We start from the raw sequence: 95,093 nt of genomic DNA on the forward strand, positions 1-95,093 counted from the left end.
ATGAGGGGTCCCTTTTAGACGCCGATCACCCCGCTAACGGGGTCCCTTTTGCACGCCGGTCCACACCATACAACCTGCGATCTGCAAATTCTATTAGTTGCGCGGTTTCTAGACCACTCACGGAGCGATGTGAACGCACAGAGTTTATAAAAATCCATTTATATCAATGTCTTAATGGCATATAATTTGCGTGTACAACTATCCTGTCTAGCTCGCAATTGGGCATGCCGTAGAGGTGGATGGTCATGCGGGTCTCGCCTTGATGCGGTGCTCCGCGCTCCTCGCAATGACGCGCGGGAGGGTCAAGAGCGCGGCGCCAGATGCGCGTCGGCAATCGCCACCGCCAGCGCATCGGCCGCGTCGCTGCCCGCGATCTGGACGCCGGGGAGCAGCACCTTGACCATCGCGGCGACCTGCGCCTTTTCCGCCGCGCCGGTGCCGGTCACCGCCTTCTTGACGAGCCGCGCGGCGTGTTCGTTCACGCCGAGGCCCGCCGCCCCGCACGCCGCCAGCACGCTGCCGCGCGCCTGGGCGAGCTTGAGCGTGGATTGCGGGTTCTTGTTGACGAAGATTTCCTCGGCGGCCGCACGGTCGGGGCGGTGTTCGGCGATCACCGCGGCGAGCCCCGCCTGCAAGGCCGCCAGCCGTTCGGCCATCGGCGCTGCGGGATCGGTCCTGATCTGGCCATTGGCGACATGGCCGATCCGCGCGCCCTCGGCGCGGATCACGCCCCAGCCGGTCGAGGACAGCGAGGGATCGAGGCCGAGGATCAGCATGGCTCCTCCCTGCCCGTGCCGGGGAGGATCAGGAGAGCTTCTCCATCACCGCATCGGGGATCTCGTAATTGCCCCACACGGTCTGCACGTCATCGTCATCGTCCAATGTGTCGATCAGCTTCATCAGCGTGCCGGCAACCTCTTCGTTGACCTCGACGCTCAGCACCGGCTTCCATGCGAGCTTCACATTGTCGGCCGGGCCGAGTACCTTTTCGAGCTCGCCCGCGACGCCATGGAGGCTATCTGCGGCGGTCCAGATGGTGTGGCCGTCTTCCGAGCTTTCCACATCATCCGCGCCCGCCTCGATCGCGGCCTCGAGGACCTTTTCCTCGTCGCCCACGCTCGCGCTGTATTCGATCAGCCCGCGCCGCTCGAAGCCGTGGCTCACCGAGCCTTCCGAGCCGAGGTTTCCGCCGTTCTTGCTGAACGCGGTGCGCACGTTGGTCGCGGTGCGGTTGCGGTTGTCGGTCAGTGCCTCGACGATCAGCGCCACGCCGCCCGGGCCATAGCCTTCGTAGCGGATCTCGACATAGTCCTCGCCGCCGGCCTGGCCCGCCTTGTCGATGGCGCGCTGGATATTGTCCTTGGGCATCGATTGCGCGCGCGCGGCGTTGACCGCGAGGCGCAGGCGCGGGTTCATGTCGGGATCGGGCATGCCCATCTTGGCCGCCACGGTGATCTCGCGGCTGAGCTTGGAGAACATCGCCGCGCGTTTCTTGTCCTGCGCGCCCTTGCGATGCATGATGTTCTTGAACTTGGAATGGCCTGCCATTGGATGACTTCACCGGAAATGTTGGAGATGTGGGGGCGCGCCTTACTCCGGAGCACGCGGGGGACGCAAGGGCGCGCGCGCCGGACTTTCGCGCAAGGCTGTCCGAGGCGGCGCGCTTCATGCTGCGCCCGGCCTACGCCGCGCAGCCCGTGGCATCGCCGGGCGAGCGGGCGCGCGTGCTGCTGGCGGCGGGCGCGCTGCACCTCGTGCTGCTCGCCGCCCTCATCGGCCCGCTGTGGCTGGCGAGCCGCAGCGCCGGCGTCCTGCCAGCCCCCGATGCCGAGGCCGGAAGCCTCGCGGCCAGCCCGCTCGCCTTTCTGGTGATTGCCCCGCTGCTCGAGGAACTGGTGTTCCGCGGCTGGCTCACCGGACGGGTCGCGGCTCTGCGCTTTGCGGCTTGCGGCTTTGCGGCGCTGGCGCTGATGCTGGCGGGGGTGGCGCTGGTGCCCGATCACGGCCGCGCACTGGCATGGGCGGGCGCAGGCGTCGCGCTGGCGGGCCTCGTCCACTGGAGCCTGACCCGCGAACGCGAGCATGCCCGCACAGTGCCGCCCGCCTACATCCGCCACTTCGGCGGGATCGTGTGGGCACAGGCGCTGCTGTTCGGTGCGATCCACCTCGGCAACTACGCCGATCTCGCCAGCCCGCTGGGGCTCGCCGTGGTGCTGCCGCAGGTGCTGGGCGGGTTGCTGCTCGCCTTCATCCGCACCCGTGCCGGGCTGGCGGCGGGGATGGCCTATCATGCGGGCTATAATGCGCTGGTGCTCGCGGGCGGATACCTGCTCGCCTAGGGCGCGATATCGAAATGCAGCGCGGTGATCTCCTCGCTGGCGAGCTTGCGATAGAGCCTGCGGGCCGGTTCGTCCTCGGGGACGATGTCGGCCTGGACGAAGATCGTCCACGCGCCGATGTCGCGGGCGATGGCGCGCAAGGCGTCGATCAGGGCGGTGGCGATGCCCTGCCGCCGCGCGCTTTCCAGCACCGCGAGGTCGTAGATGTAGATCTCGCTGCGGGCCTGTTCGAACTTGGGCAGCACATAGGCCGCGAGCGCGCCCACCGCCACGCCATTGGCTTTGGCCAGCAATGCGATGTGGTTCGGGTTGGCGAGCCACTGTGCCGCCCATGCCGCATCGAGCGGGGCGGCGGCATAGCTCTCCGGGTCCCCGAAGCCTTCCGCGAAGACCGCGTTCATCGCCCGCAGGCCCGCGACGTCGCCGGAAGCGAGGCGGCGGACCGCGGTCATGGCGATCAGATCCTGACCGCGGTCCCGCTGGCGCTGACCATCAGCATCGAGCCGGTATCGCCGATCACTTCGTAATCGAGGTCGATCCCCACCACCGCGTTCGCGCCGCGCGCGGCGGCTTCGGATTGCAGTTCCTCGATCGCCTGGTTGCGGGCGTCGGCAAGGATGCGCTCGTAGGAGCCCGAACGCCCGCCAACGATGTCGCGCACGCTGGCGAAGAGGTCGCGGAACAGGTTGGCGCCGACGATCACCTCGCCGGTGACGATGCCGAGGTAGTCCTGGATCGGACGGCCCTCGAGCGTGGGGGTGGTGCTGACGATGACGCCGCGCGCGTCTTTCCAGGGGGATGCCATCGGTCTCTCTCCTTCAAAAAGCTGTGTTACCGGGATAACACGGGCCCGTGAGGTTTCAATGACAGATCATTGCGCGGCCGCCATGCCTTACGCCATCCCGAGCGCGGCCTTGTAGGTTTCGAGCAGCATGTCCTGCTCGCTGCGGTCGTCGGGCTTCATCTTTCTGAGGCGCACGATCTGGCGCATGATCTTGGGATCATAGCCGACCGCCTTGGCCTCCATATAGACGTCGCGGATGTCGTCGGCGATGCCCTTCTTTTCTTCCTCGAGGCGTTCGATGCGCTCGATCAGCAGGCGCAGGCGGTCGTCGGCGGTTTCGGCCATGGGGGGCTCCATCATGGGTGAGAATCGGTTGGCGGGGAATAGCCAGCCGCCGCCCGCGATTGAACCGCCCGCGAAAATTAATCCTGTGCGTTCTTCGCGACACTGGCCGCCATGCGGGCGAGCTGTTCCTCGGTCGCGGGGGTCTGGCGGGTCGCCTTCCATTCGCCGCTGGGCATGCCGTGGATGACCTCGCGCGCGGCTTCCTTGTCGCCATCATAACCCGCATCGCGGATCCAGTCGGCAAGGCAGTTGCGGCAGAAGCCTGCAAGGCCCATCAGATCGATGTTCTGCGCATCGTGGCGGCGGCGCAAGTGGCGCACCAGCCGGCGGAAGGCGGCAGCGGCCTGGGCATCGTCCAGTGCGTCGAGCGGATCGGCATTGCTATTCATCGCGGCTTTTCCTTGAGTTGAAATGCGCCTGTGCCATAGGCTCCCTCCAAGAGGGATAGCCAATAATGACACGACGGATCGACCCGCGCGGCCGCAAGGTCAAGATTCTCGCCACGATCGGCCCGGCAAGCCGCTCACCCGAGATGCTCGAGCGGCTGGTGCGCGCCGGCGCGGATGCCTTCCGCCTCAACATGAGCCACGGCACGCACGCCGATCACGAGCCCGTGGTCGCCGCGATCCGCGCGCTGGAAAAGCAGTTTGCGCGCCCCATCGCGATCCTTGCCGACCTGCAAGGCCCCAAGCTGCGCGTGGGCACCTTTGCCGAAGGCCAGGCGGTGATCCGCCATTCGGGCCACTTCGTGCTCGACCGCGATCCGGCGCCGGGCGATCACAACCGCGTATGCCTGCCGCACCCCGAACTGTTCGGGATCATGGAGCGCGGCCAGCGGCTGCTCATCAATGACGGCAAGATCCGCTTGAAGGTTCTGGAAGCCGACGAAAGCCGCATCCTGTGCTCGGCCGAGGTCGGCGGGGTGATTTCGGACCGCAAGGGTGTCAACGTCCCCGATGCCGAGGTGCCGATCCCGGCGCTGACCGAAAAGGACCGCCGCGATCTCGCCTTCGCCACCGATCAGGGCGCGGACTGGATCGCGCTCTCCTTCGTGCAGCGGCCCGAGGACATCGCCGAGGCGCGCAAGCTGATCGGCACCCATGGCACGGCGATCTGCGCCAAGATCGAAAAGCCCAAGGCGGTCGACCGGCTGGATGCGATCATCGAACTGGCCGACGGCGTCATGGTCGCGCGCGGGGACCTTGGCGTGGAGCTCGAACCCTACGAGGTTCCGCCGCTCCAGAAGAAGATCGTCAACATGGCGCGCGGCGCGGGCAAGCCGGTGATCGTGGCGACGCAGATGCTCGAATCGATGATCGAGGCGCCGACGCCGACCCGCGCGGAAGTCTCGGACGTTGCCAACGCGGTCTATGACGGGGCCGACGCGGTGATGCTCTCGGCCGAAAGCGCGGCGGGCGCGTGGCCCGAGGAATCGGTCGCGATGATGGACAAGATCGCGGTGCAGGTCGAAAGCGACGAGGGTTACAAGGCGCGGGTGCGGTTCCTCGAGACGCCGCCCGATGCGACCACTTCGGACGCGCTCGCCCACGCCTGCATGACCATCGCCGATACGGTGCCGATCAGCGCGATCACCGTGTTCACCACCAGCGGTTCGACCGCGCGGCGCGTGGCACGCGAGCGCCCGGCGACCCCGATGCTGGTGCTCACCCCCTCAACCCGCACCGCGCGCCGGGTTGCGCTGCTGTGGGGCGCGCATGCCGTGGCGACCAAGGACATCGGCAGCTTCGAGGAGATGATCGGCAAGGGCAAGCGCATGGCGCTGCGCCACAGCCTCGCCAGCGCGGGGGCCAAGCTGATCGTGCTCGCGGGGGTGCCGTTCGGAACCCCGGGGGCGACCAACCTGCTGCATGTCGTGACCGTGACCGGCGACGAGCTGGAAAAGCACAAGGGCTAAGAGCGGAGACTCCGCCTCAGAACGACTGGCTGACCCTGACGTTGATGCGCGGGGTCTTGTCGCCGGTGTCGTAGCGATCTTCGGTGAGCGGCACCGCGATTTCGAAATCGAGGTCGAGATCGCGGGTGATGTCGGTGCGCAGGCCCGCGCCGCTCGATGCCAGCGAGCCGCTGCCGCGCCCGGCGGCGAGGTTCGAAACCGTGCCAGCATCGGCGAAGGCATAGAGCTGCACGTTGCGCACCGCGCCCAGCGCGCGCGGCCAATCGTAGCGCAGTTCGGCGAGCCCCGCCGCGCCCTGGTCACCCACCCTTTGGGCAAAGTCGTAACCGCGCAGGAACTGCCCGCCGCCCAGCGAGAAGGTCTCGCCGATCAGCAAGGGTGCGGTGGAAAGCTGGCCGGTGCTGGCGAGCTGGAGGCTGACCCGCGGGGCGATCCCGCGCCGCCAGTTGATCCACAAGCTCAGTGTGGTGAAATCGGGCTCGGCATCGATCCGCGAGGCGAGCGCGCTGCCGGTCGGCGTCGCCCCGAAGGCCGGGATGCCTTGGCTCACGGTGGCGCGGCCCTGGAGATTGCCGCCGGCGAAGGGCGCAAAGCCGTAGAAGCCGAGCCGGGCGAGTGCGATCCGGTCGTGCCGCGCGCGCACGCCGAGGCTGTCCTGCGAGAGATCCTGCAATTCCGCGCTCGCCTCGATCCACAGGCTGCGCCGCTGCGCGCGCAGCAGCGGATGGCGGATGCGGATGCCGCCCTGGAGTGCCTCGCCCTGCAATTGGCGGCTGGCCAGATAGGCGCCGGGTTCGGTGCGCGAATAGGAGCCGAAGGCGCCCACGGTGGTGCCCGCATCATTGATGGCCACGCTGTAGCGCGCACTGAAGAAGGCGAGTTCCTCGGGGTCGAACGGGGTGGCGGAAAAGCTGAGATCCACGCGATCGCGCGACGAGATGAGGCCATTGGCGTCGACTTCGATGCGCGCGCGGATCGGGCCGAGCGGCTTGGTGCCGTCGGTGGTGGCGATCACGCTGCCGCCGAAATCGCTGCGGGCGGCATCGACCACCAGAATGCGCCGCTCGCCATCGCGCTCGAAACGGGTCGCGCGGATCGACACGCCCGGCAGATCGTCGGCGAGCAACACCTCGCGCTGGAGCGCGGCGAGCGTGACGGGGCGGCCGTCCACCAGGCGTTCGAGCTGGCGGCGGAGCGCGGGATCATCGCTGCCAGCGATGCGCACCGCGTCGATCCGGCCTTCCTCGATCCGCACCCTCAGCATGCCGCCCACCAGTGTCTGTTCGGGGATCCACGCGGTGGCAAGGACATAGCCTTGCGCGCGCGCGCGGGCAGCGATGGCGTCGGTCAGGCGGCCGAGTTCGGCGCGGTCCAGCGGGCGTCCGGCGAAGGGTTCGACCACGGGGGAGAAATCGGCCTGCCGCATCGCGACGAGGCCATCGACCACGATCGCGCCGACATCGAGCACCGGGCCGCCGGATCGCCCGAGCGCGGTGTCGAGCACCGGCAGCACCTCGATCCGCACCTGATCTGTGGCGGGCATGGCCTGTTCGTCGCGGTTCGCCTGGGTCTGCGGATTGGTGCGATCGAACGCATCCTGCGCCGCCAGCGGCCCGGCCGCCAGCGCCGTGAAGGCGCACCCCCATAGATTAACCCGACACAGAATCGCTCTGGCTCCATGAACTGGAAACGAGCAATCGCCCTACATTCCAAAGGTTAACCAGTTCTCCGCCTCAGGCTTTCTTAACCAACCCCGTAAACACGAAATCCGCACCTGTCCGCGTAAAGGCCATGAACGGAGAAGCCTATGCGCCTTGTGCAACGCCTGTTCTTGCCTCTTCTGCTGCTGTTCATCGGCGGGCCCGCGCTTGCGCAGGGCGCGGTGTGGACTGTGTCCGAAGCCAAGGGCGTCGTCACGGTGATCGATTCGCGCGGGTCGCGCCCGGCCAAGGTCGGCACCCAGCTGGCGCCGGGCGCAACCGTGCGGACTGCGGCGCGCGCTTCGGCGGTGCTGGTGCGTGGGCGTGAATTCGTGACGATGCGCCAGAACGCGCAGCTGCGGATCGCTCCGGCCCAGCGCGAGCGCGGGATCATCCAGGTTCTCCAGGACTATGGCAGCGCGCTGTTCAGCATCGGCAAGCAGCCCAATCCGCATTTCGGGGTGGAAACGCCCTATCTGGCGGCGGTGGTGAAGGGCACGACCTTTTTCATAACCGTCACCAATGAAGGCGCGAGCCTGCAAGTCACCGAGGGCGCGGTGGAGACCTCGACGCTCGATGGCGGCGCGGTCGACCTGATCCGGCCCGGTGCGGTCGCAATGATCGCGGCGGCCGATCCGCTGCGCATGGTGGTCGAGGGCGAGGGGCGCCGGGTGATCGATTCGCCGGCGCGCGCTGCGGACCCCGCAGCAGCTCCACCGGCACCGGCTGGTGCGGCACCGGCGCAGGCCCCGCCCGAACCGCCTGCAAGCACGCCGGATAGCAGCCCGCGGATCGATCAGGCGATCGTCAGCACCCCGCAGGATCTCGGCCAGGTCTCGAACGGCTTTGCCAGTGGCGAAGTCGTGGTGCTGGCTGCGGTGGTGGTCTCGGACACGGTCCGCAATGATGGCAATGCGGGCGGCAATTCGGACGGCAACAACGGCGGCAACAGCGGCGTCGGGAACGGAACCGGCAATGGTGGCGGCGCCGGCAACGGCGGCGGCACCCCGGATGACGGCGTCGTCTGCGCCGGCGACACCTGCACGGCCGGCGGGACCGGCAACGGCTCGGGCAGCGGCAACGGCGAGGGCTCCGGCAATGGCAATGGCAATGGCAATGGCAACGGCAACGGCAACGGTAATGGCAATGCCGATGACGATGGCGGCAAGGGCAATGGCTCTGGCGATAGTGACGATGAGTCGGACGGCAACGGCAACGGCAACGGCAACGGCAACGGCAACGATGACGGTGGCAAGGGCTCCGATGAGGCGGACGATGCCGAGGACGATGACGGCAATGGCAACGGCAACGACAACGGCGGCGGCGGTGGCAACGGCAACGGCAACGGCGGCGGAGGTGGGGGCAAGGGTGGCGGGCGTGGCTGGCTTGCGCTCGGCCCCGATGCCGCTGCAGCGCCGCTCGCCCGCCGGGCCTGAGCGGATTGGCCGGCCGCACCATGATCTCGCTGTCCCGCGCCTCCGGCCGCTTCCGCGAAGCGCTGCGTTCGGATAGCTGGCGCACCGCCGCGCTGATGATCGCGGCGCTCGCGCTGCTGGTATCGGCGGCTGCGCTCGCCGGGGCCTTCCGCGCGACCGAGAACCGCGTCGGCGAACTCACCTTCACCCTGTTCGGTCACGAAGCGAGCGGTCAGGTCCATGTCGTCGAGATGGACGCCGCCAGCATGGCCGCGATCCGCCGCTGGCCCTGGCCGCGCGACCATTTTGCGAGGGTGGTGAGCAACCTCGATGCCGCAGGCGTGCGCTCGATCAGCTTCGATGTCGATTTCTCGAGCAGCGCCGATCCTGCCGGCGACGCCGCCTTCGGGGCGGCGATCGCCAAGGCCGGTGCGCCGGTGGCACTGCCGACCTTCGCCCAGGCCGCAGGCTCCGGGGACCACCGCCAGCTCGATTCGCTGCCCATCCCGGGCCTGCGCGAACACGCCCAGCTCGCCTCGGTCTCGGTCGCGCCCGATGCTGACGGCTATGTCCGGCGCCTGCCGTTCGGGACGGTGACCAGCGATACCGCGCGCCCCTCGCTCGCGGCCACCGTCGCCGGGCGCAGCGGGAGCGTGGGGGCCGACTTCCCGGTCGATTACGCGATCGACCCCGCCACCATCCCGCGCCACAGCTTCATCGCCATCGAAAGCGGCGTGTTCCCGCGTGGCAGCCTTGCCGGGAAGGACGTGATCATCGGCGCGACTGCGATCGAGCTGGGCGATCGCTATGCGGTGCCGCATTACGGGGTGATCCCGGGGCTCATCATCCAGGCTCTGGGCGCCGAGACGCTGCGCCGCGGCGTGCCGGTCTACGGCTCGTGGTCGCTGCCGCTGATGCTCTCGGCACTGCCCGCGCTGTTCGTCCTTGCCGCCAGCCGCCGCCGCGCGGCCGCCGTGCGGACCGGCCTTGCCATGCTGGCGTTGGCCGCGGGCTGGCTCGGCGCGCGGCTGGGCCTTTATCTGTGGTTCGAGATTGTCCCGGCGGCTGTGCTGGTGCTGTCGGCAGGCGCGATCCGGTACGTCGTCCTCGCGCACCGCTTCGCCGAGGCGCGGCGCCAGATCGATCCGGGCAGCGGCCTGCCCAACCGCCTCGCGCTCGAAGCGCGCGCCGCAAGTCCTGCCGACCGCTTCGTCATCGCCGCCCAGATCGACGATTTCGACGCGCTCAAACTGGCGATCGAGAGCGAGGACCTCGGCGTCCTGCTGCGGCGGATTGCCGAGCGTCTCAGAGTCGCGAGCGGCGTGCCGGCGATCTATCGCAGCGAGGACCGCACCCTGGTGTGGCTCTCGCCGCTGCCGATCGACGAGCTCGAATCCCAGCTCGATGGCCTGCGCGCGCTGATGCGCAGCCCCTTCGAGCTTGGCGGAAGGCGGCTTGGCGTGTCGCTGACCTTCGGGGTCGCCGATGCCGACATGGGCGATCCTGCCGGCCACGCCGCCCACGCCGCGAGCCTCGCCAAGCGCGCCGGGAAATTCTGGCGGCTCCACACCACCGAGGCGGGCGAGGCGATCAGCGCCGAGCTGTCGCTGCTCGGCGAGCTTGACGAGGCGATCAGGAACCGCCGGATCGCGGTGCTCTACCAGCCCAAGCTCAACCTTGTGACCCGCCGGATCGACGCGGTCGAGGCGCTGGTGCGCTGGAACCACCCCGAGCGCGGGATGCTGCCGCCCGATTGCTTTATCCCGCTGTTCGAGGAGCGCGGGCGGCTCGACGAGGTGACCCTCGCGGTGATCGCGCAGGCGCTCGCCGATGCCGAAGCCTGGCGCGCGCGCGGGCTCCACATCGGTGTGGCCGTCAATATCTCGGCCGCCTTGCTGACCTCGGAAACCTTCGAGGCGCGCGCGCTGGCACTGGTGGCGGCAGCGCCGCTGGCGGCAGGGCAGGTCACCTTCGAGGTCACCGAGAGCGCGCAGTTCGAAGATACCGGCCTTGCCATCGCCGCGCTCGAACGCTTCCGCGCCGCGGGCATCCGCATCTCGATGGACGATTACGGCACCGGCCAGTCGGCGCTCAACTACCTCAAGCTGCTGCCCCTGTCAGAGCTCAAGATCGACCGCATGTTCGTGGCCCAGGCGCATGTCGACAAGGGCGATGCGATGCTGGTGCGATCGACGGTGCAGCTCGCCCACGAACTCGGCCTCAAGGTCGTGGCCGAGGGGATCGAAGAGGGCGCATGCCTCGAATTTCTTGCCCAGATCGGCTGCGATTATGCGCAGGGCTATTTCGTCGGGCGCCCGCTGGCGGCGGCGGACCTTGCGACGCTTGCGGAGGCGACCGTCGGTGTGGACGAAGCCCCCGCGCCGGTTCGCCTGCGGGTCGCATAAGCCTGATCGCGGGCACGCTTCTCATCGACGCTCCGGCCTGTTAGGCTGCCTTCCGGCAAGACACCGGACAAGCGGCGCGGCCTGGCGGAGGACGAGATGAGGCACATCATGATCGCAGCTGTCGCGGCATCCGGGCTGGGTGGCGGGCTGGCGGGCTGCGCCACCACTGGCAGCGCGCCCGATCAGGCGGCGAGCGCGCCCGCAGCACCGGCGGCGGTGACCTGCAACGCCGATCCGGCGCAGGATCACATCGGCCATGACGCGACCCAGGCGATGGGCACCGCGATCCTCAAGGACAGCGGCGCGCGCACCCTGCGCTGGGGTCCGCCGGACAGCGCCTGGACGATGGATTACCGGCAGGACCGCGTGAACGTGCGCTATGACGCGGCGATGAAGATCACGGTCATCACCTGCGGATGACCACAAGGCTGCAAGTGACTTCGGGCTCGCCCTACGAGGCGAGCTTCGGCTTCGCCCGCGCTGTGCGCGAGGGCAACCGCATCATCGTTGCCGGCACCGGCCCGGTCGAACCCGATGGCTCCACCACCCCCGGAGGTGCGGCCGAGCAGGCGGCGCGCTGCTGCACGATCATCCTCGCCGCGATCGAGGCTCTGGGTGGCAGCGCGGCCGATGTGGTGCGCACCCGCATGCTGCTGACCGACCCGGCCGATCAGGACGCGGTCGGCGCGGCCAAGCCCGCCGCGACCATGGCCGGGGTCGCGTGGCTGTGCCGTCCCGAATGGCGCATCGAGATCGAAGCCGAAGCGGTGGTGCCGGGCTGATGAAGCGGATCGGCGTCTATCTGGTGGCGGTTATCGCGGGCCTCGCACTCGGGCTCGGCAGCGCCTTGTGGCTGGCGGGGCTGTGGCCGGCGCGCAGCACCCTGGCGTTCGGCGATGTCGATGTCGGCGGCTGGCGCAGCGACTTTGCGGCGGGGTCCGAGGCCGCCGATCCCTACACCCGCGCCCGCGTCGCGCGGCACGGCTTGCTGGCGCTCGCCAAGACCGAGGCGGTCTATTTCACCCGCGCAGCGGACGATGCCGGCGCGCCCTTGCGCGAGGCCTGCACCTATCGCCTTTCGGGTGGGCCGATGCCGGCCGGGTGGTGGTCGGTGACACTCTATGACCGGCAAAGCATGCTCCCGCCCAACACCGACGGCGCGCTCAGCATCGATGCGACCCGCGGCGGGGGCGGCGCCTGGTCGGCGCTGATCGCGCCTGCGCGGCCGGCGGGCGAGGGGCTGTGGATCTCGAGCCGGGGCGCGGGGACCTTCGACCTCACCTTGCGGCTCTACATGCCCGAGGCCGGGCTGCTGACCGATCCCGATGCAGCGCTGAGCCCGCCGCGCCTCGAACGGCTTTCCTGCGGTGGGGAGGACAAGCGATGAAGCGCTGGACCGGACCGGTCGCGGTGATGCTGCTGTGCGCTGCGGGGACGCATGTCTTGACGCTCCACCTTGCCCCCGCGGTGATCATGGACCGCGCGATGGCGGCGCTGGCGGCGCGCGGGGTTGCGCTTCATGCCTTCACCACCCCGCAGCGGGTGACGCCGCAGAGCCAGCAGGTGGTGCGCTCATCGCCCGATCTCTATTATGCCCTGTGCCGCTATGACCTTGCGGGCGCGGATGCGCCGCTTGCGGTGAGGATGGGCAACTGGCCCGATTACCAGTCGCTGTCCTTCTTCGACGCCCGCACCGACAATTTCGCGACCCTGCGCGCAACGGGGCGCGGGATCGCGGTGCGCCTGCTGCCGCCGGGCAGCGCGCCGCAGGAGGGTGAGATCGTCAGCCCGAGCGAGCGGGGCGTGATCCTGATCCGCCGTCTCGCCCCCACCGCACAGCGCTTTGCCGCCGCTGCCGAGGCAGGCAAGGCCGATGCCTGCAAGCTCGAGAACGTCAGCGGCTGACCCGCGCCGCCTGCGCCTCGACCAGCGCGATCAGCGCATCGAGATCGGCCAGCCCGTCCAGCTCCGAAGCGCTCACCAGCACCTCGGGCACCGGGCCCGCGGTGCCGAGCAGGATCGCGGGCAGGGGCAAATCGCGCGTGTCGAGCGTATCGCGGAACTCGTCGCGGTAGAGGAACAGGCTCGCCATATCCGTGCGCGCAAGGAAGGCGCGCCACGCCGGGCGCTTCGCCACCGCGCCATAGGTCAACGCGCAGAGCGAGCAGGGATAGGTCGCCGGGCTCGCCAGCTTGTGCACCGCATCGCGGGCGGCGTCGAGGAGGCCTCCATCGGCGTTGTAGACGAAGATGAGTGTTCGCATTTGTCTGACCCTTCGCCTGGATACGAGCGGCTTCGCGCGCCGGATGTGATCCGCATCAAATCGGGATGCGACCTTCAGCAAACGTGTCCGAGCCTAGCAAAATTCCGCTTAGCCCCCACGCCGCCCGCTCTTTTCCGTTGCGCCCAACGCCGCTAGAGCATTCTCCATGCACGGACAATTCCAACTCACCGACGATCAGCTGGCAATCCGCGAGGTTGCGCAGCGATTTACCGCCGATAACATCACCCCCTTCGCTGCCGAATGGGATGAAAAGCACATCTTCCCGAAGGATGTGATCAAGCGCAGCGCCGAGCTCGGCTTCGGGGCGATCTATGTGTCCGAGGCTTCGGGCGGGATCGGCCTCGGGCGGCTGGAAGCGGCGCTGATCATGGAGGCGATGGCCTATGGCTGCCCTTCTACATCCGCCTTCATCTCGATCCACAACATGGCCGCGTGGATGATCGACCAGTTCGGCGGGGCCGAGGTCAAGGCGAAGTATCTGCCCGATCTCGTCACCATGGAAAAGATCGCCAGCTACGCCCTGACCGAGCCGGGCAGCGGATCGGACGCGGCCGCCTTGAAGGCGAGCGCGCGGCTGGATGGCGACCACTATGTTCTGAACGGCACCAAGCAGTTCATCTCGGGCGGCGGGGTCAATGATGTCTATGTCACGATGGTGCGCACCGGCGATCACAAGACCAAGGGCATCACCTGCCTTGTCATCGACAAGGACACCCCCGGGGTCAGCTTCGGCGCGCCCGAGAAGAAGCTCGGCTGGAACGCCTCGCCCACCGCGCAGGTGATTTTTGAAGATGCGCGCGTGCCCGTGGCAAACCGTGTGGGTGACGAGGGCGAGGGGTTCCGCTTCGCGATGATGGGGCTCGATGGCGGGCGCCTCAATATCGGCGCGTGTTCGCTGGGCGGGGCGCAGCGCTGCCTGGACGAGGCGATCCAGTATACCAAGGACCGCAAGCAGTTCGACCAGCCGGTCGCCGATTTCCAGAACACCCAGTTCATGCTCGCAGACATGGCGACCGATCTGGAGGCGGCGCGCGCGCTGCTCTATCTGGCCGCCGCCAAGGTCACCGACAACGCGCCCGACAAGTCGCGTTTCTCGGCGATGGCCAAGCGCCTCGCGACCGACAGCGGATCAAAGATCGTCAACGACGCGCTGCAACTGTTCGGCGGCTATGGCTATCTCAAGGACTATCCGATCGAACGCTTCTGGCGTGATCTGCGCGTGCACTCGATCCTCGAAGGCACCAACCAGGTGATGCGCATGATCGTGGGCCGCGATCTGCTGCGCCAATGAAACGGATGGCGTAATGGGGACAAGGCTGGCCCTGACGACATTGGTGGTGCCCGATTACGATGCGGGGATCGCGTTCTGTGTCGATGCGCTCGGGCTCGATCTGATCGAGGACACCGACATGGGCGGCGGCAAGCGCTGGGTGGTGGTCGGCGGCAGCGAGGGCGGACGGCTCCTCATCGCCCGCGCCGCGACCCCGGGACAGACCGCCGCGATCGGCAACCAGACCGGCGGCCGGGTGGGCTTTTTCGCCCATACGCAAGATTTCGCAGGGACCCATGCACGGCTCGTCGAAGCTGGCGTGAATTTCCATGAAGAACCGCGCCACGAAAGCTATGGCACGGTAGCGGTGTTCAGCGATCCCTTCGGCAATCGCTGGGACCTGGTCGAACCGAGAGAGCAGGGGCAATGACTGACGACGTTCTGATCCGGGTGAATGGCCCCATCGGCCATATCAGCCTCAACCGGCCCAAGGCGCTCCACGCGCTGACGCTGCCGATGTGCCACGCGATGAGCGCTGCCCTGTCCGATTGGGCGGGCGATGATGCCATCAAGGCGGTGATCCTCGACCATGACGAGGGCCGCGGTTTCTGCGCGGGCGGCGATATCGCCTTCCTCAGGGAATCGGCCTTGAACGACAACGGCGTGTCAGGCCGCAGGTTCTTCCACGACGAATACCAATTGAACCACCAGATGTTCACCTATGCCAAACCCATCGTCGCCTTCATGGACGGCATCACGATGGGCGGGGGCGTGGGCATCTCGCAGCCGGCCAAATACCGTGTCGCCACCGAGAACACGCGCTTCGCCATGCCCGAGACTGGCATCGGCCTGTTCCCCGATGTCGGCGGCGGCTGGTATCTCTCGCGGCTCGGACGGCGGCTCGGGCAGTTCCTGGCATTGACCGGGGCGCGGCTCGACGGGGCCGAATGCCTGTGGACCGGGCTTGCCACCCACTATGTCCCGCATGACAAGCTGAAGGACATCAAGGCGCGCATCCACGATCACCCCGACCGGATCGCGGGCATCCTCAGCGAGCCGACCGGGACGCCGCCCAAGGCGCGGATCGAGGCCAATGCCGACAGAATCGCCAAGCACTTCGCCTCGGACAGCTACGAGGACATCCTCGCCAGCCTCGAAGCGGCGATCGCCGCCGGGGACGACTGGGCGGTGAAGGAGCGCGACACGCTCGGCACCAAGAGCCCGCAGACCTGCAAGGTGGCGCTGCGCCAGCTCGCACAGAGCGCGGCTCTGACCGATTTTGCCGACAACATGCGGATGGAATACCGCATCGCGAGCCGCGTGCTGACCCGCCCCGATTTCGCCGAGGGCGTGCGTGCGGTGATCGTCGACAAGACCAATGATCCCAAGTGGGACCCGGCCACCCCCGAGGAGGTCGGCGAGGACCTGATCGACGCGATCTTCGCTCCGCTGCCGGCGGGCGAGGAATGGGCGCCGCTCCCTAGCTAATCCGTCATTCCCGCGCTTGCGGGAAACCCGCTAGGCTTCGCTTGCGAACCCGGCACGCCAGACAGGCCCCCGCCCGCGCGGGGGCGACGAGGAAAGACCATGGCTTACGAAACCATCACCGCCGAAACCGACGCCCGCGGGACCAAGGGCGTCACGCTGCTGACCATCAATCGCCCGCAGGCCTTGAATGCATTGAATTCGCAGGTCCTCGCCGAACTGATCACGGCCTTCGCGGCCTATCAGGCCGATGCCACCCAGCTGTGCGCGATCCTCACCGGCAGCGGCGACAAGGCCTTTGCTGCGGGCGCCGACATCAAGGAAATGGCCGACAAGCCGGCGGCAGACTTCTACCTCGACGATTTCTTCGGGCCGTGGACGAGCGAGATCGTCAAGAAGACGCGCAAGCCCTGGATCGCGGCCGTCAACGGCTTCGCGCTGGGCGGCGGGTGCGAGCTCGCCATGATGGCGGATTTCATCATCGCGTCCGACAAGGCGAAGTTCGGCCAGCCCGAGATCAAGCTCGGCGTCGCCCCCGGGATGGGCGGATCGCAGCGCCTGACCCGCGCGATCGGCAAGGCGAAGAGCATGGAAATGTGCCTCACCGGCCGGATGATGAACGCGGAAGAAGCCGAGCGCAGCAACCTCGTCGCCCGCGTGGTGCCGCATGAGGAGCTGATCGCCGAGACCTTGAAGACCGCTGCGACCATCGCCGCCATGCCGCCGATGGCAACCATCGCCAACAAGGAGATGGTCAACTCGGCCTTCGAGATGACGCTCGATCAGGGCCTGATCGTCGAACGCCGGATCTTCCAGATCCTCACCGCGAGCGAGGACAAGGCCGAAGGCATGGCCGCCTTCATCGAAAAGCGCGAAGGGCAGTGGAAGGGGCGGTAAGGCCCTGCCACGAGGGGAGAGTGACATGAAAATAGCCTTCATCGGCCTCGGCAACATGGGCGGCGGGATGGCCGCGAACCTGGTGAAGGCGGGGCATGAGGTCCGCGCCTTCGACCTCAGCGAAGCCGCGCTTGCCGCCGCGCGCGAGGCGGGGTGCAGCACTTATCCAACCGCCAAGGAGGCCTGCCAGGGCGCCGAGGCCGTCGTCTCGATGCTGCCCAATGGCGCCATCGTGAAGTCGGTCTATTGGAACGAGGTGATCGGCCATGCTCCTGAAGGCGCGATCCTGCTCGATTGTTCGACCATCGATGTCGCCACCGCGCGCGAGGTGATCTCCGTCACGCAAGCCCACGGTTACCAGATGGTCGATGCCCCCGTCAGCGGCGGGATTGCAGCGGCGGCGGGCGGCACGCTCACCTTCATGGTCGGCGGCTCGGACGAGGCTTTCGCCCGCGCGCAGCCGATCCTCGCCGCGATGGGCAAGGCGGTGATCCATGCCGGCGCTGCCGGCAATGGTCAGGCGGCCAAGATCTGCAACAACATGCTGCTCGCGATCCACATGATCGGCACCTGCGAGGCCTTTGCCATGGCGGACAAGCTGGGGCTCGACGCGCAGACCTTCTACGACATTTCCAGTGTCTCGTCGGGCCAGTGCTGGTCGATGACAAGCTACTGCCCGGTGCCCGGGGTCGGGCCGGTCACGCCTGCGGACAACGGCTATCAGGGCGGGTTCGCCGCCGGGCTGATGCTCAAGGACTTGAAGCTTGCGATGGAAGCGGCGGCGGGGGCGGGGGCCAAGGTCGAATTGGGCGAGCATGCCCGCGCGCTCTACGAGGCCTTCGCTGCCGGGAACGCCGCGACCGATTTCTCGGGGATCATCCGCACGCTATAGCGCCAGCGCGCCGGCCTTGGGGCAGGACCTGGCGCCCGCGCGGGCGAGCTGCGCGGCTGCTGCCGCATCGCTGCGCTTCAGCTGGGTGATGCTGGTTTCAAGCGAGCGGCAGTCGAAGTCGGCGCCCTTCTCGAGGCTCGCGGTCGCCATCTCGGCGAAAGCGGCGGGCGGCAGGACCTGCACCCCGCGGCGCAGGAACCGCGAGCGCCAGCGTTCGGCACGCACCACGATGGCGACCATCGTCGCCTGGCCCTCGCCGCCGGGCGCACCGACGATCGCCGGGCCGAGCTCCCCCAGCAGGGCGTCGGGCGTCTCGTTGCGCAGGAACAGCGCGACATAGCGGCGGGCGGCTTCGGCGCGGTCGCCTGCGGCAAGCGCGATGCGCAGCACGGCCTCCTGCGCCACCGGCTCGCGCCAGCCGCGCTTGCCGGCGATCTGGATGGTCTGGCCCGCGGTCTCGGTCTCGCCCGCGCGCGCCTGTGCGGCGGCAAGCAGCAGGAGATTTTCGGACGGGATCGGTCGCCGCCGGACCAGCTTGCGCGTTTCCGCAAGCGCGACCCCGGGCGTCTTGGTGGCAAGCGCGTCCATGGCCACGTGCACCTGCGCGAAATTGCGCAGCGGCTCGGGCACCAGCGGGACGAGCTGCGGCGTGCCGCGCGCGCCGAAGTCTAGCTGCAATCCTGCGGTCAGCAGCGCGATACCCGCGAGCGCGGCGAGCCAGACGATCCGGCCGATCATGCGGAGGCCTCTGTCGCGGCAGCAGGCTTGGGCCCGGGGGCCGCAATGCGGGCGAGCATCAAGAGCGCGAAGCCCGCCATGGCGAGGATCGTCTGGTTGCGCAGCGGATAGTCGGTGATCGATTGCAGGGCGATCGCCAGCAGGAAGCCGCTTCCCGCCCAGGCCGCCCAGCGCAGCTGGGACGTGCGCGCGCGCCAGGTCAGCCAGGCGACCAGCACCAGCCACAGGCCCGCCAGTGCGATCCCGGCAGCGCCCGCCTCGATGGCAAGCTCGAGATAGTCGTTATGCGCGCGCCCGGCGCGGCGCAGGGTCAGGTTCTCGAGCGATTCGTTGACGAGGTAGATCTCGTCGAAGGTCCCCATCCCGGTCCCGACCGGCCAGTAGCGCTCGGCGCTGTAGGTCGCATCGTCCCAGATGAAGCGGCGCGGATCGTCCTTGGCCTCGAAACGCTCGATCGCCTCGCCGATGCGCCCGGGCGCAGCGACGACCAGCATGCCGCCGCCAGCCCCGACCAGTGCGAGCGCGCCGAAGCCGATCATCGCCGCCCGCGCGGCCGAGGGGGTATTGCGCCGGTGCAGCAGCGCGCCCGCCGCCCGCGCCAGGCCCAGCAGCACCGGCAGCAGCGCCAGCACGATCGCGGTGCGCGACTGGGTCAACCCGGTCGCCACCAACAGCAGCAGGCACACGCCAAGCCGGGCCGGAAGCAGCGCGGGATGCGGGCGCGGCACAGGCAGCAGCGCGGCAAGTCCCAGCGCGAAGGTCAGGAACAGGCCGGTCGAATTGCGGTTGGCAAAGGTCCCGAGCAGCAGCTTGCCCGGGCTGCGCGCGCCGTAGAGCGTCCCCTCGTCGCCGCGCGCGCCGAGCTGGACAAGCGCGAGCAGCACCGTGACGAGCCCGAGCCCGACCACGATCCAGCCGAGATCGATCAGGCGTTCGCGCGGCAGCGTCCAACCTGCGCAGATGATCCCCAGCGGGGTGACCAGCGCGCTCAGCGCCAGCAGGGTGCGCAGGGGATTGACGCTGGCCGGCATCCAGCCGCCGCCGCCGCCCGCCTGTTCGAGCGCGCGCTCGACTAGCGGGCCGGCCGGGAGCGTGGTCCACAGCGATTCGGGCAGGGGGATGATCTGCGCCAGCGGCAGTGCCAGCGAGAGGATGACCAAGGCGCGCAAGGCGCGCGGCGATTCGCGCCAGAAGGCGGTGAAGCTCTCGCGCCGGACGGCAAGTGCCACCAGTGCCGCAAGCTGCACCGCCAGATTGCCAAGCGCCGCGCCGATCCCGCCCCCGCCGCACAGGAAGGCAACCAGCAGCACGGCTGCCAGCAGCAGGAAGGAAGGCCGGTCGGCGGCAGGGGTTTTCAAGTGGCGGGTCCGCGAAACGAATCGGATCGGGCTGTGGTGCAGCCGGTCTTCAGGCTGCCCCAAACGAAAACGCCCGGCACTGGGTACCGGGCGTCAAATCGCTAATTCAAGTCTTTCGCCCGAGGCACGAGCGATCAGCAGGTACCCGGCGACACGCAGCCGTCGTCGCCGCTGCTGGCGGCCGTGGCGATGCCGCCGATGACCGCAGCGATCGCAAGGCCACCAAGGATCAGTTCGCCAGCACCGAGGCCGAGACCGGCTTCGCCCTGGCCTTCGCCGTCAGCAGCGCGGCCGAGGCCCGGCGCCGCGTTCGAGGTGCTGTAGGTGCCAGCGCTGTCACCTGCGCGGGTGTTGGCCTGGGCCATGATCGGCGCAGCAACGAGGCCCAAAGCGGCAGTGGCAGCCATCAAACGGGTCACGGTCTTGGTCATGTTGAAGCCCTCTAAACTAATCCCTCGGGATATTGCGTAGTGCAATGCAGCATCTTTGGCAACCACTCATTAGCGCGGTTTGGTAAACGAAGCGTCGCCGGGCGATCTTGCGTGGCGCAAAAGCGACAGGCCGAAGCAGGTGCCTGGAACATCACGGTTACCGGTTCCCGTTAACGGGGCTTCCGGGATCGAGCAAGGGCGCAAACCGGGAGATGTCACCGCCGAGAATCACTCTATCGCCGCAAACCAGCCAGGCGTGGGCTTCGAAGCTTCCGTCAGGCCGGCGCGCCGTACCGACGACAATGCTGGCGGCGATCCCGCGGCGCAGGAGCATCGCCTGCCCGGCAAGCGCCTGGACCAGACAATCGGCGCGCCACGGCAGGCGCGGGACGACACGCGGGATGGCAAAGGCGATCCTTGCGCATCCCCCGGCGGCGGCGGACCCGGTAACAGGCGGGCGGCGGCGCGCGGCACGTGCTGCGGCATCGGCATTGCGGCGCAGCACGCCATCAGGTCCGGTGCGGTGGAGAATCAGCCGGGCATGGGCCAGCGCAACCAGCGCCTCCACGCCAAGCGCGATCACGACCGGGAGGGGGTATGCCCTTTGCTTCATGCATTCGGCCGCAAGCACGGGCGCGTTCAGGCCGGCTCGATCAGATCGTTGGCGGCAAGTTCGCCCAGCAGATCGCGCAGGTCCGTCTCCAGCCGTTCGGGCGCGACATCATAGGTTTCGAGCAACGCCGGACAGATCGTCGCCGGCAGCTCGCCCTCCTGAAGCGCCTCCCACAGCTTCGCCCCGATGGGATCGAGCCCGTAATAGGTGCCGTTGCCCAGATGCAGGATCACCGTCTCGTCGGCGACAGCATTGGCAATGGCCTGGTCGCTGATGCGCCACTGCGATTGAAGGAGGTCGGACACTGTGGTTTCCTTGATGCATATTCGAGCATGGCGCCAAGGTGGCCTGTTGGTCTCTGCCTCGACTAGCTGCGGTAACGCCCCAGACACTTCACAACGTGATCGAGCGCTGCCTTGTAGGTCGGCAGATGCTCGGGATGCCGATCCTGCAATGTCTTGGCGATGACGTCCAGTGTTCTGCCTTCGCCAACCAGCGCCAGACAGTCGCGATCGAGCATGATCGCCGCATCCAGTTGCGGCACGTGCTGATTCGATGCATTCCCGAGCGCCTTTGTTGAATGGACCTGCGCGAGGAATGTCGATTGGCGCGCCACCCGCCCGCGCGGGGATCCGGCCCGATCGAAGACCTGCCAGTCCCAGTTCCAGACATATTCGCCGTCCACCAGCGTGCCGCGGAAGCGCAGGTCGATCCGTTCGCCCTCGGCCAGCCGCGGGTTGCCTTCGAGCGGCAGGAACATCTGCCCGTAGACCAGCGGCGGCTCGCCCGGCGCGTTGGAATAGCCGAGGCCTTCGGCGATCTCGGCCTCGAACCACGCCAGAATGCCATCGACCCGCCCGGCGCGTCCGGCAACCATGGTCACCCGGCTATCGATGTCGGGTTCGGTGATCGTGCGATAATCGAGCACCGCCAGATCGACCGGCGCGGAGACGAGCGCGCGCGGCTTGAGGTAGGCCTTGTCCATGGCGTTGGCCGCGAACCGCGCCCCTGCGGCCAGATCGAGCCCGTAGGCATTGCGCTGCCAGGGGTGCACCATGGCCCGATACTTCTCGGGCGATTGCGCCAGTGCGATCTTGAGCGTGTCGCGCATCGGCAGCAACGTGCCGCCGGGCGCGAGCAGCCGCGCGCGCGCATCGGCGAGCGTGGCGATATGGTGCTGGAACAGCGGCACGGTGCCGCGGCAGTCCGATACGATCACATCGGCCTTCACCTCGGGGGTGTAATTGGCCGAGATATCGCGGATGATGGTGATGCGGTCTTCGCAGCCATTGGCCCGGGCAAGCGGCACGAGCAGCTCGATGCTGGGATCGGGTTCGATCGCGATGACCTGCCCTGCACCATATTGGCAGGCCAGCAGCGCAAAGGCACCGAACGAGGCGCCCAGGTCGATGACGGTGCAGCCCGGCGTCACCGCACGGCGCAGCGCTTCGGCATAGACGCCCATGCGCGGCTCGCAATCGATCATCCGGCCATAGCTGGCAAGGCTGTAGCCCCCCGGTCTGCTCATCGGGTCGGTTCCTTGTCCTGCTGTGCACCGGCAGCCGCGGCCATCGCGGCCTCGATCAGGCGATGGGTCTCGGGAAGGCGATCGTAATCGTGGGGCACGTCGAGCTCGAAGCAGGCGCTGGCCGAGGCGAGCCGGGCGGCTGCGGCCAGCCGCCCGCTGGCGGCGCGCACATCTCCAGGATCGAGCGCGAAGCTCTGCTCGAGCATCGTCATGCACGCCAGCCGCGCGGAATGCGGGCGGATTGCGGGCTGATCCTCGCCGCCTGCCAGGCTGAAGATGCAGGCGATCGGGAGCGGCGGGGCATCGGACGCAGCGGCGCGAAAGCCGGTCACGTGACGCTTGTCGGAATAGGCGGCCATCGGCGCGGTATCGGCGTCCTCGCCCAGCAATCGTCCGATCGAATCCGGGTAGAGGCGAAGGCTGGGATAGACCGCTGCTCCGAAAAACGCGCCGCCTTGCTCGGTGACGATCACCGCATCATCGCCGAGCAGGCGGTGGCCGCGCGCGTGGAGGCTGGCCCCGAGCGTGGATTTGCCTGCCCCCGTCTCGCCGATGAATACCGCCAGCCGTCCGTCGATGGCGACAAGGCTGCCGTGCAGGACCAGCAGCGCTTCGGCAGCGAGCACGCGCGGGAAGACATGATCGAACAGCAGGTGATCGAGCATTGGCGGATCATCGCGCGACCCTTCGAGGAGCGTGATCGTGCGGCTGGCGAAACAGGCGCGAAACACGGCGGCGGTGCCGAATCGCATGTCGCAGGCATCGCCGTCCCGGACCGCGGCATATTCGAGGTCCGGTTCCGCGCCATCCGCCACCACGCTCGGCGACACGCTGCCGCCCGCATCGCAAAGAGCGCGAATCAACCAGCCATGCACGAAGAAATTAGCCCCCGAAACACGAACGCCGGCTGCCCGAGGGCAAGCCGGCGACGGTAAACACCTGAAACGGGCTGAGACATCCGCCTCCGGCCGGTTTCGATGCCAATCAGGCCATGAAGGACGGGCCGGTCATCGTGGCGTTTTCCTGACCGCCCTGACTGCCGGCCGCGGTCAGCTGGGAGAAACCGCCATAGACGGCGAGCTTCGGCTGGGCGTAGGCAGCCTTAAGCGCGTTGTCGAACTTGGTCATTGCAAATCTCCAATCTTCCGCGTGGCCGCGATCCCCGAATTCCAGTCGGCGAGGTATCGTAAATGACGGAAGTGCGGAATCGTTACAGAATGTTGATGCAAGACGCGCCACTGCCGCCGGGTCAACGAAATGGCGCAGGCCAGCGCCAAGCTGTGCTGCGAGAACGGCGGGAGACTGCGGCTGGAACGCCTCGACGAACCAGCTTCCCACATGGGTGCGCCCGGTGCGCCAGCGCAGCGGATCGGGCATCAGCCCTGCCATGCTGCGGCGCAATATAAGCTTGGGCCAGCCGCCATTCTGGATCTGGTCGACCGGCAGGGTGCGGCAGAATTCGAGCAGGCGTGGATCGAGGAAGGGATCGCGCGGCTCGATCCCGAAAGCGCCTGCGACCCGGTCATAGCGTTCCCGGGCCGCGATCGCGAAAGGATGCAGCATCCGCCGCACGCGGGCTTCGGGCAAGGCATTGTCGGGCATGGCGACCCGCTCGCGGAACCGTGCCTGCCGGGCGGGATAGTCGATCCGCTCGGCAAATGCGCGGTTGAGCAGAACCATCTCGCCGGGAGGGGTGATGCCGGCCTGCCGCTTCAGGCCGCGCCACGCCTGCTGCACCGGCGCCGGCACATGGCGACGGTAGAGCAGGCGGGTGAAGTCGCGGGCCGCGGGCTGGTAGTGGCCCCAGTAGCGCTCGTTGCCGCGCGCCTCCTGCCAGGCCTGCCACAGCCGCCCGGCGTCAAGATGCCACAGCACGACATTGCCGGGGCCGAGCGTCGTATCGCCGCTCACCCCGTCGAGCATCGCCCTCACCCCGTCCGCCCGCGCCTTGGCATAGACCGCCATGACCATCGCCATATGCCCGTCGAAGGGCTCCGCGCAGCCGCGGATCATCGCCGCCACTTCGTCGCGGACCGCGCCCAGATCGCCGCTCGAAATGGTGCGGGGATCGAGGTGCGGCATCGCCATCGCGGTGCGGATCGCCTGCGTCTCGGCACAATCGGGATCGGTGTGCACCGCCGAAAAGGTGCGCAGGGGCGGGGCTCCGGCATCGTGCAGCAGCCGCGCGGCGACCGCGACGACCGAACCCGAATCCATGCCGCCCGACAGCATCGATCCGAGCGTTCCGGACGACCGCAAGCGGACCCGCACCGCTTCGGTGAAGACCTCGAGGAACGCGGCCTCGTATTCCGCATCGCTGGCGCGGCGGACCACCTCGGCCGGTTCGAGCCGCCAGTATCGCCACGTCCTCAGCGCACCGTGCTCGATCGCCAGCGCATGGGCGGGGGGCAGTTTCTTGAGGTCGAGAAAGAAGGTCGAGGTCTCGTCGATCGCCTCCATTGCCTGGATGAGATCGGCGATCCGGCCCTCGTCGATGCGCAGTGGCACATCGCGGTGTTCCAGCAGGGCGCGGGCGTCGGTGGCGCAGGCGAACACCTTGCCCGGCGCGAAGTGGGTGATCAGCTGCCGCATCCCCACCTTGTCGCGCGCGGCGAACAGCCGCTGGTGGCGCGGGTCCCACAGGACGAAGGCGAAATCGCCGAGGAGCTGCCCCGGGCAATCGCGGCCCCATTTCAGGTAGGCGGCAAGGATGATCTCGCCATCGCCGATGACCCGTCCGGCCGGATCCAGCCCGAGCCGGGCGATCAGATCCTCGCGGTTATCGAGACGCACGTCGGCGGTGATGATGCACACTGTGTCCGGGTGGCGCAGCGGCATCGGCTCGGCGAGCGATTCGGGCGTGGTGGCGTTGAGCGCGTGGCCGAGCACAGCCGGGCCATCGCAGGCCGCACCGCTGCGGTCCGGCCCGCGCGCGGCGAGGGCGGCGAGCACGGGGGCGATCTCGCCGCCATCGGCACAGCGCCCGTCCAACCGCACCACCGCGCAGATCCCGCTCATGTCAGGCGGACCCACCTGCCGGTGTCCCGCCTGCCAGTGTCCAGCCTTCGGGGGTGACCTCGATGATCCGGTCGGCGAGCGCGAGGCTGGCGGGGCGATGGGTGATGATGATCACCGTCCGCTCCGCCAGCACCTTCACGCAATCCTCGACAAAGGCAGCTTCGCCCTCGATGTCGTACATGCTGGTCGCCTCGTCGAAGATGTAGATCGGCGGATCGCGCAACAGCGCCCGGGCGAGCGCGATGCGCTGGCGCTGCCCGCCCGACAGGCGCACGCCATCATCGCCGATGCGGGTGTCCAGCCCTTCGGGCAACGCGGCGATGAAGTCCCACGCCTGCGCCAGCCGGGCCGCGCGCTCGATTGCTTCGGGTGCGGGATCGGCCAGGCCGAAGACGATGTTCTCGCGAATCGTGTCGTCGAGCAGCAGCGGGCGCTGCGGCACATAGCCGAATTGCCGGCGCAGCGCCTGCACGTCGATCCGCGCGATGTCGGTCCCGTCGATGGTGATGCGCCCGGCGGCCGGCTCGTAGAAGCGCAGCAGCAGATTGACGAGGGTCGACTTGCCGACGCCGTTTGCTCCGGTCAGCGCGATGACCTCGCCCGCGCCGATCGACAGGTCGAACCTGCGCAGCACCGGCGGGCGGCCCGGATAGGCAAAGTCGATCGCCTCGAAACCGATCGCACCCGCCGCGCGGCCGAGCGGGCCGGTCGCGGCGTAGCCCGGCTCGCACGGGGCGGCGAGCACGGCTTCGAGCCGCGCGAGCGTGCCGCGCGCGACCTGGAAGCTGCCGAACAGCCCGGCAAGGCTCCCCATCGGGCGGGTCAGGAGCGCGGCGTAGAACAGAAAGGCGAACAGCTCCGCCGGGCTCCGCCCGGTCCCGCCGCCGCTCCCTGCCAGCAGCAGCGCGATGGCCGAAAGCGCCGCGACCAGCGCTGCCGTAGGGCCGATATAGGCGGTCAGCCGTGCCTCGGTGAGCCGCAGCTGGCGCGCCGCATCGAGCTTGCCGGCATAGCGGGCGCGGTGAATGTCCTCGACCGCATAGGCCTTGATTGCCGGCAGCATCTGGAGATCGCTCTCGGCGGAATAGAACACCTCGACCTCGGCATCGCGCACCGCCTGCCCCAAAGCCCGCAGGCGGCGGCGCAGCAGCTTCATGGCGATGTAGAAGGCCGGCACCAGAACCGGCACCACCAGCCCGAGGCGCGGGTCGATCAGCAGCAGCAGCACCACGGTGCCGCCTGCGGTCATCAGCGTGGCGGGCAGCTGGGCCAGCGTGGTGGCGAGGAATGTGCTGAGGTTCTGCACCTCCCAGCTGATCAGCGACAAGAGGTCGCCGGTGCGATGGCTGTCGTGATAGGAGACCGGCAGGTGCTGGACATGGGTGTAGGCTTCGGCCCGCAGCCCTGCGAGGATGCGGCTCGAGGCATCGGCGGAATGGACCGCGACAAGGATGTTGACCGCCGTCAGTGCGACGAGCGCGCCGCCGAGCAACGCAAGAGTGCCGGCAAGATCGATCGACACGTCTCCGGCCAGCCGCGCGGCGAGCTGCGCGGCAAGCCACGGCAGGGCGAGGGTCGCCAGCGAACTGAGCAGCGAAAGCCCACTGATGATCGCAAGCTCGCGGCGATAGGGACGGGCCCGGGCGAGGATGAAGGCGCGGTCCATGCGAGGGTGCCTAGCCTTTCGCCGGGGAACGGCCGAAAACGACCCGCGCCGCGGCGGCCGCGATCCACCGGATCCGCAGCAACATGGTCGGCCAGCCGTCCGCGCCGGGATATTTCTCCAGCAGCTGCTCGCGCGTTGCCGTGGCGCTCAGGCGGACAAGCCGGAGGCGCGCGGCAAGGCCCCGTGTCGCCCGGAAATCGTCGCGCCACATCTGCTGGAGGTCGGCATTGTAAAGGTAATGCTCGAGCGCGGTCGGCCTGCTGCCGCTGGCGAGGCGATCGAGGATGCCGTCCGGCAGGGGAAGGCCGATATCCTCGGCGGCGCCCGCCAGCACCTTGCGCACCACCGGCCCTGCGCCGCGCGCCGCGCACAGATCGGCCAGCATGTCCCAGTCGGATGCGGCAAAGCGGGCGGTGATGTGCTGGCAGTCCACCGCCCAGATCAGCCGCCGCACCTGATTGTAGCGTTCGCCATTGGCGAAGAAGCCGTGTCGTTCGTGCCAGGTCTGGTTGATCGCGGCGTGGAGCAGCAGCTGGAGCGGGGCCGGGGCCAGCGCATGGGGCGACAGGCCGGGAAGCGGTTCGGCGTGGGCCCAGAATTCCTTCGTCCGCAGCAGATCCTGGATCGCCGGCCGGTCGGTCGGACGCCAGTGCAGGTCGAGCGACTGGACCATGCTGACCCCGCAATCGCGCCGCCAGATTTCCTGGAAATAGATGCCGTGCGGATTGGTTGGCCGGTGCCAGCTGGCGCGGGCCAGCAGCCTTCGCGCCAGATCGAGATCGCGTTCGTGGATCAGCAGATCGGTATCCCCGCGCGGGCGCATCGGCGGCGAGGAATAGTAGCCATAGGCCAGCGCGCAGCCCTTCATCGCGATGGAGGGCGCACCGGCTTCAGCAAGCTGTTCGACGAGGGCGGCGACGGGCGGGTGCATGACCTTGTCGGCGAGCACCCCGCGGCGGATCAGGCTCCTCAGCCCCTCGGCCGCTTCGGCGGGCCAATGCTTGGGCCTGCCGGGCGATGTGCCGAGCAGCACGGCGATGCCATGGACGTCGATTCTGGCGGACAATTCCCGGGCGAACCCCTCCGCATCAGCGGGGAACGGCCAGGGCGGGAGAGGGGCGCCGCGCAGGGCTGCCCGCACACACTGGGCCAAGAATTTATCCAGCACGATATGCCGTTCGTCCCGTAACAATTGCGGTTCGCCCCTTGCAGATCGCCCCCATCTCAATGCTGGAATTTCCCATGCTTGGCTAGAGCGCAATTGTGCGGCGAAGGCGGTTGACCTTTGTACCTTATGCTGCAATGCAGCGCGCGGTCGTGCGCGGTTTCGCAACCTGGGGGAAATTGGCAATCGCCATGGCAATCGACAGTCACAGGCGCGGCATCATCCTCGCGGGCGGCTCGGGCACCCGGCTCTATCCGCTGACCCGCGGCGTGTCCAAGCAGCTGATGCCGATCTTCGACAAGCCGATGATCTACTATCCGCTCAGCACGCTGATGCTGTCGGGCATCCGTGACATCCTGATCATTACCACCCCCGAGGACGCCGCCCAGTTTAGGCGCGTGCTGGGCGATGGGTCGGATTTCGGCGTCTCGCTTGTCTACGCGGTCCAGCCCCGCCCCGAAGGCCTTGCCCAGGCCTTCCATATCGGCGCCGATTTCGTCAAAGGCGGACCGAGCGCGCTGATCCTCGGCGACAATATCTTCTACGGCCACGGTCTGCCGCAGCTGCTCCAGAGCGCCAATGCCCGCACCCATGGCGCCACGGTTTTCGCCTACCGCGTGAGCGATCCGCAGGCCTTCGGCGTGGTCGAATTCGACGCGGCGGGCAAGGCCGTGTCGATCGAGGAAAAGCCCAAGGTCCCCAAATCGAACTATGCCGTCACCGGCCTCTATTTCTACGACGAGACCGTGGCCGACCGCGCCCGCGGCCTTGCGCCCTCGGCGCGCGGCGAGCTCGAGATCACCGACCTCAATCGCCTCTATCTCGATGAAGGCAGCATGGCGGTCGAGATCATGGGGCGCGGCTTTGCCTGGCTCGACACCGGCACCCACGCCTCGCTGCTCGATGCTGCGACCTATGTGCGCATCACCGAGGAACGGCAGGGCCTCAAGATCTGCTGCCCCGAGGAAATCGCCTGGCGGCAGGGCTTCATCACCACCGATCGCCTGCGCGAGATCGCCGAACCGCTGCGCAAGTCGGGCTACGGCGAATATCTGCTCAAGCTGCTTGAGAGCCCGGTGATCGCGTGAACATCATCGAAACCGCCCTTCCCGGCGTGCTGATCATCGAGCCGCGCCTGTTCGGCGATGCTCGCGGCTTCTTCATGGAAACCTGGAACGCCGCCGCTTTCGGTGCGGCGGGGCTCGACCTGGCCTTCGTGCAGGACAATCACAGCCGCTCGCAAAAGGGCGTGCTGCGGGGGCTGCATTTCCAGAACCCGGGTCCGCAAGGCAAGCTGGTGCGGGTGGCAAGCGGCGCGGTGTTCGATGTGGCGGTGGACCTGCGCCGATCCTCGCCGACCTTCGGCCAGTGGACCGGGACCGTGCTGAGCGCGGCCAACAAGCGCATGTTCTGGGTGCCCGAAGGCTTCGCGCACGGCTTCCTGACGCTCGAAGACGATACCGATTTCCTCTACAAGTGCACCGCGCCCTATGCGCCGCAGAGCGAATTCACCCTCGCCTGGGACGATCCCGCCGTGGGGATCGAATGGCCGGTCACCGGCGCTGCCCCGCTGGTTTCGGAGAAGGACGCGCGCGGGCTCGCGCTCGCCGCCGTGCCGGTGTTCGCGTGAGGGTGCTGATCACAGGGGCGGGCGGGCAGCTGGGCACCGCGCTCCAGCGCACCGCGCCGGGCTGGGCCGATGTGAACGCGATCGATGTCGAGGATGTCGACCTTGCCGACAGCGCCATGCTGACCGCGCGGCTGGTGGTCGAGGCGCCCGATGTCATCATCAACGCAGCCGCCTATACCGCGGTGGACAAGGCCGAGAGCGACGAAGCGACGGCGCGGGCGATCAACTCCATAGCGGTCGCCACAATGGTCGCGGCGATGGCGGCGAGCGGCGGCCGGGTGGTCCACGTATCGACAGACTACGTCTTCGATGGCACCTGCGCGCAGCCCTATGCGACCTTTGCGGAGCGCAACCCCCAATCGGTCTATGGCCGCACCAAGGCCGAGGGCGAGAATCATCTGCGGCCCGAAGACCTGCTGGTGCGCACCGCGTGGGTCTATGCCGCGGGCGGGGCGAACTTCGTGCGCACCATGATCCGCCTGATGAATGAGCGCGAGACGCTCGGCGTGGTCGCCGACCAGATCGGCGCGCCGACATGGGCGACGGGTCTTGCGCGCACCATCTGGGCGCTGCTCGAAAAGCGCGCCACCGGCACCTTCCACCATTGCGATGACGGCGCGATCAGCTGGCACGACTTCGCCGTGGCGATCGCCGAGGAAGCCCATGCCCTGGGCCTTGTGAAGCGCATCCCTGTCATCAACGCGATCACCACTGCCGACTATCCCACCCCGGCGCGCCGCCCGGCCTACTCGCTGCTCGATTGCAGCGCGACGCGCAGCTTTCTTGGCGACCAGCCGGTCCACTGGCGCACCAACCTGCGCCTGATGCTCGAAGAGGAAGCGAAGCGTGGCTAATCTGCTCGTCACCGGAGGTGCCGGCTTCATTGGCGGCAACTTCGTGCACTACTGGAACGCGAAGCACCCCGAAGACCGGGTCGTCGTGCTCGATGCGCTGACCTATGCCGGCAACCGCTCGACGCTCGATGGCACACAGGCCGAACTGGTCGAGGGCGACATCCGCGATACCGCGCTGGTCGAGACTTTGCTGCGCGAGCACGCGATCGACACGCTCGTCCACTTCGCCGCCGAAAGCCATGTCGACCGTTCGATCAGCGGACCGGACGCGTTCATCGACACCAACATCCTGGGCACCAACAGCCTGCTCAAGGCGGCGCGCAGCGTGTGGCTTGCGGGCAGTGGCACGCCCCACCGCTTTCACCACATCTCGACCGACGAGGTGTTCGGATCGCTGGGGCCTGCCGACCCGGCCTTTTCCGAGACGACGCCCTATGCGCCGAACTCGCCCTATTCGGCGAGCAAGGCGGCATCCGATCATCTGGTGCGCGCCTATCACCACACCTTCGGGCTGGAGGTCACCACCAGCAACTGCTCGAACAATTACGGGCCCTACCAATACCCCGAAAAGCTGATCCCGCTGTTCCTTCTCAACGCGCTTCACGGGCGCAATCTGCCGATCTACGGCGACGGGATGAACGTGCGCGACTGGCTGCATGTGGAAGATCATTGCCGCGGGATCGAGGCCTGCCTCGTCACCGGGAAGCCCGGCGAGACCTACAATATCGGCGGCGGGGCGGAACTCCCCAACATGACCGTGATCGACACTATCTGCGCCGAAGTCGACCGCGCCTTTGCCGAGCTCGAGGGCCTTGCCGAACGCTACCCCGATGCGCCGGCGGCCAAGGGCGAGGCGAGCGCCAGCCTCAAGACCTTCGTCACCGACCGTGCCGGCCACGACCGCCGCTATGCGATCGACGAGACCAAGGCGCGCGGCGAATTGGGCTACGCGCCCGAGCATGGCTTTGAGGAAGGCCTGCGCCAGACGCTGCGCTGGTACCTCGCCAACGAACACTGGTGGCGGCCGCTGGCCGCAGGAGGCGCTGGATGACCCACGCAGCGAATTGGCCGCACTGAACAGATCCCTTTACCCGGACCCCATCCGCGGGTTGGCGGCGTTGTAACCCTCCCGGCACCGGGCTACACCTGGACCCGGTGCTGGCAAGCAGAGCATCAAGCAAAGGCGAAGACGAGAATGGCCAAGAAAGCACTGATAACTGGGGCAACCGGGCAAGATGGGGCCTATCTGGCGCGACTGCTTCTGGACAAGGGCTATGAAGTCCACGGGGTCAAGCGCCGCTCGTCATCGTTCAACACCGGGCGTATCGAAGACATTTATCAGGACCCGCATGAGGCCGAGCCCCGGTTTGTGCTGCACTATGGCGACCTGACCGACAGCACCAACCTGATCCGCATCGTGCAGGAAGTGCAGCCGGACGAGATCTACAACCTTGCCGCGCAAAGCCACGTCGCGGTGAGTTTCGAAACCCCCGAATATACCGCCAACGCCGACGCAATCGGCACGCTGCGCCTACTCGAGGCGATCCGCATTCTCGGGCTCGAGAAGAAGACCCGGTTCTATCAGGCCTCGACCTCGGAACTCTACGGCCTCGTACAGGAAGTTCCGCAGCGCGAGACCACCCCCTTCTATCCTCGCAGCCCCTATGCCGCAGCCAAGCTCTATGCCTTCTGGATCACGGTCAACTACCGTGAAGCCTACGGGATGCATGCGTCGAACGGGATCCTCTTCAACCACGAAAGCCCGCTGCGCGGCGAAACCTTCGTCACCCGCAAGATCACGCGCGCTGCCGCGGCGATTTCGCTTGGCAAGCAGGACCGGCTCTACCTCGGCAACCTCGATGCCAAGCGCGACTGGGGCCATGCCAAGGAATATGTGCAAGGCATGTGGCTGATGATGCAGCAGGACGAACCGGACGATTATGTTCTTGCGACCGGCGAGACCACCTCGGTGCGCGATTTCGTGCGCTGGGCGTTCGAGGATGTCGGCACCCCGCTCGAGTTTCGCGGGGAGGGGATCGACGAGAAAGGCTACAGCACCATCGACGGGCGTTGCCTCGTTGAAGTCGATCCGACCTACTTCCGGCCGACCGAAGTGGATCTGCTGCTCGGCGATCCGGCCAAGGCCCATGCCAAGCTTGGCTGGACGCACGAGACCAGCGTGCGCGATCTGGCGCGCGAGATGGTTCAGGCCGACCTCAAGCTGATGAGCATGCCTGTCCCCGGCGTGATCCTGTAAGCCATGTCGGGCGAGGCTATCTTCAACCTCAAGGGCAAGCGGGTGTTTGTCGCCGGGCATCGCGGCATGGTCGGCGCCGGGCTCGTGCGTCGTCTGTCACAGGAAGACTGCGAGCTTGTGACGGCGAGCCGCCAGGAGCTTGACCTGATGGATCAGGCCGCGACACGCGCGTGGTTCGCCGCGCATCGCCCGGAGGTGGTGGTGGTGGCTGCGGCGAAGGTCGGCGGGATCCTTGCCAACGACACCCAGCCGGCCGATTTTCTCTACGACAACCTGATGATCGAGGCGAACCTCATCGAGGCCGCGCACCGGCACGATGCCGAAAAGCTGCTGTTCCTCGGCTCGTCCTGCATCTACCCCAAGTTCGCGCCCCAGCCGATGGCGGAGGACGCGCTGCTGACCGGCAGTCTCGAACCCACCAACGAATGGTATGCGATCGCCAAGATCGCCGGGATCAAGCTGGCGCAGGCCTATCGCAAGCAGCATGGCCGCGACTTCATCTCGGCAATGCCGACCAATCTCTACGGCCCGGGCGACAATTTCAGCCTGACCTCCAGCCACGTGCTCCCCGCGCTGATCCGCAAGGCGCACGAGGCCAAGCTGGCGGGCGCGGAGACGATGACGATCTGGGGCACCGGTACGCCGCGCCGCGAGTTCCTGCATGTCGACGATCTGGCCGATGCCTGCGTCTATCTGCTCCAGCACTATTCGGGCCACGATCACGTCAATGTCGGCTGCGGCGAGGATATCGCGATCCTCGAACTCAACCGGCTGGTGAACGAGATCGTCGGGTTCACCGGCGAGATCGTCCATGATCTGGACAAGCCCGATGGCACCCCGCGCAAGCTGCTCGACACCGAGCGGCTGACCGGCCTTGGCTGGCGGCCGTCGATCGGGCTGCAGGACGGCATCGGCCAGACCTACCGATGGTTCCTCGAAAATGCCGACACCGGCAATATTCGCGCGACGGCCTAGTAGCCTTGGCCAGGGTCATGAGCAGGGAAAAGTCATGGAGCATCGCCGTCTCCTCAAACGTAACGAACGACAATGGAGGTCCGTATGAACGCAGATGATTTCTCGCTGATCGCGGCTGTCAACAACGACGAAATTCTCGCAGGATGCCTCGCGCGCTCCCCCGACGTGGTCTCGGGGCGGCTGAACCTGACAGTCATCCGCGGGGCCCGCTGCATGGCCGAAGCCTACAATGAGGGCCTAGCAACAACGCGTGCAAAGTATGCCTTGATGGCGCATCAAGACGTCTATCTCCCTCAGGGATGGCTCGACATTGCGATGGAAAAGATCGCCGCTCTGAATGTTGCGCATCCTGACTGGATGGTTGCCGGCCCCTACGGTGTCCGGAAAGACGGTTCGCATATCGGGCGCGTCTGGGATGTCGGGATCGGCCGGGAACTGGGCACGGTGGGATTTGCGCCAACTCCGATCGTCTCGCTGGACGAGCTGCTGCTCATTCTACGGCGCGACTGTGACTACCGCTTTGACGAAACCCTGCCCGATTTCCACTTGTACGGCACCGATCTGGTGCAGACCGGTTTGCAAATGGGCAGATCCGCGTGGGCTATCGAAATCCCGGTCGTTCATAACAGCCAACCGGTCGCGACCCTTAACGGCGGCTACACGCAAGCCTATCGCTTTATGGTGAAGAAATGGGCGAAGGCCCTGCCCATTCCGACAACTGTCGCTTCGGTCACGCGTAATCCGATCCCGCTTGCACTGGAAAAATGGCGCAGGCGCCATATTCCCGCGCGAAAGGGGCGGTTGCTTGCGGACTCGGTCGAAGTGGCCCGCTTGGCGCGTTATGAGTAATCCCCGATCCCGGAAGGTTTTGGTACCGTAGCATGCGTCTTCTTCGCAACAGCCTTTACACCCTGACGAGTTCTGTTCTCCCGGCGATCATATCCGTCGTAACGATACCGTTTTTCGTTACGCAGATAGGGGCCGAACGGTACGGCGTGCTTTCGATCGCATGGCTGGTTCTGGGCTATTTCGGTTCGGCCGATTTCGGGATCGGGCGCGCAATCACGCAAAGGATTGCCGCGATGAGAGCGTCGGGGGAAGGTTCTCCCTCGGATGCTGTTTGCTCTGCCTTACTTGCCATGGCAGGGTTTGGTTTGATTACCGCCATATTATTGTTTATATTCACAAATTGGTATTTCGCAGGACCGTTCGAAACTTACGAGGGGTTGCGGTCAGAGGCGCTCAAAGCGGTCTGGATCCTCGCGCTTTGCAGCATCGTTGTCGGTTTGAATGGCGTTCTGGCCGGCGCCCTGATGGGCTATGAAGAATTCGGTGTGCTCGCGATCAGCAATGCTATCTCCAATTCAGTGATCGTGCTCTTCCCGCTCGCTACGGCTTATTTGTATTCCATCGAAATCTCGTATCTTATCGCCTCTGCCTTGCTTGCGCGGAGCCTTGGTGCAGCGCTTCTTACAATTAACGTTTGGCGGAAGTTTTTCAAACACCGTCTCGCTAAGTTCTCGCATGAGGAGTTGAAGCCGCTGCTCGGTTTCGGGCTGTGGGTGATGGTGTCCTCGCTGATCGGGCCGCTAATGCTCTTCGTGGATCGCTTCGTGATCGGCGCCTATCTTGGTGCGCTTGCGGTTGCGGCCTATGCGATCCCATACCAGATCGCCTCTCGGACACTGCTTGTGCCCGTCGCGATCACACAGGCGCTCTATCCACGGTTCGCCGCAGAAGATGGCGCCCTTGCAAAAGCGCGATGCGCGGAGTTCGCTGTTTTTGTCGGGCAGTTTTTCGCATTGATTTCAATCGTGTTAATTTGCTTGGCTGAGCCGCTCTTGCGACTTTGGCTTGGTGACTTGCTCGATCCCAGATCGGTTCTCGTCGCACAGGTGCTCATGATTGGATTCTGGGCAAATGCCATCGCCTTTGTCCCGTTCGCGTATCTGCAGGCGCGCGGAAATCCCGGATTCACCGCGATTTTACACACTCTCGAACTGCCGGTGTTTCTGACTTTACTCTGGGCATTCGGCACAAGCTTTGGATTGACTGGATTTGCCATAGCGTTTTCGGCGCGCTGCATTATCGACTGCGCGGCGTTGATGCAAAAGTCGTCGATCTTGTGGTCCATGCAGACCGCAAAGCTTGGCGTTACGGCCGTGTTTTTGAGCGCCAGCTTCCTAGTCGGCACTTTATCCGATAGCTTTGTCACCATGTTGGTGTGGACCGCCCTGCTGTTCGTAGGGGTTTTTGCTGCAATGCTCTTCCAGATGCCTGCAGGTCTGCGCGTTACGATAAGAAGTCTGGCATGGGCTAGGCGTTTTGGGTAATTTGTGCTGCCATGAATTGGAGAGCAGGGATCGCGGTTGGGCTAAGGCGTCAAAGCGCAGTGGCGCGCAAATGTTAGGCTGTGCGCCTAGGCCGACGATTCGCGTTCCCGAAGGGACCGCCCAGACCTACCAGTGGTTCCTCGAGATGGTCGAAGCCGGCAACATCCGGGAAACCGTGTAGCATGGAGGACGCATCCCCTCCCGATCTCGCGACGCGACCGGCGCTGCATGTCGGTTTGCTGTGGCACACCTTCCTGTCCGAGAACCTCGGCGTGGGCGCGCTCACGATCGCCAATTCGAACCTCATTGCGAACGCGGTGATCAAGGCCGGCTACCGTCCGGTGTTCCACCTGATCGGCTCGCGCGGGACCTATGACTACACTGCTGAGAGCCCCTACGAGAGCACCTTCACCAATGTCGGCTACAAGGCGATGGCCAATCCCTTTTCCAGCCTGCACAGCCAGTTCCGCCGCTGCGACATCGTGTTCGACATCGGCGCGGGCTACCGCTTCTCCGACATATATCCTTGGTCGCGCTTCAACCTGATCCTGTCGTCCAAGTTCGCGACGCGGCTGGCGGGGACGAAGCTGGTGCTGAGCCCGCAAACCATCGGCCCGTTCTTCTCCAAGCGCGCGAAATTCGCCGCGAGCGAGGCGCTGTCGCTCGCCAGCGCGGTGTTCGCGCGCGACGAGACCTCGCTGGCGCTGCTGGAGACTATGGGCTTCGCCGATAAGTCGAGCCTGACGACCGATGTGGCTTTCGCGCTGCCGTTCACCATGCCGGCGGACAAGGACAGCCGCGATCTGGCCAAGGGGCCGATCAAGGTAGGGGTCAATGTCTCGGCGCTGCTCTATCGCCGCGACCTTTCGCAGGGCGACAAGATCGCGCTGGCTGCCGATTATCCGGCGCTGATCGACACCATCTTTGACCGCCTCACCGCCGATCCCCGGGTCGAGCTGCATCTGGTGCCGCACGTGCTGGCGCACACAATGCCCTACGAGGATGACTATGCGGTCTCGGAAATGCTCAAGGAGCGCTACCCCGCCGCGATCCTGCCGCCGCGCTTTGCCGGGCCGTCGCAGGCCAAGACCTATATCGCCGGGCTCGATCTGCTGCTCGGCAGCCGGCTGCACGCGACCATAGCGGCGATCTCCTCGGGCACCGCGGTGCTGTCGCTGGGCTACAGCCGCAAGTTCAACGGGCTGTTCGGCTCGCTCGGCTACCACTGGAACTCGGATCTGACCGCCGAGAGCAACGCGGCGATCCTCGAAAAGTTCGATGCGGCGATGGCCGATCTGCCGACGGTGCGGCGCGAAGCCGTGGCCGCCAATGCCGAGGCGCAGCAGCGGCTGGGCAATTACACCGCCTTCGTTGACCGCACGATTGCCGATCTGGTGGCGAAGAATGCTTGATGTCGAAACCATCGCGGCGGGCGGGCTGTGTTCGGGCTGCGGGATGTGCGCGAGGCTCGGAACGCCGGGCGATCCCGCCTTTGCCATGCGTGACACGGCAGAGGGCTATCGCCGCCCGGTCAGCCTGCGCCCTGCGACCCGCGAGGAGAAAGCGCTGGTCGATGCCGTGTGCCCCGGCGCGCGGATCGCGCATGATCCGGCCAGCATGGAAGCGGATTACCATCAGGTATGGGGCCCGCTGGTCGAGACCCGGCTCGGCTGGAGCAGCGATCCGGCTTTGCGCCGCAACGCCTCCTCGGGCGGGGCGCTGTCGGCGATCCTCACCCACCTGCTGGCCTCGGGCGAGGCGGATTACGTGGTGCAGACCGCCGCCGATCGCACCGCGCCGATCCGCAACGCCCTGACCATCAGCACTGCGGCTGAGGACGTGTTCCGGGCAGCGGGATCACGTTATGCGCCGTCCTCGCCGCTGGAGGATATCGGCGCGCGGCTCGATGCGCCGGGGCGGTTTGTGTTCGTCGGCAAGCCTTGCGACGTCGCTGGCCTGCGCCAGCTGGCGCGGCACGATCCGCGGGTCGATGCCAAGGTGCCCTACATGATCGCCTTCATGTGCGCGGGCGTGCCCAGCTATGGCGGCACTACGGCGCTGCTCAAGGCGATGGGGGTGGAGGACGAAAGCGCGGTCACCGCCTTCCGCTATCGCGGTGACGGCTGGCCCGGCTTTGCCACTGCCGTATTGGCGGACGGGCGCAAGTTCACCATGGATTACGACACCAGCTGGGGCACGATCCTCAACCGGCACCTGCAGTTCCGCTGCAAGATCTGCCCTGACGGGATCGGCGAGTTTGCCGACATCGTCTGCGCCGACGGCTGGCATTGCGATGAACAGGGCAATCCGCTGTTCGACGAGCAGGACGGCCGCAGCCTGCTGATCACCCGCACCGCCAAGGGCGAGGCGCTGGTCGGCCGTGCGGTCGCCGCCGGAGGCCTCGTCACCGAACCCACGCAGATCGCGCAGATCGCGCACATGCAGCCGTTTCAGGCGCGCCGCAAAGGGCTGGTGCTGTCGCGGGTGGCGGCAATGGTGCTGACCGGCCGGCGCCGGCCGCGCTTTGCCGGCCTCGCGCTGGCTGGCAATGCGCGCAAGCTCGGGGCGAAAGAGAACCTGCGCAGCTTCCTCGGCACCTTGCGCCGTCTGGTCGCCGGGATCGGGAAACCGCTGTCGTGACCGGCGGGCGGGCCGGATAGGATCGTGGTGCGGGGCCGTTTCAGCAGTGCGGGGCTGACGCTCGGGCTCGGCTATGTCGGCGAACATGGCCTGCTGTTCCTGGGCACGGTCCTGATCGCGCGTCTGCTCGGCCCGGAATATTTCGGGATCAGCGTCACCTTCCTCCTGGTGACCAGCACCATTGCGCTGATCAGCGATCTCGGCATCGAGAAATATGTGATCCAGGCGCGCGAGGAGGAGCTCGGCGCGACCATGCCGACGCTGGCGAGCCTGCTGCTGGCGCGCGGGCCGACGATGGCGCTGGTGATCCTCGCGCTGTCGGGCTGGATCGCGGCGCGGTTCGGCAATCCGGAACTGGGCTGGTTCTATGCCTGCGCGGCGGCGATTCCGGCGATCGAGGGGCTGCGCCATCTCGATCCGCTGGTGCAGCAGCGCTCGATGCGCTTTGCGACCTATGTGAAGATGCAGCTTGGCGGGCTGGTGCACGGGGTGCTGCTCACCATCGTGCTGGCGGCAGTGACCAAGAGCTACACCGCGATCATCGCGGGCTGCCTTGCGACCTCGGAGATCTCGGTCGCGCTGTCGCACATCCTCGCGCGCACGCCCTACCGCCTCGGGCTCGCCCGTGAGGCGCTGAAGCCGGTGCTCACCTATGGCTGGCCGTTGCTGCTCAATGGTGGGGTGATCTTCCTTGCGACGCAGGGCGACCGGATCGTAATCGGCACGCTCAAGGGCATGGCGGACCTTGCCGGCTATGTCGCGGTTGCCGCGCTGACCGGCGGGGCGAGCATCTTTCTGGCGCGGCTGTTCGGCAATCTGTGCCTGCCGCTGCTCTCCGAAGCGCGCGACAATGCGGCGATGTATGCCGAACGCTGCCGCACCACGGGCGCGGCCTCGCTGCTGATGCTGTCTGCCACGCTGGTGCCGATTGCGGTCATCGGCGCGCCGATCGTGGTGCTGCTGTTCGGTGCCGGGTACAAGACCGCGCCGCTGCTGGTGGCCTTCCTCGCCATTCAGGCTGCCGCGACCGTGCTGCGCGCGTGGTGCGTGTCCATCTCACTCAGCGTCAGCGGTACGAGCGACATTCTCGCCAATAACCTGCTGCGGATCATCGGGCTGGGCGGGGCCTTCGTCGCCCTGTCGATGGGGCACGGCGTGGTGTGGGTTGCGGGGTTCATGTGTGCGGGCGATGTGGCGGCGACCTTCCTGTCGCTGTATCAGGTGACCCGCCGGACCACTGCCGCGGCCCGCCCGGCGGTGTTCTTCGGCACCATGTTTGCCGTTCTGGCCGGACTCGTGCTGACGGTGCAGGCGCTGATCGATCCCTATGCGGGATGGGCTGTGCCGCTGCAGGCGGCGGTGCTGTGCAGCGGGGCGGGTGTGGCCGCCGTCCTCTCCGCCTCGACAGACCTTCGCCGCCGTCTGCAAGGTGGCGCGACGCAAATTTTCAAGATCGCCAAGCGAAAGGATGGATGATGGACCAGACAGTTCAGGACGTGCCAGACGTCAACGCCGATGGCTACAAGGACAAGCAAAGCACCTATTTCGGTGGCGTGCGGCGCGATTTTCTTGCGCTTCTGCCCAAGGACGGTAGCGCCAGAGTGCTCGAGATCGGCTGCGGTTCGGGCGAGACCGGCGCGGCTGCGATTGCAGAGGGCCTGTGCCAATCCTACACCGGTGTCGAGCTCGCCCTGCAGGCCGCTACCATGGCCCGCACCCGCCTGACCGAGGTGTTCGAAGGCGATGTCGAGCGCATGACCTTCCCCTGGCCCGACGGCCATTTCGATGCGGTGCTGATGAGCGAGGTGCTCGAGCACCTGATCGATCCCTGGACCGTGGTGAGCCGGGTTGCGGCCAAGCTGAAGACCGGCGCCATCGTGCTCGCCAGCTCGCCCAATGTCGCGCAGCTGGCGATCCTCAAAGGCATCATCGCCGACCGCTGGGAGCTGACCGAGACCGGGGTGATGGACCGCACCCACCTGCGCTGGTTCACCCAGGGCAGCTATCGCCAGATGTTCGAGGATGCCGGTATCCGGATCGACGAAGTGCGCGCCATGGCCCCCCCGGGGCCGTTCGGCAGCGTCTTCAACCTCGCGACGCTGAACCGCTTCCGCCACCTCACCATGCGCCAGATCTGCGTCGTCGGGCACAAGCCATGAGCGACGCGGGTGCGATTGCCGGCCAGCTGCACATCGTGGCGGCGGTCAATGACGAGGAGATCCTCGGCAACAATCTTGCACGTTCCCCGCTGGTCGCGTCCGGCGCGGTGGGCCACAGCTGCTATCGCGGCGCGCGTTCTGCGTCCGAGGCCTATAACCGCGGGATCGACGAGAGCACGGCCCCGATCATCGTGTTCGCCCATCAGGACGTCTTCCTGCCCGAAGGCTGGGAAGAGGGCCTCGCCCGCGCGATCGCCGAGATTGAGGTAAAGGACCCCGACTGGGCGGTGATCGGCGCCTGCGGCGTCGATCTAACGGGCAAGCATGTCGGACATGTCTGGTCCTCGGGCCTCAGCCGCCGTGTTGGCGGGCGTTTCGGCGCGCCGCGCGAGACCGTCTGCATCGACGAATTCGTGATCATCCTGCGCCGTTCGAGCGGCCTCAGGTTCGACGAGGGGCTGCCCGGCTTTCACCTCTACGGCACCGACATCGTGCAGATGGCCCGCGCGGCAGGGCTGCACGCCTATGTCGCCGATCTGCCCGCGATCCATAACAGCCGCCCGGTGCGCACCTATCGCGGCGGCTATGCAGATGCCTGGCACTATATGCAGCGCAAGTGGCAGGCGATCCTGCCGATCGCGACGCTGACCGTGCCGCTGACCCGCACCCCGCTGCCGCTGCTGCGCTCGCAGTTCCGGCTGTGGCGTACCTTCCCCAAGCGCCTTGCCGGCGCCACGGACTCGCGGATCGATCCGCGCGAGCTGGTGCGCCAGCTCGATCTGTAGCGCCGGGGGCTGTTCTAGGCGGAGGCAGCGACCTGTTTCGCCCATGAGCGCATCTGGCTCAGCGTGTCGGGGAAGGCGGATTCCTCGATCACGATGAACCAGTCGACAGTGCCGACAAGCGAGGTTCCGCCGCCTCGTCCGAGCCCGATCTGGGTGTCGCCGGTGAAGTTGCAGCCCTGCATCTCGATCACCTTCGCGCCGGCTTGATGCAGCGCGAGGTAGAGCGCATTGCGGCTCGCAATCGGGGTTCCGTCTATCAGCACCGTACTGCCGGGCGCCGAGGAAATGCCCTGCGCATATTGCACCACATTGGCGCTGCCCTGATCGCACAGGATGGTCGCGGCGGTGCTGGCATCGGTCTTGGTGAAGCCCATGATCACGGTGAAGGTTCCGCCCGTGATCGCGCGGTTCACCCGGTCGCCATTGTCGAAGGTCGCGCCGGTTGCGCCGATCACAGGCTGGCTCGCCGCCGTGCTCTGGGTCAGATCGTTGTTGTTGGCGCTCATGTCCTCGCTGCGCCACACCCCGCCCGTGACCGAGGCATTGCGCAGGCGATGGATCGAGGACTGCCCGCCGGCCGCGTTCATCCCGGCCAGCAGGTCTCCCAGCGGGTCAGCCGAAGGCGGCGGCGGAACATATTCGGGCGCTTCGAGCGCGAAGGCTCCCAGCGCCGCAAATTCGGGGAAGGGCGTGCGGTCCATGTCGTGCGGGATGACAGCGCGGAACCCGCTCGCCGCCAGCTGCCCGGCTGGCCGGAAGTCCTTGGCGTCGAAGTTCACGAACAGGCTGGTCTCATCGCCGCCCACCAGCACGTTGGTTGCCGCCGCCGGCTTGGGATTGCCCGAGTGGATGCGCAGGCCATCGATGGTGAGGTTCGGCAGCGGCCCTTCCGCATCATAGAACAGCGTGCGGACCACGTTGTTCTTCAGCATCGAATAGCTATCGGCGGTGGAGCCGAAGGGAATGCCGTTGGTCCTGATCCACAGGCCCTGATTGGGCAGAGTGTTGTGCGCGATAACCACATGGCTGGCGACCATGCCGAATGGCGCGCCGCGTCCGAACTGCGAATAGCCACCGGCGGGGTTGAAGGTCTCGGTCACTTCGGTGCCGATCCCGATGGCATTGCCGACAGCGAAGAAGTCGAGCTCCTTGCCTGCCCCCGCGCCGGCATTGCCGCTGGGCGAGAAGAACAGGCCCTGCGCCTCGACCGCATCGGCCTGGTTGAAGGCGATGATGACGTTCTCCAGCACGCCCGCGGTGTGCTGGTAGAAATCGCTTTGCTTGTTGAAGTGCGAGATGACCGTGAGCGTGGCGGTCTTGATGTCGCGGTCGGCAAACCCGCCCGAGGCGAGGCCGGGCAGGCTTCCGCTTGCCGCGGTGCGCTTTTCCAGCGGATCGTTCTCGTCCAGCAGCAGCACCGCGGTGATGCCGGGCAGGGTGTTGAGCCAGGCCACCAGATCGGAGAACCAGTAGCCACCCACGCCGCTCGCGCCGTTGTAGGTCGGCGGATAGGTGGAGTTGCCGGGGAAGTAGGCCTCGTTGCCTTCCACCTGTCCGGTGTCGAAGGTGTATTGGGTGCCACCGATGTTGACGATCCACACCCCGCCGGCGCTCGCCCCCTGCCCGCCGGTGCGGGTGAGGGTCGCGGTGGCCGCAGTGCCGGTGTAGCGGATGGTGAAGGCGTCGATCTGGTCGGACTGCGGCCGCCCGCTATGGATGCGCACGCGGTTCTGGATGCAGCATTTCGAGTTCGAGAAGATGTCGCCCGCCACCCGGTCCAGCTCGCAGCCCCGGATCAGGTTGGCGGTGTTGCCGAAATTGGTGAGCTCGGTGACCTTGACCTCGGTGAACCACGCCGCGCCGCGCACCGAGCCGAGGCCGTTGGGTTTGATCGTTCCGCGCCACAGCTCCGAATTGCCGAGCGGCGCGCTCGAGATCATGTTCACCCCGTCGAGCCACGCGCCCTGGCCCTCGTCGGCGCTGCTGCCGTTGATGGTCAGCACGTAGCGATAGTCGAGCGTGAGGTTCGTGCCGAAGAACCGCAGCTTGTAGCGCGCGTCATTGATGTTGGCGGTGCCGTCGTTCACGTAGGCTGTCCGCCCGATTGTGACATCGGGCGTGCTGGCGGTGATGTTGAGCCGTCCGGGCAGGCCGGTGCGCAGCGAAATGCCGGGGACGCCGCTGCCGACGGTCAGCTCGTACAAGCCGGGCTCGGCGATGGTGATCAGCGGATTGGCCGAGCCGAGCTGGTTCACAAAGGTCGCCGCGGCGTCGAGCGTGTGGTAATTCACGCCCGCCACCGCGGGCTGCGACGGAGCGACCGTTACCGCGTGGGTGAACTCCTCTTCCGCGGGGGAGAACAGGTAGGGGCCGATCACGCGCTTCTGCATGGTGCCGTCCCGCGCGGTCGCCTCGATATAGAGGTTTGCCTGCCCCGCCTTGCCCACCGGCTTCCGCAGCCGCACCCACCAGCCGTAATAGGTGAAAGGGCCGCGCTGGGTCTGGATGGTGTGGAAGGTCGGCCGGGTGATGACCGCCTCGCTGCCTTCGAACATGAACTTGACGCTGGCGATGCCGAAATTGTTGATCAGCGTGCCGCCGTCATTGGCCATCGCGATCACGCCGACATCGAGCGTGTCGGTGAAGTACTGGTAGGGCGGCACCAGCAGCCGCAGCGCGGGTTTGGCGGTGGTGCGGACCGGATCGACCGGCACCGCAGCAAAGCCGCTGCCCGCAGTGCCGGTCCAGGCGGCGGCGGGTTCGATGCTTTCCGGGGGCGGGACATAGATCTGGGCCATGTTCGCAAGGGGCGTCCAGTTGCCCGAGATCAGGCCGATGCCGTGCCAGCTCATCAGGCGAAACCCACCAGATTGGCGGCGGTGGTGCCGGTCGCCCGGACGGCCCGCAGCCGGATCGCGATCACGCTGCCGCCGGCGACGTTGCGGAGCGTCACATCCTCCTCCGATCCCACGGCGCGCAGCACGATATCGCCGCCGGTGTCGACATAGACCGCCTTGGTCGCACGGGTGAGTTCACCGGTGTCTTTGGGGATCACGGCGAAGGCTTCGCGGGCGGGGGCGATCAGGCTGTCGTTGGCGGAGCCGAAGGGATCGTGAATCATGAAATAACCTCTTTCGCTTAATTGATTGAGGAAAATGAACCAAAAAGGTTATCTGTAGGAAAGCGCTTTCTTGGCCACCTTCGTCGCATTTCGCTGCGGAGGATGCGAATGCGGGGCGGAGCGCAGGGCGGGGCGAGCGGTCCGCGCCATGCTGCAAGTGCGTTATCGGCTTGGACGGGCCGCCGAATTGGTCTAGCCTTGAGGCATGGCCACGACATTCCGTCCTGCTCCGATCGGATCGCCGCTTGCCCGCCGCGGACAGGCCGGCTCGGACAATGTGCCGATCTATCTGGCGGTGGCGCTGGGCTACATGCTGCTGCTGCCGCCGCAGCTCAACCTGATGATCGGCACCACGGCGCTGCCGCCCTACCGGTTCATGCTGATCCCGGCGGCGCTCTACATGATCTCGCGGGGCCTGCGCGGCCAGATCCGGCTCGGCTGGATCGATGCGCTGATCGTCGCGGCGACGGCATGGTTGTGGCTTGCGCTGTTCATGACGACCGAGGCGGCCGAGGCCTTTACCGCGGCCTTCGCCCAGACGACCGACATCGCGCTCGCCTATTTCTTCGGCCGCTTCACGATCCGCTCGCTGAGGGACCTGCGGGCCTTCCTGATCATGATGGCGCCGGGGCTGGCGATAATCGGCTTAGCGCTGATAGCGGAGTCCCTCACCCACAAGCGATTGATTCAGGACTTTGCAGGCCTCGTGACGGGCCGGTCGGCGGGCTACCGGATAGACGTTCGCCTAGGCGTGTTTCGGGCTCCGGGACCGTTCCCGCATCCCATCCTTGCCGGGGTTTTCCTCGCTAGTTTCTTGCCGCTCTATGTTCTGTGCGGGGTGAGAGGCTGGCCGAAAGTCGCTGGCATCGTTGCAGCGGTTTTCAGCTTCTTCACCCTCAGTTCCGCGGCGCTGCTGGGCCTTGTGGTAGGCGGCGCGCTGCTGGCCTACAACTGGCTCAGTGCGCATTTTGCCATCCTGACATGGCGGCTGCTCTTCGTGGTGACAGGGATTGTGGTGTTTGTCGCGGAAACGGCAACAGGGTCCGGCACCTATGGCATCATTCTTCGCTTTGCCTCGATGAACTCGGTCAGCTCCTACCACCGCGTCCTGATCTGGCAGTATGGCACCCAGAATGTCCTCAAGAACCCTTGGTTCGGCCTTGGATATGGTGACTGGGAGCGGCCTGTCTGGATGTATTCGTCGTCGATGGATCACTTCTGGCTGTTGATGGCCGTACGGTTTGGGATCATCCCTTCGGTTCTGATGGCCATTGCCACCATCTGGGCCGTTCTGATGCTCATGCGTGCTGCCACTGCATCGCCAAACTATATTGATCGTAGAGCATACAAGGGCCTTGCGATCAGCTTGGGCGTTTTCGGCCTTAGCATCATCTCGGTTGCGCTTTGGCTATCCGCGCACATCTGGTTCTTCATGCTGATCGGCCTGTCGGTCAGCGTCAGCGGCGCAGTGCTGAACGCTCCGCGTCACGCAGTCCCTGTCGGCCCCCGCCGCCAGTTAGCTCAACCGATCGAGCGCCGACCAGAACTGCGCGGGAACCGCTAGGCTCGAGTGGACGAAGAGGTCATCGCTCGCATTGATGCGTGCGACCAGCTTGTAGCCGTTCGCAAACAAGGTCTCGCGGTGCACCTGTTCGCCCCCGAGCACCTGATTGTTTTCGAGCATGATCGCCTTGGGCGGCGACTTGCTGAAATCAAAGCCGCGCAGGATCAATGCTTCGGCACCTTCAACGTCGATTGAAACAAAATCGACTTGTGTGGCGGGGCCGATGAAGTGGTGCACCGGTCCGCATTCGACTTCATAGGTGACGTGATCATAATCGCGTAAATCCTCGGCGCGGACATATTCCTTGAAGCCGGACAGCGTATGCTCCCAGCCCGCCTTGGGCTTTATCTCAACGAACTGCCGTGTTTCCGCCTTGTCGCTGATCCCCGCATTGACGAACTTGGTGTTCGGCCGTGCCTGCCATGCATCCTTGACCGATTTCATCGGATCAAACGCAAAGCCAGACCAGCCTTTCTTTTCAAACAAGTATGTGTTGCTGATCGCAACCGGAAGATTGGCACCGATGTCGACGAATACGCCGTCGTCATGCTCGAACAGCAGGCTCAAGATGTAATCCTGCGCGATCTGACCGTAGAACCCCTGCTCCCTGAAGTCTTTGACCTGCTCCTTGGAAAAGAGAACGAACTTCGCGTCAGGATTCAGGCGCAGGAAAGCCTTGCGGTCGGCGGAGAACTTGTAGCCTTCCCAGACCTTTTTTGCGGTGGTCCGAGCGAAAGGCGGGAGAATACGCTTGGCGGCGCTACGCAGAGCCATGCTCATATGAAGTCCTTCCGTTCCTTCTTCGCTCAAGCCCGTGCCTGAAACGCCTGCTTGATCCGCACCTTGGGGTTGAACCGGTCGACATCGGCCTGCCGTGCGCGCGGGATGCGGCCGATCAGGGCCGCGGTGACCGAGAAGGTCGAGTGGCTCGAATGCACCAGCCAGTTGCAGCGGGCCAGCGCCATCATGTCGACCAGCGCATTGCGCGCCTCCTCGACCGGATCGGCAAACTCGCCCGAAGCGACGTGCAGCGCCTGCCCGCCCTGGGCGAGCGCCTTGTCGATCCGCAGTACGTCGGGGAAGCGCGCCAGCACCGCCTCCTCGGCTTCGGCACTGTCGGTGGCGAGGAAGATCCGCGCGTCGGGATGGGCGCGCGCGAGTTTCTCGATGGTCGCCATGATGCGCGGCAGAGGCGCCTTGCGGTCGGTGAAGCGGATGTGCACGCCGATCACCGGCGCGGTGATGTCGCGGAAGATCGCATCGACCTTCGCCGCCACCTCGGGCACCGGGCGGAAATGGCTGGCGAGGTAATCGCTGGTGACCGCGTCGATCCCCTTGCCCGCAAACGCCGGGTGACGCGCCATGCGGCCCGCGAGCCGCTTGAGCTTGGGCAGGTAGGACCAGAACACGCCCACCCGCTCGGCCGGGTCCGGACTGTTCATGGGGATCCCGAGCTTGCGGTACAGGAACGGGTCCTGGTGCTGGTTGGGGAAGTGCTGGTGGATGATGTCGGTCGGGTGATCGGCCATCCGGTCGGCCCACAGCGCCGGGGCGGTGACGGTGGCCGCGTCGAACTGGTCGACATCGCCCATCCAGCCGGCATCGAACAGCAGCGGGTAGAGGTTGACGCCGCGCTCGACATACATCCCGTCGCGCCAGTCGATGAAGGGGGTGCGATCATTGAGGCGGGCGAGCACGAGGCCGGTGATCGCGGAAAGCATGCGGTTGCCGAGCCCGCCCTTGGCCTTGATGACCAGCGCGCGGCCGGAAAAGGCGCCCTCCATGGCGGCGGCCTGCCGGGTGTGCGGCGGGGTGGGCTGGGCGAGCTGCGTCATGGCGCGGTGTCCTTGGCGTCGGGGCGGGACGGCTGGAGGGGCGAGGCAAAGCCCGGGGTGGTGGCGAGCCTGGCCAGCAGGCCGCGCTGCGGGTGGTAGCCGGACAGCCACATCCCCGGGCGCAGCGCGACATGGCGGTAGCCCTCGCTCATCTGCTTGAGGCGCGGGCGCGATCCGCCCAGCAGGCGGCCCATGACGTGGCGCTCGATCGCGGCGAGCCAGATCAGCGCTCCGGCGATGGCGGCGCGCGGGGCGGACCAGTGCTGGCGCACGAACTCCATCTTGCCGGCCGACTGGTAGAGCAGGCGCATGGGCGAGAAGCCCTCGCCGTGCCCTGCGGCATGATACCCGCTCGCGCCCGCGATGCGCCAGAAGCGGTAGCCTTGCTGCTTGAGGCGGCAGAACAGGTCGACCTCCTCGCAATAGAGGAAGAAGCGTTCGTCGAGCCCGCGGGCGGCATCCCACGCCTCGCGCGAGAACATGACGAAGCCGCCGGAGAGGACGTCGACCTCGGCATCGGTGTCGATCCCGAGGATCGGGCGGCTGGAGACCAGTGACTTGCCCAGCGCGGTACTGGCGAACTCGATCAGCGAAGGGATGGCGATGGCGTTGCCGGTATCGGGCCGCCCCTTCTTGTCGAGGGTGAGGCCGCCCCATGCGCCCGCCTCGGGGTGGGCAAGCGCGCCGTCGATCAACCGGTCGATCGAGCCGGGATGGGCCACCATGTCGGGATTGAGCAGCAAGAGCCGCGGCGCGCGGGCCTCGCGGGCGATGACATTGTTGCCGCCCGCGAAGCCGATATTGCCCTGGCTGGGCACGATCCTGACCCACGGGAACTGCGCGGCGACCAGCGCCTCGGTCGAACCGTCGCCATTGTCGATCAGCAGGGTCTCGTGGCGGTAGCGCTGGCAGGCCTGCGGGATGGCAGCGATGCAGTCCGCGATCAGCGCTGCCGAGTTATAGGCGACGATCATGATGCTGACGTCGGGCATGGTGCTGTCATCGGGCACGCGTGCGGCAGTCATTGCGGTGTCGTCCATGGGTCGTTCAGGCCTGCCGCGAGCTGAGGTCGCGGGTCCATTCCTGCGCCTTGCCGCGCGCGCGCCGCCACTTGGCGTCGGCCCGGGCGAACAGCTTCACACCCGAAAACACTGCAAGATCAAGGGGTGAGACCCCGCTGCGCAGGGCCGCGCCGACGCCACCTTTGCTGCCATGTCCGGCGAGGTAGGGGCTGGGGTGCAGGCGGTGGACTTCGGCCGTCCCGATCTGCCGCCGCGCCTCAACCCGCACCTGCTCCCCCGCCGTGCGGGGCGGGTGGACGGTGGTGAACACCGGCCGACCCTCCGCATCGCTGGCGATGTAGCGCTTCTGGCTGTCGGGAAAGCGGGTGTGGATCCACAGGTCGTCGGCGATGATCGGGGGGAACCGGCCGATCGCCTTGAGCGCGGCGCGCGACAGGCCATAGCAGCCCGCACCGCCCTTGCCTGCCGTCGCATAGGGCTGGCGCAGCCAGACGCGGTAATAGGCGCGGGCAAGCCAGTTCAGCCGCGAGAAGTCCATCCGGATCGCCGGCGCCGCCGTCATCACGCCCGGCTCGCACAGCACATTGGCGAGGGCCGCGAGCGTCACGAAACCGCATTCGACATCGGCATCGAGGTAGATGCGCGGGAAGTGGCTGGCGATGTCGTTGGCGGCGTTGATCGCGCCGGTCTTGGAGCCCTGTGGCAGATCGAGGACCTGTGCGCCAGGGACGGCGGCTCTGGCCAGTTCGACAGTGCGATCATGGCAGCCATTGGCGGCGACGATGATTTCCATCGCATGGCCGGCCGGCGCATCGCGCAAGATGGTTTCGAGGCAGCGGCCAATCACTGCCTCCTCGTTGTGGGCAGGGATAATGACCGTGAAGGCTGGATGACTGGTCATTATGCTTGTCCAATCCGGGAGCCACGGCAGCGAAAATGAGCCTTGAGAGGGCCCTTCAAGCCTTAGGTCAGCACTCCGGACAGGGCAAGCCGATGTTGCACTGCAACACCGGCTTTCGGCGCATCAGCGCGCCTTTTTGTCGCCGCCGTACTGGTAGTAGTCGTACTGGTAGCCGTAGGCCTGACCGGCCTCGAGCGCGCGATACTTGGTCAGGATCACCCCGAGCACGTTCGCGCCCGCCACGCCCAGACGCCGCACGGCGGAACGGGCCTGACCGAAAGGCAGCTTGTTCGCTTCCAGCACGAACACCGTGCCGTCGACGAGGTGCGCCAGCATCGGGGCGTCGGCGAGACCGAGTACCGGGCAGGAGTCGAAGATGATGAGCGAGTATTCCTCGCGGTACTTGGCGATGAAGTCGCGCAGTTCCTTGGAGGCGAGGATCTCGACCGGGTTGGGCGGAATCTCGCCGACCGGCAGGATCTCGAGGTTCTCGTGCACGCCCTTCACGACTGCCGCTTCCAGCTCGACATGGCCGAGCAGCACTTCGACGAAGCCCACCTTCGGACGCTCGATATCGAGCAGGCCGGCCACCGAGGGGCGCCGCAGGTCGGCGTCGATCAGCAGGGTCTTGCGACCCAGCCCGGCGAACAGTTCGGCCAGGATCACCGCAGTGGTGCTCTTGCCTTCGCTGGCCTGGCTGCTGGTCAGCTGAATCACATTGCGATTGCGCGGCATGGTGAAATCGATCGCTGCGCGGATCGAGGAATAGGCCTCCATCAGCGCGCTGAACCGGTTCGTTCCCAGCGCCTCGATATCGCGGTTTTCCACGAGGGGTGTGTGGCCGAGCAGCGGCAGGCCCATCTTCTCCTCGACCTCGTCGAGCGAGCGGATGCGATCGTCCAGCGTCTCGCGCAGCACTGCCAGCGCACCGGCAAGGGCGATACCGAACACCAGCGCAAGCCCGAGGTTCTTGAAGATGTTCGGCGCGTAGGGCGACGAGGGCACAATGGCGGCATCGAGCTTGCTGAGCATGCCCGGATCGACATTGGCCGCGCTGTTGATCTGGTTGTAGCGATCCAGCAGGGTCTTGAGCTGGTCGCGCAGGGCCTGCGCCTCGCGATCGAGCACGCTCAGTTCGACTTGCTGGTCCTGTTCGACCATGCGCGCGCCGGCAAGCGAGTTGAGCTCGGCCTCGAGCGCGCGTTCCTGCGCCTGCGCCACCAGGAACTGGCTGCGCGCGGTCGCCTTGATGTCGGCGCTGCTCCGCTCGATCTGCGCATCGAGCACCTTCAGCTGGGCTTCGAGATTGCGGATCTGCGGGAAGTCGTCGTTGTAGCGCTGGCGCAGGTCGGCAATCTGCGCGAGCTTGGCGGTGCGTTCCGCCACTACACCCTGCAAGACCAGGTTGGACTGCACTTCGGGCAGCTGCGCGGCCGGAACGTTCTGGAGCGCGCGGTAACGCTGTTCGGCCTCGATCCGCGCGGCGCGCGCATTGGCGACGCGGGCATTGATGCTCGACAGGTTGCTTGCGGTCAGCGTCGAGGGCGCAGCTCCGTCCTCGGTGCCGGCCGACTCCATGATGATGCCGCTGTTGCGTGCGTAGTCGTTCGACACCTGCTCCGCCTCGCCCAGCCGCTTGCGCGTTTCCTCGATCTGGGTCTGCAGATATTCGAGTGCATAGCTGTTGGATTGGGCCGAATTGGCCGACCCGCTGGCAACGAAGGCATCGGCATAGGCGTTGGCGATTTCGGCCGCGAGGGTCGGGCTTTCGGACTGGAAACCGATCGTGATGACCCAGTTTTCGTTGGGCACCTGAGCGACGACCGAGTCGGCGAGAATCGAGGTTGCCATCTCCTTCTTGGCCTTGAGCCATTGTTCGTCGCTCATGCCGGGCGAGCGGCCCTCGTCGACATCCTTGCCGAGCAGATCGGTGCGCGAGGCCAGATCGAGACCCTCGACGACTGTCGCGGCGAGACTGCGGCTCTTCATGACTTCGACCTGGGTCGCAAGGTAATCGTAGATCTGCGACGGCGTGAAGCCCTGCTCCACGTCCTGCCCTTCGACCACATATTGGGCAAAGGGCTTCACCGCGACCTTGGCGTCGGCCTGATACATCGGGGTGGACAGCAAGGTCACCACCAGCCCGCCGAGCAAGGCCAGCACGATGATCGAACCCACCAGCCAGCGCTGCCGGAAGAGGATGCCGCGGATTACGGCAAAATTGATCAACTGGGCACGCGGAGCAGCGTGGTAGAGCTGCCCTTCCGGCATGTAGGCATCAAGCCATGCGCCTTGGCGGGCAGGCTCTGGGGCCTCGATAAGCGGTCTTTCGTTCATGACATCAATTTTTGTTCAGGCCAGCGACCGCGAACACTCCAAAGACAGGCAGAGCCTTGAGCAGATCTTCCCAGAACACCGACAGGCCGTCGGCGCCCATCACCACGCGATCACCGGGCTGCAGCACCGGATCGAGCATCGTGCCCTGGCTCACCTGCTGGTAATCGAACTTGGCGACCATGATGCCCTGCGGGCTCTCGCGGAACACCGCGACCTGCTGCACGTTCGCGGTGCGCTTCGGTCCCTTGGCCAGCGCAATCGCCGAGGACAGGCGCGCACCGGGCTGGAAGGCATAGACACCGGGCGAATCGACCGCGCCTTCGACTGTCACGAGGTGCGAGGCGTATTCGGTGATGTTGACGCTCACCATCGGCGACTTGAGGCCGACAGCGGCGAGGCGGCGGGTCACGTCCTGTTCGAATTGCATGGCGGTCATCCCGGCAGCTGGGATCGAGCCCAGCATCGGCAGCGAGACATTGCCTTCGACCCCGACCTTCACGGCCTCGAGCGAGAATTCCGGCTCGCGGAAGACGATCACCGAGATCTGGTCCGCGGGACGCAGCAGGTAGCTGGTCGGGCGCTGGAAGCTGTAATCGCTCTGGCCGAGATCGGCACGCGGCTGCGTGACGCTGGCACCGATGATCGGATCAGGAGTGGACGCGCACCCGGCCAGCAGGACCAAAGCGGCAGCGGAAACGGCGGCTCTCCGCGCGGAATTGGATGTCAGTGATGTCACGGAACCCTCCTTCTACAGGCCTCGGTGCTTATACGTAGGAATATCGCAGTGCAACACTAATGGGTTCCGCGGGGCCGGTCTGCGAGAAAAGGTGTGCCGCGGGGGAACGGTCGGCACCATGGCATTGGCGTTGCCGAATCGCGGGCTTGCGGCAGACGCGCCATGGCTCGTCAAACTGCCGCTTGAAGCGCGCCGCGTTTGGCCGCATGGCGCGCGGCGCTCCAACTCCCGCAGAGGAAAGCAATGCCCTTCAGTCAATCAATCCTGAGTCTTTCCGCCAGCGGTCTTTACGGCTGTGTGCTGGTTGTCTGCCTCGCCGCCGCCATCACCGCGCGCGTTTCGCGGCAGCTGCCGGGGCATGTCTGGACATGGTTGCTGCTGGCGGTGTTCTTCGCGGTTCTCGTTCCGCTGCGGCTGCTGGAGGTCGAGGAAAGCGTGCGCGACAGTCTGCGCGCCGCGATGCGTGCCGAGGGCAACTATAGCGAGCGCCGCGATGTTCAGGGGCCGATCGTTGCCGCCATCATTCTCGTCGCGGGCGCAGGGGCGCTGGCGCTACTCTATCGCACGACGCGCAATGTCCGCGGTCGCCGCAACGTCGCGCGGGTCGCCGCGCTGGTCGCGGCGCTGGCGATGCTGTTCCTGATGACGCTGCGGATGATCTCGCTGCACGCAGTCGATGCGCTGCTGTACGGGCCGGTGAAGCTCAACTGGGTGATCGATCTGGGCGCCAGCCTCACTGTGCTGGGCGCGGCGGTCTACTACACCCGGCTGGTGCGCCGACAGAGCTGAATTCAGCCGCCTGCGAGGATCGCCGCGATCCGGCGACTGGCGGTGCCGTCACCATAGGGATTGTGGGCTCTGGCCATGCTCTCGTAAGCCTGACGGTCGTCGAGCAGCCGAGCGGTTTCGGCGATGATCCGCCCCGCATCGGCTCCGACGAGCCGCGCCGTGCCTGCGGCAACGCCCTCGGGCCGCTCGGTGGTGTCGCGCATCACCAGCACCGGCTTGCCGAGGCTGGGCGCTTCCTCCTGTATGCCGCCGGAATCGGTCAGCACGACGTCGCAGGCAGCCATCATCGCCACGAAATCGAGGTAGTCGAGCGGGTCGATCAGGGCGATGTTGTCGTGCCCGGAAAGCGCCGGACGCATGACTTCGACGACATTGGGATTGGGGTGGAGCGGATAGATGATCGCCACATCCTCGCGCGCGGCAAGCGCCTGTAGCGCGGCGGCGATTTCCTGCATCCCCGCGCCGAAATTCTCGCGCCGGTGCGCGGTGACGGCGATGATGCGCCTGCCCGCAAAGCGCTCCTTCAGCGGTGCGACCACCGGGGCGAGGGCCGGGTCGGCCGCGACCTTGCCTTGCGCGAACATCAGCGCGTCGATCACGGTGTTGCCGGTGATATGGATCGCGCTGTCGGCTACGTTCTCGGCCCGCAGCGCGGCGGCGGCGGTCTCGGTCGGGGCGAAGTGGAGATCGGCCACAGCGCCGGTGACCTTGCGGTTCACCTCCTCGGGCCAGGGCGAATAGATGTCACCGCTTCTGAGGCCGGCCTCGACATGGCCCACCGGAATGCGGCGGAAATAGCAGGCGAGCGTCGCCATCATGGTGGTGAGCGTGTCGCCATGCACCAGCACGCGATCGGGCTTCAGCGCATCGAGCGCCTCGCCGAAGCGGGTGACGATCCGGGCTGACAGCGCATCGAGGCTTTGCCCCGGCTGCATCAGATCGAGATCGATATCGGGCGCGATCCCTGCCATCGCCAGCACTGAATCGAGCATCTCTCGGTGCTGCGCCGTCACCGCCACGCGCACGTCGAACTGCCCGGTCTCGCGCAGCGCGAAGACCACCGGAAACATCTTGATCGCCTCGGGCCGGGTGCCGAAGGTGACGAGGATGCGGGGTTTCCCGCTGCGGGCGCTCATCGCCGGAGCATGCCCCTCGTGTCGAACACCAGCTTGCCCGCGAGATCATCGGGGCCGAGATGCTTGAAGGCGGTGTGATCGACAAGCACCACCACAATCTCCGCCGTCCGCAGAGCCGCGTCAAGCGTCACCAGCTCCGCGCCGCTCCCAGCGAGGGCCGCTGGCATGTCCTCGGTGAAAGGCTCGACCACGAGGATGCGGTTCCCGTGGGTATGTGCCAGCGCCTCGGCGATTTCGAGCGCGGGGCTTTCGCGGAAGTCGTCGATGTCGGGCTTGAAGGCGAGGCCGAGCAGCGCGATCTTGCCTTCCGGGGCGGCATCGAGCAGCGCGCAGATGCGGGCCTCGGTGTGCACCGCCTTGTGATCATTGACCTCGCGCGCGGTGCGCACCAGCCTTGCGGCCGCAGGAGCGCCGGCAACCAGGAACCACGGGTCGACCGCGATGCAGTGCCCGCCCACGCCGGGGCCGGGCTGAAGAATGTTCACGCGCGGGTGGCGGTTGGCGAGGCGGATCACGTCCCACACATCGACCCCGATCACGTCGGCGATCATCGAGAGCTCGTTGGCAAAGGCGATGTTGACGTCGCGGAACGAGTTTTCGACCAGCTTCACCGTCTCGGCCACCCGGGCGGTGGTGTAGAGGCAATCGCCCTTGACGAAGCTGGTGTAGAGCACCGCCGCACGCTCGGCGCAGGCCGGGGTGACGCCGCCGATCACCCGGTCGTTGTGCACCAGCTCGTTGACGATCCGGCCCGGCAGCACGCGCTCGGGGCAATAGGCCAGCGCGATGTCGGCCTCTTCGGTCGAACCGTCCCGCGGGACGACCAGATCGGGGCGCAACTCGCTGATGATCTCCGCCACGCGCTCGGTCGTGCCGACCGGCGAGGTGCTCTCGACGATCACGCAGGCCCCGGGCAGGATCTTGGGCGCGATCGCCCGCGCGGCGGCTTCGACATAGGAAATGTCGGGCGCATTGCCTTCACCCAGCGGGGTGGGCACGGCGATCATGTAGAAGCTCGCGGTCGGCACCTCGGTCGAGGCGACCAGCGTGCGGGCAGTGATGGCGTCATGCACCAGCTTGTCGAGATCGCGCTCCTCGATGTGGACGCCGCCGGCATTGACGGTCTCGACCACGCGCTTGGAGACGTCGACCCCGCAGACATTCCAGCCATAGCTGGCGAGCAGCGCTGCTGTCGGCAGGCCGATATAGCCCAGCCCGATCACCGCGACCTGATGGTCGGGTGCCGGATGAAGGCCGGCCTCGATGCCGAGCGCGGCGGCTGTCTTGAAAGGAGCATTCATGTTGTCACGGTCCCGCGTTTGCGAGCGGGACCATGGCCGCAAAGCCCTTAAAAACGCGTTAGGCTTGCCGGTTCTTTACCACGCGGGCTGCGCCGGTGTCAGAGCGGGCGGTTCTCGATGAAGGCCGCGAGCGCTGCATGAAGCTGCTGCGCGGTGGGCGAGCGGGTGGCCGACCAGTCGGTGAGCGCGAGGCCCTCGGCTATGCGCGGTTCGAGCTCGCTCTCGTCAGCGGCGACCAGAATGCCCGGTCGTCCTGCCAGCTTGCCCACAGTCGCCAGCTGGTGATCATTGCGGTGTTCACCGAGATCCGCGCGGCGCGGCATCAGCAGGATCGGCTTGGCGCAGCGCGCAGCGGTCAGCACCGTGCCGATCCCGGCATGGGCGACAACCAGCCGCGCCTCGCCCATCAGAGCCTCGAACTCGGCCGGCGCGATCTTGACCCGCGCCTCCATGTTGCGCGGCTGATACGAACCCTTGCCGGTCTGCGCGATCACCGGCATCCCGAGGCTCGGCGCGAGCGCGTCCATCGCGGCGATCAGCCGGTCGAAGCCCAGCTGCATTCCCACCGTGACGATGATCACAGCACCGCCCCGAAATAGCGCGGACGATCAGGGCCGGCGAGGTGCTCCCACTGGGTCCAGCACTGGTGCGCGAAACGCTTCGACAGCTTGCCGCACATCGACAGCTCCTCGCCATTGGCGACGGAATCGATCCATAGCGTGCGCGCGCCGATCAGGCGGCCCGCGAGGATGCAGAAGAACCCGGGCGCGGCGCCGGTCGATAGGATCACCTTGGGGCGATGCTTGAGCACCACCCACAGTGCCACCAGCGCGCACAGCGCCGACCGGACCGGCATGTTCTGGTTGCAGTCGGGCAGGCTCTCGACATCGGCGATGCCGTGTTGAGCCGCGACCGCCGGTTCGGTGGTGGCAAAGCGGATGTCGTATTGCGCCAGCGTCGGGCGCAGCAGCATCAGCTGTTCCCAGTGTCCCCCGCCCGAGGCAACGGCGAGCACCCTGATGCTGTCTTTGCCCATCGCTGGCGAGATCCCGCTTGTTGCGCCGCACAATCGCGTGGCTGCGGGCCTATGAGCAAGCGGGCGGGGCTGTCAATCGCCCTGCGCCAGGCGCGCAACCTCGGCCAGCACCGGCGCAGCCCATTCGCCGCGGCAGATCAGCAGATCGGGCATGTAGGTGTCCGGCTGGTTGTAGACCAGCAACGACCCGTCGATGCGCGAACAATGAAGCCCGTATGCGGCGGCAACCGCCACCGGCGCGCAGCTGTCCCATTCGTACTGTCCGCCGGAATGGAGATAGACTTCCGCCTCGCCCCGCACCACCGCCATGGCCTTGGCGCCGGCGCTGCCCATCGGCACCAGTTCGCCGTCAAGCGCGGCAGCGACGGCTTGCGCTTCGGCGGCGGGGCGCGTGCGGCTGACGAGGAAGCGCGGGCGCGGTGCCATCGGGGCAAGCGGGTGCGGCTGGTCGGAGCGCAGCACCACCTCGCCTGCCAGTCCCGGCAAGGCGACCGCGCCATGCACCGGCACGCCGTCTACTGCGAGCGCGACATGCACCGCCCAGTCGGCGCGGCCTTCGGAGTATTCGCGCGTGCCGTCGACCGGATCGATGATCCATACCCGTGACTTGGCGAGGCGCGCGGGATTGTCCTTCTCCTCTTCGGACAGGAGCCCGTCATCGGGCCGAGCGGCGCGGATCGCTTCGCACAGGAAGCGGTTGGCCTCGCGGTCGCCCTCATCGCCGAGCGGCTTGCCAGCCAGCCCCGAGCCCTCGCGCACCGCCGTCAGCAGGCGTCCCGCCTCGAGGGCGAGCTGTGCCGCGAGCGCGGCGTCATCAAGCTCTGCAAGGTTCATTTGAGCGGCAGGATCCTGTCGATGATGTAGCGTGCCGCTTCCTCGGGGGTCATGTCCACGGTGTTGACGCGGATTTCCGGATTCTCGGGGGGTTCGTAGGGGCTGTCGATCCCGGTGAAGTTCTTGAGCTTGCCTTCCCGCGCCTTCTTGTAGAGGCCCTTCACATCGCGCCCTTCGGCGACTTCGAGCGGGGTGTCGACGAAGATCTCGACGAATTCGCCCTCGGGCAGCATGTCGCGCACCATCTGCCGTTCGGCCCGGAACGGCGAGATGAACGCGGTGAGCACGATCAGCCCGGCATCCGCCATCAGCTTGGCGACTTCGCCCACGCGGCGGATGTTCTCGATCCGGTCTGCCTCGGTGAAGCCCAAATCGCGGTTGAGGCCGTGACGGACATTGTCCCCGTCGAGCAGAAAGGTGTGGCGGTTCATCACGAACAGCTGCTTTTCGACCTCGTTGGCGATGGTCGACTTGCCGCTGCCCGAAAGGCCGGTGAACCACAGCACCCGCGGGGTCTGGTTCTTCATCCCCGCGTGATCCTCGCGGGTGATGCTGACCGGCTGCCAATGGACGTTCTCCGCCCGGCGCAGACTGAAGGCGATCATCCCGGCAGCGACGGTGGCGTTGGTGTACTTGTCGATCAGGATGAACCCGCCAAGCTGGCGGTTCGTCTCATAGGGCTCGAAGGTGATCGGCCGGTCGGTGGCGAATTCGGCCACGCCGATGCTGTTGAGCCCGAGCGTCCTTGCGGCAAGGTGCTCGCGGCTGTTGACGTCGATCTCGTATTTGGGCGGCTGGATCGTCGCAGTGACGGTCTGGGTGCCGAGCTTGAGCCAGTAGCCGCGACCGGGCTTCAAGGCCTCCTCGTCCATCCACACGAAGGTGGCGCAGAACTGGTCGGAGGCCTGCGGCGGATCGCCAGCGGCCGCGATCACGTCGCCGCGGCTGCAATCGACCTCGTCGGCAAGGCTGATGGTGACCGACTGGCCGGCGACGGCCTCGTCGAGTTCGCCATCGAAAGTGGTGATGCTCTTGACCGTGCTGGTCTTGCCCGAAGGCACGATCCGCACCGGATCGCCGACCCGCACAGTGCCGCTCGCGATCAGCCCGGCAAAGCCGCGGAAGTCGAGATTGGGGCGGTTGACCCACTGCACCGGCATCCGGAACGGCTGGGCCTGCTCGGCGGCGTTGTCGACATCCACGCTCTCGAGGTGCTCGATCAGCGCCGGTCCGGCATACCACGGGGTGTTGGCCGAGAGCGCGGTGATGTTGTCCCCCTTGAAGCCCGAAATCGGGATCGCGGTGAAATCCGTGATGCCGATCCCTTCGGCAAAGGCGCGGTAATCGGCAACGATCGCATCGAAAGTCGCCTGATCATAGCCGACGAGGTCCATCTTGTTCACCGCCAGCACCACGTGGCGGATGCCGATCAGGTGGACGAGCCAGGAATGGCGGCGGGTCTGCTGCAACACGCCCTTCCTCGCATCGACGAGGATGACGGCGAGATCGGCAGTCGAGGCGCCGGTCACCATGTTACGGGTATATTGCTCGTGGCCGGGCGTATCGGCGACGATGAACTTGCGCTTTTCGGTGGTGAAAAAGCGGTAGGCGACGTCGATCGTGATGCCCTGCTCGCGCTCGGCCGCAAGTCCATCGACCAGCAGCGCGAAGTCGATCTCCTCGCCCTGTGTGCCGTGCTTGATGCTGTCGCTTTCCAGCGCGGCGAGCTGATCTTCGAAGATCATCTTGGAATCGTAGAGCAGCCGTCCGATCAGGGTGGACTTGCCATCATCCACGCTGCCGCAAGTGATGAAGCGCAGCAGGCTCTTGTGCTGGTGCGCGTGCAGATAGGCGTCGATATCCTCGGCGATGAGCGCGTCGGTCTGGAAGGAGGAGGGGGTGTTCATCAGAAATACCCCTCCTGCTTCTTGTCTTCCATCGAGGCTGATTGCCCCTTGTCGATCGCGCGGCCCTGCCGTTCGGAACTGGTGGCGAGCAGCATTTCCTGGATGAAGTGGCTCATCTCGGTCGCCTCGCTGACGGTCGCGCCGGTGAGCGGATAGCAGCCCAGCGTGCGGAAGCGGACCGAGCGGGTCACCGGTTCCTCGCCCGCCTCCAGCCGGAAGCGCTCGTCATCGACGACGAGGATCATGCCGTCGCGCTCCACCGTCGGGCGCGGTTTGGCGAAGTAAAGCGGCACGATGTCGATGTTCTCGAGCGCGATGTACTGCCAGATGTCGAGCTCGGTCCAGTTGGACAGCGGGAAGACGCGGATGCTCTCCCCCTTGGCTTTCTTGGCGTTGTAGAGGTTCCACAGCTCGGGGCGCTGGTTCTTGGGGTCCCAGCGGTGGGCGGCGGTGCGGAAGGAGAAGATGCGCTCCTTGGCGCGGGCCTTTTCCTCGTCGCGCCGCCCGCCGCCGAAGGCTGCATCAAAGCCGTGGGCGGTGAGCGCGCGCTTCAGGGGATCGGTCAGCTGCGCCTGCGAATAGAGCGCGCTGCCGGTGTCGAAGGGGTTGATGCCCTGCGCCTCGGCGTCCTCGTTCTGGGCGATGATCAGCTTCAGCCCATATTCGCGCACGGTCCGGTCGCGGTGCACGAGCAGGTCCTGGAAATCCCACCCGCTCGCCACGTGCAGCATCGGGAAAGGCGGCGGCGCGGGGTAGAAGGCCTTGCGCGCCAGATGCAGCATCACCGAGGAATCCTTGCCCACCGAATAGAGCATTACCGGGTTCTCGGCCTCGGCCACGACCTCGCGAAAGATATGGATGCTCTCGGCTTCGAGCCGCTCGAGATGGGTCAGATTGCGCATGGCGGTGCAGCTATACGCTGCTGCGCCAGCGACAAGCAATTTTGCCTTTCCCTGCGCAAGGCGGGGCTTGGGTCACCGGCTAGCCATCTCGGCACTTGCCCTCGGCCTGCGCCCGCGTCAGAGACAGGCGCAAAGGGAGAGACACATGAACCAGCCATCAGGGCCGCTGACCGGCCTCAAGGTCATCGAATTCAGCGGCATCGGCCCGGGGCCGCACGTCGCGATGCTGCTTGCCGATCTCGGCGCGGAAGTGGTGCGGATCGACCGCCCCGGCGCGGTGGTTTCCAACCCGGTGGTCGAGCGCGCACGCCACCGGGTCGGCATCGATCTCAAGAGCGAGGAAGGCAAGGCCTTCTGCCGCGAGGCTGCGGCCAAGGCGGACGTGCTGATCGAGGGTTTCCGTCCGGGTGTGATGGAGCGGCTGGGTCTGGGGCCGGACGAGCTGCTCGCGCTCAATCCGGGCCTTGTCTATGCCCGCATGACCGGCTGGGGCCAGGACGGCCCGCTGGCGCACGCCGCTGGGCACGACATCAACTACATCGCCATCACCGGGGCGCTTTCGGCGGTCGGCAAGGCGGGCGAGACCGCTACGCCGCCGCAGAACCTCGTCGGCGATTTCGGCGGCGGCTCGATGTATTGCGCCTTCGGGATCATGGCCGCGCTCTACGAGCGTGAACGCTCGGGCAAGGGGCAGGTTGTCGATGCCGCGATCGTCGACGGGGCGACCAGCCTGATGAGCTTCTTCTTCGGCGTGCGCGGGCGGCCCTTCATCACCACCGAGCGCGGCAAGGGGATGCTGGGCGGAGCGGCGCATTTCTACCGCTGCTTCAAGTGCGCCGACGGCAAGGAAATCTCGCTCGGCGCGATCGAGAGCCAGTTCTACGCCGAACTGATCGCCAAGGCCGGCGCGCCGGAGGAACTGGCGCAGGGCCAGATGAACCCCGCCAACTGGGACGACTACGCCGACAAGCTGGCCGCGCTGTTCCTGACCAAGACGCAAGCCGAATGGTGCGAACTGCTCGAAGGCTCGGACGCGTGCTTTGCGCCGGTGCTCGAACTCGACGAGGCACGCGAGCATCCGCACATGAAAGCGCGCGCGGCCTATGTCGAACACGAGGGCGAATGGCACACCGCCCCGGCACCGCGCTTCAGTCGCACGCCGGGCGCTGTCCGCTCGAGCGCGGATGACGGGGCCGATGTGGTGGCCCGCTGGGCTACGAGTGCCTGATGGCGGGCCGCTATTTCGACCAGTGGCAGGTGGGCGACCGGATCGAGCATGAGATCCGGCGCACCGTCACCGAGACCGACAACCTGCTGTTCTCGACCATGACCCACAACCCGCAGCCGCTCCACCTCGATGTGGAGGCGGCGAAGGCCAGCGGGTTCGGGCAGATCCTCGTCAATTCCACCTTCACCTTCAGCCTGCTGGTCGGGCTGTCGGTGGGCGACACGACGCTCGGCACGCTGGTCGCCAATCTCGGCTTCGACAAGGTGGTGACGCCCAATCCGGTGTTCATCGGCGACACGCTGCGGGCGTCGAGCGAGGTCAAGGAACTGCGCGCCAGCAAGTCGCGCCCGGATGCCGGGATCGTCACCTTCATCCACGAAATGCATAACCAGCGCGGCGAAGTGGTGTGCCGCTGCGAGCGTTCCGCGCTGCTTCACCGCACACCGGCAGCTTGACGAAAGCCGCGCTGCCCGCGCACAGTCGCGGCAGAGAGACGAGGGGAGACAATCCATGCGCAAGACATGGACTATGGGGGCCGGGCTTGCAGCCGCAAGCCTGATGGCACTGACACTGGCCGGATGCAGCGGCGAAGGGGCGCTTGATCCGGCCCAGACCGGCAATGGCGAGGATACGATCAAGCTCGCCGAGTTCCCCGACCGACCCTATTGGGGCGACACGCACCTCCACACCGACAATTCGATCGACGCCTTCGGCTTCGGCGTGAGGCTCGGGCCGGAGGAGGCGCTGCGCTTCGCGCGCGGCGAGGCCGTCACCGCCACCACCGGCGGCAAGGCGCAGCTCGACCGTCCGCTCGATTTCCTCGTGATTGCTGACCACTCCGACGGCCTCGGTGCGACGCGGCGGCTCTATGATGCGCCGCGCTGGTACGTGAAGTGGGTGATCGGCGACGAGACAGTACTGCGCTGGTACGACATGATGCACGAAGGGCCCGAAGGGTCGCAGCGTGCCATGGCGGAACTGATCACCGCTGCCGCCAACCAGACCTTGCCCCCGGCCCTGAGCGATCCCGAGCGCGCCCGCGAAGGCACCGAGGACATCTGGAACACCCAGCTCGGCCTGCTCGATCGCTACAACGAACCGGGCGTGTTCACCGCCTTTGCCGGGTTCGAGTGGACGCTGATGCCCGACGGCAACAATCTCCACCGCGTCGTCATGTTCCGCGACGGCAGCGATCGCACCCGCCAGACCCTGCCGATCCAGGGGATCGACATGAGCGTCGAACAGCTGTGGGACTACATGGCCGGATACGAGAAGAAAACCGGCGGCAAGGTGCTGGCGATCCCGCACAATTCGAATGTTTCCAACGGTCTGATGTTCGAGACGACCATGGCCGATGGCTCGCCGATGACCGCCGAATATGCCGCAAGGCGCGCGGCGGCCGAGCCTGTGGTCGAGGTGACCCAGATCAAGGGCGACAGCGAGACCCACCCCTTCCTCTCGCCCAATGACGAGATGGCAGGCTTCGGGGTGAAGGGCTGGGAACTCGGCAACCTGCCGCTCACCGCCACCAGCACGCCCGACATGTATGCCGGCTCCTACGCCCGCTCGGCGCTGCTGCGCGGGCTTTCGCTGGAGGCGCGGCTGGGTGTGAACCCCTATGCCTTCGGGATGATCGGATCGACCGACAGCCACACCGGGCTGGCGACCGGGGACGAGGACAACTTCTTCGGCAAGCACACCGGCAACGAACCGGCCTACAAGGACCGGGCGATGCAGCCGCAGAACCTCGGCACGCGGCAGGGGCGGTTCGGCTGGCATTACCTCGCGGGCGGCTATGCCGCGGCCTGGGCGCGGGGCAACACCCGCGCGGAGATCTTCGATGCCTTCAAGCGGCGCGAGGTCTATGCCACCACGGGTCCGCGCATGACGGTGCGGATCTTCGGCGGGTTCGACTTCTCGGACAAGGACTGGAGCGGCGACTGGGTGCGCGCGGGCTATACGCGCGGGGTGCCGATGGGCGGCGAGCTGATCGACAAGGGCAGCGCGCCGACCTTCCTTATCAGTGCTCTCAAGGATCCCGACGGCGCCAATCTTGACCGGGTTCAGGTGATCAAGGGCTGGATCGATGCCAGCGGCGCCATGCAGGAGCAGGTCTATGATGTCGTATGGAGCGACATGGACAAGCGCCCTCGCACGGCCAGGGGCCTGACGCCTGTGGGCGATACCGTCGATCGCAAGAAGGCGACCTACACCAACTCGATCGGCGCTCCCGAACTGCGCACCACCTGGACCGATCCCGATTACGCCAAGGGCCAGCGCGCCTTCTATTACGTGCGCGTGCTCGAAATCCCCACGCCGCGCTGGACCTTGTTCGATGCGGTGCGCTTCGGTTTCGAACTGACGGGTGATGCGCTGAAGGATGCCGTCGCGCAGGAGCGCGCCTACACCTCGCCGATCTGGCTGAAGCCGCAGGGCTCAAAATCGCAGGGCAAGGGAACGACGTGAGGCTTGAAGGCTGGGCCCGCGAGCCGCTGGTCCATTTTCTCGGGCTTGGTGCATTGCTCTATGTCGCGCTGACATGGGGCGGTGCGCCGCCCGATCCTGCGTCCCGCGTGATCACAGTCGATGTGGCCCAGAAAGCCCAACTGGCGCTCGGTTTCGAGCGAGTGATGGGCCGCGCGCCGACCGATGCCGAACTGGACGAGCGGATCGCGCGGTACGTGCGCGAGGAAGTGCTCTATCGCGAGGCGCTGCGGCTGGGGCTCGATGCTGAAGATGCGGTGGTGCGCCAGCGCATGGTGGCCAAGATGGACCTGACCGCAGGCGGAGCCGCCGAACTGGCCGAGCCTGACGAGGCTGCCTTGCGCGCTTTCTACAAAGCCAATCGGGCGCGCTATGCCGGGTCTCAGGTGGTGAGCTTCGAGCAGAAGCTGTTTTCGAACGCTTCAGCGGCCCGAGCCGCGCTTGCGGCCTCAGCGAGGCCGGGCGAACCTAGCAGTCTTCCTGGCACCATGAGCGGCACGCCGATGCGCGAGATCGCAGCGCGCTTTGGCCAGCAATTTGCCGAGGGGCTGGAAGGGCTGCGGGTGGATGGCCAATGGCAGGGCCCGATCCCGTCGGGCTTCGGCTGGCACATTGTCCGCGTCACCGGAAGGGCTGAAGAAGCGCCCGATTTCGACACGCTGCGCCCGCGCCTCGCCAATGACTGGCGCGCCGACCAGATCGCGCGGCGCAAGCAGCGCGCTTACGACATCCTGCGCAGCGCCTACCGGATCGATATTGCCAAGTGAGAGCTCTTGTGCGCAGCCTGCTGGCGCTTTGCCTAGCATTGCTCGGAGCACCGCTCAGTGCGGATGAACTGCGCCCCGCCGTGATCGAGCTGATCGAGCGCGAAGGCGGGGTGTGGGTGATCGAATGGAAGCTGCCGGTCGCCGCCTCGCGCGCGCAGGATGCGGTGCCGCTGGGCGCTCCGGTGATTCCTGAGGCCTGCGAGGCAACAGGCGAGGCCGTGCGCCGCGCGGCGCCGTTGGCATTGCTTGGGCAGCAGGCATTGCGCTGCCCGGGCGGGCTGGCCGGGCAGCGCTTTGGGCTGGATACAATCGCGGGCGGCACCGATGCCATCGCGCGGCTCATCCCGCTCGGCAGTCCGGCGCAGACCTTTCGCCTGACGCCCGATGCGCCGACTGCCGTGATCGCGGCCGAACCCTCTGTCATGCAGGTGCTGCGCGATTATCTGGTGATCGGTGCAGAGCACATTCTCTTCGGGTGGGATCACCTGCTGTTCGTGATCGCGCTGGTGCTGCTGGTGCGCCGATCATGGGCGGTGGTGAAAGCGGCAACAGCCTTCACCGTGGCCCATTCGCTGACATTGGTGGCGACGAGCCTTGGCTATGCCGGCCTGCCTTCCCGCCCGGTCGAGGCGCTGATCGCGCTGTCGATCGTGTTTCTCGCGGCCGAGGTGGCGCTGGTGCTCAAATCGCCCGATCGCCGCACTTTCACACGGCGCTTTCCTTGGGCGGTCGCCTTTGCCTTCGGGCTGTTTCATGGTTTCGGCTTTGCCGTGGCATTGGCCGATATCGGCCTGCCGCAGGGCGAGGTGCTGACAGCCTTGCTGGCTTTCAATCTCGGGGTCGAGGCAGGACAGCTGCTGGTGATCGCCAGCGTGATCGCGCTTCTGGCAGCGATGACCCGCTTCCTGCCGCGGGCCGAGCTACCCGCGATCCGCGCTGCGACCTATGCGATCGGCGCTGTCGGCAGTTTCTGGCTGATCGAGCGAGTGATTGGCTAGCTGCCGCCGGCAGCGTCTCCGCCGAGCGCCTGCCACAGCACGATCCGCGCACGGGCCGCGCGTCCCAGCGCGGCTGCCGCGCGCTCTCCGCTGGCATCGGCTGCGCGGCGCGCTTCGAGCACTTCGAGGAAGCTCGCAAGGCCTGCGCGGTAACGCGTTTCGGCCAGCCCGGCGGCACGCGCCAGTTGATCGCGCTCGGTCACCGAAAGCTTCGCCTCGGCATCGGCGGCGGCGACCACGCCATAGGCCGCCTCGGCATCGCCCAGCGCCTCAAACACTGTGCCGCGATAGGCGGCAAAGGCAGCGCGCTTGTCTGCCGCAGCGGCATCGATCCCGGCGCCCACGCGCCCGAAATCGAGCAGCGGTCCGGCAATCCCGGCAGTAAGCGATCCCACCAGCGAATCCGTATCCAGGAAATCGCCCGGATTGAAGGCCAGCAGGCCCAGCACACCTGACAGGGTGATTCGCGGAAAACGCGCACGCGCGGCAGCGGCGAGTTCGGCATCGCTGGCTGCAAGATTGGCCGCCGCAGCGGCGACATCGGGCCGGTTGGCGAGCAGATCGGAAGGCAGGCCTGCGGGCGCGGCAGCCGGTGCCAGCGCAGGAGCGGCGCTGGCGAGCGCTGCACGAACGGTTGCGCCGTCCTGCCCGGTCAGCGTCACCAGCCGCCCGATCAGGCGCGCCCGCTCGCTTTCCAGCGCGGCGAGGCGCACGGCGGAGGAACTTGCGGTCGCCTCGGCACGAACACGGTCAAATCCAGGCGCGATCCCCGCATCCTCGCGCACCTTGGCCAGCCCGGCGAGTTGGGTCGCTGCCGCGGCATCGGCGGAAATGGCAGCAGCCCGCGCATCGAGCACGCGCCAGTCGGTAATGCTGGCGGCAATCTCGGCCAGCAGCGCCAACCGGATACCCTGTGCCTGCGCGCTGGCGGCGTCGATCCGGGCGAGCGCAGCGCGCTCCTGCGCCTTGAGCCTTCCGAAGATGTCGGGGTCCCAGCTTGCGGTGATGTTCGCGCCGTAGGATGTCTGTTCTTCGGGAATGAAGCCCTGTTGGCCTGCTTGCCCGAATTGTGCGGTGTTGATGCGGTTTCGCCGGACGCTGCCATCGGCGGTGATGTTGGGCAAGCGCTCGGCCCCTGCACCGCGCGCACCGGCACGGGCGGCATCGATCCGCGCCATCGCCTCGGCAAGGCTTGGAGCGCCGGCGATCGCCGCCTGCGATAGGGTGCGGTAGGCTGGATCATCGGCGGGCATCAGCGCGGCGAGCGCCGCGCCGGTGGCGGCCTCGGGCCGGTTGAAGAAGGCGCGCGGCAGCTCGGGCGTCGGCGCGGCGACCTCGGGCACGCTCGCACAGGCGCCCAGAGCCAAGGGGAGCATCAGCGGGGCGAGCGCGGCCCCGATCACAGGCAGGCGGCGCATCGCCTCAGCCCTCCGTGTTGGCGGGGGCACCCGCCTTGGCCGGGATGAAGGCGTCGATCTGCTGGCCGACGCGGAAGGCATCGGACGGCGGCAGGGCGTAGATCAGCTGGAGCACGCGCACATCGACGCGTTCGGCGGCGCTGTTGGTGAGCGAGCGTTTGGGCACCACCTGCGGCTCGGCGCGCACGAAGGTGGCCTTGACGTGAAGCTCGGCCGCGCCGCGCGGGCTGATGATGGCGGGCTCGCCGATGGCAAGGCGGCTGACTTCGTTCTCGTCGATGTCGACGCGCACGTGGAGCGGATTGGTCTGGCCCATCTGGATGAAGGGGGCGGCGTTGCCGCCGCCTTGCGTGGAGACGAATTCCCCGGCGCGGATGTTGACGGCAAGGATCTCGCCGGCAATCGGCGCGCGGACCACGAGGCGCTCGATCTCGGTGCGCGCCGCGGCGGCGGCGGCCTGCGCCGAGGCAAGGCGGGCGCGGGCGAGATCGAGACGGCTGGTCGCGGCGGCCTCGTCGCCTTCGGCCTTGATGACTTCCGAACGGCTGACCGCTGCCGGATCGGCAAGGTTGCGATAGAGCGCGAGCTGCTGGCGCGCGGTCTTCTGCGCGGTTGCGGCCTCGGCGATCGCGGCGCGGGCCTCGGCGATGGCGGCATCGGACTGCGCAAGGCTCGCCTGCGCGGCGCGGGCATCGACCGTGAACAGCACGTCGCCCCTTGCCACCCGGTCACACGGGCGCACGCGGACATCGGTGACGAGGCCCGAAAGCGCCGCGCCGATATCGATGATCTCGCTCGCCGGTTCGACGATCCCCGCGCCTGCGACCCGCGCCTTGCCGGCGAGATCGCCGACCGCCTTGGGGGGCTGCTGCGCGGGCTCGGCGGTCGAGCGGTCGGGCATGCCGACGAGGATCAGCCACGCCGCCGCCGCAAGGCCGATCAGCGCGATCGCGGGGAGGGTCTGGCGGGCAAAGCTTAGATTGCGGAGCATGGCGTCCTCGGCGGGTTTTGTGGGGAGAGGGTGGTGGGGGAGAGGGTATCAGTGGTCATCGGGCATCTCGGCGCCGTCATGGGTGATGCGCCCGTCTTCCAGAACGATGATCCGGTCGGCGAGATCGAAGATGCGGTTGTCGTGGGTGACGATGATGCAGGCGCGGTCGGGGGCGACCGCGACTTCGCGCAGGAGGTCCATCACCCGGCGGCCCGAGCGCGCGTCCAGGGCGGCGGTGGGCTCGTCGCAGACCACCAGCCGCGGCTCGTGCACCAGCGCGCGGGCGATGGCGACGCGCTGCTGCTGCCCGCCCGAAAGCTGGCGCGGGAGCTTTTCGGCCTGGTTGCCGATATTGAGCTTGTCGAGCAGCACCTTGGCCCGCTCGCGCGCTTCGGCGACCGGCACGCCTTGCGCGATCAGCGGCACCGCGGCGTTGGCGGCGGCGTCGATCGAGGGGATGAGGTTGTACTGCTGGAAGATGAAGCCGATGTTCTTCAGGCGGAACTTCACCAGCTCGGTATCGGTGAGCTTGTAGATGTCGGTGCCGAACACGCGCACCTCGCCCGCGGTCGGGTAGAGGATGCCGCACATGATCGAGATGAGGGTGGTCTTGCCGCTGCCGCTTTCGCCCACGACATAGGTGAGCTCGCCCGGCTGGATGTCGGTGTCGATCCCGTGGAGGACGCGGATGGTGGTCTGCCCGGCCTCGAAATCGCGGGTGATGCCGCGCGCGCAGATCGCTGCCTCGGGGGCGCAGCCGCCGATTGCCGTCGTGTCCATGACTGTGCCCTCGCTCACCGGAACACCGCCGCCGGTTCGGTCCTCAGCACCGAGCGGATCGCGACGAAGCCGGTGATGGCGAGGATCACCACCACCGCCGCGAGGCTGATCAGCGGGATCTGCCAGGGGATGTAGAAGCCCTTGAAGAAGGGATTGGAGCCGAAGCCGTAGATGAAGGCGACCGTGCCGACCACACCCAGCCCGTAGCCGATCATGCCGACAAGGCCCGCCTGCACCGCGACCATCTGCATGATCTTCCAGTTGGTCACCCCGATCGCCTTCAAGGCGCCGAACTGCTTGATGTTGTCGCGCAGGAACAGGCTGAAGGTGAGGCCCACGATCGCCACGCCGACGACGAAGCCCAAGAACACCGTGATCCCGAAATTGACCGGGATGCCGGTGTTCTCGATGATAAAGTTGACCCCGGCGCGCGCGAACTCGGCGCGGGTTTCGGCCTTGAGGCCGGTTTCCTGCTCGATCCGCGCGGCCACGCCTTGCGCCGTTTCGCCCTGCGCAATGCCGACCAGCACGAAGGACAGGCGGTTGCGGGTGCCGGGCACGAAGTTCAATGCGTTGGAATAGCGCGTGTAGAGCGTGACCTGGCTGGTGAAGGAGGGGATCGCATCGGCAATGCCGCGGATCACCGCGCGCTGGTCGTTCAGTTCGAGCCGCTCGCCAAGCGGACTGGCCCCGTTCGAGAACAGGCGGGTGACGCCGACATCGTCGATCACCACCGTATCGGGGGCGAACAGCACGGTCTTGTCCTGATCGGCCATGCGCTTGGGCATCCCGATCAGCGTCGCATCATCGACCCCGATCACCGCCACGCCTTCGAGATCGCCATCCTTGGTGCGGACATTGGCCACCGCGCGCAGATGCGGAACCGCCCATTCGACGCCGGGCACCGCGCGCACCTTGTCGAGCGCGGTCGAGGGCATCGCGTAGCTCACATCGGTGGTGCGGCTGACCGGGTCCATCACCCACACCTGGGCTTCGGGCGCATTGTAGACCCCGCTCGCCCCGCGTTCGACCAGATTGACGAAGATCGTCATCTGCTGGGTGATGAGCAGGGTCGAAAACGCGATGCCGAACAATAGCCCGTAGAACTTCTGGGCATCCCCGGTGAGCATTCTGATGGCGATCCAGAGCACGGCGTCAGGAACCTTTATCAGCGGGTGGGGTTGCGCGAGGGTGGGACTCGCTGCATTATTGAACGGTCGCGTTTAACTGAACGGAGCCGTTCACTTTGTCAACCGGGCATTCGGCCAGTCCTGAAAAAAAACTGGTTCGCCGCAAAGCGGGCCGCCCGCTCGATGCCGCCAAGCGCGCGGCCATCGTCGACACGGCCGCGCAGCACTTCTTCCACCATGGCTATGCCGCCTCGGCGATCGAGCAGATCGCGGCCGATGCGGGCGTCTCCAAGGTCACGATCTACAACCAGTTCGGCGACAAGCGCGCGCTGTTCACTGCCGCGGTCGAGTGCGAATGCGAGAAATTGCGCGGCCATTTCTCGCTCGATGCGACCCCGCAGGGCACGATCCGCGAGCGCCTCACCGCCATCGGCGAGGCGATCTTCGCCTTCCTCTCGCGCCCCGAGATGATGCAGTTCGAGCACCGCATCGCCGCCGAGACCGATGCTGATCCGGCGATCGGCATCGCCTTTCTCGAGGCGGGGCCGTGGCGCATGAAGGAAGGCTTCGGCGCGTGGCTGGCGCGGGCCTGCGCGATGGGCGAGCTGGCAATCGACGATCCGCGCCTTGCCGCCGAACAATTCGTGTCGATGTGCAAGGGCATGGGCGATCTCGAACGCCGCTTCGGCGCGGTGGTCACCCCCGCAGAGCGCGACCGGCGGATCGCCGGCGCGGTCGAGGTGTTCCTTGCCGCCTATGGCGCGCGGCATGATCGATAATCCGCAAGGCCGTGTTCGAAAATTAGCATCGGCTCCGCGCCTGCGCATTATCTTGCCATTCACCGAGGGGCACCTACATTGCGAGGCTGACGAAAGGATTCCGCGAGCATGAGCCAGCCAAACGATCCCCAGCCGCAAGGCGACGGCCCCAACCCCTGGATCAAGCAGCTGATGATCTGGGGCGGGATTTTCCTCGCCCTGCTGCTGGTCGTGGCGATGTTCGGCGGCGCCAGCCAGCCGAGCGGCTCGGCGATGCGCTATTCCGATTTCCGCGCGGCGGTCTCGCAGGGCGAGGTGCAGGACGTGCAGATGGGCAGCGATGTCATCACCGGCACGCTCAAGAACGGCGACAGCTTCACCACCGTGCCGGTGCCGAACGATGTCGAGATCACCAAGCTGATGGAAGAAAACGGCGTGCGCTTCACCGGCAAGCAGCGCGAAAGCCAGAACCTTCTCCTCATCATCCTTCTGAATTCGCTGCCCTTCGTGCTGATCCTCGGGATCGCCTTCTTCGCGCTCAGGCAAATGCAGAAGGGCGGCGGCGGCGGCGCGATGGGCTTCGGCAAGTCCAAGGCCAAGCTGCTGACCGAACGGTCGGGCCGCGTCACCTTCGACGATGTCGCCGGGATCGACGAGGCGCGCGAGGAATTGCAGGAAATCGTCGAGTTCCTGAAGGACCCGCAGCGCTTCTCCAAGCTCGGCGGGCAGATCCCCAAGGGCGCGCTGCTGGTCGGCTCGCCCGGCACCGGCAAGACCCTGCTCGCCCGCGCGATTGCGGGTGAGGCGGGCGTGCCGTTCTTCACCATCTCGGGCTCGGATTTCGTCGAGATGTTCGTGGGCGTGGGCGCCAGCCGTGTGCGCGACATGTTCGAACAGGCCAAGAAGAACGCGCCCTGCATCGTCTTCATCGACGAAATCGACGCGGTCGGCCGTTCGCGCGGCCACGGCCTCGGCAATTCCAACGACGAGCGCGAGCAGACGCTCAACCAGCTGCTGGTCGAGATGGACGGCTTTGAAGCCAACGAAGGCATCATCATCATCGCCGCGACCAACCGCCCAGACGTGCTCGACCCGGCGCTGCTGCGCCCGGGCCGCTTCGACCGGCAGGTGGTGGTCCCCGTTCCCGACATCGACGGGCGCGAGAAGATCCTCGGCGTGCACATGAAGAAGGTGCCGCTGGCCCCCGACGTCAACCCGCGCGTGATCGCGCGCGGCACGCCGGGCTTCTCGGGCGCGGATCTGGCGAACCTCGTCAACGAGGCCGCGCTGCTCGCCGCGCGCCGCAACAAGCGGCTGGTGGCGATGCAGGAGTTCGAGGACGCCAAGGACAAGGTCATGATGGGCGCCGAGCGCCGCTCCATGGTGATGACCGACGACGAGAAGAAGATGACCGCCTATCACGAGGCCGGCCACGCGATCGTCTCGGTGCACGAGCCTGCCTCGGACCCGATCCACAAGGCGACGATCATTCCACGCGGCCGGGCGCTGGGCATGGTGATGCGCCTGCCCGAGCGCGACAGCTATTCCTACCACCGCGACAAGATGCATGCGAACCTGTCGGTCAGCATGGGCGGGCGCGTGGCGGAGGAGATCATCTTCGGCCACGACAAGGTCTCGTCCGGTGCCTCGTCCGACATCCAGTATGCGACCAACCTCGCGCGCAACATGGTGACCCAGTGGGGCATGTCGGAAAAGCTCGGCCCCTTGCAGTATGAAGAGCAGTCCGAGGGCTATCTCGGCTATGGCCAGGCGCAGCGGACCTTCCGTTCGGGCTCGACCAACGAGCTGATCGACAACGAGATCAAGGGCCTCGTCGAAGGCGCCCACAAGCGCGCGACCGAGATCCTGACGACCCACGAGGACCAGCTCCACCTGCTCGCCCAGGCGCTGCTCGAATACGAGACGCTGTCGGGCGAGGACATCAACGCGCTGCTCGAAACCGGCAAGATCGACCGTCCCGATGCCCCGCGCGGGCCGGTGCTGGCGGGTCCGGTGCGCGGCTCGGCGATCCCGCGTGCAGGCAAGCGCTTCGGCGGCGCCAAGGACAGCGGCGACGAGGCGGCGCAGGGCGCCTGACGCGTCCGCCAAGGCAATCACCAAAGGGGCGTCCGGAGCGATCCGGGCGCCCTTTTCGCTGGCGTTTCAGCGCGCGTTAAGCCCGCGCGGGCAAGGGTGGCTGCGGGAGGTGGGACCATGACCCTTGCACTGCGCCTGATTGCCCTGACGCTCGCCCCTGCGGTGCTCGCCGCGCCGCTCGCCGCGCAGCCTGCGCCGATCGCTGCGCCCGTGACCTTGGGCGAGTGGATCGCCCGCGATCAGGCGGCGGGGCGGCTCGCGCCCTCGGCCGAGCGCACCGCCGCGCTCGATGGCTTGCAGCGCGACATCCTCGCCGCCCTTGGCGCTGCGCGCGCAGGCGTGGAGGCGCAGGCCGCCGCCGCCGGGCCGAAGCCCGTCACCTGCCTGCCGCCGCCGGGCACCCCCCAGCTCACCTCGGACGAGCTCGGCATGTGGCTCTACACCCGCCCGGCGAGCGCGTATGGCGACACGCTGGAGCAGGTCATGGCGCGGTTTCTCGCCCACCGCTTCCCCTGCCGCTGATCAGGCGGGCTGCTGCTCGTGGGGGCGCGCGGCGATCTGCGCCAGCTTGCGTTCGATCCCGTCCCACAGCCGCGCAAAGGCGATCGCCGCGGGCGAGCGCGGGGCGAAGGCGCCAAGCGGACGGCGCTGCACCGCGCACTGCTCCACCGCGCTCACCAGCGGGATCGCCGGCCAGGCCGGGTTCGCCGCCAGCGCCTCGAGGTGGAGCGTGCGCCGCCGGTCGATCATCGAGAGCACCGGCAGGATCGGCGGCGGGCGCTTGGTGTGGCGGCGGATCTCCTCGACCACGAAGTCGAAAGCGCGGGCCGAAAGCGGCGAGGGCGGCAGCGGGACGATCACCACGCTGGCGGCGCGCATGACCTGCGCGGAGAGTTCGTTGAGCATCGGCGGGCAATCGAGGATCAGCCGGTCGTAGCTGCGCTCGATCTGCTTGGCGAGCGTCGCCAGCCGGTGGCGCTGGCCGAGCCGGAGCAGCAAGGCATCGAGCTCGCGCAGGGAGGCATCGGCGGGCAGCAGATCGAGGCCGGCAAAGCTGCTCGGACAGATCAGGGTGTGGGCGGGAATGTCGCCGGCAAACAGGCTGCGCGCCTGGCGCTTCCTCGGCGCATCGAGCGCGAACATGAAGGCCGCGCCGTCGGAAGGGTCTAGGTCCCACAGCAGGGTCCGGCGCGCAGGGTCCCGGGCGCTGCACCACGCCAGATTGGTGGCTATGGTCGTCTTCCCGACCCCGCCCTTCGCGCTGTAGACCGCAATCACCGCCATCACGCACTCCTGCGCGGGTGACCCTGCGCCGAGGTGGGCTGACCGGCAAGCCTTTCCGCAACGCCTTCCCGCGGCGGGACAGGACGCGGGGGCGAGCGTTAATAGGCGCCGAGCAGCAGCAACGCCTGCAAGAACAGCACCAGCACGATCTGGATGAAGAACAACAGCACGAAAAACCGCCACAGCGCCGAACGGCGGCCAAGCCCGTAAGCGTGGCGCAATTGCTTGTAGAGATGCAGCGGCCCGGCGATGAAGAACAGTATCGCGGCCCAGTCGCCTCCGCCCGGAACCGCGCTGAGGATCGACATGACGATGAACAGCAGCGACATGAAGCTCAGCGAATAGGTGATGAAGATCGCGTGGTCATAGGCCTTGTATTGCCGCCGCCACGCGAAGATCAGCCACAGGAACGGCAGCGAGAGCGGGATCAGCAGCCAGCTGAACTTGTAGCCGTTCGACTGGAGCTTGTAGAGCATCAGGCTCGGGTTCTTCTGCCACTTCTTGACGATCCCCTCGTCGAGGAAATCGATCCCGGTGCCGGTGACGTTGAGGTCGCCGGTATCGACTTCGACCGCCCCGCGCGGCTGGGCGTCCAGCACCTTGGCAAGCCCCGCCAGCTCGTTGGCGATCTCGGCCCGGCGCGGATCGCCCTCGGCAAGGCCATCGCGTTCCTTCTGGAGACCGGTGATCTCCTTCTGGAGTTCGGTCCGGACCACCGACGAGCTCTTCGCGCCCTCCATGAAGCCTTCGGTGAGATCGGTCGGCGCGGAGATGCCGACCATCTGGAACACCGCGAACATCGCGAAGACGGTGAACAGGAACATCGCCATCGGGCTGACGAACTTCGCGCGCTCGCCCGCGATGTAGCGGCGGGTCAGCTCGCCCGGCTTGAACGCGAGCAGCGGGAGCGTTTCCCACAGCTTGCCGTCAAGGTGCAGGACGCCGTGCATGATGTCATGGCCGATCGCGGCAAGGCTGCGGTGGATGTGGCCCTGCTGGCCGCATTCGGGGCAGAAATTGCCGGTGAACACCGTCTGGCAATTGGCGCAGGTCACCGGCCCGGCATGGTGCCCCGCCGCGTCGCCACCGTCATGATCGAGCGTGCGGCCGAGCAGCCCGCCTTCGATTGCCGTTCCGATGCTCTCCCCGAAATCGCTCATCGCCTGCGCGCCCCTGTGTGTGCGGGCATATAGGCGCAATTGCGGCAGGCGCGGAAGCGGCTATTTGCCCCCTGTCACTGGCTGGCGAGCTTGCGCTCGATTGCGGTCCACAGCTGGGCGATCGCGCGCGCGGCGGGCGAGCGCGGGGCGAAGGCGCCGACCGGCTGGCGCAGGCTTGCGCATTGTTCCACCGCGCTCGCCAGCGGGATCGCCGGCCAGGTCGGGTTCGCCTCGCGCGCGGCCTTGTGCAGCGAGCGGCGCAGATCCAGCATCGAGAGCACCGGCAGGATCGGCGGGTGCCCCTTGCCGATCGCGCGCACTTCCTCGACCACCACCTCGAAGGCGCGCGCCGAAAGCGGCGAGGGCGGTAGCGGCACGATGACAAGATCGGCCGCGCGCATCACCTGCGCGGAAAGTTCGTTGAGCACCGGCGGGCAATCGAAGATGATCCGGTCATAGCTCTTGCCCAGCGCCTCGGAGAGCCTGGCGAGCCGCTTCTTCTTGCCGAGCTTGTCGAGCTGGCGGTCAAGCGCACGGATGCTCTCGTCGGCGGGCAGCAGGTCGAGGCCGGCATAGGCGGTCGGCTGGATCAGCTTTTCGGGATCGGCCCCCTCGTCGAACATGGAGTCGGCGCTGCGCTTCTTCTTGGGGTCGACGCCCAGGAGGAAGCCCGATCCGTTCGAGGCATCGAGGTCCCACAGCAGGGTCTTGCGGCGCGAAATGCCGCTCGCGCACCAGGCGAGGTTGACCGAAAGGGTCGTCTTCCCGACCCCGCCCTTGACGCTGTAGACCGCGATTGATGCCATGCGCCCCGCCCGTGTTACTCTTTGGTTACCTATACAAGGGATAACGCCGCCGCCGCCAATGGCAAGCGGCAGCGCGCAGGCGTCAAACTGCGGTCAAGGGGCGTGCGTCAAAAACAACGGGGCCGGCAGTGCCGACCCCTTCGGATTGTCGCAGTGAGGCGCGGCGCGGGGCAAGCCCCTGCGCCCGCGCGCGTCAGCCGTCGTAATCGCCGCCAAGCGAGGAAGTGCGCGCCGGCGCCGAGGCGGTGATGCGCAGCGCTTCGGCCGATTGGCTGAGCGAGCCGATCTCGTCGGCCTCGTCCTCGTCATCGGGGAGGATCTTCTGGAGGCCGGTGACCAGCGATTCATGCAGGGCGCCCGGCGTGATCGTCTGTTCGGCGATCTCGCGCAGCGCGACGACCGGGTTCTTGTCACGATCGCGGTCGATGGTCAGTTCGCTCCCGCCCGAAATCTCGCGCGCACGCTGCGCGGCGAGCAGCACGAGGTCGAACCGGTTGGGAACCTTGTCGACGCAATCTTCAACGGTAACGCGTGCCATGGGCGGGCCTTATGCAAGAATCGCGAAATGCAGGAAAGCGCGCTAGCTAGGGCGCTCGGCGTGGGAAGTCAAGGACAAGGAGGCCTGCGAGACGGGGCTTGCGCGGCCGCACGCCGCCGGTTAGCACGAGGGTCACGGGGCCGAGCAACCTCCCGTCCAGGCCGAGACAGGCCCAAGCGTTGCCTCGTCATTCCCCTGTCGTGCGGCGATCCGCGCGGCGGGGCCATTTTCGAGGTTCGCATGATTGAGACAGGTAAGGCCGGATTGGGCGGATCGACTGCACGGCCGGGCGCCCCCGCCCCCGCCCCCTCCTTCTCCGAATTGCTCGGCGCATTTGCCCGCATCGGCTTCCTCAGCTTCGGCGGCCCGGCCGGGCAGATCGCGCTGATGCACCGCGAGCTGGTGGAGGAACGCGGCTGGGTGGCGGAGGAAGATTTCCTCCATGCCCTCAATTTCTGCCACCTGCTGCCCGGCCCCGAGGCGCAGCAGCTGGCGACGTGGATCGGCTGGCGCCTGCAGGGGTCACGCGGCGGGCTGGCGGCGGGGTTGCTGTTCGTGATCCCCGGTGCCTGCATCATCCTTGCGCTGTCGGTGCTCTATGCGCTCGCGGCAAACCTCGGCTGGGTGGCGGCGCTGTTTCTGGGGGTGAAGGCGGCGGTGCTGGCGATCGTGGTGCAGGCGCTGCTGAGGATCGCGGGGCGCGCGCTGGATACGGGTGTGAAAAAAGGGCTGGCAGCAGCGGCCTTCGCGGGGCTGTTCCTGCTCGCCCTGCCCTTCCCGCTGATCGTGCTTGGGTCAGGGGTGATCGGGATGGCGATCGCCCGGACCCGGCCCGATCTGCTCGCCTTGAAGCCTGCCAGGGGCGGCGGCGCGTTGCCCGCAAACCCGTGGCGCACCACGATCCTTTCGGTGCTGGTATGGGGCGCGATCTGGGCCGCGCCGATGGTGCTGATCGCGGTGACGCTGGGGCAGGGCCACGTGCTGTGGAAGATCGGCGCGTTCTTCTCGCAGCTTGCCATCGTCACCTTCGGCGGCGCTTACGCGGTGCTCGCCTATATGGCGCAGGAGGCGGTGCAGGGCTTCGGCTGGCTTGAGGCCGGCGAGATGGCCGACGGGCTGGGGCTGGCCGAGACCACGCCCGGACCGCTGATCCTGGTGACGCAGTTCGTGGGCTACCTTGCAGCCTTCCGCGCGCCTGCGCCGTTCTCGCCGCTGGTCGCGGGGCTGCTCGGGGCGGGACTGACGACCTGGGTGACCTTCGCGCCGTGCTTCCTGTGGATCTTCGCCTTTGCGCCGTGGATCGACCGGCTGGGGCAGGCGGTGTGGCTGAAAGGCGGGCTGGCGGCGGTGACCGCGGCGGTGGTCGGCGTGATCGCCAATCTCACTGTTTGGTTTGGCTTGCATGTCCTGTTCGCCCGCGTCGGCGAGGTCGCGGCGGGGCCGCTGCGGTTCGACTGGCCCGAGCTTGCGAGCTTCGACTGGCGGGCAGGGGTGCTCGCCGCGCTCGCCTTTGCGCTCGCCTTCGGGGCGAAGTGGGGGGTGCTGCGGCTGCTGGCGGTGTGCGCTGCGGGCGGGCTGGCGCTCGGCCTCGCGCTCTAGAGCCAGCCCGCCGCCCAGGCGATCACGACCGCGGCGGGCACCAGCATCACCTGCGCGATGAGGGTGCCGGCCAGCCGGCTCAGCGAGACCCAGATCATCGCCCGGCGGAAGGTCGCCTCGTTCACCGAGCCGTCGACCACATCGTCGGTCAGCGCCGAGATCTGCGGGTCGATGAGGGCAAACAGCAGGATCGTGGCAAAGCCGTTGACGATCGCGGTCATCTGCGAGGCGGTGACGCGGAATTCGGGGACGAGGTATCCGGCATAGAGCGAGGCGATCACGCCCACCGCCAGCAGCGCCTGCGCCAGCGCGTTCGCGATCAGCACGCTCCAGCTCACCCCGCGCGGGCCCCGGAGCGATTTCAGCGTCTCGCCCGAGGGAATCGCGACCGAATCCCGCAAGGTGGCCAGCCCCGCAGGTGTCATGCTGCGCAGGATCAGCTTGGTGGTCGAGCGGTTGGTCTGGAAGTAGGTGATGGCGGCGGCGAACACCCGCTGCCCGGTCGGCACCAGCACGATGCCGAGCGCCACCGAGGCCGCGGCCGACAGCAGCACCAGCCGCAAATCCCAGATCAGCATGGCGCCGTCGCCGCTCGCCAAGGCGGTCTCGATCCGCTTGGCGAGGAACGGGCCGAGGAAGCCGTTGGAGGTGCGGCTGACCAGCAGCAGCACGTTGAACAGCGCAAAGGACAGCGCGATGCGCCCCGTGCGCACCCCGGCGATGCGCGCCGCATAGGCGAGCGCGCCGATGAGGTTGATCACACCCGTCAGCGCGCAGATCAGCAGCAGTTCGGTGTCCATCCGGTGATCCCCGAGGCAGCCCGGCCGGCTCAGATGATCGGCCACGCCTTCGAGATGCTGTAGGCGCTGGTGACGATCAGCACCAGCGCGACGGCAAACAGCAACGTGCGCGGCTGGACGCGGCTCGCCAGCACCGCCCCGAAGGGCGCCGCGATCACGCCGCCGAGGATCAGCCCGCCGGTGATCAGCGTGAAGGCTGCCGGCCCCAATGTCAGCAGGAAGGTGACCGAGATCGACAGGGTGAGCAGGAATTCGGCGGTGTTGACCGTGCCGATCACCTTCCTCGGATCGCCGCCCTGGATCAGCAGGTTGCTGGTCACCACCGGCCCCCACCCGCCGCCGCCCGCCGCGTCAAGGAACCCGCCCACCAGCGCCAGCGGGCTGGTGAACTTGGGGTCCTCGAAGCGCGGCTGCGCCAGCCGGATCGCCCGCCACAGCAGGTAGAAGCCGATACCGGTGAGGTAGAGCATCACGAAAGGCCGCGCGGCGCTCGCATCGATGTTCGAGAGGATATAGGCCCCCGTCACCCCGCCCAGCACCCCGAACGGCACCAGCCGCCGGAACAGCCCCCAGTCGACATTCCTCTGCCATGCATGGCTGAGGCCCGATGCGCCGGTGGTGAACAGCTCGACCAGATGGACGCTGGCCGACGCGCTCGCCGGGGGCACGCCCATTGCGCTCACCAGCAGGGTCTGAGTGGTGACGCCGAAGGCCATCCCCAGCGCCCCGTCGATCATCTGCGCGGCAAAGCCGATGGCGATGAACGGCAGGATGTCGAGAAGGAGCTGGCTCAGATCCGGCATGAGGCATGTCCTCTCTGCGAGGGGTGGAAAGGCTTCTATCAGAAGGTAACGGCGATGGTTCCGCCCCAGGTGCGCGGGTCGCCGGGCAGGCCTGCGATCAGACCGGTATTGCCCGGGCCGACGAACAGCTGCTCGAAATAGTTCTCGTCAAAGGCATTCCTGACCCAGCCGAAGATGTTGAGACCGCCCTGTGTACGGAAACCGAGGCGGAAATTGGACAGGCTGTAGCCGTCGACAAAGGTGTAGGCCGAAGGCGAGGGATTGGACGAGAAGTTCGACCGGTAGGTGCCGTCATAGCCCAGATAGACCTCGCCTTCCTGTCCGAGGAAGCTCGCCGGCACGTTGCCTTCCGCCCCGAAGGAGAAGGCCCATTTCGACACGCCCGGCAGGCGCTGGCCGGAGATGTCGCAATTGGCCGGGCTGAGACCGCCCGGGGTGCCGGGCGCCGACGGGGTCTGGCCCGCGCCAACCGTGGTGCCGCCCGACAGTTCGGGCGGGCAGGGCGCATCGGTGAAGCGCACATACTTGGCATCGGTATAGGCGCCGTTGGCGTAAGCGGTGAACCGTTCGGACGGGCGGATGCTGAAATCGGCCTCGATCCCCTGCGCGCGGACTTTGCCGGCATTGGCGAGATAGCCGCGCAGCACCCCGAACTGGCCGTTGTTCACGGTCGCCTGATAATCGCGGATTTCGGTGCGGTAGGCGGCAAGGTTGAGGGTCGCCTTGCGGTCCCAGAACTGGCTCTTGAGGCCGATCTCGAAGTGATCGACCCGTTCGGGCCGGATCGTGCCCGCCGCCGCGATCGGCACGCCTGCCGAATCCGTCGGCAACCCGTTCTGGTTGATTCCGATGGTCTTGAAGCTCCTCGCATAGGTGCCGTAGGCGAGCACATCGGGCGCCAGCGCGTAGCTCGCCGTCAGATCGTAGGTGAGGTTCCAGTCGGTGTCGGACGGCGCGCTCTCCTGCGGCGTGAACACCGCCAGCTGCGCGCGGGAGCGGGCATCGGTTTCGCGTCCGGTCAGCTCCACGCCGGCACCTGTAAACACCCGGCGCTGGTAGAAGCCCGACTTCTTGTCATAGTTGAGCCGCGCGCCCGGCTGGATCGTGAAGGCGTCGGTCACCTTCCACGACAGCTGCCCGAACAGCGCCGCGCTGGTGCTCTTGAGGAACTGGGTGTTGCGTGCGGTGAGGCCGTTGAGGACGCTCGGATCGTTCGATAGGACGTTGGCGGGCGCGATCGTCCAGCGGCTCGAAGCGATGCCATGCTGTTCGGTTCCCTGGGTGTCGATCCGCTGGTCGAAGGCAAAGGCGCCCAGCACGAAGTCGAAGCGCTCGCCCGAATAGGCGTAGCGGAATTCCTGCGTATACTGGTCCTGCTGCGAAGGGTTCTGCGAGAGGCGCACGATCGACAGGCCGGTGAAGTCGCGGTCGTTCTCGGGCTTCCAGTCCCAGGTGCGCCAGGCAGTGACCGAGGTGAAGGTCCCCGGCCCCACATCCCAGGTGACCTTGAGCGCGGCGCCGCCGATCACGTTGCCCGCGTTGAGGTTGGAATCGAGGTCGGTCAGCCGGTCGAAGGGATTGGTGCTGGCAGGCGCGTAGTTCTGCGCGGCGGCAAGCGCTGCGAACTGGCGGTTCAGCGGTCGCTGGGTCGCCCCGGTGCCGACGAACACCGAACCGCAGCACACCGCGTCCTGCTTGTTGTAATCGCCCACCAGCTTGATCTTGAGACTGTCGGTCGGCTCCCACAGAAGCTGGGCGCGCAGGCCGATATTGTCGAGGCTCTGGATGTCCGCGCCGGTCACGACATTGCGGATCGTGCCATTGCGGCTGGTGCCCGAGAAGGCGATGCGCGCGGCGACCTTTTCCGACAGCGGCCCGGACACCGCGGCGCGCGCCTGCTGGAAGTTGTAGTTGCCGACGCTGATTTCTGCGCGGCCCTCGAAGGCGAAGGTCGGCTGGTTGGTCTGGATGTTGATCGCGCCCGCGGTGGTGTTCTTGCCGTAGAGCGTGCCCTGCGGCCCGCGCAGCACCTCGATCTGCGCCACGTCGAGGAAGTCGAAGGTGGCCGAGGCGACGCGCGAATAATAGACGTCGTCGACATAGATGCCGACGCCCTGTTCGAACCCGTCGCTGGTGAGGCCGAAGGGCACGCCGAGGCCGCGGATGTTGACCGCGGTGTTGCGCGGGTTGGACGAATAGAACTGCAAGGTGGGCGCGAGCTGCTGCAAGCGGTTGACGTTGAACGCACCGGTCTCGTCGAGCTGCTGGGCGCCGAGCACCGAGACGGCGAGGGGGATGTCCTGCGCGCTTTCCTGACGGCGGCGGGCGGTGACGATGATGTCGTTGCCGCTGTCGGCCTGCGCCTCTTCGGCGGCGGCGGCGGCAGTGTCGGTTGCAGCCTCCTGCGCGGCGGCGGGGAGGGCGGTGATGGCGGCCAGACCGGCGCCAAGCAGCAGCGCGGTGCGGATGGAACTGGGATGCATGGTGAATGTCGCCTTTGCAAGCGGGTGTGCATCCGGCGATCCGGTCTGCGGGTCCCTGTTGGTTGGTGGTGCGAGCGGATCGGGCCGACGGTCAGTCGGTCAGCCGCTTCCTCTCGGTAACGTCGATCTGCATGACCTTCCCGTCATGCACGGTGAGCTGGATCGCGCCGTAGCGCAGGCGGCCAAGCGCCTCGCTTACCAGCGCCAGAGCTTCCGGCAGTATTCCGCTCTGGTCAGAGCCTTTCTCGCTGCGGTCCATGGATGGGCCTTTCGTTGCGCGGGGTCTGCCCGCTGCGCAAGGAATTAAACTCTAGCGAATTGCTTGACAATGGGGCGAGCCGCACAGATTTTCTGTCATCGGACGAAAGGTGGGCTTCGCGCGCCGGAGCGAAATCCGGCGACCGGGGCGATCAGGCGGTGTCCTCGGCGAAGGAGGGGACCGGCGCGATCGGGTCGGACAGGCGGATCCCGTCGAGGATCTGCGCGGTCCGGTCACGCACGTCGAGCATCAGCGCGCGGGTGCGGCATTCACCTTCCGCGAGGCAGTTCTGGCATTTCTCGTGGGCATAGCGGCTCGCGCAGGGCACCAGCGCGAGGCTGCCGCGCATGTGGCGGATCAGGTCGCCATAGGTGATGTCGAGCGGCGGGATCGCCAGCCAATAGCCGCCCTCGCGGCCGCGCTGGGATTCGACCAGGCCCGAACGGGTCAGCTCGGACAGGATCACCGTCAGAAACTTGGCGGGGATCTTCTGCGCCTCGGCGATGGCGGCAAGCTGCACCGGCCCCTCGCCGTAATGGTCAGCGAGGTGCTGCATCGCGCGGATCGCGTAGCGGGTCTTCTGCGACAGCATGGGCGACCGTCTATCCGCCGGGCAAGGATCGGGGTCAAGTGAGCGATGCCCCGCCGTCCCCTGCGATCTGCCGCGCCCCGTGCTCGGCTTGTCCCCCGCACGCCCGCGCCCGTTCGTCGCGCGCCGCTGTCATCCTCGCGCAGGCCCGCTAGGCTGACGCCGATGGCCACCGCACCCGCCCCCACCGCTGAAGGATCGCCCGGCAAGGCGCCGGACTATTGCGATCTCGAACCCTTCAGCCTCACCGCGGCGGGGCATGCCTTCACCTTCTATCCTCACGGGCAGGACCGGCTGAAGGCGCTCGTCGCGCTGATCGGGAGCGCGCGGGAAAGCCTCAGGGTGTTCTACTACCTGTTCGACAGCGACGTGGCGGGCACCATGGTCCGCGACGCGCTGGTCGCCGCGGCCGCGCGCGGGGTGAAGGTCGAGCTGATCGTCGATGCTTTCGGCAATGATGCGGGCGCGGCCTTCTTCGAACCCGTCACCGCGGCCGGCGGCACCTTTGCCCAGTTCAGCCCGCGCTGGGGCAGGCGCTATCTGGTGCGCAACCACCAGAAGTTCACCATCGCCGACGGCGCGCGGGTGATGACCGGCGGGGCGAATGTCTCGGACCACTACTTTGCCATCCCCGCCGAGAACGGCTGGTGCGACCTGTCGGTGGAGATCGAGGGCGCGGTGGTCGAACAGTTCGTCCGCTGGTTCGGCCTCCTCAGGAGCTGGGTGGCGAACGAGGCGGCGGGCCGCACCCGCCAGCTGCGCGCGCTGCGCGACATCGTCAGGACATGGGACGGCGGGGACGGGCCGGTCCGGCTGCTGGTCGGCGGGCCGCTGGTGAGGAAGGGGCACTGGGCCTGGGTCTTGCGCCAGGACCTCGTCACCGCCAGGCGGCTCGATACGGTGTCGGCCTATTTCTCCCCGCCACGAAGCTTCCGCCGCCTGTTCGCCCGCATCGGCCAGCGGGGACAGGCGCGGATGATCATGGCCGGCAAGTCCGACATCGCCGCCGCGATCGACATGGCGCGGCTGGTCTATGGCAAGCTGCTGCGCGCGCGGGTGCGGATCTTCGAGTTCGCCGTCTGCAAGCTCCACATGAAGCTGCTGGTGGTCGACGACATCGCCTATGTCGGCAGCGCCAATCTCGACAAGCGGAGCTTGCGCATCAATGTCGAGCTTATGGTGCGGATCGCGGACCCGGCGGTGGCCGCAGCGCTGCGCCGCCTGATCGACCATCTCGAGACCTCGAGCGAGGCGATCACGCCCGCCTGGTATGCCCGCCACAGCACCTTCCTCAACCGGATGCGCTGGCGGATCGCCTCCTGGATGAGCCTGGCCGATTACCGCATCAGCAAGGCGGGCACCGTCTGACCTGTTCGCCGTATCGTTAACGCGGTCTTTACGGGTTACCGCCTAGGCTCGGTAGCATGCGGGAGATGCTCGACAATTTGCGCATGCGGGTGATGCCACCGATCCCGGAGGCGATCCGGGACCAGTTCACGCTGCTGCGCGCGCGCCGGGTCGAGACGCAGACCTCGGTGATGTATGTCATGCTGCTGCTCACCACGCCGACGGCGGCCTGGGCGGGCTCGGCCGATCTCAACTGGGCGATCCGATACGGCATGCCCGCGCTGCTTGCGGTGCTGTGCGTGCTGGGCCTTGCCGAGAACGCGATCAGCCGCCGCCGCCCGCTCGGCCTGCGCCGCGCGCAGCTGATGGTGGACAAGACCGCCAGCGTTTCGGGATGGGTGGGCGTGATGTGCAGAATCTGGGCAGTGATCAACTGGTTCGCCTCGCCCCCCGAAGCCCATGCCGCCTTCGCGATGATCATCGCCATGGGTTCGCTGGCGACGGCCTATTGCCTCTCCGCGATCCGCTTTGCCGCGATCCTCAATCTGGTAATCGGGGTGGTCCCGATCTCGGTGCTGATGCTGCTTTCGGGCCGCCCGGCCGAGGTCGCCGCTGCCACCAGCCTCGTGCTGGCGACGCTGATCCTGGTGCGGTTCATTCTCCAGGGCCATGCGCTGCTGGTCGAGATGCTGCAATTGCAGCACCAGACCCGCGACCTTGCCCATACCGACCCGCTCACCGGGCTTGCCAACCGCCGCGCGCTCGATGAGCGGATCGCCTACCTCCTCGCCAAGGGCGAGGGCGCGCTGCCGTTCACGCTGGTGCTGCTCGATCTCGACGGGTTCAAGCCGGTCAATGACCGCTACGGCCATGCCTTCGGCGATCGCCTGCTGTGCGGCGTGGCCGATCGCCTGCGCGAAGTGGTGGGCGATGATGGCCTTGTGGTGCGCCAGGGCGGCGACGAGTTCGCGGTGCTGATCCCGCCCGGTTCGCGCCTGATCGACACGGCACTGGCCAAGCGTCTGCTGATCGCGCTGGTGCGCCCGCACACCATCGAGGAGGTGCCGGTGTTCGTCGGCGCCAGCGTGGGCGAGGCCCGCTGGCCCGCCGATGGCCGCGATGCCGAAGCCCTGTTCGATTTCGCCGACCGCATGCTCTATCAGGCCAAGGCCGAAACCCGCAGCGAGCGCGGCTTCTACCCGCCTCCCGAAGCCGCTTCCGCACGCCGGGGCTGAGGCGCGCTAGCCGGCGCCATTTTTGCGCGCGCGCCCGGCCACCCGTTCGCTGACCGCGCGGCAGAAGGCGTCGAGTTCGTCGACATCGACATCGAGCAGCTCGTCCCAGCCGGCCAGCGTCGCCTCGATATCCTCGCGGGTGTGGAGCGCAGAGGGGTGCACCCGATCGGCGCCGGGCGCGACCGGGGCGACGACATGCGGCCAGCGGTGACCGGTCGCGTTGTTGTAGATCCATCCGCATGCCGCGAGCGCGAGCACATTGGCGATGATCGGAGCAAGGTGGCAATAGCCCCACCCCTCCGGCCCCGCCGCGCCCAGCGCGCACAGCAGCGCGCAGGCACCGCCCGGCGGGTGCAGGCAGCGCGCGAGGCTCATGGTGGCAATGGCGAGGCCGACCGCAAGCGCGGCGGCCGGGGCGGGCTCGCCAACCAGCAGCCCCAGTGCCAGGCCGATGCTGGCCGAGATCAGGTTCCCGCCCACCACCGACCACGGTTGGGCGAGCGGGCTTGCCGGCACCGCGAATACCAGCACCGCGGATGCGCCGAGCGGGGCGACCAGCCACGGCAGGCCCGGCATCCGGTTGCCGAGCAGCACCGTGGTCACCAGCCCCGCCACCGCGATTCCCAGCCCCGCCCCGAACGAGCCGCGCAGCCAGCCCAGCTGGCCCAGCACCCGCTGCGGAAGCAGTGCAGCGGCATGGCGGAAGGGAGCGTCCGGCTTCATCCCGCGCGCGCCTACTCGTACCCGTAGTCCGAATAGTCCTTGAAATTCGGCGAGGTGAACTTGGTGATGTCGCTCTGGAAGTGGAGCGGGACATTGCCGGTCGAACCGTGGCGCTGCTTCGCCACGATCAGCGTCGCGCGGCCCACCAGCCCCTCGAACTTCTCCTCCCACAGGCGATACTTCTCCTGCACGTCGGGCGGGCTGCTCGCGTCGGGCGTGTCGGGCTTGACCAGCAGGTGGTAATAATCGCCGCGGAAGATGAACCACACCATGTCCGCGTCCTGCTCGATCGAGCCGGATTCTCTGAGGTCCGAAAGCTGCGGGCGCTTGTCCTCGCGGCTTTCGACCGCGCGGGAGAGCTGGGAGAGCGCGATCACCGGGACCTGCAATTCCTTGGCCAGCGTCTTCAGGCCGCGGCTGATCTCGGAGATTTCGTTGACGCGGTTGTCGTTCGCGCGGCCCGATCCTTGCAGCAGTTGCAGGTAGTCGACGATGATGAGCCCGATATCGTGCCGCCGCTTCATCCGCCGCGCGCGGGTGCGCAGGGCCGCGATGGTGAGCGCGGGCGTATCGTCGATATAGAGCGGCAGTTCAGCGAGGCGCTGGCTGGCGTAGGACAGCTTCTGGAAATCCTCGCGGGTCAGCTTGCCGCTGCGCAGGCTTTCCGAGGAGATCTCGGCCTGTTCGGCGAGGATGCGGGTCGCCAGCTGGTCGCTGCTCATTTCGAGGCTGAAGAAGGCGACCGGCGCGCCGTAGTTGAACTCGCCGCCCTCGCGCTGCCAGGCGAGGTGGGCCTCGGCGCAGTTGAAGGCGATGTTGGTGGCAAGCGAGGTCTTGCCCATGCCCGGGCGCCCGGCGAGGATCACGAGGTCGGAATTGTGGAGGCCCGAGGTCTTCTGGTCGATGGTCGCAAGGCCGGTGGTCTTGCCCGACAGGCCCCCGCCCGAATTCATCGCCGCCTCGGCCATCTTGATCGCGGTCATCGCCGCCTCGCGGAAGGTCGCCGCCTCGCGCCCCGTGCTGGCGCCTTCCGCGACCTTGAAGAGGTCCGCCTCGGCCTGCGCGATGCGGTCCATCGGCGAGGTGTCTTCCGAGGTGTCGAGCGCGCCTTCGACGAGCCCGCGCCCGACGCTCACCAGCTCGCGCAAGAGCGCCAGATCGTAGATCTGCTGGGCGAGTTCGCGCGGGACCAGCAGGCCGGCGCCGCTGGCGGTGAGCTGCGCGAGATAGCTCGTGCCGCCCAGTTCCTTCAGCGCCTCGTCGGCCTCGAAGAAAGGTCGCAGCGTGACCGGCGAGGCTGTGGCGTTGCGTTCGATCAGCGCCAGCACGCGTTCGTAGATGCGCGCGTGGAGCGGTTCGAAGAAGTGATCGGGGCGGATCGGGACCGGCAGTTCCTCGATCACCCGGTTGTCGATCAGCACCGCGCCAAGGAAGGCGGCTTCCGCGTCGAGATTGGCGGGCAGCTTCTTCACCGGCAGCTCTCCGGCGGGGTCTTGGGGTTTGATCGGGGTGACTTTTTCGGGTTCGGCCATCCGGCCCTGATGCGCGACTGCCGCCGCTTCGTGCAAGGGCGAAGGGCAGCAATATTTATTTCGCACGCTGTGGATAGTGGGGAGAGTGCGTTGAAGTGCTTGAAGTGCGTGCCCTCCATCTGCGAGAGGGTTGCTTCATGGCCGATACGCCGCCCGATTCCCTGCCTCCGTCCCTCGCGCCCGGCGCTGCGGGGGCGCAGCGCATTGCCCAGGTGACACTGGACGAGGCGACGATCCTGTGGCGCAACGCCGATGTCGAGCAGGAACGGCGGGTCGCGATCTACGACCTGATCGAGGAGAACACCTTCAAGCCGCTGCGCTCGGCCGAGCGGGGCGCGGCGGGGCCCTACCACCTGCACCTGTCGGTCACCGACGGGCGGCTGGCGATGGACATCAAGGACACCGCCGACCAGCTGCTCGAGACGCTGTTGATCGGCATGGCCCGCTTCCGCCGCCCGATCCGCGAGTACTTCGCGATCTGCGACAGCTACTACCAGGCGATCCGCAAGGCGACCCCGGCCGAGATCGAGACGATCGACATGGCGCGGCGCGGCATCCACAACAGCGCCGCCGAACTGCTGCTCGAGCGGCTCGAGGGCAAGGTCGAGACCGACTTCGCCACCGCCCGCCGCCTGTTCACGCTGATCTGCGTGCTCCACATCAAGGGCTGAGGCGCTTGGCAAGGTCGCCCAAACGCCGCGCGCCGCGGCGCTGGCTGCTGCGGCTGGCGGCGCTCGCCGTGCTGTTCGGCCTCGCCTTTGCCGCGTGGCTGTGGTGGGACATGCGCGAGTGGCGGCCCGACCCCGATGCCTATCCCGAACAGGGCGCGCTGGTCCCGGCGGGCACCGTGCCGGTGCGGTTCGAGACGCTCAAGGCGATCGGCGCGCGGTTCGTCTACCTCCCCCTTGCCAGCGGGCCCGCCGGCGAGGGGCCGGGCGGCTTTGCCGACCGCTTCGCCGCCGCGCGCCGCGCCGGGCTCAAGGCCGGCGTCGTCCTCGCCTTCGACCCGTGCCGCAGCGCCGATGCGCACAGCGGGGTCTTCGCCCAGATGGTCCCGCGCGATGCGGGCCTCCTCCCCCCGGCGATCGCGCTCGGCAGCCTCGCCGACACCTGCGCGCCGCGGGTCAGCGATGCGGCGGTCGAGAGCGAGCTGATGACGCTCATCAACCAGATCGAGCTCCACGCCGGCAAGCCCGTGATCCTCAAGCTCTCCCCCGCCTTCGAGGCCCGCCACAAGACCGCCGCCGCGCTCTCCCGCGACCTGTGGCTGGCCCGCGACCGCGCACGGCCGGACTATGCGGGGCGGCCATGGCTGCTATGGAGCGCCAACTCTGCGCGCGTCACCGAGGCGAGCGCGGAGCCGGTCGAATGGGTGGTGGTGCAGAAGTGAGCCTTTCCAACGAGCAGGAGCGCGCGCTGATCGACGCCGCCTTCGCCGCCGCGCGCGCGGCCTATGCGCCCTATTCCGACTACCCCGTCGGCGCCGCGCTGCTGTTCGATGACGGCGAGGTCATCACCGGCTGCAACGTCGAGAACGCGAGCTACGGCCTGTCGCTGTGCGCCGAGACGGTCGCGGTCGCCAAGGCCTTCGAGGCGGGACGGCGCGGGGGTCTGGCGGCGGTCGCGGTGGTGGGTCTCAAGGCCGATCACGAGCCGATCACGCCGTGCGGGCGCTGCCGGCAGGTGCTCAACGAGGTCGCCGCGCTGGGCGACACCGATCCGCTGGTGCTGTGCGTGGGCAAGGACGGCGTGTGCCGCGTCAGCCTCTCGGCGCTGCTGCCCCACGCCTTCGGGCCATCGCACCTCGGCTGAGCGCCGCCGCACGCCTGCTGCGGGGGGCGTGTAGGAGACACATGAGACACTGTCCTGGGAGCGAAAACCGCCCCCGCCGCGCGCGGGCCGGGCGGGGGTCGGGAAGGGGCGCAGCGCGGTCATCATCGCGGCGATCCTGCCACCGGCGGTGCGGGTAGGAAAGCCGGGCCCCGGGCACGGCGGCGCGGGCGCTGCCGATCCTACACGAAGCCCCCGGACGCGGCCTTGCGAATCGCGCCCGCGCGCCTCAGCCCTCGCGCCCCTCCAGCCATTCGACCAGCGCGGCAAGGCATTCGCGGCCGAGCATCTTGCAGCGCTCGGGCGACCAGCCCTGTTCGGGCTCGGGAAAGTCGGCGAGATCCTTGTAGGGCATCTCCAGCGTCATCGCCACCGCGCCGAAGCGTTCGGCGAGCTGGTTGGTGCTCATCGTCAGGTTGGCGCGGCCCGCCGGAGCCTTGGGATAGCCGAGCTTCGTCTGGAAATCGGGGGTGCGCCGGTCGAGGATCGCCTGATAGCGGTAGAAGCCCTCGCCCTGCGCCTCGGTCCACGAGGGGATGCCCTCGAAGCCGGCAAGAAACACCGCCGGGATCGCCTCGTCGGCGTGGACATCCATCGCGAAATCGACCCCGGTCTGGTCCATCCGGTTGCGGATCGCCAGCACCTCGGGCGAGCGTTCGGGGGTCGGATCGGCCCATTCGCGGTTGAGGTTGGTGCCAACCGCATTGGTGCGAAGATGCCCGCGCCGCGAACCATCGGGGTTGCAATTGGGGGCGATGTGCAAGCGGCACCTGGCCCGAAGCGCGCGCGCCACCGGATCGGCGGGATCGGTCAGACACTCCAGGGCGCCCTCCATCCACCATTCCGCTTGCGTTTCGCCCGGGTGCTGGCGGGCATAGAGCCATACCTGCGTCTGTCCTTCGCCCATTTCGAGGCAATCGATCGGCTGGCCATCGAGCGTGGTGCCGAGCCGGACATAATCGACGCCCTCGGAGGAAGCGGCCTCGGCGATCAGATCGTGATGCCGCTCCATCGAATAGGGCGCGAAATAGGCCACCCAGAACACCCCGCCTGCGGACAGAAACCGGATCGTCAGCGTCCCCCCGTCCTCGTCCTTGTCATAGCTGGAGGCCGCGCGCGCCCAATAGGCGCGGTCTTCGCTGATGCAGGCGTTGTAGCCGGGCCAGCCGCCGGGATAGGCGCTCGCGGCAAGGCCGGTCAGCTTCAGCACCACGTCCTCGCCCGCCGGTGCGGCGACGCGGAAGTGGAACCACTGGAAGAACTCGGAGGCATTGTCGCGCCGGATCGCGAGGCGGGCGGTGTTCCCGGTGATCGAGAGCACGTCGATATTGCCGCTGTCGAAGCCGGCGTCGATGAACAGAGTGGTCATTGGGGTCCTTGAAGCTTCTTGGCGTCGATCGTCACGGTCTCGCCATTGCCACCGGGGAAGTCCTTGAACAACCCGGCCGCAAGCGTGCGGGCGGCGGCGGTGACCGGCGCATAGGGCGATTTGATGCCGGTCGTCATCTGCGCGCGGCCTTCCCACAGGGTCTCGCCCCCGCTTGTGGCGATGCGCAATTCGAGCGTGGTGTTGGCCGCCGGCCCCTCGCGCCCGCCGCCGAGGTTGATCCCGACCCCGAGCCCGAGGCCTGAGCCGAAGCTCCCGGTGCCGCCGCCCACGCCGATGCTCACCGGGCCTTGCCGCGGCCCGGGCGCGGCGATGATCGCGCTGCGGCTGGTGCGGATCGCGGCGGTCTGGCCGGCGGGCAGGCCTTCGGGTTGGACGGTGTAGCCTGCCCGGGTCAGCTCGGCGCTGACCGCCTCGGCGATCGCGGCGCGCGCGGCGAGGTTGGCGATCTCGTCGGGGAAGGTGATCGCAATCGTGCCGCGTCCCAGCTCGCCTGCCGCAGGCGCGACGAAGCGGGTGACCTCGACCGGGCCGGTATAGGGCACGGTCGCGCAGGCCGACAGGGCAAGCGCGGAGCCGAGGGCGACAAGCAGGCGGGAAGGCAACATGGCGCAAGTTCCTTTTGTGACCGGCCGCTTATAGGCTGTGCACCTGAACGTGCACAGACCGCGATGTGGGTGCGCCGGGTTGAGATTTCTCTAAGTGGTTTGTGTGATAGGGGGCGCCATGATGACGGACAGCAAACCTTCAGTGCTCGTGACCGGCGGGGCCGGCTATATCGGCAGCCATGCGGTGCTCGCGCTCGTCGATGCCGGCTGGCCGGTGGCGGTGATCGACAACCTGACGACGGGTTTCCGTTTCGCGATCCCCGATGGCGTGCCCCTTTATGAAGGCGATATCGAGGACGGCGCGCTGCTGGCGCGGATCTTCGCCGAACAGGGGACGGGGGCGATCATGCACTTTGCCGGCAGCATCGTGGTGCCCGAAAGCGTCGCCGATCCGCTCAAATATTATCACAACAACACCGCCAAGAGCCGCGCGCTGATCGCCGCGGCGGTGGCGGCGGGGGTGCCGCACTTCATCTTCTCCTCGACCGCGGCGACCTATGGCATCCCCGATGTCGCTGCCGTGAGCGAGGACACCCCCCAGCGGCCGATCAACCCCTATGGCTGGTCGAAGCTGATGACCGAACAGATGCTTGGCGATGTCGCCGCCGCGCATCGGCTGAACTACGGCGTGCTGCGCTATTTCAACGTCGCGGGCGCGGACCCGCACGCGCGCAGCGGGCAATCGACGGCGGGGGCGACGCATCTTATCAAGGTCGCGATCGAGGCGGCGTTGGGCAAGCGCGAATCGGTCGCCGTGTTCGGCACCGATTATGCGACGCCCGATGGCACCGGGGTGCGCGACTACATCCATGTCAGCGATCTGGCCGCCGCGCATGTGCTGACGCTGGAGGCGCTGATCGCCGATCCGGCGCGCTCGCTGACGATGAATTGCGGCTATGGGCGGGGCTTTTCGGTGACCGAGGTGCTCGATGCGGTCGACCGGGTGACGAATCGCAAGCTCGAGCGGCGCATCGAAGGGCGGCGCGCGGGCGATCCCGATTCGCTGATTTCCGACCCCGCGCGGCTGAAGCAGACGCTCGGCTGGGAGCCCAAGCACGCCGATCTCGACCGGATCATCGCCGATGCGCTGGCCTGGGAGCGCAAATTGTCCGATCTGCGGGGGTGATCGGGGCAGGTTCGCATTGACGCCTGCGCGCCGCGCGGCTATCGGCACCCCTCAATTTCCGCGCGTCGGACCGATTCCGGCGCGCTTTACTTTTGGAAAAGCGCCATGAAGATCGTCAACAGCCTCAAGTCGCTGAAGGGCCGTCACCGCGACAACCGCGTGATCCGTCGCCGCGGCCGCACCTATGTGATCAACAAGACCGATCGCCGCTTCAAGGCCCGCCAAGGTTAATCCCAAGGCGCGTTAAGCTGGCGCGGCTGCCCGGGATGGGCGGCTGACGGATTTGGCGGCCCGCCTCCTCATCGGAGCGCGGGCCGCAGCCTTTTGGGGGTCTCGCGATGCAGAAGGCGGTGGTGTTCGATGTCGGGCGGGTGCTGTTCCACTGGGATCTCGGCGCGCTGTTCGCCAAGCTGATCGACGATCCGGCGGAGCGCGACTGGTTCCTCAGCCATGTGGTGACCGAGGAATGGCACTTCGAGCATGACCGCGGCCGCGCGCTTGCCGACATGCTGCCCGAACGCATCGCGCTCTTCCCGCAATACGAAAGCCACATCCGCGCCTATGCGACGCGCTTCAACGAGACGCTGACGGGCCCGGTCGAAGGCTCGCACGAATTGGTCGAGCGGCTCGCAGGCGCAGGCGTGCCGCTCTACTGCCTCACCAATTTCGGCGACGAATTCTTCGCCGCCTTCCGCCCGACCGCGCCGGTCTTCGACCATTTCATCGACATCATCGTCTCGGGCGAGGAGAAGGTCGCCAAGCCCGAGCCGCGGATCTACGCGATCGTCGAAGAGCGCAGCGGGCGCAGCGGGGCGCAGATGTTCTTCACCGACGACAACCCCGCCAACATCGCCGCAGCCCGCGCGCGCGGCTGGGACGCGCACCTCTTCACCGACGCCGCGAGCCTCGAGGCGCAGCTGGTCGCGGCGGGATTGTTGTAAAAGGGTCGCGTCGGAGCGCTGACCCGGTCGCGGAGCGACCGCAAGGCCGAACGGCCGCCCGCAGGTGCCCGGAGCGCAGCGGAGGAACAG

The 95,093-nt window shown here is 67.2% G+C and carries 95 protein-coding genes; 45 read left to right on the forward strand and 50 right to left on the reverse strand.

Annotated elements, in window-relative coordinates; all coding sequences use genetic code 11:
* Positions 1-302 precede the first annotated feature (302 nt).
* Both ruvC and D620_RS0111295 read right to left on the reverse strand, forming a co-directional pair.
* On the reverse strand, positions 303-776 hold the full coding sequence (gene ruvC / locus D620_RS0111290) for a crossover junction endodeoxyribonuclease RuvC (RefSeq protein ID WP_017665920.1): 474 nt from the start codon (positions 774-776) through the stop codon (positions 303-305).
* A gap of 28 nt (positions 777-804) precedes the next feature.
* On the reverse strand, positions 805-1,548 hold the full coding sequence (locus tag D620_RS0111295; protein ID WP_017665921.1) for a YebC/PmpR family DNA-binding transcriptional regulator: 744 nt from the start codon (positions 1,546-1,548) through the stop codon (positions 805-807).
* Between the two features lie 119 nt (positions 1,549-1,667).
* On the opposite strand from D620_RS0111295, the gene D620_RS0111300 reads away from it, so the two are divergent.
* The gene (locus D620_RS0111300) at positions 1,668-2,339 is read left to right on the forward strand and encodes a type II CAAX prenyl endopeptidase Rce1 family protein (protein WP_017665922.1); all 672 of its coding nucleotides are present in this window, start codon (positions 1,668-1,670) and stop codon (positions 2,337-2,339) included.
* Here the strand turns inward: D620_RS0111300 and D620_RS0111305 are convergent.
* From D620_RS0111305 to D620_RS0111320, 4 genes are all read right to left on the reverse strand, one after another.
* Positions 2,336-2,791 carry a GNAT family N-acetyltransferase gene (locus D620_RS0111305; RefSeq protein ID WP_017665923.1) on the reverse strand — a complete coding sequence of 152 codons (456 nt, stop codon included), beginning with the start codon at positions 2,789-2,791 and terminating at the stop codon, positions 2,336-2,338. The two genes, D620_RS0111300 and D620_RS0111305, sit on opposite strands and share 4 nt — an antisense overlap.
* 5 nt (positions 2,792-2,796) lie before the next feature.
* Entirely contained in the window at positions 2,797-3,144 is a 348-nt protein-coding gene (locus D620_RS0111310) for a heavy metal-binding domain-containing protein (RefSeq protein WP_017665924.1), read from the reverse strand.
* An 87-nt stretch (positions 3,145-3,231) separates the two neighbouring features.
* On the reverse strand, positions 3,232-3,468 hold the full coding sequence (locus D620_RS0111315) for a DUF2312 domain-containing protein (protein WP_026092160.1): 237 nt from the start codon (positions 3,466-3,468) through the stop codon (positions 3,232-3,234).
* A 77-nt stretch (positions 3,469-3,545) separates the two neighbouring features.
* Positions 3,546-3,857 (reverse strand): DUF1244 domain-containing protein, encoded by a 312-nt coding sequence (locus D620_RS0111320; RefSeq protein ID WP_017665926.1) that lies wholly within the window; start codon positions 3,855-3,857, stop codon positions 3,546-3,548.
* Positions 3,858-3,922: 65 nt separating this feature from the next.
* Here D620_RS0111320 and pyk point away from each other — a divergent pair, with 65 nt between their 5' ends.
* Positions 3,923-5,383, forward strand: coding sequence for a pyruvate kinase (gene pyk / locus D620_RS0111325; RefSeq protein WP_017665927.1), 1,461 nt, complete (start codon positions 3,923-3,925; stop codon positions 5,381-5,383).
* 16 nt (positions 5,384-5,399) lie between these two features.
* Here pyk and D620_RS0111330 read toward each other — a convergent pair whose 3' ends face one another.
* Positions 5,400-6,926: a ShlB/FhaC/HecB family hemolysin secretion/activation protein gene (locus D620_RS0111330; protein ID WP_017665928.1), complete on the reverse strand. Its 1,527-nt coding sequence runs from the start codon at positions 6,924-6,926 to the stop codon at positions 5,400-5,402.
* Positions 6,927-7,214: 288 nt separating this feature from the next.
* Between D620_RS0111330 and D620_RS15565 the strand changes: the two genes are divergently transcribed.
* The 6 genes from D620_RS15565 to D620_RS0111360 all read left to right on the forward strand — a co-directional run bounded on the left by D620_RS15565 (position 7,215) and on the right by D620_RS0111360 (position 12,808).
* Positions 7,215-8,519 (forward strand): FecR domain-containing protein, encoded by a 1,305-nt coding sequence (locus D620_RS15565; RefSeq protein ID WP_196795280.1) that lies wholly within the window; start codon positions 7,215-7,217, stop codon positions 8,517-8,519.
* Between the two features lie 20 nt (positions 8,520-8,539).
* Positions 8,540-10,903, forward strand: coding sequence for an EAL domain-containing protein (locus D620_RS15280; protein ID WP_017665930.1), 2,364 nt, complete (start codon positions 8,540-8,542; stop codon positions 10,901-10,903).
* 108 nt (positions 10,904-11,011) lie between these two features.
* Positions 11,012-11,323 carry an I78 family peptidase inhibitor gene (locus D620_RS0111345; RefSeq protein WP_155800124.1) on the forward strand — a complete coding sequence of 104 codons (312 nt, stop codon included), beginning with the start codon at positions 11,012-11,014 and terminating at the stop codon, positions 11,321-11,323.
* A complete protein-coding gene (locus tag D620_RS0111350; protein WP_017665932.1) occupies positions 11,320-11,685 on the forward strand; it encodes a RidA family protein in 366 nt (121 codons plus the stop codon). Before D620_RS0111345 ends, D620_RS0111350 begins: the two co-directional genes overlap by 4 nt.
* Entirely contained in the window at positions 11,685-12,290 is a 606-nt protein-coding gene (locus tag D620_RS15285; protein WP_017665933.1) for a DUF1214 domain-containing protein, read from the forward strand. Before D620_RS0111350 ends, D620_RS15285 begins: the two co-directional genes overlap by 1 nt.
* Positions 12,287-12,808 (forward strand): DUF1254 domain-containing protein, encoded by a 522-nt coding sequence (locus D620_RS0111360; RefSeq protein WP_017665934.1) that lies wholly within the window; start codon positions 12,287-12,289, stop codon positions 12,806-12,808. The genes D620_RS15285 and D620_RS0111360 overlap by 4 nt, the downstream gene beginning before the upstream one ends.
* Here D620_RS0111360 and D620_RS0111365 read toward each other — a convergent pair.
* Positions 12,798-13,166: a hypothetical protein gene (locus D620_RS0111365; RefSeq protein ID WP_017665935.1), complete on the reverse strand. Its 369-nt coding sequence runs from the start codon at positions 13,164-13,166 to the stop codon at positions 12,798-12,800. The two genes, D620_RS0111360 and D620_RS0111365, sit on opposite strands and share 11 nt — an antisense overlap.
* A gap of 166 nt (positions 13,167-13,332) precedes the next feature.
* On the opposite strand from D620_RS0111365, the gene D620_RS0111370 reads away from it, so the two are divergent.
* The 5 genes from D620_RS0111370 to mmsB all read left to right on the forward strand — a co-directional run bounded on the left by D620_RS0111370 (position 13,333) and on the right by mmsB (position 17,731).
* Positions 13,333-14,478: an acyl-CoA dehydrogenase family protein gene (locus D620_RS0111370; RefSeq protein WP_017665936.1), complete on the forward strand. Its 1,146-nt coding sequence runs from the start codon at positions 13,333-13,335 to the stop codon at positions 14,476-14,478.
* A gap of 13 nt (positions 14,479-14,491) precedes the next feature.
* Entirely contained in the window at positions 14,492-14,887 is a 396-nt protein-coding gene (locus D620_RS0111375; RefSeq protein ID WP_026092161.1) for a VOC family protein, read from the forward strand.
* Positions 14,884-15,945 (forward strand): enoyl-CoA hydratase/isomerase family protein, encoded by a 1,062-nt coding sequence (locus tag D620_RS0111380; protein ID WP_017665938.1) that lies wholly within the window; start codon positions 14,884-14,886, stop codon positions 15,943-15,945. Before D620_RS0111375 ends, D620_RS0111380 begins: the two co-directional genes overlap by 4 nt.
* 99 nt (positions 15,946-16,044) lie before the next feature.
* Positions 16,045-16,839 (forward strand): enoyl-CoA hydratase-related protein, encoded by a 795-nt coding sequence (locus D620_RS0111385; RefSeq protein ID WP_017665939.1) that lies wholly within the window; start codon positions 16,045-16,047, stop codon positions 16,837-16,839.
* Between the two features lie 25 nt (positions 16,840-16,864).
* Positions 16,865-17,731 (forward strand): 3-hydroxyisobutyrate dehydrogenase, encoded by an 867-nt coding sequence (mmsB, locus tag D620_RS0111390; protein ID WP_017665940.1) that lies wholly within the window; start codon positions 16,865-16,867, stop codon positions 17,729-17,731.
* On the opposite strand, the gene D620_RS0111395 is transcribed toward mmsB, so the two are convergent.
* From D620_RS0111395 to D620_RS0111440, 10 genes are all read right to left on the reverse strand, one after another.
* On the reverse strand, positions 17,726-18,469 hold the full coding sequence (locus tag D620_RS0111395) for a hypothetical protein (protein ID WP_017665941.1): 744 nt from the start codon (positions 18,467-18,469) through the stop codon (positions 17,726-17,728). The genes mmsB and D620_RS0111395 overlap by 6 nt on opposite strands.
* Positions 18,466-19,827, reverse strand: a complete 1,362-nt coding sequence (locus D620_RS0111400) for an O-antigen ligase family protein (protein WP_017665942.1) — start codon at positions 19,825-19,827, stop codon at positions 18,466-18,468. Before D620_RS0111400 ends, D620_RS0111395 begins: the two co-directional genes overlap by 4 nt.
* Before the next feature lie 134 nt (positions 19,828-19,961).
* A complete protein-coding gene (locus D620_RS15290; protein ID WP_017665943.1) occupies positions 19,962-20,258 on the reverse strand; it encodes a hypothetical protein in 297 nt (98 codons plus the stop codon).
* A 157-nt stretch (positions 20,259-20,415) separates the two neighbouring features.
* Positions 20,416-20,871 (reverse strand): lasso peptide biosynthesis B2 protein, encoded by a 456-nt coding sequence (locus D620_RS15850; protein WP_017665944.1) that lies wholly within the window; start codon positions 20,869-20,871, stop codon positions 20,416-20,418.
* A gap of 26 nt (positions 20,872-20,897) precedes the next feature.
* Entirely contained in the window at positions 20,898-21,176 is a 279-nt protein-coding gene (locus tag D620_RS16655; protein WP_017665945.1) for a PqqD family protein, read from the reverse strand.
* A 62-nt stretch (positions 21,177-21,238) separates the two neighbouring features.
* Complete coding sequence (locus D620_RS16660; RefSeq protein ID WP_033376742.1) at positions 21,239-22,399, reverse strand: class I SAM-dependent methyltransferase; 1,161 nt, start codon at positions 22,397-22,399, stop codon at positions 21,239-21,241.
* A complete protein-coding gene (locus D620_RS0111425) occupies positions 22,396-23,229 on the reverse strand; it encodes a hypothetical protein (RefSeq protein ID WP_017665947.1) in 834 nt (277 codons plus the stop codon). The genes D620_RS16660 and D620_RS0111425 overlap by 4 nt, the downstream gene beginning before the upstream one ends.
* A 154-nt stretch (positions 23,230-23,383) precedes the next feature.
* Positions 23,384-25,417 carry an asparagine synthase-related protein gene (locus D620_RS0111430; protein ID WP_017665948.1) on the reverse strand — a complete coding sequence of 678 codons (2,034 nt, stop codon included), beginning with the start codon at positions 25,415-25,417 and terminating at the stop codon, positions 23,384-23,386.
* Position 25,418: 1 nt separating this feature from the next.
* A complete protein-coding gene (locus tag D620_RS0111435) occupies positions 25,419-27,083 on the reverse strand; it encodes an ABC transporter ATP-binding protein (protein WP_017665949.1) in 1,665 nt (554 codons plus the stop codon).
* A gap of 10 nt (positions 27,084-27,093) precedes the next feature.
* Positions 27,094-28,149 carry a nucleotidyltransferase family protein gene (locus D620_RS0111440; RefSeq protein ID WP_033376745.1) on the reverse strand — a complete coding sequence of 352 codons (1,056 nt, stop codon included), beginning with the start codon at positions 28,147-28,149 and terminating at the stop codon, positions 27,094-27,096.
* 290 nt (positions 28,150-28,439) lie between these two features.
* Between D620_RS0111440 and rfbA the strand changes: the two genes are divergently transcribed.
* The 13 genes from rfbA to D620_RS0111510 all read left to right on the forward strand — a co-directional run bounded on the left by rfbA (position 28,440) and on the right by D620_RS0111510 (position 41,881).
* Complete coding sequence (rfbA, locus tag D620_RS0111445; RefSeq protein ID WP_033376767.1) at positions 28,440-29,336, forward strand: glucose-1-phosphate thymidylyltransferase RfbA; 897 nt, start codon at positions 28,440-28,442, stop codon at positions 29,334-29,336.
* Complete coding sequence (gene rfbC, locus D620_RS0111450; protein ID WP_017665952.1) at positions 29,333-29,878, forward strand: dTDP-4-dehydrorhamnose 3,5-epimerase; 546 nt, start codon at positions 29,333-29,335, stop codon at positions 29,876-29,878. The genes rfbA and rfbC overlap by 4 nt, the downstream gene beginning before the upstream one ends.
* Positions 29,875-30,732 carry a dTDP-4-dehydrorhamnose reductase gene (rfbD, locus tag D620_RS0111455; protein WP_017665953.1) on the forward strand — a complete coding sequence of 286 codons (858 nt, stop codon included), beginning with the start codon at positions 29,875-29,877 and terminating at the stop codon, positions 30,730-30,732. Before rfbC ends, rfbD begins: the two co-directional genes overlap by 4 nt.
* Positions 30,725-31,783: a dTDP-glucose 4,6-dehydratase gene (rfbB, locus tag D620_RS0111460; protein WP_017665954.1), complete on the forward strand. Its 1,059-nt coding sequence runs from the start codon at positions 30,725-30,727 to the stop codon at positions 31,781-31,783. Before rfbD ends, rfbB begins: the two co-directional genes overlap by 8 nt.
* A gap of 144 nt (positions 31,784-31,927) precedes the next feature.
* On the forward strand, positions 31,928-32,989 hold the full coding sequence (gene gmd, locus D620_RS0111465; protein ID WP_017665955.1) for a GDP-mannose 4,6-dehydratase: 1,062 nt from the start codon (positions 31,928-31,930) through the stop codon (positions 32,987-32,989).
* A 3-nt stretch (positions 32,990-32,992) separates the two neighbouring features.
* A complete protein-coding gene (fcl, locus tag D620_RS0111470; RefSeq protein ID WP_017665956.1) occupies positions 32,993-33,964 on the forward strand; it encodes a GDP-L-fucose synthase in 972 nt (323 codons plus the stop codon).
* 84 nt (positions 33,965-34,048) lie between these two features.
* A complete protein-coding gene (locus D620_RS0111475; RefSeq protein ID WP_033376748.1) occupies positions 34,049-34,813 on the forward strand; it encodes a glycosyltransferase in 765 nt (254 codons plus the stop codon).
* A gap of 32 nt (positions 34,814-34,845) precedes the next feature.
* On the forward strand, positions 34,846-36,297 hold the full coding sequence (locus tag D620_RS0111480; RefSeq protein WP_017665958.1) for an oligosaccharide flippase family protein: 1,452 nt from the start codon (positions 34,846-34,848) through the stop codon (positions 36,295-36,297).
* A 182-nt stretch (positions 36,298-36,479) separates the two neighbouring features.
* Positions 36,480-37,709: a polysaccharide pyruvyl transferase family protein gene (locus D620_RS0111490; RefSeq protein ID WP_081596590.1), complete on the forward strand. Its 1,230-nt coding sequence runs from the start codon at positions 36,480-36,482 to the stop codon at positions 37,707-37,709.
* A complete protein-coding gene (locus D620_RS0111495) occupies positions 37,702-38,937 on the forward strand; it encodes a Coenzyme F420 hydrogenase/dehydrogenase, beta subunit C-terminal domain (RefSeq protein ID WP_017665961.1) in 1,236 nt (411 codons plus the stop codon). The genes D620_RS0111490 and D620_RS0111495 overlap by 8 nt, the downstream gene beginning before the upstream one ends.
* Positions 38,938-38,964: 27 nt before the next feature.
* A complete protein-coding gene (locus D620_RS15300) occupies positions 38,965-40,413 on the forward strand; it encodes an oligosaccharide flippase family protein (protein ID WP_033376751.1) in 1,449 nt (482 codons plus the stop codon).
* Positions 40,410-41,096, forward strand: a complete 687-nt coding sequence (locus tag D620_RS0111505) for a class I SAM-dependent methyltransferase (RefSeq protein ID WP_196795282.1) — start codon at positions 40,410-40,412, stop codon at positions 41,094-41,096. The genes D620_RS15300 and D620_RS0111505 overlap by 4 nt, the downstream gene beginning before the upstream one ends.
* The gene (locus D620_RS0111510) at positions 41,093-41,881 is read left to right on the forward strand and encodes a glycosyltransferase (protein ID WP_017665964.1); all 789 of its coding nucleotides are present in this window, start codon (positions 41,093-41,095) and stop codon (positions 41,879-41,881) included. The genes D620_RS0111505 and D620_RS0111510 overlap by 4 nt, the downstream gene beginning before the upstream one ends.
* A gap of 14 nt (positions 41,882-41,895) precedes the next feature.
* Here D620_RS0111510 and D620_RS0111515 read toward each other — a convergent pair whose 3' ends face one another.
* Both D620_RS0111515 and D620_RS0111520 read right to left on the reverse strand, forming a co-directional pair.
* Positions 41,896-44,733 carry a hypothetical protein gene (locus D620_RS0111515; RefSeq protein ID WP_017665965.1) on the reverse strand — a complete coding sequence of 946 codons (2,838 nt, stop codon included), beginning with the start codon at positions 44,731-44,733 and terminating at the stop codon, positions 41,896-41,898.
* Positions 44,733-45,002, reverse strand: a complete 270-nt coding sequence (locus D620_RS0111520) for a spike base protein, RCAP_Rcc01079 family (protein ID WP_017665966.1) — start codon at positions 45,000-45,002, stop codon at positions 44,733-44,735. The genes D620_RS0111515 and D620_RS0111520 overlap by 1 nt, the downstream gene beginning before the upstream one ends.
* A 205-nt stretch (positions 45,003-45,207) precedes the next feature.
* Between D620_RS0111520 and D620_RS0111525 the strand changes: the two genes are divergently transcribed.
* Positions 45,208-46,566: an O-antigen ligase family protein gene (locus tag D620_RS0111525; protein ID WP_155800126.1), complete on the forward strand. Its 1,359-nt coding sequence runs from the start codon at positions 45,208-45,210 to the stop codon at positions 46,564-46,566.
* Here D620_RS0111525 and D620_RS0111530 read toward each other — a convergent pair.
* The 6 genes from D620_RS0111530 to D620_RS0111555 form a co-directional block, all read right to left on the reverse strand.
* Complete coding sequence (locus tag D620_RS0111530) at positions 46,519-47,346, reverse strand: FkbM family methyltransferase (RefSeq protein ID WP_033376754.1); 828 nt, start codon at positions 47,344-47,346, stop codon at positions 46,519-46,521. The two genes, D620_RS0111525 and D620_RS0111530, sit on opposite strands and share 48 nt — an antisense overlap.
* A gap of 26 nt (positions 47,347-47,372) precedes the next feature.
* Complete coding sequence (locus D620_RS0111535; protein WP_017665969.1) at positions 47,373-48,401, reverse strand: nodulation protein NodZ; 1,029 nt, start codon at positions 48,399-48,401, stop codon at positions 47,373-47,375.
* Complete coding sequence (locus D620_RS0111540) at positions 48,398-49,441, reverse strand: glycosyltransferase family 2 protein (protein ID WP_017665970.1); 1,044 nt, start codon at positions 49,439-49,441, stop codon at positions 48,398-48,400. Before D620_RS0111540 ends, D620_RS0111535 begins: the two co-directional genes overlap by 4 nt.
* 7 nt (positions 49,442-49,448) lie before the next feature.
* On the reverse strand, positions 49,449-50,324 hold the full coding sequence (locus D620_RS0111545) for a glycosyltransferase (protein WP_017665971.1): 876 nt from the start codon (positions 50,322-50,324) through the stop codon (positions 49,449-49,451).
* A 123-nt stretch (positions 50,325-50,447) separates the two neighbouring features.
* Entirely contained in the window at positions 50,448-52,661 is a 2,214-nt protein-coding gene (locus D620_RS0111550) for a GumC family protein (protein WP_017665972.1), read from the reverse strand.
* Between the two features lie 4 nt (positions 52,662-52,665).
* Entirely contained in the window at positions 52,666-53,397 is a 732-nt protein-coding gene (locus D620_RS0111555; protein WP_233992063.1) for a polysaccharide biosynthesis/export family protein, read from the reverse strand.
* 297 nt (positions 53,398-53,694) lie between these two features.
* Between D620_RS0111555 and D620_RS0111560 the strand changes: the two genes are divergently transcribed.
* Positions 53,695-54,186 (forward strand): hypothetical protein, encoded by a 492-nt coding sequence (locus tag D620_RS0111560; RefSeq protein WP_017665974.1) that lies wholly within the window; start codon positions 53,695-53,697, stop codon positions 54,184-54,186.
* Between the two features lie 2 nt (positions 54,187-54,188).
* Here the strand turns inward: D620_RS0111560 and wecB are convergent, their stop codons facing one another.
* The 7 genes from wecB to cysD form a co-directional block, all read right to left on the reverse strand.
* A complete protein-coding gene (gene wecB / locus D620_RS0111565) occupies positions 54,189-55,322 on the reverse strand; it encodes a non-hydrolyzing UDP-N-acetylglucosamine 2-epimerase (RefSeq protein WP_017665975.1) in 1,134 nt (377 codons plus the stop codon).
* Positions 55,319-56,623: a UDP-N-acetyl-D-mannosamine dehydrogenase gene (gene wecC, locus D620_RS0111570; protein ID WP_017665976.1), complete on the reverse strand. Its 1,305-nt coding sequence runs from the start codon at positions 56,621-56,623 to the stop codon at positions 55,319-55,321. Before wecC ends, wecB begins: the two co-directional genes overlap by 4 nt.
* Before the next feature lie 98 nt (positions 56,624-56,721).
* Positions 56,722-57,204 (reverse strand): glycosyltransferase, encoded by a 483-nt coding sequence (locus D620_RS0111575; protein ID WP_017665977.1) that lies wholly within the window; start codon positions 57,202-57,204, stop codon positions 56,722-56,724.
* On the reverse strand, positions 57,201-57,659 hold the full coding sequence (locus tag D620_RS0111580; protein WP_017665978.1) for a hypothetical protein: 459 nt from the start codon (positions 57,657-57,659) through the stop codon (positions 57,201-57,203). Before D620_RS0111580 ends, D620_RS0111575 begins: the two co-directional genes overlap by 4 nt.
* Before the next feature lie 72 nt (positions 57,660-57,731).
* Positions 57,732-58,493, reverse strand: coding sequence for a 3'(2'),5'-bisphosphate nucleotidase CysQ (locus D620_RS15305; protein ID WP_017665979.1), 762 nt, complete (start codon positions 58,491-58,493; stop codon positions 57,732-57,734).
* Entirely contained in the window at positions 58,490-60,400 is a 1,911-nt protein-coding gene (gene cysN / locus D620_RS0111595) for a sulfate adenylyltransferase subunit CysN (RefSeq protein ID WP_017665980.1), read from the reverse strand. The genes D620_RS15305 and cysN overlap by 4 nt, the downstream gene beginning before the upstream one ends.
* Positions 60,400-61,302: a sulfate adenylyltransferase subunit CysD gene (gene cysD, locus D620_RS0111600; protein ID WP_017665981.1), complete on the reverse strand. Its 903-nt coding sequence runs from the start codon at positions 61,300-61,302 to the stop codon at positions 60,400-60,402. Before cysD ends, cysN begins: the two co-directional genes overlap by 1 nt.
* A gap of 145 nt (positions 61,303-61,447) precedes the next feature.
* Here cysD and D620_RS0111605 point away from each other — a divergent pair, with 145 nt between their 5' ends.
* From D620_RS0111605 to D620_RS0111625, 5 genes are all read left to right on the forward strand, one after another.
* Positions 61,448-62,530 (forward strand): CaiB/BaiF CoA transferase family protein, encoded by a 1,083-nt coding sequence (locus D620_RS0111605; protein WP_017665982.1) that lies wholly within the window; start codon positions 61,448-61,450, stop codon positions 62,528-62,530.
* Positions 62,530-62,985, forward strand: a complete 456-nt coding sequence (locus tag D620_RS0111610) for a MaoC family dehydratase (RefSeq protein WP_017665983.1) — start codon at positions 62,530-62,532, stop codon at positions 62,983-62,985. Before D620_RS0111605 ends, D620_RS0111610 begins: the two co-directional genes overlap by 1 nt.
* Positions 62,986-63,088: 103 nt before the next feature.
* A complete protein-coding gene (locus D620_RS0111615; RefSeq protein ID WP_233992064.1) occupies positions 63,089-64,996 on the forward strand; it encodes a DUF3604 domain-containing protein in 1,908 nt (635 codons plus the stop codon).
* On the forward strand, positions 64,993-65,781 hold the full coding sequence (locus D620_RS0111620; protein WP_017665985.1) for a peptidyl-prolyl cis-trans isomerase: 789 nt from the start codon (positions 64,993-64,995) through the stop codon (positions 65,779-65,781). Before D620_RS0111615 ends, D620_RS0111620 begins: the two co-directional genes overlap by 4 nt.
* 38 nt (positions 65,782-65,819) lie before the next feature.
* Positions 65,820-66,779 carry a HupE/UreJ family protein gene (locus tag D620_RS0111625; protein ID WP_017665986.1) on the forward strand — a complete coding sequence of 320 codons (960 nt, stop codon included), beginning with the start codon at positions 65,820-65,822 and terminating at the stop codon, positions 66,777-66,779.
* Here D620_RS0111625 and D620_RS0111630 read toward each other — a convergent pair.
* Genes D620_RS0111630 through D620_RS0111645 form a run of 4 tightly spaced genes read right to left on the reverse strand, consistent with a single transcriptional unit; the run spans position 66,776 to position 71,119 of the window.
* Positions 66,776-68,197: an efflux transporter outer membrane subunit gene (locus D620_RS0111630; RefSeq protein WP_017665987.1), complete on the reverse strand. Its 1,422-nt coding sequence runs from the start codon at positions 68,195-68,197 to the stop codon at positions 66,776-66,778. The two genes, D620_RS0111625 and D620_RS0111630, sit on opposite strands and share 4 nt — an antisense overlap.
* 4 nt (positions 68,198-68,201) lie before the next feature.
* Positions 68,202-69,188 carry an efflux RND transporter periplasmic adaptor subunit gene (locus tag D620_RS0111635; RefSeq protein WP_017665988.1) on the reverse strand — a complete coding sequence of 329 codons (987 nt, stop codon included), beginning with the start codon at positions 69,186-69,188 and terminating at the stop codon, positions 68,202-68,204.
* 48 nt (positions 69,189-69,236) lie between these two features.
* A complete protein-coding gene (locus D620_RS0111640; protein WP_017665989.1) occupies positions 69,237-69,968 on the reverse strand; it encodes an ABC transporter ATP-binding protein in 732 nt (243 codons plus the stop codon).
* A 14-nt stretch (positions 69,969-69,982) separates the two neighbouring features.
* Complete coding sequence (locus tag D620_RS0111645; protein WP_017665990.1) at positions 69,983-71,119, reverse strand: ABC transporter permease; 1,137 nt, start codon at positions 71,117-71,119, stop codon at positions 69,983-69,985.
* A gap of 95 nt (positions 71,120-71,214) precedes the next feature.
* Between D620_RS0111645 and D620_RS0111650 the strand changes: the two genes are divergently transcribed.
* From D620_RS0111650 to D620_RS0111660, 3 genes are all read left to right on the forward strand, one after another.
* On the forward strand, positions 71,215-71,877 hold the full coding sequence (locus tag D620_RS0111650; RefSeq protein WP_017665991.1) for a TetR/AcrR family transcriptional regulator: 663 nt from the start codon (positions 71,215-71,217) through the stop codon (positions 71,875-71,877).
* A 108-nt stretch (positions 71,878-71,985) separates the two neighbouring features.
* Positions 71,986-73,953 (forward strand): ATP-dependent zinc metalloprotease FtsH, encoded by a 1,968-nt coding sequence (gene ftsH / locus D620_RS0111655; protein WP_017665992.1) that lies wholly within the window; start codon positions 71,986-71,988, stop codon positions 73,951-73,953.
* A 117-nt stretch (positions 73,954-74,070) separates the two neighbouring features.
* Positions 74,071-74,475, forward strand: a complete 405-nt coding sequence (locus D620_RS0111660; protein ID WP_017665993.1) for a hypothetical protein — start codon at positions 74,071-74,073, stop codon at positions 74,473-74,475.
* On the opposite strand, the gene D620_RS0111665 is transcribed toward D620_RS0111660, so the two are convergent.
* The 4 genes from D620_RS0111665 to rpoZ form a co-directional block, all read right to left on the reverse strand.
* Positions 74,476-75,237, reverse strand: coding sequence for a ParA family protein (locus D620_RS0111665; protein WP_017665994.1), 762 nt, complete (start codon positions 75,235-75,237; stop codon positions 74,476-74,478).
* A 98-nt stretch (positions 75,238-75,335) separates the two neighbouring features.
* Positions 75,336-76,397, reverse strand: coding sequence for a DUF3667 domain-containing protein (locus D620_RS0111670; protein WP_017665995.1), 1,062 nt, complete (start codon positions 76,395-76,397; stop codon positions 75,336-75,338).
* Between the two features lie 74 nt (positions 76,398-76,471).
* Positions 76,472-77,203, reverse strand: a complete 732-nt coding sequence (locus tag D620_RS0111675) for a ParA family protein (RefSeq protein ID WP_017665996.1) — start codon at positions 77,201-77,203, stop codon at positions 76,472-76,474.
* 193 nt (positions 77,204-77,396) lie between these two features.
* Positions 77,397-77,741 (reverse strand): DNA-directed RNA polymerase subunit omega, encoded by a 345-nt coding sequence (gene rpoZ, locus D620_RS0111680; protein WP_017665997.1) that lies wholly within the window; start codon positions 77,739-77,741, stop codon positions 77,397-77,399.
* Positions 77,742-77,981: 240 nt separating this feature from the next.
* Between rpoZ and chrA the strand changes: the two genes are divergently transcribed.
* The gene (gene chrA / locus D620_RS0111685) at positions 77,982-79,340 is read left to right on the forward strand and encodes a chromate efflux transporter (protein ID WP_081596593.1); all 1,359 of its coding nucleotides are present in this window, start codon (positions 77,982-77,984) and stop codon (positions 79,338-79,340) included.
* Here the strand turns inward: chrA and D620_RS0111690 are convergent.
* The 5 genes from D620_RS0111690 to D620_RS0111710 form a co-directional block, all read right to left on the reverse strand.
* Positions 79,337-80,140 carry a lipid II flippase family protein gene (locus D620_RS0111690; RefSeq protein WP_017665999.1) on the reverse strand — a complete coding sequence of 268 codons (804 nt, stop codon included), beginning with the start codon at positions 80,138-80,140 and terminating at the stop codon, positions 79,337-79,339. The two genes, chrA and D620_RS0111690, sit on opposite strands and share 4 nt — an antisense overlap.
* Positions 80,141-80,169: 29 nt before the next feature.
* Positions 80,170-80,943 carry a sulfite exporter TauE/SafE family protein gene (locus D620_RS0111695; RefSeq protein WP_017666000.1) on the reverse strand — a complete coding sequence of 258 codons (774 nt, stop codon included), beginning with the start codon at positions 80,941-80,943 and terminating at the stop codon, positions 80,170-80,172.
* 38 nt (positions 80,944-80,981) lie between these two features.
* Entirely contained in the window at positions 80,982-83,426 is a 2,445-nt protein-coding gene (locus D620_RS0111700; protein WP_017666001.1) for a TonB-dependent receptor, read from the reverse strand.
* A 91-nt stretch (positions 83,427-83,517) separates the two neighbouring features.
* On the reverse strand, positions 83,518-83,685 hold the full coding sequence (locus D620_RS16060) for a YezD family protein (RefSeq protein ID WP_017666002.1): 168 nt from the start codon (positions 83,683-83,685) through the stop codon (positions 83,518-83,520).
* 151 nt (positions 83,686-83,836) lie between these two features.
* Complete coding sequence (locus D620_RS0111710) at positions 83,837-84,277, reverse strand: RrF2 family transcriptional regulator (protein WP_017666003.1); 441 nt, start codon at positions 84,275-84,277, stop codon at positions 83,837-83,839.
* A 162-nt stretch (positions 84,278-84,439) separates the two neighbouring features.
* Between D620_RS0111710 and D620_RS0111715 the strand changes: the two genes are divergently transcribed.
* The gene (locus D620_RS0111715) at positions 84,440-85,642 is read left to right on the forward strand and encodes a phospholipase D-like domain-containing protein (protein ID WP_017666004.1); all 1,203 of its coding nucleotides are present in this window, start codon (positions 84,440-84,442) and stop codon (positions 85,640-85,642) included.
* 92 nt (positions 85,643-85,734) lie between these two features.
* The gene (locus tag D620_RS0111720; protein ID WP_233992065.1) at positions 85,735-86,856 is read left to right on the forward strand and encodes a sensor domain-containing diguanylate cyclase; all 1,122 of its coding nucleotides are present in this window, start codon (positions 85,735-85,737) and stop codon (positions 86,854-86,856) included.
* A 6-nt stretch (positions 86,857-86,862) separates the two neighbouring features.
* On the opposite strand, the gene D620_RS0111725 is transcribed toward D620_RS0111720, so the two are convergent.
* Together D620_RS0111725 and D620_RS0111730 are read right to left on the reverse strand one after the other, a co-directional pair.
* Positions 86,863-87,579 carry an HPP family protein gene (locus tag D620_RS0111725; protein WP_017666006.1) on the reverse strand — a complete coding sequence of 239 codons (717 nt, stop codon included), beginning with the start codon at positions 87,577-87,579 and terminating at the stop codon, positions 86,863-86,865.
* A gap of 11 nt (positions 87,580-87,590) precedes the next feature.
* The gene (locus tag D620_RS0111730; protein ID WP_017666007.1) at positions 87,591-89,111 is read right to left on the reverse strand and encodes a replicative DNA helicase; all 1,521 of its coding nucleotides are present in this window, start codon (positions 89,109-89,111) and stop codon (positions 87,591-87,593) included.
* A gap of 137 nt (positions 89,112-89,248) precedes the next feature.
* Between D620_RS0111730 and D620_RS0111735 the strand changes: the two genes are divergently transcribed.
* The 3 genes from D620_RS0111735 to D620_RS0111745 are packed head-to-tail and all read left to right on the forward strand — an operon-like array spanning position 89,249 to position 90,923.
* Positions 89,249-89,782, forward strand: a complete 534-nt coding sequence (locus tag D620_RS0111735; protein ID WP_017666008.1) for a UPF0262 family protein — start codon at positions 89,249-89,251, stop codon at positions 89,780-89,782.
* Positions 89,783-89,787: 5 nt separating this feature from the next.
* Positions 89,788-90,501, forward strand: a complete 714-nt coding sequence (locus tag D620_RS0111740) for a glycoside hydrolase family 25 protein (RefSeq protein ID WP_017666009.1) — start codon at positions 89,788-89,790, stop codon at positions 90,499-90,501.
* Complete coding sequence (locus D620_RS0111745; RefSeq protein WP_051020607.1) at positions 90,480-90,923, forward strand: cytidine deaminase; 444 nt, start codon at positions 90,480-90,482, stop codon at positions 90,921-90,923. The genes D620_RS0111740 and D620_RS0111745 overlap by 22 nt, the downstream gene beginning before the upstream one ends.
* A gap of 247 nt (positions 90,924-91,170) precedes the next feature.
* Here D620_RS0111745 and D620_RS0111750 read toward each other — a convergent pair whose 3' ends face one another.
* Positions 91,171-92,310 (reverse strand): M14 family metallopeptidase, encoded by a 1,140-nt coding sequence (locus D620_RS0111750; RefSeq protein WP_017666011.1) that lies wholly within the window; start codon positions 92,308-92,310, stop codon positions 91,171-91,173.
* Positions 92,307-92,936 (reverse strand): hypothetical protein, encoded by a 630-nt coding sequence (locus D620_RS0111755; RefSeq protein WP_017666012.1) that lies wholly within the window; start codon positions 92,934-92,936, stop codon positions 92,307-92,309. Before D620_RS0111755 ends, D620_RS0111750 begins: the two co-directional genes overlap by 4 nt.
* 121 nt (positions 92,937-93,057) lie before the next feature.
* On the opposite strand from D620_RS0111755, the gene galE reads away from it, so the two are divergent.
* The 3 genes from galE (at position 93,058) to D620_RS0111770 (ending at position 95,003) form a co-directional block, all read left to right on the forward strand.
* Positions 93,058-94,062 (forward strand): UDP-glucose 4-epimerase GalE, encoded by a 1,005-nt coding sequence (gene galE / locus D620_RS0111760; RefSeq protein ID WP_026092170.1) that lies wholly within the window; start codon positions 93,058-93,060, stop codon positions 94,060-94,062.
* 105 nt (positions 94,063-94,167) lie between these two features.
* Positions 94,168-94,293, forward strand: a complete 126-nt coding sequence (gene ykgO, locus D620_RS0111765; protein WP_017666014.1) for a type B 50S ribosomal protein L36 — start codon at positions 94,168-94,170, stop codon at positions 94,291-94,293.
* A 107-nt stretch (positions 94,294-94,400) separates the two neighbouring features.
* Positions 94,401-95,003 carry an HAD family hydrolase gene (locus D620_RS0111770; protein WP_017666015.1) on the forward strand — a complete coding sequence of 201 codons (603 nt, stop codon included), beginning with the start codon at positions 94,401-94,403 and terminating at the stop codon, positions 95,001-95,003.
* Positions 95,004-95,093: the final 90 nt, after the last annotated feature.

It is taken from the genome of Porphyrobacter sp. AAP82 (genome assembly GCF_000331285.1).
Classification (GTDB): Bacteria; Pseudomonadota; Alphaproteobacteria; order Sphingomonadales; family Sphingomonadaceae; genus Erythrobacter.

Excerpts from the sequence above, each read along its gene's own strand:
- D620_RS15850 (WP_017665944.1), bottom strand. The coding sequence starts at position 20,871 with ATGAAGCAAAGGGCATACCCCCTCCCGGTCGTGATCGCGCTTGGCGTG.
- D620_RS0111675 (WP_017665996.1), bottom strand. The coding sequence starts at position 77,203 with ATGGCATCAATCGCGGTCTACAGCGTCAAGGGCGGGGTCGGGAAGACG.
- D620_RS0111330 (WP_017665928.1), bottom strand. The coding sequence starts at position 6,926 with ATGCCCGCCACAGATCAGGTGCGGATCGAGGTGCTGCCGGTGCTCGAC.
- D620_RS0111735 (WP_017666008.1), top strand. The coding sequence starts at position 89,249 with ATGGCCGATACGCCGCCCGATTCCCTGCCTCCGTCCCTCGCGCCCGGC.
- pyk (WP_017665927.1), top strand. The coding sequence starts at position 3,923 with ATGACACGACGGATCGACCCGCGCGGCCGCAAGGTCAAGATTCTCGCC.
- D620_RS0111535 (WP_017665969.1), bottom strand. The coding sequence starts at position 48,401 with ATGACGCAGCTCGCCCAGCCCACCCCGCCGCACACCCGGCAGGCCGCC.
- D620_RS0111430 (WP_017665948.1), bottom strand. The coding sequence starts at position 25,417 with ATGAGCGGGATCTGCGCGGTGGTGCGGTTGGACGGGCGCTGTGCCGAT.
- D620_RS0111530 (WP_033376754.1), bottom strand. The coding sequence starts at position 47,346 with ATGAGCATGGCTCTGCGTAGCGCCGCCAAGCGTATTCTCCCGCCTTTC.
- D620_RS0111305 (WP_017665923.1), bottom strand. The coding sequence starts at position 2,791 with ATGACCGCGGTCCGCCGCCTCGCTTCCGGCGACGTCGCGGGCCTGCGG.
- D620_RS0111350 (WP_017665932.1), top strand. The coding sequence starts at position 11,320 with ATGACCACAAGGCTGCAAGTGACTTCGGGCTCGCCCTACGAGGCGAGC.
- D620_RS16060 (WP_017666002.1), bottom strand. The coding sequence starts at position 83,685 with ATGGACCGCAGCGAGAAAGGCTCTGACCAGAGCGGAATACTGCCGGAA.
- ykgO (WP_017666014.1), top strand. The coding sequence starts at position 94,168 with ATGAAGATCGTCAACAGCCTCAAGTCGCTGAAGGGCCGTCACCGCGAC.
- D620_RS0111545 (WP_017665971.1), bottom strand. The coding sequence starts at position 50,324 with ATGACCAGTCATCCAGCCTTCACGGTCATTATCCCTGCCCACAACGAG.
- D620_RS15305 (WP_017665979.1), bottom strand. The coding sequence starts at position 58,493 with ATGAACCTTGCAGAGCTTGATGACGCCGCGCTCGCGGCACAGCTCGCC.
- D620_RS0111375 (WP_026092161.1), top strand. The coding sequence starts at position 14,492 with ATGGGGACAAGGCTGGCCCTGACGACATTGGTGGTGCCCGATTACGAT.
- D620_RS0111665 (WP_017665994.1), bottom strand. The coding sequence starts at position 75,237 with ATGGCGGTGATTGCGGTCTACAGCGCGAAGGGCGGGGTCGGGAAGACG.
- D620_RS0111710 (WP_017666003.1), bottom strand. The coding sequence starts at position 84,277 with ATGCTGTCGCAGAAGACCCGCTACGCGATCCGCGCGATGCAGCACCTC.
- wecC (WP_017665976.1), bottom strand. The coding sequence starts at position 56,623 with ATGAATGCTCCTTTCAAGACAGCCGCCGCGCTCGGCATCGAGGCCGGC.
- D620_RS0111695 (WP_017666000.1), bottom strand. The coding sequence starts at position 80,943 with ATGCCGGATCTGAGCCAGCTCCTTCTCGACATCCTGCCGTTCATCGCC.
- D620_RS0111365 (WP_017665935.1), bottom strand. The coding sequence starts at position 13,166 with ATGCGAACACTCATCTTCGTCTACAACGCCGATGGAGGCCTCCTCGAC.
- D620_RS0111725 (WP_017666006.1), bottom strand. The coding sequence starts at position 87,579 with ATGAAGCCGGACGCTCCCTTCCGCCATGCCGCTGCACTGCTTCCGCAG.
- cysN (WP_017665980.1), bottom strand. The coding sequence starts at position 60,400 with ATGAACACCCCCTCCTCCTTCCAGACCGACGCGCTCATCGCCGAGGAT.
- D620_RS0111615 (WP_233992064.1), top strand. The coding sequence starts at position 63,089 with ATGGCACTGACACTGGCCGGATGCAGCGGCGAAGGGGCGCTTGATCCG.
- D620_RS15280 (WP_017665930.1), top strand. The coding sequence starts at position 8,540 with ATGATCTCGCTGTCCCGCGCCTCCGGCCGCTTCCGCGAAGCGCTGCGT.
- ftsH (WP_017665992.1), top strand. The coding sequence starts at position 71,986 with ATGAGCCAGCCAAACGATCCCCAGCCGCAAGGCGACGGCCCCAACCCC.
- D620_RS0111510 (WP_017665964.1), top strand. The coding sequence starts at position 41,093 with ATGAGCGACGCGGGTGCGATTGCCGGCCAGCTGCACATCGTGGCGGCG.
- D620_RS0111700 (WP_017666001.1), bottom strand. The coding sequence starts at position 83,426 with ATGCATCCCAGTTCCATCCGCACCGCGCTGCTGCTTGGCGCCGGTCTG.
- D620_RS0111490 (WP_081596590.1), top strand. The coding sequence starts at position 36,480 with ATGGAGGACGCATCCCCTCCCGATCTCGCGACGCGACCGGCGCTGCAT.
- D620_RS16660 (WP_033376742.1), bottom strand. The coding sequence starts at position 22,399 with ATGAGCAGACCGGGGGGCTACAGCCTTGCCAGCTATGGCCGGATGATC.
- D620_RS0111360 (WP_017665934.1), top strand. The coding sequence starts at position 12,287 with ATGAAGCGCTGGACCGGACCGGTCGCGGTGATGCTGCTGTGCGCTGCG.
- D620_RS0111670 (WP_017665995.1), bottom strand. The coding sequence starts at position 76,397 with ATGAGCGATTTCGGGGAGAGCATCGGAACGGCAATCGAAGGCGGGCTG.
- D620_RS0111495 (WP_017665961.1), top strand. The coding sequence starts at position 37,702 with ATGCTTGATGTCGAAACCATCGCGGCGGGCGGGCTGTGTTCGGGCTGC.
- D620_RS0111480 (WP_017665958.1), top strand. The coding sequence starts at position 34,846 with ATGCGTCTTCTTCGCAACAGCCTTTACACCCTGACGAGTTCTGTTCTC.
- D620_RS0111310 (WP_017665924.1), bottom strand. The coding sequence starts at position 3,144 with ATGGCATCCCCCTGGAAAGACGCGCGCGGCGTCATCGTCAGCACCACC.
- D620_RS15285 (WP_017665933.1), top strand. The coding sequence starts at position 11,685 with ATGAAGCGGATCGGCGTCTATCTGGTGGCGGTTATCGCGGGCCTCGCA.
- D620_RS0111720 (WP_233992065.1), top strand. The coding sequence starts at position 85,735 with ATGCCACCGATCCCGGAGGCGATCCGGGACCAGTTCACGCTGCTGCGC.
- D620_RS0111660 (WP_017665993.1), top strand. The coding sequence starts at position 74,071 with ATGACCCTTGCACTGCGCCTGATTGCCCTGACGCTCGCCCCTGCGGTG.
- D620_RS0111380 (WP_017665938.1), top strand. The coding sequence starts at position 14,884 with ATGACTGACGACGTTCTGATCCGGGTGAATGGCCCCATCGGCCATATC.
- D620_RS0111755 (WP_017666012.1), bottom strand. The coding sequence starts at position 92,936 with ATGTTGCCTTCCCGCCTGCTTGTCGCCCTCGGCTCCGCGCTTGCCCTG.
- gmd (WP_017665955.1), top strand. The coding sequence starts at position 31,928 with ATGGCCAAGAAAGCACTGATAACTGGGGCAACCGGGCAAGATGGGGCC.
- D620_RS0111435 (WP_017665949.1), bottom strand. The coding sequence starts at position 27,083 with ATGGACCGCGCCTTCATCCTCGCCCGGGCCCGTCCCTATCGCCGCGAG.
- D620_RS0111540 (WP_017665970.1), bottom strand. The coding sequence starts at position 49,441 with ATGGACGACACCGCAATGACTGCCGCACGCGTGCCCGATGACAGCACC.
- D620_RS0111635 (WP_017665988.1), bottom strand. The coding sequence starts at position 69,188 with ATGCTCCGCAATCTAAGCTTTGCCCGCCAGACCCTCCCCGCGATCGCG.
- D620_RS0111745 (WP_051020607.1), top strand. The coding sequence starts at position 90,480 with ATGGGTGGTGGTGCAGAAGTGAGCCTTTCCAACGAGCAGGAGCGCGCG.
- D620_RS0111580 (WP_017665978.1), bottom strand. The coding sequence starts at position 57,659 with ATGGGCAAAGACAGCATCAGGGTGCTCGCCGTTGCCTCGGGCGGGGGA.
- mmsB (WP_017665940.1), top strand. The coding sequence starts at position 16,865 with ATGAAAATAGCCTTCATCGGCCTCGGCAACATGGGCGGCGGGATGGCC.
- D620_RS0111525 (WP_155800126.1), top strand. The coding sequence starts at position 45,208 with ATGGCCACGACATTCCGTCCTGCTCCGATCGGATCGCCGCTTGCCCGC.
- D620_RS15290 (WP_017665943.1), bottom strand. The coding sequence starts at position 20,258 with ATGACCAAGACCGTGACCCGTTTGATGGCTGCCACTGCCGCTTTGGGC.
- cysD (WP_017665981.1), bottom strand. The coding sequence starts at position 61,302 with ATGCGCAATCTGACCCATCTCGAGCGGCTCGAAGCCGAGAGCATCCAT.
- D620_RS0111505 (WP_196795282.1), top strand. The coding sequence starts at position 40,410 with ATGATGGACCAGACAGTTCAGGACGTGCCAGACGTCAACGCCGATGGC.
- D620_RS0111475 (WP_033376748.1), top strand. The coding sequence starts at position 34,049 with ATGAACGCAGATGATTTCTCGCTGATCGCGGCTGTCAACAACGACGAA.
- D620_RS0111640 (WP_017665989.1), bottom strand. The coding sequence starts at position 69,968 with ATGGACACGACGGCAATCGGCGGCTGCGCCCCCGAGGCAGCGATCTGC.
- D620_RS0111295 (WP_017665921.1), bottom strand. The coding sequence starts at position 1,548 with ATGGCAGGCCATTCCAAGTTCAAGAACATCATGCATCGCAAGGGCGCG.
- chrA (WP_081596593.1), top strand. The coding sequence starts at position 77,982 with ATGATTGAGACAGGTAAGGCCGGATTGGGCGGATCGACTGCACGGCCG.
- D620_RS0111690 (WP_017665999.1), bottom strand. The coding sequence starts at position 80,140 with ATGGACACCGAACTGCTGCTGATCTGCGCGCTGACGGGTGTGATCAAC.
- D620_RS0111515 (WP_017665965.1), bottom strand. The coding sequence starts at position 44,733 with ATGAGCTGGCACGGCATCGGCCTGATCTCGGGCAACTGGACGCCCCTT.
- D620_RS0111300 (WP_017665922.1), top strand. The coding sequence starts at position 1,668 with ATGCTGCGCCCGGCCTACGCCGCGCAGCCCGTGGCATCGCCGGGCGAG.
- D620_RS0111520 (WP_017665966.1), bottom strand. The coding sequence starts at position 45,002 with ATGATTCACGATCCCTTCGGCTCCGCCAACGACAGCCTGATCGCCCCC.
- D620_RS0111345 (WP_155800124.1), top strand. The coding sequence starts at position 11,012 with ATGATCGCAGCTGTCGCGGCATCCGGGCTGGGTGGCGGGCTGGCGGGC.
- D620_RS0111370 (WP_017665936.1), top strand. The coding sequence starts at position 13,333 with ATGCACGGACAATTCCAACTCACCGACGATCAGCTGGCAATCCGCGAG.
- D620_RS0111315 (WP_026092160.1), bottom strand. The coding sequence starts at position 3,468 with ATGGCCGAAACCGCCGACGACCGCCTGCGCCTGCTGATCGAGCGCATC.
- D620_RS0111395 (WP_017665941.1), bottom strand. The coding sequence starts at position 18,469 with ATGATCGGCCGGATCGTCTGGCTCGCCGCGCTCGCGGGTATCGCGCTG.
- D620_RS0111605 (WP_017665982.1), top strand. The coding sequence starts at position 61,448 with ATGAACCAGCCATCAGGGCCGCTGACCGGCCTCAAGGTCATCGAATTC.
- D620_RS0111385 (WP_017665939.1), top strand. The coding sequence starts at position 16,045 with ATGGCTTACGAAACCATCACCGCCGAAACCGACGCCCGCGGGACCAAG.
- rpoZ (WP_017665997.1), bottom strand. The coding sequence starts at position 77,741 with ATGGCACGCGTTACCGTTGAAGATTGCGTCGACAAGGTTCCCAACCGG.
- rfbA (WP_033376767.1), top strand. The coding sequence starts at position 28,440 with ATGGCAATCGACAGTCACAGGCGCGGCATCATCCTCGCGGGCGGCTCG.
- galE (WP_026092170.1), top strand. The coding sequence starts at position 93,058 with ATGACGGACAGCAAACCTTCAGTGCTCGTGACCGGCGGGGCCGGCTAT.
- D620_RS0111715 (WP_017666004.1), top strand. The coding sequence starts at position 84,440 with ATGGCCACCGCACCCGCCCCCACCGCTGAAGGATCGCCCGGCAAGGCG.
- D620_RS0111770 (WP_017666015.1), top strand. The coding sequence starts at position 94,401 with ATGCAGAAGGCGGTGGTGTTCGATGTCGGGCGGGTGCTGTTCCACTGG.
- D620_RS0111550 (WP_017665972.1), bottom strand. The coding sequence starts at position 52,661 with ATGAACGAAAGACCGCTTATCGAGGCCCCAGAGCCTGCCCGCCAAGGC.
- D620_RS0111730 (WP_017666007.1), bottom strand. The coding sequence starts at position 89,111 with ATGGCCGAACCCGAAAAAGTCACCCCGATCAAACCCCAAGACCCCGCC.
- D620_RS0111610 (WP_017665983.1), top strand. The coding sequence starts at position 62,530 with ATGGCGGGCCGCTATTTCGACCAGTGGCAGGTGGGCGACCGGATCGAG.
- D620_RS0111750 (WP_017666011.1), bottom strand. The coding sequence starts at position 92,310 with ATGACCACTCTGTTCATCGACGCCGGCTTCGACAGCGGCAATATCGAC.
- fcl (WP_017665956.1), top strand. The coding sequence starts at position 32,993 with ATGTCGGGCGAGGCTATCTTCAACCTCAAGGGCAAGCGGGTGTTTGTC.
- ruvC (WP_017665920.1), bottom strand. The coding sequence starts at position 776 with ATGCTGATCCTCGGCCTCGATCCCTCGCTGTCCTCGACCGGCTGGGGC.
- D620_RS0111630 (WP_017665987.1), bottom strand. The coding sequence starts at position 68,197 with ATGCGCCGCCTGCCTGTGATCGGGGCCGCGCTCGCCCCGCTGATGCTC.
- D620_RS0111320 (WP_017665926.1), bottom strand. The coding sequence starts at position 3,857 with ATGAATAGCAATGCCGATCCGCTCGACGCACTGGACGATGCCCAGGCC.
- wecB (WP_017665975.1), bottom strand. The coding sequence starts at position 55,322 with ATGAGCGCCCGCAGCGGGAAACCCCGCATCCTCGTCACCTTCGGCACC.